The organism is Psychromonas ossibalaenae ATCC BAA-1528 (genome assembly GCF_000381745.1).
GTDB classification, from domain to species: Bacteria; Pseudomonadota; Gammaproteobacteria; order Enterobacterales; family Psychromonadaceae; genus Psychromonas; species Psychromonas ossibalaenae.
Genome location: NZ_KB906975.1, coordinates 1 through 115,343, shown reverse-complemented (window position 1 = coordinate 115,343; position 115,343 = coordinate 1). Strand labels below are relative to the sequence as shown.

The following is a 115,343-nucleotide window of genomic DNA, read 5'->3' as shown; positions in this document are numbered from 1 at the left end:
GCACGTAAATTGATAATAGTCACAATCACATTAATCGCCCCCATGATTGAGCTGATCCCCATAATATGCACAGAAAAGACAAATAAAGCGGTATTATTATTGCTGTAGGTTGTTGATAATGGAGCATAAAAAGTCCATCCGAAATTCGGACCACCACCCGGCATAAACAATGACGACAGGAGCATAGTGAAAGCAAAAGGCAGTATCCAGAAACTCCAGTTATTCATTCTCGGCAGCGCCATATCCGGTGCACCGATCATCAGCGGAATCATCCAGTTAGCCAGCCCGACAAATGCCGGCATGACTGCACCGAACACCATTATCAGGCCGTGTACCGTCGTCATCTGATTAAAGAAATTCGGTTCAATCAACTGCAGACCGGGCTGAAACAGCTCAGCACGAATAACCATCGCCATCGAACCGCCGATTAACAGCATCAGTAATGAAAAGCCTAAATACAGCGTCCCGATATCTTTATGGTTGGTGGTATATAACCAGCGTTTTACACCAGCAGCATAACTTTTATCAGCAGATTTTGGCTCGCCGGGCTCCTGATTATTGTCAACGGAATCAGTCATTACTTCTCTCCCTTGATAAAGTTATCGATATAAAGCGGCTGTACGAGATCCCCGGTTTCATTACCCCAGGCGTTACGTTCATAAGTGATAACAGCGGCCAGCTGCTCAAGCGACAACATGGCCTTAAAAGGCATCATGGCGGTAGCTTGTGTACCGTTTAAAACAATACTGATATGTGTATCAACTGGACCTGTGGCTATCAGGCTGCCTTTTAATGCAGGAAAAGCCCCCGGCATGCCCTCGCCGCCGGACTGATGGCAAACAGCACAGTTAGTCTGATAAACCTTTTTACCTAATACCATCAGCTGCTCTCTAGTTAATAGAGCTAATGGTTCAGGCTCTTTGTGCGGTTTTTCTTCAACTGCATTTACCTCATTTATCTCAATCGTTTCCGCCACCACTTTAGGCGTAACGGTTTTATCTACCCCAGTCTCTTTAATCACCTCTTGCGGCGTTTTGTTCACCTCAATAATTTGCGACGGCTGCACAAGATCGCCGCTATTATTTCCCCAGGCATTACGCTCATAGGTAATGACGGCGGCTAACTGTTTCGCGGACAGCTGTTTACTAAAGGACTGCATCGCAGTACCGGCTTTACCGTTTAAAACAATATCGATATGTCTACCAACATCACCGACTGCAATAGGACTTCCTTTTATCGCAGGACCCCCCCCCGCTAAACCCAAGCCGGTCGGCTGATGGCAAACGGAACAGTTTGCGCTGTAGACATCTTTTCCTAAAGCCATTAACTCCGCTTTAGCCAGCACAGAATCCTGCAGTGCACGCTCCTGCTGAGCAAGGTTTTGTTTTAATGCCTTCTGCTCAACTAACCAGCGGCTAAACTGTTCCGGACTTCTAACGTCAACTACGATCGGCATAAAACCATGATTCTTGCCGCACAATTCAGCACACTGGCCGCGATAAACGCCTTCGTCATTCACCTTAGTCCAGGCCTCATTAATAAACCCCGGTACCGCATCTTTTTTAACCGCAAAATCAGGAACCCACCATGAATGAATCACATCATCAGAGGTCATTAAAAATCGAACTTTTTTATTACTGGGAATAACCAGAGGTTTGTCAACTTCAAGCAGATAAGTCGGTTGCTTATCTTCCTGATTATTAATTTGTTCTTGAGGAGTTGATAAGATTGAATAAAAACTAATATCTAAAGCTTTTTTATCGTAACTCAAGTACTGATAATGCCACTTCCATTGAGAAGCGGTTATTTTTACGGTTAGATCGGCTTTGCTTGTATCTTCCATGGCAATCAGGGTTTTCGTCGCAGGAACTGCCATGGCAATTAAAATAACAAATGGAACTGCTGTCCATAAAATTTCAATTTTTGTACTTTCATGAAACAGGGCTGGTTTGACCCCTTTAGACTGGCGATGATGCCATATCGCCCAGAACATAACTCCAAAAACCAGCAGGGCAATCACACAGCAGATAAGAAAAATAGTCATATGCAGCTGATAAACGTTCTCGCTGATATCTGTGACTCCATGACGCATATTAAACTGACTATCAGCACCATGCAGTTTCGAAACAAACAATAAAAACAACCAGGTACAGAGAAAAACGGGCATCTGACATCTCCTTTATTCTTTAAGTAAAGATATCAGCTGATATCAGATAACAAGTTTTTATGGTTCACAAGCACAAAGTTAGCTGCCTGTAATGTGGAATGATCTGTTTCTCAGGCCCCTTTAACCAAATAGACAAAGATTGTTCTTTGCGCAAGTTTTGAACTTAAAGACAGGCTTCGCAGTTCCATCATAAACTGCTGAAATAGCGGTATGGAAAGCTTGAAATACACGGCAGCTCCTGTTTTAAAGAAACTGCACAATTTAGAATCAACTGAATAATTGGTTAAATTGGTAGTGAAAATAAATCAGCAGGACATAATAAACTCAGGAATTTCGCTTAGCGGTATCTGTTTATCGACTCCGCCTAGTTTTACCGCCTCTTTAGGCATACCATAAACCACACTTGACTGTTCATCCTGAGCAATCGTTTTACCACCCGCTTCATGCAGCTCTTTCATTCCTTTAGCACCGTCATCACCCATTCCTGTCATTATAATGCCGACAGCATTACTACCGGCAGCTGTCGCCACTGAACGGAACAGCACATTCACCGAAGGCCTGTGACGTGTAACCAGAGGGCCGTCTTTAACTTCAACGCGGTACTGTGCTCCACTGCGCCTTAACAAAAGATGCTTTCCACCCGGCGCAATCAAAACTAAACCGGGAATAACACGATCATTATTTTTAGCTTCTTTAATACTTACCTGACAGATACTGTCTAAACGCTGCGCAAATGAAGCAGTAAAGGCTTCCGGCATATGCTGAACAATGACCATACCGGGTGACGTTTTAGGTAAGCGCGTTAAAATATATTCTATAGCCTGTGTACCGCCCGTTGAAGCACCAAGTGCAACGAGCCTGTCTGTCGTTTCAGCCATGGCTCTGAGTGGTGTTTTCAGCACAATAGGCAGCAGATCTTCAGTGCTGATAGATTTAACACTAGCCTGAGCAGCGCCCTGAATAGCATTACTCATTAAAATTCTGGATTCCTGTAAAAAATCTTTTAAGTTTACCGTGGGTTTGGTAATAATATCGACCGCTCCAGCACTCATCGCCTCCATGACAACCGCGGCGCCCTTAGTGGTTAACGTAGAGCAGATCACCACGGGAGTTGGTCTTTCCTGCATCAGTTTTTTTAAAAAAGTAATACCATCCATTCTCGGCATCTCAATATCCAGCACGATCACATCCGGCCAGTCTGCCGGCAGTTTTTTCAGAGCGAAAACAGGATCCGATGCCGAGCCGATCACTTTAAACCCGCCAATACTGTTGAGTACCTGTGTTAATACCTGCCGTACTACGGCTGAATCATCAATAATAAAGATCTTTATCATAGCCAGTTCTCTCTTTAACAGATTTCATTTCATGCTTTGTAATACTTTTTCCCAGTATTTTTTTTCTTCCTGCTGTACTTGAAACTCGATGCCGGAATTAATTTTTTTCATAAATACAGAAAAATCATGGCCCATAAAATGAATATTTCGACCATGCTTTCCGCCTAAAGAAGAGCTGATCAGGGGAATTTTTTCTGATTTTAAATATTCATGAATAAAATCGATATTAACATCACCAATCCCTCTGTTTCCCCACGCCGATTCAGTAATGCTCAACACATCACCGCCGCCAAAACACTTGGCTTTTAAATGACTCTTTTTGGCCCCCCTAAGTACCATAGAATGAATTAACAACTCCATCGCATGAACGCCGTAACGCCCTGCTTCTGAATTAAACATATGATATGGAGTATGATGACGGCGTTCGGCAAGTAAAAAATGATTCATGCCCGTTATCCCCTTTACAGGATCATATAAACAAGCGGCTACGCAGGAACCTAATAAGGTAGAAATAACTTCCTGGTTTGAACTCACATAATATTCTCCAGGGTCAATAATGATTCGCTTAGTCTTTTTATAGGGTTGAATATTCATTTTTTTCTATAGATGGAAGGTTTTACCATCACCAGTTTATCGGTTACCCGGGATAGGGTTTCTGAATGACTGATAAAAAAATACCCTCCGGGTTTCAACTTTGAAATAAGCTGTTCAACAACCTTTTTTTTGGTTTCATTGTTGAAATAGATAAGTACATTACGCAGAAAAATAACATCAAACATAGAGATTTTACCGGGAAGACTCTGCGTTAAATTCAAACGGTGAAAACTGACCTTTTGTTTTAACTTATCAGCGATGCAGAATAAGCCCTGCTGTGAACGAACACCTTTCAGACAGTATTTATTCATTAAATAGGGATCCAGCAGTTCGACTCGATCCATACCGTAAATCCCCCGAGATGCTTTTGTTAAAACATCACGGTTTAAATCCGTGCCTAATATATCCCAGGTTTTTGTTCCTGATTTTTCCGCCAGCAGCATCGCCAGTGAATAGGCCTCTTCACCACTAGAACTGGCAGCGCTCCAGACCTTGAAATGGCCGGTTTTCCATTTTGCTAATATTTCTTTTTCGAAATAGCTGAAATGTTTTGGCTCACGGAAAAAATAAGTTTCATTAGTGGTTAATATATCGACTAATAACTGTAATTCCTGACCGTTATCCGGGTGGGTTGCTATATGGTAGTACTGCTCGTAACTGGCAAGCTGATAATGGTTCACTCTTTTTTGTAATCGTCCGCCGACCATCACCTTTTTAGCAGGAGATAAATCAATGCCCGCATGTTGATGAATAAAATGACGGAACAATTCAAACTCGGGAGTTGTGATCTGAATAGAAATAGCATTCCCCTAAATACAGCTGTTTATGAATATTCAACAGTGCTGTTTATGCTAAAACAGGAGCAGGCTCTGCAGCTGTCATTAAACTTAATTCAGCTAGTTCTGAAACAGATAAAACCCTGCTGATCTCCAGCAGGATAATAAACTCATCCTCAACACGTCCCATAGCTTGAATAAATTCAACGCGAATATTCGTACCAAAGGTTGGAGCAGGCTGAATATGATCTTCAGGGATATCTAATATCTCTTTTACCTGATCCACCAGCATGCCGAGACTCTGCTTCTCATCATTGCAGCTTACTTCCACTAAAACGATACAGCTGCGTTTACTCAGCTCGCTGACTTGATGACCTAAACGCGCAGACAGATCCACAACAGGCACGACATTACCGCGTAAGTTAATCACTCCGCGAATATAGTCGGGAGTCATAGGCACACGGGTAATACTGGTTATTTCAATAATCTCTTTTACATCGTTAATCGCAATACCAAGTGCTTCATCAGCAACTAAAAATGTCAAATACTGCCCCTGCTGCTCTACAGCTGCAGTTTCGTGACTGCGAACCTGATCTTTATTAATGCTTAAATCATTCATGTCAGCTCCTACTTTAAATTTCTGCAGTGCGCTTGATTAGCCGCACTGCAGCAAGACAGTTAAAACTTTTCAAAGTCCTGCTCATTAATATGTGATTCATTTAAACTAGCCGGGCGGGTTACATGTTCCGGGCGTACCGCAACCATTGGCCGCTTCAGGTGAATAGAGTCCTGTGCGGGATCCGCTGTTATACTGCCGCCTTCAGTCAGTTTAAAATATGCAACAGACTGCTGCAGCTGCTCCGCCTGACCGCTTAATTCTTCCGAGGTGGCGGCGAGCTCTTCGGAAGCGGCCGCATTTTGCTGCGTCGCTTTATCAAGCTGACTCATCGCATCACTAATCTGCGCAATACCGCTTGCCTGCTCACCTGAAGATGCACTTATTTCCTGCACTAAATCAGATGTTTTAACTATATTTGGCACTACCTCAGTGATTAACACACCCGCTTTTTCTGCAATATCAACACTGTCACCTGCCAGCTCACTAATCTCCTCCGCAGTAACACGGCTGCTTTCAGCAAGTTTTCTTACTTCAGCGGCAACAACGGCAAACCCTTTGCCGTGCTCTCCGGCAGAAGCGGCTTCAATAGCGGCATTTAACGATAATAAATTGGTTTTATAAGAAATATCTTCAATTAGGCGGATTTTCTTAGCAATATGCTTCATCGCGGTAACGGTATCTGTTACCGCAGTAGCCCCCTGCTGTGCATCACCTGCAGAGCTGGTAGCCATTTTTTCGGTGACACTGGCATTTTCCGCATTCTGCTGCACAGACGAATTGAGCTGCTCTACCGATGTACTGGTTGCTTCAACACTGCTTGACTGTTCGACCGCTCCCTGACTGATAGTCTGAGCCGTTGCACTGACCTCCTGCGAGGCGCTTGCTAAATTATCAGCGCCGCTGCGCACGGTTTCAATCACACCTTTTATTTGATCGCGCATTACAATCAATGCGTTACTTAACTGACCAATTTCATCCTTCTGATCAACTTCAAGGTGAGCAATCAGATTACCTTTTGATAATTCCTGTGCAAATACAACACCTTTAATAACCGGCCTGGTAATACTAAGGGCAAAAAAGTAAGCAACAATAATAATTAAGATGCAGAATACAGCTGAAATTATTGAAATATTTTTAATCAGAATTTCCACCGGAAGCATTATTTCCGCCTTATCAATCTCAGCAATAACTGCCCAGGTTGTACCGCCCACCTCTATTGGAGAATAGGAAGACAATACTGAATTACCATTATAATCCTCAATGATTTTAGAGCCGCTGTTACCGTTTAGCGCATCTTTAACGGCTTCAGTATCTACACCGTTATTTTTGACATTACCTGCAAAAGAAGCGGCTACAGAATGTCCCGAGGGATCAAGAAATGAATCGGAGCGCATTAATTTATCCTGCCCTACCAGATAAGTCTCTCCTGTTTCCCCCATTCCATCGCGCTGATTCATTATTGCGTTGATTGAACCTAAGGAAAGCTGCAGTGCCACAATCAGTTCAACTTTTCCGTCCTTCATATACGGCTGCGCTATAAAAGCAGCCGGCTGATCATTACTCGGCGCATAAGGGGCAAAATCTGTAATGCCGTACTGCCCTGTTTGTAAAACCTGGCGTACTAACTTACCCAGACCTGAATCACGGAATTTACCATTGACCATATTGGTCTGATAATCACTTTCTTTAGTGACACTGTAAAATACCTGTCCGCCAGGGTGAATTAAGAACAAATCATAATAGCCGTATTTTTCTACATACTTTTCAAAATAATCCTGTGAATCCCCTTTAGCCTTAACTGCTAATACTTCTTCCAGGCTGCCGGAAGTGACCGATACCCAGTCAAGTCCATTGATATTTAGCGGACTGGCCGCCACCAGTTCAACAGTGCCGGTACTACCAACCATAATTTCTGTTTTAGATTGACCAGCTAGTGCCTGTTTTATAAGTTCACTGGATTTTTTTCCACCTATTTTTCCCGACTTGATAACACGATCGCTTCGGTAGCTGCTGACATTATCGACTTGTCCAACTAAGTAACTCTCAGAGGTTTCTCCCATACCGATACGCGGCTGTACAATTGTATTAATCGGATCCGGGGACAACTGCATTGCAATATAACCTTCTGCAAACTGCAGTCTGCCGACCACAAATGCAGCCTGATCGCCGTTAGAAGGTTCATAGGGTTTAAAATCACCAATCGCCAACTCTTCCTGCCCGCCCTTAACAGCCTTCGCAAACGCGCCAGCTAATGAACTGTTCTTCAGCAGCGGATCATTAAAAAGGTTCAATCCCAGATCCGACTCTTTAGCCGTACTGTATATAATATTGCCCTGCGGATTGATTAAAAACAGATCATGCCAGCCGGTATCATTAACAATATCTTTAAAACGAGGATCGTACTGCTCAACCTGCTGCAGCCACTGTTCTGATCCAATACCGAATTCAAAGACATTATTAATGGCATAAAAACCTTCTGATAAATACGGATCATCCTTAGCGATATTAATATTCGCTTCAGTCGCTTTAAATAAGTTTTCCATGCTGGATATTTTTAAATCCTGCAATGCCAGCAGTTTTGATACCTGTGAATCAAGCAGCGCAGATGTTGTTTCCATCAACACTCCTAGGTCTGATTCACGTTCATCAAAAAAACCTTCCAGTTGGGTATGCTTTACCGTGCGCATTGCGTTGAGCTGCTTAAAAGACTCTTTAAATAATGCATCTGATGCACTTCCTGATGAAAAATACGCGATAATCACCAGCGGAATTAAACTGATCAACAGCATTAATCCAACTAATTTCACCTTCATTGATACATTTTTTAAGTTCATGGCTTACCTTCCAATTATATAAAAAATTATTCAGTTATATTTACGCTAAACTACCGTTACCTTATTAATTAAGCTTTTTACATTAAGGATCAGCGCAACATTTCCATCACCTAAGACGGTGGCCCCGCTTAACCCCTCTATATTCTCGAAAATTTGTCCTAGCGGTTTAATTACCGTCTGCTGCTCACCGTGTAATTCATCTACCACAAAACCGGCGCGTTCTTTACCAACTCGTACAACGACCAGACTTTGTCGTGATCTTTTGCCAAACTGTTTACCCGGGTTAAAATACTCTGAAAGTTTTAAATAGGGCATTGCACTGCCGCGCAGATTGACGTAATTCTGCACGGCATCAAGCTGCCACTCTTTTTCATTCATTTCGACACATTCCTCAACCATGCTCAGAGGAATGATGTAACGCTCACCATCAGCACCAACCATAAAACCATCAATAATTGCCAGCGTTAAAGGCAGCTGTATAGTTATTTTTGTCCCCTGATGCTCAATACTGTCAATATTGACACTGCCGCGTAAACCTTCAATATTTCTGCGTACCACATCCATGCCGACACCACGTCCGGAAAGATCGCTAGCCTGTTTTTTGGTACTTAAACCGGCGGCAAAGATCAGATTGTAAATTTCCTGATCGGAAAGATTTGCTTCTTCAGTAACTATGCCTTTAGCAACCGCTTTTTCTAATATTTTATCTTTATTAAGGCCGGCACCGTCATCAACAATTTGAATAACAATATGCCCGGAATCATGAAATGCATTAAGGTGAATAGAACCCTGCTCTGACTTTCCAGCGGCTAAACGCTGCTCTGGTGATTCAATGCCGTGGTCTAATGAATTACGGATAAGATGGGTAAGCGGATCGTTGATCTTCTCAACAACCGTTTTATCAAGCTCGGTTTCACCGCCGGTTATTTCAAGATCAATATTTTTACCCAGCTCTTTACTGACATCACGAACGACACGTCTAAAACGGGAAAATGTTTCACCAATCGGTACCATTCGCAATTCTAATGCGGTATCCCTAATGTTACTCACCAGAGACGACATGGTAGCCGAGACCTCCTCAGCTTCATCCAGTCCGCTTTTTTCAATCATTAAATCCATGGCGGCTCCGGAAATAACCAGCTCGCCGACTAAATTAATTAAGTGTCCTAATTTTGTTGAATCAACACGGATATAGTTGGATTCAGAAGAAACTTTTTGTTTTACCTGCTGCTGTTTTTTTATCGCCTGCTCAATAATTTTCGGCTGAATAACATTCTGCTCAACCAGTATTTCGCCGAGCGGTCTGCACTCTTCTTGAGAACTACCTTGAGTATGCAGAGCCCTGGCAACATCATTGACGGTTAACACCCCTACTTTAACTAACATTTCACCTAAACGAGCTATTTCATCCTCAGGCAGATCTTCCAATAACGCTAAGTACTCAACTGATTTTGCCGATGGGGCTAAGATTTTAATTTCACAGTCATCTGCAGCAAACTCAAAAACATCTTCAATCTGCTGTTTATCTGCTTCACTTGAAAAAGCTATTTTATAATGTAGATAACAGCTCTCCGGATCGAACTCATCCCCTTCTGGAACCGCTTTATCAAAAAGTAAAAGTGCTCTGATCTCTCCCAATGTTTTCAAGTAACGAATAAACGACAGAGGATCAACCCCCATTCTGAAGGCATCTTTTTTAAACAGAAGCGTGATCAGCCAGTTACCGTTCAAATCAGCGCTGTTCTTTTCTTCCGAAGTATTTTCTAACTCAATATTTTCAGTCCTTGCCTGTCCCTTTACTGCAGATGACTGTGTAGGAGTAAGACACTCGCTTAACAGCTCACCGTTTCTCTGCAGCTCCTCTTCCAGAGGCTGGTCCGGATACTCCAGACTGTATGCAAGCAGCCGGGCAGTATGATCACGGCAGTCTAATAATACCGAGATTAACTGTGCATCAATCTGCCGGCTTCCATCACGAACCTGATCTAAAACCGTTTCAGCCTGATGGGTAAAGCTAACAATATGATTAAAACCAAATAATCCCGACGACCCTTTAATGGTATGCATCGCCCTGAATACACAATTAATCACTTCAGCATCATCCGGCGTGTCTTCTAACACAAGCAGTGAACTTTCCATTTCATCCAGCAGCTCCTGCGCTTCCTGGGTAAAGGTAATTAATGCAGCATCTAAATCATTCATGACTATTTCCACTCAGCTGGCAGCACAATAGGATCGGCAAAAAAATCAGTTAAATTAAACAGTTCAATCACCTCGAAAACAGACTGGCTGTGATGCAGCAGGTTGAAGTCACTGTCTAATTTATCAGCCGTTTTTTTCATAAAAATTAATAACTGTATACCTGCACTGTCAATTTCAGAGACAGCCGACAAATCAATATTTAGTGTATGCCCGGCCTGCAGATGTGTTAACAGACAGTTTTTCTGCTCAAGTACGGTATAAATTGTCATTTCATCATTAATATTTATCAGCGTTTCTAAGTCATTGGTATTTGTAATTTCAATCGCCATCAGCAGACTCCAGCAGCAGTAACGTTTAAGGTAAGACGAGTTTTGAAACGGCTGTTAATAGCATCGGAGGCTGAAATGGTTTAACTAACCATGCTTTCGCGCCCGCTCCCCTTCCCTGCTGCTTTTTAGAATCGGAGGCTTCCGTTGTTAACATCATCATCGGCGTAAATTTATATGCAGGTAATTTTTTTGCTTCTTTTACCAGGGTAATACCGTCCATTTTCGGCATATTTACATCGGTAATAATGAGGTTAATCTTGGTTTTATTTGCCTGCAGTTTTGCCAGCGCATCTTGACCGTCATTAGCGGTAATCACTTCAAAACCCGCTCCTTTAAGAGTCAGGCTCACGACCTGTCTAATTGATGCTGAATCATCAACAACCATAATTGTTTTAGCCATATCTGGTGCCTATTTAGTTAATGAATTAAAAAAATGTAAGATCATCACCTGCTGCTGCATGAGCCGTTTTTTTATCCGGCTGTACTGCGGACTGATGATTAAGCAGCTCTTCGGGCATGGTGTAGCGCAGTTCCATATTGTCCATAATATCTTTTACCGAAATAGACTGCTGCGCTTTATCCTGTAACTTAACAGCATGATGTCCGGCTGCAATTTTCAGCAGATCATTGAGATTACTTTGAGCGTGTTCAAGCATCTGACAGACGCGATCCTGAAACTGCAGCGTGGTTATAACCTGGTAGATATCTTCCTGAACTTTGCTGTTATTCTCCGTTAATACTTCGGTACTTTTTTCAAATAAGGTTAACGACTCTTTTATTTCAGATAACACACCTTCTATATGTGTTTCCAGATCACAGATGCTTTTTTCATCTGAATTTCTAGTTACTTCTACCGTCGCTAAGGTCGATTTCATGGCATCATTTATTGCGCTTACCGTTGAGCTGATTCTTACGCCTGTTGCCGCAGAGCTTTGTGCTAATTTTCTAACTTCATCAGCTACCACTGCAAACCCCCGCCCCTGCTCGCCTGCACGAGCCGCCTCAATCGCTGCATTTAACGACAATAAGTTGATATTATCCGCAACACTGCGTACCTCTTTAGCCATTTCATCCAGCTGCAGGGTATGAGCCGACAATGTTCGAATCTCTTCAACCATACTCTTTTCTGCATTATTCAGACGATTCAGCTCTTCAAAAACCTGCAGAAGCACCGCTTTTGAATCAGTTAACAATTGATCAATCAAACCGCCTCTTCCCCCGGACTGGCTTGCTTCAATCTGGCTGATCTGCTCAGTCATCAAAACAAAGGTATCCGTCAATGTTGTTATCTCTTTTTCCACAAAATCTTTCGATACGTTTATCTGTTTCTCAATAACTGGAATCACTTCAACAAATAAGTGTTCAAAATCGTCAACTGCCTGCTCTATTTTTAAATTGTGAGGCTCCTGCTCAGCAAGCTGAGACTGATATCGAATCTGATTTTTACTGTTAACTTTGCTGATAAGTAACAAAGCAGTCAAAATGATTGCCGCCAGTAAAATAGGAAGCAGGGTCAGAGCATTAAGAATCTGGAGTTCAGCAAGTCCGCAGATAACAGCAGTCAGTGCAGCTGATGAGAGAAATGAAATAATATAAAAGTATTTATCGCGAAGCATTACCACCTCAAATTAATAAATATATAGACAAACTAATATAAACAAAACAATCTTAGGCCAATTCGGTGAGGGTATTTTAAGGAAGGCAGGTTTAATTACAAAAAGCCATATTAGTTCACAATTTCAAAAAATTAGACTCAACATGGTTGATTTTATTGAAAATTAACACAGACTCTGTAGTTTTTATTTAACCTGATATAAGTAACTGACTCTCTTGATGTTTTCACCATTACTGAATTTAATGTCATTATTCAGCAGGTTATATGTATTTAACTGCCTGTATTATTGCCTTATTCTTAAGCTGTCAATCCAGGCAGATCTCCGTATACTGCAGGCTTATAATTTATAAAATGAGAAATACCATGAAAGACACCAATCAGACACTACTTACGTTTCTAACAGAAGTTAAACCAACTCAGCAGCTGTGGGCGCTGCAGGATACAAAAAGTGAGGACTGGGTTGTACTTGACTCTCTTAACTATGAAGAAACAGAAGTTATGCCGCTTTGGTCCAGCGCGGAACTTGCAGCGGTACACTGCACCGAAGAGTGGAGAGACTATCAGCCTGCCGCCATCACTTTAGCTGACTGGTTAGAGTTCTGGATTGATGATCTTGTTAAGGACGGTGTAGTAATCGGTATTAACTGGATCGGTGAAGAAAATGATTTAGAAATTGACCTGCCTGAGTTTACTCAGTCTCTGGTTGATATCGAAGTTTTATAAGTCAAATAACTACCCGTTTATCAAGCCGCTTCATTAAGCGGTTTTATCTTTGTTTGGCTTATACCAGTCCGCATAAATATCTGCTCACCCGTACTGGTTAAAATTAACGTTAGCTCCGTTGTTTTCAATTCCAGCGGCCAGCAGCTGCTCGATCAAACGCCTTGCTCTCATTAACTTTTCCTTGGTAACTTCAGACCATTTAATTAACTGAAATGGTATCATTTCTGGTGGGAGATAATACTTAAACACATGTTAAGATGTTCAATCAAAAAGCAGAACTGCGAGTAATTATCTTCATTGATCTTTTTCGGTTTAGTGAGAATCTGCGCACTGATCACACCAATCACCTTATTATCGATTTTCACTGGTGCAATACAGACAGCCCCCCCGGCGATTAATTTTTCAATTTCAGCAGTAACATAATTACACCATTTAGGATCCCGGTAATCATTTACCAGTACAGTACTATCCATTTCCACAACATGACTAAGAATATTCACACTGTCACATAATGATATTAAACAATGGAAACTTTCTGCACGGCCGTTATTATCATAAGAAGTTCTTGATTCAATGTTTCGTTTGTCACTGCTAAGCATCCAGAACGAACAGCGATCAAACCCGAGAATATGTGCGCCGTGCCGCAGGGTGAATGTTAAAAAATCATTGATATTCTTACCTCCCCTCGTCAGCTTAGTTAATGCACCTACAGCTGTTAACAGCGCTTTTTCCTGACTAGGGGCATGTGTAGATACCTGCAGCGACTGCTCACTGAAATGAGAAGCTTTTGGAAGTGCTTTAATGTGTTTTTCCAGCACGGAAGCGCCGTACGAACTTAATAATTCAATCGCTAACTCTCTAGTCTGCTCAATTCTTTCTTTTAAAAAGCGCACCTCAATTTTCATTATCTTACTAATTTTTTTCAATATCAGATCAAATTCAGCCTTCGTTTTTGGTGGGGATGCAATGGCGGCACTAAGCTGATTAGCTAAACTGATGGTCTGCATCTCAATGGTTCGAGATTCAGGCTGATCTAACGATTTTATTAACAACTCTCCTAAATTCCAGGTTTTAGCCAGGCCGATGCTGAGATCGATAAAGTCAACACCGCATTCTACAGCACAATATTTTTGAAATTTATCAGGCGGCAGATCAACCTCCTTTATTAACAGTTCAGCTATATCACTGCCGGTGCTCCAGAATGATGTTTCTCCTATGTGATATAACATAGCAGCTAAATAAACTTCTTCTTTTGTATCATCGGCATGATCCGGCACCATCATCTTAGCTAATAATCCCGCATAAAAAGCATTCGCCATCAACATCGTTAAACGATGATGAACCTCAGGACCTAAATTATGACTCTGCAGCAGCCCGTCTAATATTTTTGACGTTAAACAGATATTTTTGACTGATTGAATACCAAGTACAATTGACGCCCGAGACACAGTGGTAACTTTTCGCATAGAGACACGATGAGAGTTATTAACGACTTTAAGTACACAAGAAGATAACGCCTGGTCATGTAGTATAGCTTTGCTTAATTTTGGAATTGAAGAGGTATCATCATTAGAAAACTTATCAAGCATACCCGCTATCGAGGTGATTGCCGGCAGCTCTTTCTTAGCAAGGAGCTCTATCCACTGAGCAGGTGTCCGTTTTATTTTATCGCGCATTGCATTTTTCCTAATTGATATTACACAGTAATAAACAGCCGGAAGAGAGTTACCCCATAATGAGCTGGAAATGCAGATTGTTTTTTAAATTCTAATACCGCGGCTCCGGTCACGCCAATTATTGTGCTGATTTACAGCTTTTATTTAAATAAGCAGTGACATTAATGCAGAACTATAACGAAGAGCCGCTAATACAGCGGCACTTTTAATATAACCATATGAATATATTATATAAAACAAATATTAGAACACTTTTTCCAAGTCGCTCGACGCTTTAGAGTATTCGTCGCAGTCGAAAGCAGACAGACATTTCTTAATTGACGTTAGGCAGATTCAAGTCGTTGATTAATAAAAACAGCTCTACAATGCTGAACAGCAACTTTACGTCTATAATAAACAAGAACTTTCACAAATTATGCGCACAACCTTCACTTACGAATATAAAGGGATTTTATGAATAATTTAGGTTTTTCCCGCAAGATTATTCTTGCCTCAGGTATTATTCTTACTGTTGCATTAATTATACTGGCTGTGGTTAACTACATTGTGGTGATGAAACACACGCGTACAAGCCTGCAGAGCAACCTCGAAGAAACATCGCAGAACGCCTCAACGAATATTGCTAACTGGCTTAATGATAAGCTGCTGGCAACTAAAGCAGTTGCGAAAGGTACAACTGAAATCAGCCCGACCATGGACCGATCCAAGCTGTCTATGATTAAAGATGCAGGCAATTTTATCTATGTTTATGTTGCCGATGAAGCCGGTACCATGGTGATGGATAATCCAGAAGAAAAACTGCCGGCAGATTATGACCCCCGTGTTCGTCCTTGGTACACAAAAACGAAACAGCTCGGCTCGGCTTCTTTTACTGCTCCTTATATCGATGCCACATCAGGTGCGCTGCTGATATCAGTCACCGCTCCGATTAAAATAAACAGCAGTTTTGACGGTGTTGCCGCGGGAGATTTATCGCTTGGCTATATTGGAGATACGCTCGGACAGGTTAATTTTTCCGGGACCGGCCATGTATATCTAATCGACAGTGATGGTAAAGTATTAGTCCATAAAGATAAAAGCCTTGGTGATAAAAACATTCGTGAACTTTACCCGAATAACGATATTAAAATTCAATCACAGTTAGTTGAAGTAGAAACGAGTACAGGTACACACCTGATAGGTTTTTTCCCGATTGAAGGGGTACCGTCTGTAAACTGGTACCTAGCCGTTGAGATTGATAAAGAACAAGCCTTTTCCTCTATGGAAGATATCCGTAATCTTTCTTTATTGTTAACCAATGCGGCTGTCTTAATTGCGGTTGTTTTACTGAGTTTATTATTAATGCAGCTAACCAAACCACTGCATGATCTGCAGGCCGCCATGCGTGATATTGCAGAAGGTAACGGCGATCTGACTAAACGTCTCGATATAAAAAGCAATGATGAAATAGGCAGGTTAGCTGAACACTTTAATACCTTTGTCGCGAATATACACAGCATGATGAAAGTATTTAAAAGCCAGTCTGAGGAAATGACAATAATAGCATCACAAATGAACGACATTTCCAGCCAGAGTAAGTATGAGATGAACAGGCAGAGACAGGAGACAGAGCAGGTTGCAACTGCAGTAGCCGAAATGTCAGCAGCTGCTGGTCAGATTGCCGTTAATGCTCAGGGAGCCGCGGAAGCAGCCCAGGATGCAGACAATGAAGGCCAGGTGATTAACCAGGTAGTCGATGAAGCAATTTCCTCCATCCAAGGGCTTGCGGATAACCTTGGTGAAGCAGAGCAGGTTATTGCCGAACTGGAAATCGAAGTGACAGATATCAGTACCGTCTTAGACGTTATTAAGGGTATAGCAGATCAAACTAATCTGCTCGCTTTAAACGCTGCGATAGAAGCCGCCAGAGCCGGTGAACAAGGGCGCGGTTTTGCTGTGGTTGCTGATGAAGTTCGCAATCTTGCCGGTAAAACACAAGACAGTACCGAGGAGATAAATGCCAAGATTGCCAGCTTACAAAATGGTGCTGCGCGTGCGGTTGAATCCATGAAGAAAAGCCGCGAAACTAGTGATGTCAGCGTACAGAAAGCCGGTGAAGCAGGCCTGTCACTTAGCCGAATTTCTGAGTCTGTGTCGCGTATTTCGGAAATGAACATTCAGATTGCCACCGCATCTGAACAGCAGACTAATGTTACCGAAGAAATTGCCCGTAATGTCACCAATATTTCCGACGCAACTGAAGTTACCAATGAAGCGGCCAACGAAACCGTAAAAACCAGTGAACAATTATCTGCTATCGGTGCTCAGATAATTAAAGACGTGGATCAATTCGTTATTTAATCATTTATACTAGGCTCCTTAATCTGTCTTTTCAGGCAGCTCAGGAGCCGATATCCGTTACCAGCCACTATACATTTATTAGTCAGACCTAGTATCTACCGGGTTTTCCTTACATGTTTAACCTCCCGACTTGCTGAACCCTGCATCTTCGGGTAGATTGTCGAAATATTCATCCTCAACAATAAACACAGAAGTAATCAATGTCAGAAAAAAAAGTACACCTCGGGCTGCTTAACCCTAAAAGCGCGACCAATGTAGGTGCCGTAATGCGGGCTGCTGGCTGTTATGCAGCTGATAAAGTAATGTATACCGGAGAGCGTTATGATCGCGCTGTAAAACTCAATACTGATACTAAAAAAATCAGTTCTTCGGTGCCGTTAATAGGAGTGAAAAATCTGCTCGACAATAAAAGTGATGATATTAAAGTCATATGTGTTGACCTTGTTGAAGGAGCTGTCCCCTTACCTGCATTTGAGCATCCGGATAACGCTTTTTACATATTTGGTCCGGAAGACGGTACCATTAGTCAAAAGCTGATCAACCAGGCTGATGCTGTAGTTTATATTCCTACAATCGGCTGTATGAATCTGGCTGCGACAGTAAACGTTGTATTATACGACAGACTGCTAAAATCAGCGGCACATGTAACCGACAATACGTTAATTCGTCAAAGTAGAGACAATAACAATAAAGTAAAAGTGAAAAATAGACAGACGGATTAACATACCCAGGCTGCCTGGGCATGCATAAGAAGAAGTCGCTTGTCGGCTGCTAAAGCACTCAGCTGTTTAGTTTCTCAGCTGCTTTGCTGAAGATAAAACCCAGGCACGGTCATGTACTTCAAATCCCATATGAGGGTAGTAATCTTCCGTCTGAGGTACTGACAATAATATAAGTTTACAGTCTTTATTAACCTGCTGTGTGGTTAACTGCAGCAGCTCCTTACCAACACCGTTATCTTGCGCTTTTTCATGCACAGCAAGATCTGATATATAACAGCAGTAATAAAAATCAGTCATAGCCCGTGCAATACCGATCAGTTCCTCTTCCACCCAGGCAGAAACGATTAAATTGGAGTTCTTCAGCATACCGGCAATATACTTAGAATTACCGATAGGCCTTCGTTCTGCAAGTGATGTATTATCTAACAAATCAACAAACTGCTTTTCTGAAATTACTTTATTTACCCTGTATTCAATTTTCATTTCTATACTCCCGTTATATGACAGGGCAACAGATCATGCAGATGATTTATAATGCTCGGTCACTATTATTTATAAAGCCGATATTCCCTCGCTTCGAAATTCCGCATCAAATACAGTTTCCCTGTGCGGAAATAATAAAACAATAAAATTGCAGTCACACTATAGACAAAATGAACTCAATTCAACAGATTGGATTTCTATTGTTACAAAGCGTGACTGGATAAACATATTTGTAAAATTGTCCGCCAGCGCAGAAGCCATGGGGCTGGTGATTTACCTATCTCAGTCAGTGGATTACCAGAGATGCCGACCATCTTAACAAGATGTATTTTTGACCAAACAGATACACAAAACACTCTTGTGTAAAAAACTTCCGATCAACTTGGCGGCATCCACTGAAAATATAAGGAGAATGCTTAATGTTAGAGCAAACTATTATCTGCCTTAAGCCGGTCTTTTCATCTGACTACGGCTGAAAAACAGGCATTAGGTAATTACATGCTAAAATCATACGAGTTACACAGATATTACTGCACTATGTAAAGAGAAAAATATGTCACAACTTCCACTCATTCGTATTGATATCATATCGGACGTGATGTGCCCCTGGTGCATTATTGGTTACAAAAAATTAGAACAGGCAATGTCTAATATGACCGAAAAAGTACAGTTCAACATATACTGGCAGCCTTTCGAACTGAATCCTGAAATGCCTCCTGAAGGGCAGAATTTAAATCACCACCTTCAGGAGAAGTATGGCTTCAGTAAAGAACAAAATATAAAAAACTGCCAATACATTACTGAAATCGGCAATACATTAGATTTTGAGTTTTGTTATCACAAAGACTCTCGAATTGTTAATACCTTTCTTGCTCATCAGTTACTATACTGGGCAAAAATTCAAAATAAGCAGACAGAACTCAAACTGACACTATTTGACGGCTATTTCACTCGGCAGCAGGATCCTAGCGATATTGATGTACTGCTTGAAGCTGCCGAACAAATTGGTTTGAATAGAGAGGATGCAAAGAAAATTTTACAGTCTCAGTGTTTTGCACAAAACGTGCGCGATGAACAGAACTTCTGGCTGCAGAATGAAGTTCGAGCAGTACCCGCCTTTATCTTTAATAAACAATATTTACTTTCAGGCGCACAGGAACCTGAAACACTTCAAGATGTTATTGAAACAATTATCAAAGAGCTTTAATTAACTGCATCCACAATTATTTAAAAATAACTATGCCGTTGTCTGCCACAATAGGTATAATGTCCGCAAATGAAAGAAGAGTTTTATTGATTTCATAACGGTAACAACTCCGTCATCGATGTTAAAATACTTTGAATATTAAAATAAAAGGTGTACTTAATGGGTAACGTGCTTGAATTGGTGAAAAATACTCGCCGTAAAAATAAACTAAAACGTGAAATCCTTGATAATGACCAAAAAGTTCGTGATAACCGCAAACGTGTTGATCTGCTGGCTAACCTAGTAGACTACATTACGCCTAACATGAAACAAGAAGATATCGTAAATATTATCAAAAACATGCAGTCTGACTACGAAGACCGCGTAGATGATCATATCATCAAAGGTGCAGAACTTTCTAAAGAGCGCCGTGAAGTAAATAAAAAAATCAATACATTTAAAGTTCACGATACTGCAAAATAAATCATTTTTACGCAGTAAAAAAGGGATAGCCTGACTATCCCTTTTTTGATCCCGCTTTCCCTGTTAATATTCCTATCGTCCTTTTAACAAACCACTGGAAGCATTTTGCCTTTTAACAACCCTTCTGCAAATAAAACCTTATTAAATAGTGATGTCCACTTGTGGAGGATTCAACCTCATAAAATAACTGATCTGCAAGTATTAAACTCTTTAAAAAGAGTACTGACTCAATCTGAAATTGAAAAAGTAAACCGTTACCGTTCGCCGAAAGCACAGCACAACGCGCTGATCACACGTGCTTTTGTTCGTTTCGTTTTATCTCAATATGCAGAGATAAAACCTCAAGACTTGTCATTCACTATTTCAGAGCATGGTAAACCCGAATTAAACAATACCTCGCCTGCTCTGCGTTTTAATCTGAGTCACAACGATGATTTAGTGGTTTGCTCTGTATGCCTGGAGCATGATATCGGCTGCGATGTAGAAAATCTGTCACGCAGAGTTAGTATTGAAGCTATTGCCAAACGCTATTTCTCAGCTGAAGAATATCAAAGTTTAAAAGGCCTTGAGTCTGCACAGCTGCACAGGCGTTTTTTTGAGTACTGGACATTAAAAGAAGCATTCGTTAAAGCAACCGGGCTTGGTATCAGCCAGGGATTAGACACTTTCAGCTTTAAGGTCACTGAAGCTGAAACAGGGAAGTTCAACGATAATATCTGCCTGTCGTTTTCAAATAATAGTCCGATTAAAAATGAAAAAGACTGGTACAGCTGCTTAACTTACCCAGATCAAAAACATTGCATTGCAGTATGTATTAATAGTAAAAGCAAGGGTAAACAATTTCAGTTAACGCATTTTCAAGGTGAAGACTGTTTACCTGAGTTTCATATCGAGCGCAGCAGCTGAATAAATCCTGCGGGTTAAGTTTTGGTGATTTAAAGGTTAAGCGGGGGGAGCTGTCTGTGTAAATACTTCATCTGTTCTGGCCAGTTCAAGTAAGCACTGAAGATTCCCCAATTCAGATAAATCGATACGTTTACGATACAGTCCCCAGTCAAGAAAACAAGCAAGGCGGATTTCTCCATCGGTAAGCGGTAATTTATCGACTGAGACAGCATTGTTTAATTCCTGAAGACCTGACAAAACACGGTTGTTTTGACGTTGTAAGTATTTGCTGTCATTTAAACCTATATTATCCATCTTTTCTAAGAAGAAAATATTTACGCTGGCATCCATAACAGTATTAGTCATATTAAACAGCTCAAAATCTTTAATCTCCGCAAGATAACTAAAACCGGCTTTTTCTCTGAGATATTTAAGAATTGAACTTGAATCCGTTAAGGTAAGCGCGCCGTCAATTAACAGAGGCACTTTTTTAGTCGGCGATAGTTCTGCGCTTTGCTGTGCATCTATTTCAACAAAATCACATTTTAAATTCGTGGTTAATAAAACGATGCGACAGTGGCGTACAAAAGGAGAGGTGAAACTACCATAGATTTTCATATTAATCCTTCATAATAAAATGACAAGATAAACAGAGTAATCTTTAAACAAATAATATTCAATGTTTTCAGTGAGGGCACACAGTATAAAAAAATCCCCCAGTAACTACTGAGGGATTTCTTTTAGTGGACATGTTTAGCTTCAACTTCCGGTTTTTCTTTTAACTCATCAGCAAGCCATAATTCATGCATAGGATCAACTTTTTCTGAAATGGTAAGCTCAACTCCCATCTCTAATAACTCTTTGATTGTTAAATTATCAGCAAGGTTCATAGATTGACCCGCTTTATTATGAAATAGCATAATATCCTCCTGTCAGCTTTCTGTCCCTTTATGATTTTAGCCTATGTTTGTCTATGAGGAGCTTTAATCCTGTATTTTTTTGAAATAATATTCATTCAGTGCCGTTTCATTGTTCAATAAGGTACTCAGTAAGTCCCCAGCTAAGCATCTTTTGATATGCGCAGCGGACATCTTCTGGTATATCTTGAACAATTTGAAAACCACGTTTAGGATATTATTTGATCCGCTGCAGAAATAAACGAGGAAAAGCGGAATAACAGCAGTCAGATTAAACTGCTGATTATTGGAATGTACAGCCCCTCGCGATAAAAATGGATAACAGATATGCAGCGGCAGCAAAGATATCAGCGGGCATAAAATAAATTAACACAGAGTTTTTTCTGCGTTAATTAATTCTGGAAAGGAGCAGCTAATCAATTACTTAATGACAGTAAACTCAATAGCGGCAATAAAAACATCACCCTGTTCGTTGATCCTGAGCACCTTGGCTTGTGCATTTAAAGGAGGAAAACGAAGATCATCAGTGCCAAGCTGTACTTCAATTTCATCACCAGCTCTTAAACTGAGATCCGTTAATTGTATAGACATACCAGTACTGCTAAGATCTTTACAAACCCCCTGCAGCTCAAAAGTTCCTTTTAATATCTTTACACTAGTTTCAATTGCCATGCGGCGAAATTCACGTCTATCATCATGAGCTGTTAACACATTACCTCCAAAATAAAGCTGCAGACTTTATATAATAAAATAGCAAACGAGAGCTAACTATAAAATGAGACATATTTTAAAATCTGGCAAGTTATGCTGATTTTTTTATTTTGACTTTGGGATCTTAACTGCAAATCGTTATTGGTTTATTGAGGCCTGCCACGAAAAAAGAGAATACGCTGGAAGTAACTTTCCAGCGTATTATCAAACATTAAACTTTAAAAGTTGCCATTAATTCACTTACATTCTGGCCTAATTTTTTCAGCGTATCACTGCTGCTGTTAATATCGGAGGCGATTTCATTAGTGGCATTTGCTAAATCTGCAATAACAACCACCCTTTCATCGATTTCTCTGGTCACTGCAGACTGCTCTTCCGCAGCCGTGGCAATATGATCATTAGCGTCAGAAATGGAATTAACGGAGCCAGCGATAGAGTCAAGGGAATCACTGGCTTTTGCAGCCTGTTCTACCGCAATAACTGCAATAGAACTACTCGTTTCAATCGCACTTACCGCCTCCTGCGCTTTACTTTGTAACTGCTCGATAATTCCATTTATCTCCAGAGTTGCCCCCTGAGTGCGCCCCGCCAGGGTTCTAACCTCATCTGCAACGACCGCAAATCCTCTTCCCTGCTCGCCGGCACGAGCAGCTTCAATGGCTGCATTTAATGCCAGTAAATTAGTCTGCTCTGCAATCCCCTTAATAACCGACAATACCGAATCAATAGAGCTACATTCAGAGTCCAGCTCTATAATCACAGCACTTGCAGACTGAATTTCAGTTGATAGATTTTCCACAGAGTTAGCAGACTCGGTCACCACCTTCTTACCTTCAAGCGCCTCACTATTTGCTCCCTGTGCCAGTCCGGCGGCCGTTGAAGCACTATGCGCTATCTCATTAATCGTACTCACCATCTCATTCGAAGCGGTGGCTATCTGCGCAGTTTCAGCATTCTGCTGCTCGGTACTTGCAACAGATTCCATTGATTTAGACAAAAGTTCAGATGCGGATACTTCCACCTCTGCAGAGGATTTTTGTACTGAAACGATAATGTTGTGGATTTTTTCTACAAACTCATTAAATGAGGAAGAAAGTTTAGCAACTTCATCTTCTCCGTTAACTGGAAGACGTACCGTTAAATCCCCTTCTCCTTTTGATAAATCCTGCAGTGCCGAAGTTGTAGAACGAATCGGTATAACAATACTTTTGGCAATAAAAAATAAACCTGCAAGTAAAAACACAATAATGACTACAACATAAACAGCTAAATCTGCAGCAAGCTGCCAGGTAGAGGCTCTGACATCATCGACATATATGCCGGTACCGATAATCCACCCCCATGGTTTAAAAGCTTTAACATAGGATACTTTTTCTAAGGGGTCACTGGATCCTGGTTTTTCCCATAAATAATCAACATGGCCAGCGCCGCTCTCTTTAGCCACCCTCACAAATTCCAGATATAAATGTTTTCCATTACTGTCTTTAACACCCGATAAATCTTTACCGGCAAGCTGCGGCTTAACCGGGTGCATAATAATAGTTGGTGAATAGTCATTAACCCAAAAATAGTTGCCGTTATCATAACGCATGGTTTTAACTGCATTTAAAGCTAAAGTCTGCGCATCTTGTTCTTCTAACTCACCACTTTTAAACTGTTCATAATAGCCGCTTACAACTCCATGCGCAGCATCTACCATGTTCTGGGTCTGTTTTGATTTAGCCACTAATAAACCTTCATTTATTTGTAATAATGACTCTCCGGCAACGAATAACACCCCCAGCAGAGTAATTACGGCAATTAAAGCTAACCTTGAACTAATAGAAAATCGATTCAGCATATCCATATGACATTAACCCCTGCAATTTATAAAAATTAACGACTCCTAAATGTAATTTAGTACCTATGATATTTATTGACAAACCACAAAGGTGATCAAAATCACACTTACGTGCGCGATGAGAAAATTAGCCCTTACATAACAACAAGATACCCCAAACACACTCTATAAATCACATTGAAAGCACATTAAAGTCAAAGGAAAGACATCAATGGCTCTATGGATTCAATAAGCATTGAATTAATAAATATCTGATTGAAATACAAGAAGAATTGTAAATACGAAAAAAAGAGGCAAAAAAAAGGTCTTATCAAACTGATAAGACCTTGATGCTAAGTAGAGGTTAAGAAGGGTAAATATAAGGCGCCTGTATACCTAGCGGAATACCTAATGCCCAGTATGCCAGCAGGAAGAGTGTCCATGCAATTAACATAGCAATTGAGTACGGCATCATCATCGAAGCCAGTGTACCAATGCCCGTGCTTTTAACATAACGCTGACAGTACACAACGACTAACGGGAAGAATACCATCAATGGAGATACTATATTTGAAACAGAATCACCAACACGGTAAGCTGCTTGTGAAAGCTCTGGAGAGATACTCACCGCCATTAACATAGGTACTAAAATTGGTCCGATTAATGCCCATTTAGCAGAAGCAGAACCCACCAGTAAATTGACAAATGCAGTTAGCAGAATCAAACCAACAATGGTCATCTCTCCCGGCATATCTAAATACTGTAAAAATTCAGCACCATACAAAGCTAAAATAACACCTAAATTTGACTGCCCGAATGCCATTAAAAACTGCGCACAGAAGAAAGACATGACAATATAACTGCCCATCGTTCCCATCGTTTCAGACATTGATTTAATGACCGAATCGTGAGTTTTAAAACGTCCGGATACTCTTCCGTATACTACGCCCGGGATGATAAACAAGATAAAAATCAACGGCACAATGGACTGCATCAACGGTGCATCAAAGGCTGTCATATCACCGGTTGGTGAACGCAGCGGCGAGTCATCAGGGTAGACTAAAACAATTAATGTAAGAATACCCAGCAGCATAGCTAAACCGGCACGATTAAAGGCTTTATTCTCAAGATCACTGATAGAGCCTAAATTCGGTGCTGTTTCAGCATCTTCATCAATTTCTACTTTAGAAAGGCGCGGTTCAATAATCTTTTCAGTTACCCACCAGCCCACACCAACAATTAAGATCGAAGATAGACCGGTAAAGAAAATATTTGATAATGGATTAACAGTGTAGTTAGCATCTAAAACTTGAGCGGCAGACTGAGTGAAACCGGCAAGTAAAGGATCGATGCCGGAAGGGATAAAGTTAGCAGAAAAACCACCAGAAACCCCGGCAAAAGCGGCCGCAATACCCACTAGCGGATTACGTCCTGCAGCATGGAAAATAATGCCGCCTAGAGGAATAACTAAAACGTAACCGGCATCGGCTGCTGTGTGAGATACAATAGCAACCAGTATTAACATAGGGGTTAATAACTTAGCAGGTGTAAAGCTAAGCATTTTCTTCAATGCAGTATTGATGAATCCAGACGAATCAGCAACACCAACCCCTAACATAGCAACCAGTACAATACCTAAAGGAGCAAATCCGGTAAATGTTTTAACCATGTTAGCTAAAAATGATGCTAAGGACGCGCCGGTAAGCTGGTTATTAACTTCGACTGCTTCTCCAGTAACTGGGTGAAATAAGCCGAATGAAAACTGCGCAAATACAGCAGATAACCCCCAGATTAATAACAATCCCCAAAAAAATAATAAAGCAGGATCCGGTACTTTATTGCCTGTTCTTTCTATAAAATTTAAAAAACGATCCATTCCCTTGGATGACGCCTGCGGCGCTCGTCTGATCGTTTCATTACTCATTGAATCTCCGATTAGTTTTTTAGTAAGCAGTAATCCCCTTAGTTATAATAAACATGAGGCAGTACTTCGTTTTAATAACAACACAAATTACTCTTTACCGAATAAAGTGCATTGTTGTAACCAAGCTACTTGGAAATACGGGTACTAGTGCCGTACATCAATGTTCTGCGCTAATTGTATTTCTAAGTGGTTTGATTTTTAAAATCGCCGTATTTTAATATATTTTGTGCGAATGTCATTGTTTTACTCTCAATATTGGCAGCAGATCTCACAATACAGCAGTTATTCGCTTATTCCTGTTCATTTATCTGCAGTGAATCAAGAATAACTTCAGGCACCGGCTGCAGTCGTTTATCCTTGTCTAAACAGACCATCTCTATTTCACCAATCACAGCAGCTCTAGCTGCCCCCGGACGCCAAACCTCCTGACGCCACAAGGTTTTATATTTGCCGTCAAGTTTGTAGGTGGTGCGGATATCACAAACTTCAGCAAATTCAACCCCGTCCTGAAAAATCATATTGGCTTTATAAACGGCAAAACCCAGCCCCTGTTCGCGCCATAATTTATCCAGAGCATTACTGTTGATAACATGTTCACGCGCACGTTCGAAATACTTTAAAAAATTAGGGTGATAAACAACCCCGGAATGGTCTGTATCTTCGTAGTAAATCTGTACCGGATGGTGAAAAACTTTACTCATTATTTATTATTCTCTTTAAGTGTAATTTTTAATAAGGGTTCACAATCGTTCTTAACGGTTATACATCCCCTGATAATCAAACATTTCGACAGTTAATTCTGGCACCTGATAAAAATCGCGGCAGGCTGCAGCCAGCAAAGAGGTACGTTCAGAAATACCATCCTGTAAAAACTGCATAACCTTGTCATGAACCTTATGTTTAAAACCTAAACGGTCAATCTCGATACCACTGAGGTTATCTGCACTAACATCAAACTTAAAACCACAGCTGACAGCAATGATCCATTCAATCGCCTGCGGCATGATTTCGACCTTTTCAAATTCAGCCTGCAGCTCTGCACTTCGCCCGTCCGGTTCATACCAGTAACCATAATCAACCAGTAAACGACGCTGCTCTCCGGCAACTAACCAGTGGGCAGTCTCATGCAGCGCACTGGCATAAAATCCATGCGCAAAAATAATACGGTGCAGTATATTGTCCGCATCTGCCGGCAGGTAAACAGGCTCATCATCACCAGCCAGCAGCTCTGTTTTATACTCAGTTAAAAAGGTCTGGTTAAAAATATTAATTAAATCTTGGTGTTTAAAGGTACAAGGCACAGTAAATCTCAATCTATAGTCTGAATTGTTCGACAAAAATAGCCACAAATTATACACTGCCCGCCATAACATACTAATTAAAATAAGAAGATTAACATGTCATTTATCAGTAAAATTCGTTGTGCTTTTACTCTCGGCCAAGGCTTACTTATCGAAAATAAAGCATTAAAAACAACTAATGATCCTATTGAGTTTTTTAATCACTGGTTAACCGAGGCAGAAAACAGCGGCATAATTTTACCTGAATCAATGTCAGTTTCTACCTGTACTCCAGAAGGACGCCCTTCCTCTCGTATGGTGCTGTTAAAAGAAGTGGACCACAAAGGTTTTGTCTTTTTTACCAATTACGGCAGCCGCAAAGCGATAGAGCTGGAAGTAAACCCCTATGCTGCTCTTCTGTTTCACTGGAATATGCTCCAGCGTCAGGTTCGTATTGAAGGACGAATTGAACGGATCAGCACAGAAGAATCCAATGCCTATTTCCAAAGCCGCGGACGAGGCAGTCGTATCGGTGCCTGGGCATCTCATCAAAGCCAGGAGCTTGGTGATCGTGAAACATTAGTACAACGGGTAAAGTACTTTGAAGAAAAGTTTGCCGGTAAAGAGGTTCCCTTACCTGAATTCTGGGGCGGTTACCGTATCATCCCGGAAAACATTGAATTCTGGCAGGGTAAAGCAGACCGTCTGCATGATAGATTTGTTTATCAGCCGACAGATGGAAACTGGAAAATAACACGCCTAAACCCTTAACTAAAAATGACCGCAGGGGGAGCCCCTTCCCCTGCTTATAAAAAGTTTATTTCACTATTCATTATAATATAAGCTGAGGGTACCACCACTCAGTGAACTGCCGTAATTAATCGTAAAACCAATTCCAATATTATCTAAGAGCGGGATCTTATTATTAGTATCAATAACCCAGCCGACAGTCGTCTCATAATAATAACCGTCATCTGAAAGACGCGACATATCTCCGCTCACATCGATCCGTTTGAAATCTACAGCAACAAAATCAGAAACACCCCATAACTTTGGAACATCAAACTTAAACTCAACGCCGTTAATTATCCGCCAGCCCTTAGGTCTAATTTCGCTAAGATTTTCTGCTTTACCACCGACAGCCCGACCGTAAACATAGTGATTACTATTATGAGCAAGCCATTGCCCCCATGACTGCTTCTTTGTATAACCGAAATTAATAAACGGCTCTGATATTAACGCAACAGCTGTCGTATTAAATACATTGCCGTCTAACAGCTCACGCAGTTCAGGAGGAAAATTACTATCGTAATCAAACTGGTTTTCATAATGCATTAAATGCATACCTAATCCGGCTTCACCATACCAGCTTTTTGAGAAATCATAGTGCTGCTGGTAATGTCCATAAGCACCGACTACGCGTTCTTTTTCAGCATTAGTGAGGCCGTGAAGAACCTGATTCTCACGGTGAACTTCTATATAAAATGCGCGTACTGCAATTTTATGTGACCAGGCAGGATCTAAATCCTCAAGCTGCCAGGTATAAGGTATTACAAAAATATCCAGGCTTTTTTTCAGCTCCAGCGTTTCTTCATCTCCCCAGTTGGGATCATCGGGATCAAATATATACTGCAGGTCAAAATTAGCGATACCAAAAGTGAGTGCATCACTATCAGACACAACCGTGCTGATAGCTAACGCTTCCTCAATTGATTTCCTGCCTAAATTATCCGCATTGGTTAACGGCGAGATAAACAGGACAATCCATAAAAGACGAAAATTTAGAATAAAAATAATCTGTCTCCTATTTAATAAGATTACAACCAGCCGTGCTGAGCAAACATGTCCGCCAATTTATCTAACTCGCAGTCAAGGTGAGCAGACCATTCAAAACCATTTTCCAAACCGCCCAGCTGTTTCATAAACCAGTTATAAAACACCTTGTTTTCAAAAACGCCATGCAGATAAGTTGTATATACATTACCCTGCCGCCAGCCTAAATTTTCTGCAATAAAAGGTAGAGCTTCAGCTGTCGCCGTTGTTTTCCCGTGGTGTATTTCATAACCTTTAATTCGTTCACCGAGCCAGTTAACCGAGGTTTGCTTAGTCGATTTAGCCTCGCAAATTTGCGTCTGCAGATCAATTAAGCCGAGTCCGATTTTATCACCGTCTTCGATATTTAATGGATCTGTTATCTGCCTGCCGAGTATCTGCAGACCACCGCAAATACCCAATATTAATTTACCGCTTTGTTTAAAGTCAGCGATTCGTTTATCCAGCCCTGTTTCCTGCAGAAAGGATAAACTTGCGCCGCTGTTTTTACTGCCCGGCAGAATTAAAGCATCAAACAGGTTTAAATCAACATTCTGATGAACGGGTACCAGATTTATATCTTGCTGATAAATCAGAGGATCAAACTCATCTAGATTTGAAGCATAGGGATAATAAAGTAGCGCAATATTGATTTTCCCACGTATCCATTGAGCACCTAGCCGGAAACTGTCCTCTTCGGGCAGCTGATGGCGATAATAGGGCAGGTTTGCAACCGTAGGAATGCCGGTTTTTTCCTCTAACCACTGCATCGCATTGCCCAGTAATGCCGGGTCCCCTCTAAATTTATTAAGCACAAAACCTTTTATCAGCTTCTGCTCTTCAGGTGCCAGACAAGCCCAGGTGCCTAAAAGGTGAGCAAAAGATCCGCCTCGATCGATATCAGAGACCAAATAAACATCTGCCTGACATTCAAGTGCGACCGACATGTTAACAATATCACCGGCGCGTAAATTAATTTCAGCAGGACTGCCGGCCCCTTCAATGACCACCTGCTGATAGTCTTGCTGAAGCTGTTTTAATGATTTTTGAACCTCCGGCCATAACAGTTTTCTGCGTTCCATCCAGGGTAAACCAGCAATTTCTGTATTTACCCTGCCGTTAACAATGACCTGGCTAAAAGTTTCTGCACTGGGTTTTAACAGCACCGGATTCATCATAACGCTGGGCACTTGTTTAGCGGCTAGAGCCTGCAGATATTGAGCACGGCCGATCTCTAAACCATCTGCCGTAATGGCGGCATTATTACTCATATTCTGTGCTTTAAAGGGGACGACTTTTATACCTCGGTTCGCCAGAAGACGGCAGATTGCGGTAACCACTAGAGATTTTCCGGCATCACTGGTACAGCCTAAAATCATAATAGGTGCATTTTTTGTAGTACCTGCAGATCCGTTCACAGCAGCTCTCTTAATTAGTAAATTTCAGATAAAAAAAAGCACCGTCGAAACAGTGCTTGATAATACTTTGAATAGTATTAAGCGCGTCGAGTCAGCACTGCAGCCGCAAGCTGCGATAATAACTCTTCAGTATCAGCCCAGCCGATACAAGCATCAGTGATACTTTGTCCGTATGTTGCGGCGGTATCATCGACTAGATCCTGACGGCCTTCAACTAAGTGACTTTCAACCATTACGCCGGAAATCGCTTTATCACCAGCGGCAATTTGAGAGCAGACATCAGCACAAACTTTCATTTGGTTTTCAAATTTTTTCTCAGAATTTGCGTGACTGAAATCGATCATTAATGTTTCCGGCAAACCTGATTTATTCAAATCAGCTTTGATAGCGGCAACGTCATCAGCACTATAGTTCGGTGCTTTACCACCGCGTAAAATGATATGGCAGTCCGGGTTACCAGCAGTTTCAACAATTGCACTATGGCCGAATTTATTCACTGACAGGAAATGGTGAGAAGCATTAGCTGCACCAATTGCATCTACGGCCACTTTAATTGTACCGTCAGTACCGTTTTTGAAACCAACAGGGCAGGAAAGACCAGATGCCAGTTCACGATGAACCTGAGACTCAGTTGTACGTGCACCGATTGCGCCCCAGGTCATTAAGTCACCAACATACTGCGGGGTGATCATATCTAAGAACTCAGTGGCAGCAGGAAGCCCCATTGCATTGATATCTAACAATAATTTACGGCCAGTGCGTAAACCTTTATTAATATTGAAAGTGCCGTTTAATTCCGGATCATTAATCAGACCTTTCCAGCCTACTGTGGTACGCGGTTTTTCAAAATAAACACGCATTACAATTTCTAATGTATCTTTGTATTTTTCACGCAGTGGTGCCAGTTTTTCAGCATACTCAAGCGCCGCTTTCGTATCATGAATTGAACAAGGACCAATAATCACTAAGACACGATCGTCTTTACTGCTTAGGATTTCACTGATCGCATGACGAGAGCCGGCAACTGTTTCGCTTATTTCTGGTGTTGCTGGAAATTTTTCTAATAATGCAATCGGCGGTAAAAGTTCTTTAATTGCAGTGATATGTACGTCATCAGTGTTTATCATAGTTATTCCCAAGGCACTTAGTTGTGCTAAAAAGTTAATTATATTTATGGTGCTTTTTATTTTTTAATTAGTACCGTGTTACTAATCCATTAAAGCATTGTACGGCTCAATTGTTACTGTTTCACCACCCTCAACATTACCGCGGTCTTGTTCAAGCACAATAAAACAGTTTGACCGGCTCATGGAGCTGAATACCCCGGAGCCCTGACTGCCCGTTGAACTAACAACCAGCTGCCCGCTATCATCAACAGAATAGACTGCACGCTGAAAATCGGTGCGCCCTGCTGCTTTTTTAAGGCTGTGCGCCGCTAGTGCATTAAAACGAATCGGCGCTTTGGCTTTTAACCCGCTCATGGCAGCCATCGCAGGCACCGCAAGCTGGTATAGAGTGACCATAGCGGAAACCGGATTACCTGGCAAGCCGAAAAATACGCTATTCGGCAGTTTACCAAAAGCAAAAGGTTTGCCGGGTTTAATCGCTAGCTTCCAAAAGCCGATTGAACCTAACTCGGTTAAAACATCTTTAATGAAATCGGCCTCTCCAACAGAAACACCGCCGCTGGTGATCACTACATCAGCCTGCTGGTCAGCAGACTGAACCGCCTCTCTGATCAGAGACAGATCATCTTTAATAATACCAAAGTCGATAACTTCAACATTCAGACGCGACAGCAGCGCAATAATGCTGTAACGATTGCTGTCATAAATATCACCTTCACAAAGTGTTTCACCTAAGCTTTTAAGTTCATCACCGGAAGAAATGACCGCCACTTTCAATTTTCTGAACACTTGAATTTCAGCTAAGCCCAGGGATGCAATTAACGGAATATCGCGCGGTGTTAATTTATGGCCTTTACTGAGCACTACCTGCCCCTGTTTAAGGTCTTCAGCAGCAAGGCGCACGTTGTCGCCAAGTTTGGGAGCCTGAGTAAAGGTAATCAATTCACCAGCCACTGCAGTACGCTCCTGCATAATCACAGTATCGGCACAGCCGGGCATAACCGCGCCGGTCATAATGCGGATACAGCATCCGGCAGGCAGTTCACCAGAATATGGGGAACCAGCAAAAGATTTACCTATCAGTTTTAAAGTAACAGGGTTTTCAGGAGAGCTGTTAATTAAATCATTGCGCTTAACTGCATAACCATCCATTGCCGAATTATTGAAAGGAGGGACATTTAACGGAGATTTAATATCTTCAGCTAATGCAAACCCGAGAGCCTGTGAAAGAGGCAGTCTTACTGCCTCACATACATTAGATAAAGACTCCTGCATTTTAATTAATGCTTGTTCTAGGGGCATTAAGCCTTTTGCATCACAACAACCCATCTGTTCACTCTCACCATATGATATAAATAGGCGTTCAGTGTGACTTTTTATTGGTTACACTGCAAATGAATGGACAACAAAAATTAATGAAATATCAAGATTATTCAAGCAGTAGCGGTGAAAACCTTTAAATAGTCAGTCCGCGCAGTTATTCAGTCGTATCAGCTACCTTAATCCCCTTAAGATGGGTAAAACAGCAGTCTATGGCTGTTTTAATAAAATCTTCCAGATAAGGCAGGGATTTCTGCTCTTCACGTACGGCTGCATACAGGGTATTCCATAGTCCCTCTTTACCTAACCGGCGCGCTACTACATAGTCTTTTTTCAGATATTCAAATAATGCCCAGTTGGGTAATCCGGCGACACCACGCCCGCTTGCTACCAGCTGCAGCATCATCAGCGTCATATCTGCCTGACGGATTTTAGCCGGAGAGACCCCCTGCGGCATTAAAAACTGATTGAAAATATCCAGACGCTCTTTTTCAACGGGGTAAGTAATTAAGGTTTCCTGGCTGAGATCCTCAGCTTCAATATAAGTTTTGTTAGCAAGGCGGTGATGGCGGCTTAATGCCAGCATAGGCTGATAACTAAATAACGGAATATAACTAATACCTTCAATGGGCTGCGGATCTGAAGTAACCACTAAATCCAGATTGCCGCGTTTTAGGGCAGGTAAGGGTAAAAAACTAAAACCACTGGAGAAATCCAGCTCTACTTCAGGCCAGCTGTCGCGAAATTTATCAATTGCCGGCATCAACCACTGAAAACACGAATGACATTCTATGGCCATATGCAGCCTGCCGGCATCGCCCGAAGCCAGACGCGATAAATCACGCTCAGCACTGCGGATCTGCGGCAGCACCTGCTCAGCAAGTTCCAATAAACGCAGCCCGGATATGGTAAATCGAACCGGCCTGGATTTACGGATAAACAACGAGCAGTTAAGACGCCCTTCTAACTCTTTTAACTGATGCGATAATGCCGACTGGGTAAGATGCAGTTGTTTGGCAGCCTCTACTAAACTGCCAGTACTGTTTAAAGTAGACAAGGTTTTTAAATGTTTAATTTCAATCTTAGTCAAAAGCGACCCCGATTCTGAAGTAAAAATGCGCAATTATTTCAACAATACTTGAAAAAATTTAATAATAATAGCCTGAATCCATGTCCGGCCGCTTTATTTACTTCACACTCTCTTTAAGATCAGGTACTTTTGTAAGTTACAAATTTATGTTCACTATTTTACGCGTTCCGCGCACCGTTTATGTTTAAGAGGTTCTCATGTATTCCATTGAAAAGTCCCATAAGTTAGATAATGTTTGTTATGACATTCGCGGACCTGTGCTTAAAGAAGCCCAAAAACTGGAAGATGAAGGACAGCGGATCCTTAAGCTTAATATAGGTAATCCCGCCCCGTTCGGTTTTGAAGCGCCGGAAGAAGTGTTAATGGATGTCATTAAAAACCTGCCGCAAAGCCAGGGTTACTGTGACAGTAAAGGTCTATTCTCGGCACGTAAAGCTGTTATGCAGCATTACCAGGCCAAAGGACTGCTTTCTTTAGCTACCGATGATATTTATATCGGTAACGGCGTAAGTGAACTGATCGTGATGGCGATGCAGGGTCTGTTAAATAACGGAGATGAACTGTTAGTACCGGCCCCGGACTATCCGCTTTGGACAGCGGCCGCCAATTTATCAGGTGGTAAAGCCGTACATTATATCTGTGATGAACAGTCAGACTGGTTTCCAGATATCGATGATATCAAATCCAAAATAACCAGCAAAACCAAAGGCATTGTCCTTATTAACCCCAACAATCCGACTGGTGCAGTTTACAGTAAAGAGTTATTAGAGCAGATAGTTGAACTGGCACGTCAGCATAATCTGATCGTTTTCTCCGATGAGATCTATTCAAAGATTGTTTACGATAATGCTAAACATATCCCGCTGGCGACATTAGCCGATGATATTTTAATTGTTACCTTTGACGGCCTGTCTAAAGCCTACCGTGTATGCGGCTTCCGGGTCGGCTGGATGATGATCAGCGGCGCTAAGAAACAGGCGCGTGATTATATCAGCGGCTTAGAAATACTCGCCAGCATGCGTTTATGTGCCAATGTGCCGATGCAGCACGCCATACAGACATCACTGGGTGGTTATCAGAGTATCAATGAGTTAATCGTTCCCGGTGGACGCTTATACGATCAAACACAAAATGCCTGGAAACTGCTTAATGATATTCCCGGAGTAAGCTGTACAAAACCTAAAGGAGCACTGTACCTGTTCCCTAAGTTAGATCAGAAAAAATTCAATATTAAAGATGATCAACGTTTTGCCATGGACTTGCTGATGGAAGAAAAGATATTAGTTGTACAGGGAACCGGCTTTAACTGGCACCGCCCGGATCATTTCCGCATTGTCTGCCTGCCGCGTATGGACGAACTAAGCAATGCTATTTCTAAAATCGGTAACTTCTTAGAAACCTACCGTCAGTAAAAAACAAGTATTTTACTAATCCGCCTATGATTTCTCCTGCTAAGCAGGGGGAATTATTAGGACTCTGTCTCAAAACCAGTCAATCTAATACCCTATCCCACTACGAACACCTGCCTCAGCGACACTAAAGAACCTGCTGCGAATTAAATAACCGCATAGCGCTATCCTACTTGCTTGTCACAATCATTGCAGCTGTAACAGCCGGCTTTGTGCTGGAAAAGCTTAGGTTTGAAAAGTATGTAAGGGGTAAAGCCTTTCAGATAACTGAAAATTCAAATCACGGCAGTTGGCGTGCATCTAAAAAGAACAGTGCTAGTGCCAGCTTCGAGTTGTAACAACACTACAAAACCTGCTGCTTCATACAGCAACAGAGCTCCCACAACGCCTTGCAGTTGCAGAGTAGTGGTAATCACTGTATGCCTATCTGGTTTTCAATATGGCAGGGTTTCAGCAGATTTCCCTTACCGCAGGCGCATTCATTTACTATTTATGCCGGCGAAGGCGCTAGGCCAGATAAACGCAAAAAGCCCGCAAGCGGGCTTTTTTTAATATTTAAATCAAATTTTTAAATATTAAACAGCTTAGAAGTTGTATTGAACTGCAACAGTCCATGCATCATCAGCACCGTCAAGCTGATCGATATTGTACTCAGCCCAGGCTTTCATATTGCTGTTAAATTTGTAAGCAACACCTAGCGTAAATTCATCAGCTTTATCACCACTGATGTTACCTTTAGCTTCCTGGAAGGCATAACCGCCGTATAGAGATACAGCATCAAGCGCATAAGAAGCAACTAAATCATAACCTGCTACTTTAGATTCACCTGTAACGCCGTCTTTTTCAAGTTCAGCCCAGACATAAGCAGCACCTAAGTATAAGTCTTCACGAGAGTAAGCAGCAGATAATGCGTAGTTATTTTTGTTCGCATCTTTAAAGTCCTGTGCGTGGTAACCACCGTAAACACTAAGACCGAAATCTGCAGTGTAACCTAGAGTTACTGCATAAGAGTTATCAAGCTTCTCACCGGTTGTGTGTGCAGGAACGCCTGAATCCGGGTTACCTAAGTCATATTTGAAGTTATCATCAGCAAACTGTGCAGAAGCGCCTACGTAGAAGTTGTTAAATGTACCGTTATATACAATCTGACCTTCCTGACGGCCGTCTTCAACATTCGCAAATGCTGCATAACCGTAAGTATTGAAGATATCCGTTGCAGCTACTGCCTGATAAAAAGCAGTATCAGTCTGACCGAATACCAGTTGACCGTAATCATCTGTAGCAAAACCAGCATAAACGTGACGAGCAGATAACTGCTTAGCATCATCAGCGCTGTTTTCAGCACGAATCTGCCATTCACCTTTAGCAATACCTCTGATACCCGGGGCAATTTCAGATGATGCGTTAATACCTAAACGTGCAGTACCAACACCTGACATTGTTGTGTTTTTAGTATCACTGATGTCAAACTGCATACGACCGTATACATCAGCACTAACGCCGTCTGCATCATAAACATTTGCAGCCTGCGCAGAAGCCGCCATTAAACCTGTTACTGCAATTGCTAGTATTGTTTTTTTCATTTCCATTGCCCTTTTAAATTAAGTACACAGTTTCATATCTTCCTGATTTGCAGTGTGTCCCCACTGCATGGGCGTTACACTAACAAGCTAAAAAAAATTTGCAATAAAAATGAACTTTTTCAATTTTCTATAACACATGCATTTTACAAGCATTTTTTGTATGAAATGCAACCAAAAAAAATAAGCTTCATTTACCTGCTGAATAACAGACAAACGCAGCAGCCCCATGGGGTAAACGTTTTCACAAAAACCTTTTCCAGCACTTTTCAAGCGGTTACAAAACACTCCAATAGATGCATTTAACTTATTATTAACAACTAAATTTGTATTTTAAAATCAAAGGATAGATCACACTTTAAGATCCGCAGGCACACACAAAAGTTACAAAATCATCACCATCATTAAGAATTACAGCTTATCTTCCAAATGTGACCTTAGACAGAAGGCACGCTTACCAGACAAAATATACAGGCGCAGTTATCCGCCGCAAGCGCAATATAAGCTCGCCAAACGAGAAAAAACAACAATAAAAAGTCCAGACGAAATACAGCCAAAATTAAAAAAAACAGACAAAGACATCAACAAAAAGACATAAACACAAAACTCCAATCAAATATTTTTCACAATTGTAATTGTATTGGTCATACGCAGATAAAATATTAATTATGCAGATAACTTGCGGAACGATTCAATTTGTTAAAAAGTTGTACTATTTTCAGTCCCCCAGAACTACGTATTGTTGAACGTGAGCAAATAAAGCAGCTGTCTAGTAGAGTTAAAAATACGAAGATATGGTTAATTTATGCTGCTAAGGCAGAGCAGATATTTGTATAGAATGTGGAGAATACCGCTAAGCAGGCAAAAAAAAACCTGTTTGCATAACAAACAGGTTCTCAGCAGTGCCCATAAAAGCAGATAATCTGCTTTTAATTAACGCTTATCTGATCATGACCCGAGGCTTTAGCATCACTTAAAGCACTGTCTACTTTAGCCATCAGCATTTTCATTGAATTCATTTCACTTGGGAAAATATTTGATAGACCCATACTCATAGTAAGAGCGTTCTTAACTGGTGAGTGAGCATGTTCAACATTTAACTCTTCAAGTGCAACTCGAATACTCTCAGCAACTTTAAGCCCTTTAGTTGCATTGCCGCCTTTAATCAAAATAGCAAATTTTGCACCTTCAAGGCGTGCCACGAAACAATCGAACTCTTCACATTTACTCTTTAATGTGCAGGCAACAATTAACAAAACATCATAACTGGTTTCTTTTTCATAGTTATCCATAAACGCCTGGAAAAAGTCTATTTCACACATAACCATAGAAAGCAGTTCACTGCCTCTGCTTGCTTCCTGCCAGGTTTTAACAAAATAACCGTTAAAGTCACGACGATCAAATATATTCATCTCACTCATCAGACGCTCAAAATCATCTTTTTCAGTATCAAGCTGTTCTTCTATCTGAGTCGCTAGTCGAGTATCACTAACAGGTATTAAAGCACTATTTTTATCTTCAGGCTCAACATGTCCGCAAACCTGGTTATATCCAGATACCTTCGCAGAAGTTAATGCGCTGCCGGCGGCATTCATTAGAATTTTCATGGAGGTAGGAAAAATACTGGAGATACCGATACTTAAAGTGACGATATCACTAACATCAGAAAAATTATGCTCGGTACGAGATTTTTCAACCGCCTGACGCAGTGTTTCAGCAATATCACGAGTTTTTTTAACGTCACCCCCTTTAATCAAAATGGCAAACTCGTCACCTCGATAACGCGCTAGAAAACAGCCGAATTCTTCACAGGTATTTTTTAAAGCCAGTCCGATCACTAATAACATGAAAGCGGAAGCCTGATGACCATAATTATCATTATAAGCTTTAAAGAAATCGATCTCACAAATAAGCACTGACAGCAGTTCACTTTCATCACTTGCTTCAGCCCAAAATTTATCATACTGCATGTCAAATGCATGACGATCCGCAATATTCATCTGCGACATAACTTGTTCAAAAGCAGATGTTTCAGAACTGACTTTTTCGTCCGGCTGTTTATATTTAGCCATATCAACGACTCCTTTTGAATCCGCGTCTTTATTTAGTGGCTCATAGGTTGATATATTCGAACTTATTACTTCTTTTTCAGTTTGATTGTATTGCGCCATACGCTATTCCCTTATGTGTTCGTATCCTGTTAACAATGCTCAAAATGAAAGTGCTCTCTTCTGTTTCCATTTTGTGCATTTTCATTACACCGCTTATATGCAATGTCTATACCATTTTATTGACTTTTATTATTTACAATATGCAGTGCAAAGCAATTTTCATCATCATGATATACAAAAACAAAAAATCACGTAAGCAATACCGATAATAGAATGCTTAAGGCATTATCCCCGGTCAATTGATGTTTTTATAAAATATCGTTGACTAACAAATATCGAATTCTTTTATGATATTCCTTAAATGCACAGAGATCACTCAATTATTTCTGTTAAATAGAAGTAATTTGCTGATCTTCACAGTTTATTCGCATGCACAGTCAAATTATTCAGCTAATCAATGGTTTAAAAAAGGAAATTGAGAAGGTCATAGAGTAAATGAAGGTATTAACTAAACTCAGCCTCAATTCAAGCTGAGACAAATAAATTCACGCTTTAACTACAAAGAATTGTGCTGGCGGAAAAAGGAGAGCACGCTCTCCTTTTTTATAAACAGTAAACTAATTATTTATTTTGTATGAAACTCATTACAAGCAAACAGAGTATTTTCAATTAAGGTGGCGACCGTCATCGGACCAACACCACCTGGTACAGGAGAAATCCAGGCAGCACGATTTTTTGCGCTTTCGAAATCAACATCACCGGCAAGTTTTCCATTATCTAAACGGTTAATACCCACATCTAAAACAACTGCCCCTTCTTTTATCCACTCACCAGGAATAAAGTTCGCTTGTCCGCGGGCAACCACTAGTACATCAGCTTGTTTTACATGATGTGCTAAATCTTCGGTAAAACGATGACAGCAGGTTGTTGTACAACCGGCTAATAACAGTTCAAGGGTCATCGGCCGGCCGACGATATTTGATGCACCGACCACAACGGCATGCTTGCCTCTAATATCTACACCGATTGCTTCAATCATGCTGATCATGCCGCGGGGAGTGCATGAACGAAGGCGCGGAATACGCTGTGCTAAACGCCCGACATTATAGGGATGAAAACCATCAACATCTTTATCCGGATGAATACGTTCAATAACCAGGGTTTCATCTAAACCTTCAGGCAGCGGGAACTGCACTAGAATACCGTCAATCTCGGTATCCGCATTAAGTTCATCAATTAAGGCTAATAAATCTTCTTGACTGATATCAGCCGGCAGATCGTATGATTTCGAGACAAATCCAACTTTTTCACAGGTACGGCGCTTGCTGCCGACATACACTTCTGATGCAGGATCACTTCCCACTAAAACAACAGCAAGACCGGGAGCACGTAAACCTTTACTGACTCTAGCTGAAACACCCTTCGCAACTTTATCAGTAATTGCGGCTGCAATTGCTCTTCCGTCTATTATTTGTGCAGACATTGTTCAACTCTCTTTTGGTAATGATTCATAGGGGTAATACTGATAATAAACAGATTAAATAAGTGAGCCGTTCTGCTCTGCCCGCATTTGTAATAAATTATAAAAAGGAAGAGCGGTTTCGGCAGATAGTGCTCTGCTGGTGAAAATTTATTCCACCACAGTACACAATCATATTATTAATACCGTTATTATTAGACTTTAACTTCTTGAATATATCCTCAAGCCGCCTTAAGGTTAAAATTTCGATACCTTGTAAGCTGTTTGAGCACATATTGTCGCAAAACAATTGTCTGATGTCACATGAATCAGTACACTTTGCGTTTATATTTTCTATTTGGATTTTATGCTTTAAATAAAAATAGAAATTAATTTCGTACGCTGAACTATCAAAGACATACAATTAGACTGATATTAATGAAAACATCCCGCTCGCTTAGCAGTTTTAAAAACATCGCCCGAAAACTTGTTTCCGACTCAAATGTCCACTCCGGGCTGCGCGTTTTAATTGCGATGAGCATTACTTTTATTCCAGTGCTTAACTACAATTTACTGCCCTTTTTCGAGCAGTCCAACCTGCAGATGTCAATCTCATTATGTTTAGGGGTGATGGCCTGTGCCATTGTGGAAACCGATGATAATTATAAAAACCGGCGGAAATTTATTCTTACCATTGTGATCTGCTTTTTTATTGCATCCGCCAGCGTGGAATTATTAATGCCTTATCCGGTTTTCTTCGGTTTAGGTTTATTAACCTCCAGCTTTGTTTTTATGATGCTGGCGGCACTCGGCACGCATTATAGTAAAGTTGGGTTCGGCGCAATTTTGGTTGCTATCTATACCATGATCGGACACCAGAGCGGCATTAACTGGTATGAACAGCCTATTTTATTAAGTCTTGGCGCTTTGTGGTACGGCCTGTTTTCAATTATCTGGAATTACTACAGCCCCTACCGCTCACTGCGCGAACAATTAGCCCAGCTGTTTTTCTCATTAAGCCGTTATCAGCAGCAGAAATCTGCATTGTTTAACGAAATAGAAGGTACCAGCAAGGAAGGTATTTTTTCTGTTCGTCAGCAGTTAGCGGTACAAAATATTGCTATTATGGCACGCCTGGATCAGTCAAAACGCATTATTCAATCACGTTTCCAAGTCTGTCAGCAGCAGTCTGAACTTAATAAACTGAATTATTATTATTTTGTCGCCGAACAAATTCATGAACGCATCAGTGCCAGTCAATACCTTTATAGTCAGTTAGAAATCACCTTCGGAAAAAGTCAGATTTTAGAAGGATATCACCAGCTCTTTTTACAACTCAGCGAAGAATACTATCAGCTTGGCAGTGTCATTAATGATAAAAAACCATATCAGCACAGCAGGCGCCTAAAGTGGACATTTAATGCATTAGCCGATCAGCTGTACCTGCTCAAACAGCAGCCTGAATTTGATCATAACAATGAAGCCGTGCAGGCGCTGCAGGCTATTTATGACAATATTCGCGGTATTGATCATCTATTATTAAGCCTATGTTGCTATGATCCTGCCGAACAGCTAGAAAGCCCGGTAATTTCTGTTGAAGAGCAGGTCCAGCCGCCACAGTCTATTTTTAAGACCCTTAGACTGTCAATGAAAGCAACTAACCCCGTTTTTAAACACGCGGTAAGAATCAGTACCAGTCTGCTGGTCGCTTTTATACTGCAGCAGACCTTTCAGTTAGCACACGGTTTTTGGATATTATTAACCGTATTGTTTGTCTGTCAGCCTAGCTTTAGTGAAACACGTAAACGTCTGGTACTAAGAAGTTTAGGCACCTTAGCAGGCATTCTGCTTGGTTATCCTATTTTAATGCTGGTTGGCGGAACGCTATCACAAATCATTTTATTAATTCTTACTGCTTTCTTGTTTTTCAGTTACCTGCGCACTAATTATGGATTAGCTGTAGTCTTTATTACTCTTTTTGTGATGTTTATATTTAACTTGTTAACCGGCAGCGGCATGGAAATTTTGCCCGCCAGAATCGGAGAAACCTTGTTAGGCTGCCTTTTAAGTGTACTGGCCATCAGCTTTATATTTCCCGACTGGCAGTTTCAGCGTTTTCCTTCGCTGGTCAATCAGCTGTTAAACTTAAGCGGCCGCTATTTCAAACAGGTCAGCCAGCAGTACCAGTACGGCAGAAGTGAGAACCTGAACTATCGCGAAACACGTTTCCAAACATTCCAGAGTGATGCACAGTTAACCAGTGCCTGGCAGAGCATGTTATTTGAACCCAGCTCAAAACAGAAACTTAACCGCGAAGTTTATGCCTTAGTAAACCGCTGTGATGCATTAGTTTCGTATATTGCGGCCCTGGCTTCACATCGTCATAAAATTAATGGGTTTAAAGAAAACCAAGCTCTTCAGCACCTTATTTGTGCAACCGAGAAGCAGATAGCACTGGCTTATAATCAGCAGCTGAGTGACAAAATACAACCAGTTATAACCGTAGATGAATTTGAAAAATATAAACCCATGTTATCCAGTGAGGTTTTATTAATCGTAGAGCAGCTGCGTTTAATTGCATTTACCGCCCTGGATATACAAGTGCTGCTACAACAGGTAGACTTCAACCATAAAACCGAACGATAAGGGAAAATAATTTTGTTATTTAACGGCCAAGAGCTGCCGACAGATCCACAGGGTTATCTGCTCGACTCTACATTATGGACAGAAGCACTCGGTGCTTATATTGCTGATTTAGAATTAATAACTATGACCGATGAACACTGGCAGGTTATTTTCTTTGTGCGTGAGTTTTACCTTGAATATAATACCTCTCCGGCTATTCGCGCATTAGTAAAAGCGATGGAAAAAAAGTACGGTAAGGAAAAAATTAGCAGCCGCTATTTGTACCGCCTTTTCCCAAAAGGCCCGGCGAAGCAGGCAACCAAAATTGCAGGATTACCCAAACCTGCTCGATGTATATAAACTCAATTACAGACAACAATTAAGGAAAAACGATGCCAAAGGCAAGTGACGTAAAAAAAAATACCGCAGTCGAATTCAATAACAGCGTTTATATTATTAGAGATATTGAACGTTCAGTACCGCAGGGTCGTGCAGGCGGCAGCATATATCGCATGCGTATGTACGATATAGTTTCAGGCGCAAAAACCGATGAAACATTCAAAGACAGCGATATGCTGACATTAGCCGATTTAATACGCCGTAACGTCATGTTTTCTTACCTTGACGGTGACGAGTATGTGTTCATGGATGATGAAGATTACACACCGTATAACCTTAATAAAGAAAGCATTGCAGACGAAGTACTATTTATTGATGAAAATACACAGGGCCTTCAAGTGGTTTTAGTCGATGGTTCACCTGTCGCAATTGAACTGCCTTCTAGTGTTGACCTTGTTATAATAGAAACAGATCCGTCAATTAAAGGTGGCTCTGCAACTGCTCGTACTAAACCAGCGATTCTTTCTACCGGACTGACAGTTCAAGTACCAGAGCACATTTCAACGGGTGATAAAATCAAAGTAAACACCGCTGAGCAGAAATTTATGGGCAGAGCGGATAAATAGTAATCAAAGCAGCCGCACAGATAAGAAATTAATAAGCTAAATTAATTTCACCTTTTACTGAAGAGCAGCCAGCCGGTCTTTGCTCTTCAACTTCCCCTAGCTCCACCTCAATTTATCAACAAGTCCGCAGTTAAAAATGCCCGGGTTAACGATTTTCTCTTACAGTTTATATTTATCTTTCTTTTATGACCAAAAAGTGATGAAATGAAGTCATAAAATGTCGCACCATCAATTAAAGAGGTTTATATGGAATATCTTTTACTCAATGTCATCACATCTCCCTGGGTATGGTTTGTCGCTGTGCTGCTGTTCACCATTAAAAAAGGGATTTACTTTGTACCGCAAAACCGCGGGTATGTTATTTATACCCTGGGGAAATACAGCGGCACACTTAGTGCCGGACTTAATTTTCTTGTACCTTTTGTGCAGTCAATTGCAGCAGACCGCAACCTTAAAGAGCAGTCTTTAGATATAGCCTCACAGTCAGCCATTACCAAAGATAATATTACCCTGCAGATAGACGGTATTTTATTTATGAAAGTTACCGATGCAGGCGCCGCAACCAATAATGTGACCAATTACAAACTTGCCGTTACTCAGCTGGCGATGACCACCATGCGTAATGCAATCGGCTCCATGGAACTCGATGAGTGTTTCCAGAACCGCGATACGATTAACGCGATGATTTTAGCCGCCATGACCGAAGCCACTCAACCTTGGGGTGTGATGGTGACACGTTATGAGATTCGCGATATTACGCCGCCGCAGTCAATCAAAGAAGATATGGAAAAGCAGATGACCGCAGAGCGTGAAAAACGTTCGGTTATCTTAACCGCAGAAGGGGTTAAAACCTCTGCAATTACCCAGGCTGAAGGTTTAAAACAAGCACGTATATTAGATGCGGAAGCCAACAAAGCAGAACAGGTATTAGCCGCTCAAGCAGAAAAAGAAAAACGGGTTCTGGAAGCACAGGGTAAAGCGGAGGCAATCCGCCTGGTTGCCGAGGCAGAAGCTAGCGCTTTACATGTAGTTGGTATGCAGGCAGCTACAGCGGAAGGTAAAAAAGCAGTAGAATTAACCCTGGCACAGCAGGCAATCGGTGCTCATCAGGCTATAGCGGCCGAAGGCTCCGTTATCTTGACCGATGGTAATACCGGTGACAATATTGCCAATACTGTCGCTCAGGCAATTGCGGTTTCAAGCTCACTAAAATTAGCTGAGTAATCTTTTCGGGGAGCAGGAAAACTCCCCGGTTTTAATTTTTAGGCGGTGTAAATGGATTCAATTTTTGAGTATTTATTAAATAACCACGATAAACTGTTATACGGTATTGCCGGTATCTGTTTACTGGTTGAATTAACGGTAATCGGCTTAAGCGGTCCGCTGCTGTTTATTGCTATCGGCAGTGCATTAACCGGTGCCCTGGTTTCTTTAGGTTTAATCTCCAGCTGGGAAATGGAACTGCTGTTTGTCGGTCTGTTCAGTTTTCTGAGTGCTTTACTTCTCTGGAAGCCGTTAAAGCACTTTCAAGGTACAAAAGCCGTAGCCGATAACAGCAGCGACATGATAGGGCAGACAGTACCGGTCAGTGAAACTGTTACCGTCAACGGCGGGAAAATCCGTTTTTCAGGCATTAACTGGAACGCCCGTTTATCCGAAGATGCATCTGTCGAAAGTATTGCCGCAGATACCCGCGCTGTAATTACCGGCATGGACGGCAATATTGCTGTCATTGATCAGCTGCCTGCTAAATAATCAACGGCGGTTTTAAAACCGCCTCTCCAGGCAAATCAAATACGAATCTCTTCAAAAAACGCAGAGATGGTCAACAAACGGCTCAGTAAATTGTTTATAATTCTTTTTTATCCTCCAAAAAGAGTAATAAGGTAATTATGTCTCAGAAAATCTACTGTATCGCGATGTTTAAAGCTAAAGCAGGTAAAAACAATGAACTTTTCGAAGTTTTACAGGCGCTGGAGCCGAATTCACAACGCGAAGACGGCTGTATTCAATACTTAGTCACCCGCCATATTAAAAACGATTTTGCCGAAGGCAGTAGTTTTCCGATTGTATTTAACGAAATCTGGCGCGATAAAGTAGCTTTTGAAGCCCACTGCCAGCGTAAAGAGATTGTTGATTTCTTTGAAACTCACTGTGTAGCGGAAAACGGCTTAGTTGAAGACTATAATGTTTGTGTGTACAGCGATCAGCCTGAAGATTATGATGCTCCACAGCTCTAACGTTCAATAAAAAACATAATCGACGGAATTGATTAAAGATTAAAGGATTAATGATGACTAAAATACTTTCCCCCCTGTTAACCCTGACTTTATCAGCCGCATTAGCAGCATCTCCAGTAGTTAATGCTGCTGGAGATGCTGCTATTTCAACCCGCATTGTCGGCGGAAATGAGAGCCAGGCCGGTGAATGGCCCTGGATGGTCAGCATTAAAAGTGCAGGTAATCACTTCTGCGGCGGTTCATTGATAAACAGCGAGTGGGTATTAACTGCCGCTCACTGTATGTTTAACGGTTCAACGCAGATAAAACCGAGTACAGTTACAGCAACCGTCGGAGAATATAACCTCAACTCTTCTCCGACAACGACAGCCAGCAGCATCAGTAAAATCTATATCCACCCGGATTACGATGCAGTCGCCATAAATAATGATATTGCGTTAATAAAACTGCAGCAGCCGATCAGCAGCCCGGTTATAATAAGTGCACTGGATACAACCGCAACAATTAATGCAATGGCAGCCGAGAGTAAAGTGACTTCGATCGGCTGGGGCTCTACCGTGGGATATGCCTATGGTGAAGTCGTTACGCCTAACTATCCTTTTATTTTACGGGATGTTGAACTTCCGCTGCAGACCGAGACTATGTGCGACAGTGCACTAGGCAAGAATTATACCCCTGAAATGATCTGTGCGGGCATTGCCAACAGCGGTAAGGACTCCTGTCAAGGAGACAGCGGCGGCCCGTTAGTTATAAATGATAATGGTACCTGGAAACAGATAGGTATTGCCAGCTGGGGAATCGGCTGTGCATCTACAACTCCGGGGGCTTATACTCGTTTAGCGTTGTACCAGAGTTGGATCAATACGATAATAAGCGCAGTTAGTGCAACCAGCTCCCTTGAATACAGCGATACCAAAGTTTCTCAAAGCAGCACTCAAATTATTACTATCGATAATAATTCCAGTAGTGATGCAAACCTGAATATTACTAAGACCGGCTCCGTAGACTTCTCTTTTGACACTTCGGCATGCACATCTATCGATGCCGGCAGCAGCTGCCGCTTAAGCATTATTTACTCACCGCAGGATGCTGCTGTGGATACCGCAGTCATTACCATATCAAGTGATGTGCCGAATTCATTAGCAGTCAGCAGCAGCTTAACCGGCTTTCCACTAGCAGATGCAGATACTCTGGCAGCCAGTGCCGGATTTGTCGAGGCAAATGTCAACTGGACGACAAGCGGGTATTCTCCCTGGGAGCTCAACAACAGCAACGGTTCTCTACAGAGCGGCAGTATCAGCGATAATCAAAAAAGTTTATTACGAGCAGTTGCCAGCGGCACAGGACGTTTAACTTTTGACTGGGCTGTAAGGTCCGAAGCTGACTATGACGTTTTACGTCTATATATTAACGGAGAGGAAAAACAAACAATCTCTGGTGACAACAGCACTTTCCAAAAAAGTTATTTTTATTTAGATCAGGCAGAAAACATCCTGCTATGGAGCTACCAGAAAGACGGAAACACCTCTAGTTTTCAGGACTTGGGCTACGTTGATAATGTCACCTTTGAACCGATGTCTTTAGCTGAATATATTATTACACAAGCTGAGATTAATAGTTCGAGCAGCTCAAGCGATGGAGGCGGAGGCGGCGCTCTTGGCTGGCTGAGTTTACTACTATTACCATTGTGTTTTATTAGACGACGCTATAAATAACAGCGGGCGCCTGCGGGCGCCCTTTTTTGTCGTTCAACACTCACAAAATAGACTTATAGCAATTCCATTAATTAGGTAATCTATTTAGGCGTAGGGAAAATGGATGAAAGCAAGGCATTGACTGCAGTAACTAGTCGCTCTAATTACAAAGTCAATAACGAAGCTAGCATTCATTTTAACCAGCATAAATGAATAGAAAATTGTTGGGTTTGCTATTAAAACCACACAGTCTTTGTGAAGCAGTTCACAAACTGTTATTGTACTCTCTTTTTTTTACAATCTAACAGGACCAAATCTTGAGCCAATCTCCTTTTTCAACGCTTGCGTTAAATGCTGACCTATTAAAGAATTTAGAATCATTAGGTTATGAAACAATGACCCCTATTCAAGCGGAAAGTTTACCGCATGTTTTAGCATCTAAAGATGTCATTGCCCAGGGTAAAACCGGCTCAGGTAAAACCGCAGCTTTTGGTTTAGGTCTGTTAGAGAAACTAAACGTTAAACGTTTTCGTATTCAATCGTTAATTTTATGTCCTACACGTGAACTTGCGGATCAGGTCGGCAAAGAGATGCGCAGACTTGCCCGTACCATTCATAATATTAAAGTACTGACCTTATGCGGCGGTGTTCCCTTCGGGCCTCAGATAGGCTCATTAGAGCACGGTGCACACATTATTGTCGGCACACCAGGTCGAATTGAAGATCATCTGCGTAAAGGCACGCTTAATTTAGATGATTTACAAGTATTAGTACTGGATGAAGCTGACCGTATGTTAGAAATGGGTTTTCAGGATTCCATTGATGCGATTATCGACCAGGCACCTAAGCAGCGTCAGACCCTATTATTCAGCGCGACCTTTCCTGAACAGATTAACAATATTGCCAGACGTATTATGCTTGACCCGGTAATGGTCAAAGCTGAAGCAAAACATGATAACAGTGTTATCGCGCAGCGCTTTTATAAAGTAGACAACAACGAAGATCGTATGATCGCCCTGCGTCTGCTGCTGCAGCAGTATCAGCCGGAATCTTCCGTGGTGTTTTGTAATACTAAACGTGAAGTTCAGGAAGTAGCAGAAGAACTAAGCAACCGTGGTTTCAGTGCCATCGCTCTGCACGGTGATTTAGAGCAGAAAGACCGCGACCAGGCTTTAATTCGTTTTTCAAATAAAAGTGCCTGCATTTTAGTGGCAACCGATGTAGCCGCCCGCGGTTTAGATATCGATAACCTCAGCGCCGTATTTAATTACCATATCGCCCACGATCAAGAAGTCCATGTACACCGCATCGGCCGTACCGGACGCGCCGGCAGTAAAGGTTTAGCTTTTTCTTTCTACAGCGGCAGGGACACCCACCGTATTGCGCTGCTGGAAGATTACCTAGACCGTATTATTGAAGCAGAATCTCTACCGTCATACGATGTATTAGATAAAAGTCCGATGCAGTCAAGCATGATAACTCTGCGTATTGAAGGCGGTAAAAAACAGAAAATCCGTCCTGGCGATATTGTCGGCGCGTTAACCGGACAAGATGGTATTAAAGGCGAGCAGGTAGGTAAAATACAAGTTTCAGATAACTGGGCTTATGTCGCCGTACAGCGGGACACCATCAAAACCGCTTTTAGAAAACTAAGTGAAGGCAAGCTTAAAGGACGTAAATTCAGGGTGATGGTTGTTCGCGGTTAACAATTTATTATCATTCAAAAGACTTAAATTCAGATAAGCATTTATCTGAACTTAAGTCTTTGTAAAAATATTTACTACAGGCAGCAAGACCCAGCCTTTAAAAAACATATAGATATAACAACAAAACTAAACCTTCAATTATACTTTTGTAACAGAAAGTAACAATCCCCCCCTTTTGTGTAAGTAAATGTAACTTACTTGTAAATGTGATCCTTGCGTCATGCTTTTTATTTCTTCCCGTATATACTCACCGCAATTAAATTGAAATATTCGATTTTTTACCTCGAAATTACTAACTGGAGAGTTGTTATGAATATATTTGGAAGTTTACAAAAAGTAGGGAAGTCTTTAATGCTTCCTGTATCAGTATTACCGATAGCCGGTATTCTACTGGGTGTAGGTGCAGCTAAATTCGCCATTTTACCTGAAGTTGTTTCACAGCTGATGGAACAAGCCGGTGGTGCTGTTTTTGGTAACATGGCGTTATTATTCGCTATTGGTGTTGCTTTAGGTTTTACAAAAAATGACGGTGTTGCAGGTCTTGCCGCTGCTGTAGGTTACTACATCATGATGCAGACTGTTGAAACATTAGCACCAGGTGCAAACACAGGTGTACTAGGCGGTATCATCGCCGGTGGTATCGCAGCGGCTATGTTTAACCGCTTCTACAACATCACATTACCTGAATACTTAGGTTTCTTTGCAGGTAAACGTGCGGTTCCAATCATGACCGGCTTATCAGCTATCGTTATGGGTGCTGTACTTGCAGTTATCTGGCCTCCAATCGGCTCTGCTATTGCGGCATTCTCTGACTGGGCTGCACATCAAAACCCTACTGTTGCTTTTGGTATCTACGGCGTAGTTGAGCGTTCATTAATTCCATTTGGTCTTCACCATATCTGGAATGTACCTTTCTTCTTTGAAGCTGGTTCATGTACTAGTGCTTCAGGCGAGCAGCTTAACGGTATTTTAACTTGTTACCTGTCTGCTGACGATGCAACTCGTGCTGCCGGTAACGGTTTCGGTCAATTAGCTGGTGGTTACATGTTCAAAATGTTTGGTTTACCTGCTGCTGCAATCGCAATTGCACATTCAGCAAAACCAGAAAACCGCGCTAAAGTAATGGGTATCATGGCATCTGCCGCGTTAACTTCATTCTTAACAGGTATTACTGAGCCGATCGAATTTGCATTCCTATTCGTAGCACCAGTACTATACGCAATCCACGCTCTACTTGCTGGTTCTGCATTTGTTGTAACTAACATGCTGGGTATGGTTCACGGTACTTCATTCTCACATGGTTTAATTGATTTCTTAGTACTTTCTGCAAACGCTGAAAAAATGATTTACTTCGTTGTTATCGGTCTTGTTTACGCAGCTATTTACTACACATTATTCCGTATTGTAATCAAAGCACTTGACCTTAAGACTCCAGGTCGTGAAGATGAAGAAGCTGAAGAAGAAGTACATGTAAACAGCTCTGAAATGGCAATTCTATTAGTTGCTGCATTCGGTGGTAAAGCTAACATTGAAAACTTAGATGCATGTATTACACGTCTACGTATCAGTGTTAACGATATCGCATTAGTTGATAAAGCTGAACTTAAGAAACTAGGTGCAGCAGGTGTTGTTGTCTCTGGTAACGGTGTTCAAGCTATCTTCGGTACTAAATCTGATAACCTTAAAACAGATATGGAAGCTTACTTAGCTAAATAAGTAAGTTTCATAAGGCTGGCTTACCGCCGGCCTTATAGTTTCAGTAGAAGTTCTACACACACAATTTAGCTCTCCGTTTTATTGTTGAACTTCTACTTTTTTCTTCTAATACCGCCACTATAAATGATCATCTCTGACAAAATAGTTATACGAAAAACCTTTAGAATAAGTATTTAAATCGAAGACGCCCGCCCATATCATCGCCTTCAGCGAAGTTACTAGCAAGTGAAACACCTTTATCGCTCAGATTAGTATGATAAGCGCCGACGTAGATTGAAAAATCTTCAACATCAAAAATATCAGCGAACTCATAGGAAGTGTAAGCCGTCTGAACTTCAATTTTTCCATCGTGCCAGCCGGAAGCAGCATCAAAATCATTTACACCGTGAATATAACCAACCCCGAAGCCTTTCCATAAAACATTAAGCCCTAAGGATGAATCCGCTTCATTCAGTGCATCAAGGTAAGCTACATTTACGTTTACTGAAAGATCACCTTGGGTGTAATTTGCAGATAGACCATAACCGATACGGTTACCTACGTCACCTTCACTGCCGTCTACAAATGTTATTGCATCTTTAACTAAATTAGCTTCCATAGAAGCAGCTACTCGAAAATTATTGATCTGGTAAGCGATAACAGGACGTACAATAATTGAATCACCAGAGCCTTCAATTTCTTTACCGTGATAAGTGTCGGTAAATAAATCAGAGCGATCACCAATCATAGTGGAAACTTCAGTATATAAATTTCCAAACGTCTGGCTATACATTAACTGTCCTGTCTGTCCTCCACGGCCTCGCCCCTCTTTTACCTGGTACATATAACCGGCATTATCCGTATAAAGATCATTAGCAGTATCGCCTGAATATTCTAGGAACGTATCCTGACCAACAGGGAACATATCATATGCTTCAAAACGCCCTAACTTCACCTCCCAGCTGTCCTTTATTCCAAAAGAAAACCATGAATCATCGAGATTAATAACACCAGAGCTATCCATCAACGGCTGCGCTTTAAATTTTAATAAATAACCGGAATCTGTATTACGTTCGCCGGCAAGTTCAATCAGAATACGACCAGTTTGATCAAAGTGTGAGTTGTCATCACCAGCAGCTTCATTAGTCTTTTCTTGATAGTTCAAATCAAATTCAACATCGCCACCGATAGAAAAAATGCCTTTTTCATTATCAATAATATTAATTCCGGCAGTAGCGGTGAATGATACGGCTATAGCCGCTGCTGTAATAGATATCTTAAAAAATTTCATAAATAAGTTTCCAAAGTTATATTTTTAGTAGTATTTTTACGCGAACATGATGCGCAGGCTGACCATAAACCGAGTTATAATAATCATGCCTCGGAAGAACATGCTTTCTACATATAGACACCCCCTTAACTTTTCTAAAGGCAGAACACAGCTGATACAGAGCCGCATAAAAAGCGTTCTGCTAATTGTCAGTAAAACGTTGTTTATTTCTGCCGGCAGGAAACCGCCGTCAGAGTGCTGAACAGCTAGAAATTTATTTCAACATTCTGCAGTGAAGTGAAAAACCCAAAATGACTAAATATGCACTAAGAGGAACAACAAATGAGATGCCTAAGTTTAATTGATCCGCGGTGAATGCCTGTATCATTGACCAGGCTGCGCCGCCGATACCAGCCATGACTAACACTGCCGATCCTCGCTCAATATTGTCTCCGAGCCCCTTTAACGCAGTAGAAAAAATAACGGGATACATAATTGAATTACATAATCCGATTAGAACTAATGAAGCAACCCCCATATTTCCGCCAATATTCATAGCAAAAACTAATAAACAAGCAGCAGTAACGACATTAATGAGGAGCATATCTAAAGCTGAAATATAACGGAAAATAACCGGTCCGATTAACCGTCCGACCATGGAGCCCGCCCAGTAAAAAGCAACAAATTTCGCCGCTGTATCAAAATGTAACCCGCCTAGATCATCATGACTGATGTAACTAAGCATAAACGTTGCGATGCTTATCTCTGCACCTACGTAACAGAAGATAGCCAGTACTCCGAATAAAAACGTTCTCTCATTTAACAATGAACTGCCTGTCGGTGTGACATTTTCTACGACAGGTTTTGATTCTGGAAATGAATGTTTTATCACTATAAAAATAATGAGTAATGTAAATGCCGCACAGAGTAAATATGGGACAGTCAATTGTCCAGCTATATTCTCAGAACTCATAACCGTTATAGTCAGCAGAATTGAAACCACAATATATGGTGAAATTGTTGTTCCCAGAGAGTTCATCGCAGAACAAAAGGTTAATCTTGACGCGGCATTCTGCGGACTGCCGGCAACGAGAACACAAGGATTTCCGACCACCTGCAGTGACGCGACCCCTAAAGCAATAATAAATATCGCCCCTAATACAGCATAAAAAGATAACATTTCCAACGCCGGATATATCAGCAGGCTCCCCAGAAACATTAAAGACAAACTCAATATTAATGTTTTTTTATAGCCGACGATCTTCATCAATTTTGACGCAGGTATACAAGCTAAAAAAGGTGCAGAATAAAACACTATCTGTACTAACATTGAGCTGCTGTAAGATAATTCAAAAATTTTCTGCATATAAGGCACCATGACAGCATTTAATGATGTTAAAAAACCCCATATAAAAAACACAGGGCTGATTACCCCTATTGAAGAATATTTACTCATATTTTCTGACTCAACCTTTGCCGATCCACTTTAAAAATAAGCAGCCCAATAGAGCTGCTTATACACTTATTGCACTGTCGCTAAATTAATCCACTGTTCTGCTTAGCAAGTGCAGCCCTCTCTTTTTTTAATTTCTTATTGCCCCAGATATACTCATATTCCCAGCCGGTGAGCATTTCAATTGTTTCTCTGGCTTCAGGAGTTACCTGTTTTTTATCTCCTCCTGCTTTTAGACGATTGACCTCAGAAACAAGAACCGCATGATTTTCCTTATTTAATTTAAATTTAGTTGCACCATAAAAAGCAATAAGTGCAAGGACTGTAGGAGCTAATATAAACAGCCAGTAAATACCTTCTGTCGTCTCAAGAGTTTGCTGCTCAGCACCAGATTCAAAACCTAATAACTGCAGGCCGATACTTGCTATAAGCATTGCACTTGCCTGACAGATTTTACGAGAAAGCGTCATTACACCAGAGAAAATTCCTGCTCGACGCTTGCCTGACAAAGCTTCATCTACATCGGGTACAGAGTTGAATACAACCCAGGGAATTAAATAGATTCCGCCCCGGGCAAGGCCCATGATTGTGGTACCGCCAATAATCCAGAAAGTCATATTTGTATCAACTGCCGGCAGCAGAGCAAAATACAGTAAACTGATAAATAACAGGATAACCGCCCCCTTAAACGCATTTGCATTACCCAGCTTTAGTGCAACCCAGGTAAATAATGTTACCCCGAAGAACTGCATCAAAGTCATTGCACTTAATGCAGTGCCCCCTTCTGTTGGCGTCATAGCCAGTACAAGTGTCATATAGTGCATAAATAAAGCACCAAACAGGTCTAAAGCAACCGAGCCGCCGATATACATCATTAAATGAAAGCGAAATATTTTTATCTGGAATGTCGTCGCCATCTCTTTGTACAAATGGATCATTGTTGGTTTAATGCCACCAACATTTTCTTTTGGAGGTAAATCTTCTGGAGCACATTCCCATGTATAGCGATAAATAAATACCCAGGGTAATGTAAATATCACGGCGAAAAGCATACCAATGTACATAAATGCAGTTGCTTGATCTGCAACCTTAGCCATAATCAAACCAGGTATTAAAGTAACCACAAAAGCAGTAATTTGACCGAATGTCATTCGGCAGCTGCTCATCTTTGTACGTGTATTGTAGTCATTAGTCATTTCATTCGGCAAAGTACTGTATGGTGTCATTACCACGGTACTCATCGTATTAAACAGCAGGTAGGTTGCTAAATAATACATAAAGCCGAAGCCTGACATGAACATCAAACCGAAGACTAATAAAAACGGCGCGCCAAATAAAATAAATACACGTCTTCGGCCGAATCGGGTGCGAATATTATCGGTGATATAAGCAACTATCGGATCTGTAAATGCATCCCAGAACTTTGCAATCGCAAAAATTGAGCCGGCCTGTATTGGCGATAAACCGGCAACCTGCGTGTAGAAGTAAAGCATCCATAAACCGATAATAGTACCGGCACCACTACCGAAGATATCGCCGGAGCCCCAAGCGACTATATTTTTCCATCCAACCTTTCTATTTGTTGTATTACTCATTATTGACTGCCTTTTAGTTATATTATCTGCATTAAACATTTCTAAATATGACGAACGGGTACCGATCTGCTTATTGAGTTATCGTTATTCTTTCTCCCCCTTAATAACTTCGATCATCAGCATCATGGCTAATGCCTGAGCATAGGGAACGGGAGCATTTTTTATATCAAAGTAATACTGCAGGTCGTGCCCCATCGCAGTGCCGTCAGAAGCTTCAAGTACAATTCCCTGCTCATCAATTCGAGACATAACAGCGGAAACTGCCTGGTCTGCGGCATTTTTTGCTTTATCATTCACCAGCCCCATTCGATGAGCTTTTAATATGCCGCAGGCAATACCTGCTGTAGCGGATGATTCCAACGGCGAAGCAGGATCATCAAGCAGGGTATGCCACATGCCGGACTGGCTCTGAAGCGTAGTTAATGTTTCTATCTGCGCATTTAATATTGCACTTAGATGCATTTGTACAGCGGGACTTATCCCGTTAGGTAATAAGGAGAACAATTCTGGAATTGCAACGGTTATCCATGCATTTCCTCTCGCCCAATATGCATCTGCAAAATGATGTTTATGTACTGATGTCCACCCGTGATACCAAAGTCCCGTTTTCACATTGGTTAAATAATGGGCATGAACAAGAAACTGCAGTTCGGCTTCTGCAGTTAATTCCGGACGTTGTAAATATTCACCTGCTTTTGCTAAAAATAAACCGGTCATAAACAGAGTATCGTCCCATAACTGACCTTCGTTTATTCTCTCTTTTACAACGTGTTGAAAACCGCAGCCGTCAACACGCGGAAAATGTTCCATTAAATAATCAGCCCACTGCTCAATATCTTTTTTCCATTCACTTCTATCTAAGTGCTCAGCCAGCAGTACTAAGGTCAGCATGGGAGCCGTTGTATTAATTTGAGGTGCAGGCAGTCCCTTTTTCAGCTGAGACCCATACCAGTCAGCGAGCGCATCAATCAATTTTTCACTTTTAATATGATCTGCATACTGCCAAAAGCCATATAAACCAACACCTACTTCCCATTCCCATTCTTCAAACTCAATTTTTAGCTCCCCTTGAGAATCAGGATTAAAATGCCCGACTCCTTTAAGTCCGCAAAAGCCGTTACTTAACGCATGGATCGTCTCTAAATAACATTTATTATTCATTTCTATTATTTCTCATTTAAATTAATGACCGGATCAACCATGACATTTTCAGGAAACTGATAAGTACCGTTATTAACAGTAAAATGACCCGACCAGGTTAGTTTCATTTCGTTATAAACAGGATCATTGATTTTTACGACAGGCTCAGGATCAACACCGCGCAGCAGTTCTCGATCTTTAAACTGAGCCATAAAGTTATTAAAATCATCCTCGTTATCACCATGCCCTACTGCGATAAACCAGGCGCAATGCTGCCCATAGCTTCTTAACTCTTTCCCTCTAGTGCCTCCTTCGGTTACCATCTGCAGCCCTTCACTTGCTGAAACAGCAGCATAAGCTTTACCAGAACATAGGAAACACCAGTGCTCAGAGACGATAACTTTTTCGATACTTTCTGCCGGCAGATAAAGGTGAGTAAAATTTAATCTGGCCTTATCCCCAAGATCGAACAACATCATGGAACGATTTTTATACTGCATCACTCGCGGCAGCACACCGTTTCCCGCCCAGTATGACGGGCGCCCGTCGCCACCCGGTAATTCTTCACCGGGGTGATTAACCCAGACTCTTGCTTTAGGGGTATGAGCAAATTGAATATCAACCACATGCTGTTGATGACCATGTTGGCCTGTATGATGATCAACAGCAGAAGAAAGCATGACTCCAGGCTCTTTCCAGGCAATCACTTTTCCACTGCGATCCAGTCCCTGGGTATAAAATGCTTCAATACTATTTAATCCTGATAACCTGGCGAGATTGCTAGTAAAACGGCTGGGTTTATAATCACTAATACAGAACAGCGGCAGCGAGGCACACATCCGCGTATGCCAGCCGTCTCCCCATGCCACATGACCAAAACCTGCCAGCTCAGTCATTTCATTGGCTAGCAGTTCTTTTTCATAGACACGTCCCATTGTGCCTCCAGCTACGCCTGCCTGATAATGAACAGCGCCCATTATCATCAGGCGGTCAATCACTTTTTCTGCCTTTTCCTTTAGCTCTAAATCATCAGATAACTGATAAATCGCCAGCAGGCCGATATAATCAATCGGGTAATAGCAGGATGAATTCCATTCGGTTAAACCATGTTCAATGACATGTTCAAACCAGCGGTTGAGGCGCTGTTTAGCTAGTCGTTTCTGCTCGATGCCATTACGTCCTGAACAAATAAACAGCTCATTGGGGAAAAACTGACCTGCAAGCAGCTGGGACACATGGAAACATAAAACATGGTTCTCACTCCAAAACCACATAGAGTCATTTCCAGGTTCATCCAGCCAGTAGCGATAACCTAATATTGAAGAGCGAACCCTGTCCCAGCTTTTATCTGACAGCTTAGTATTGGCGTGGTTATGCCAGACCCATAACAAAGAAACCATCCAGAAATCGGAACAGTCTTCACGTAAACTGATTTTTTTAAGTGTGCTGTTTAAAATATCGTCAGCATCCTCTAGATTCAAACCGGTTTCTAAAACTGCCAGTAATTTTGCAGTGCGCCCCATGCCTTCCCGAGCAGAATACTGCAGTGCGGCTTGTTTACGCTCTTCTAAGGTTTGACGCGGCAGGGCTTTACCTAAAGGCATAATGTTTACGCCGAATGCCCTTTGTATTGACAGCGTACCTACGCAAAAATTAATGTTAACACTGTAGTGGGCCGGCTTTAATTCAACAGGCAGGGGTAAACGTATGGTTTTCTCATCACCAGAGACAGCAAAAGGCTCGATAATAAAAGCATTTTCATCTTCATTAGGCATGTCGATTATTTCACCGGATAATACGACTGGATATGCAGAACTTGTTGATACATTCAGTTCAAGGTGATGGTCATTAATATTAATATTCGCACTTAAACCAGCTGTAAACTGCTCCAGACTCTGCAGAGTATTGGTGCATACTTGCGGAAGGGAAATAGCTAATTTACTGGTGCCGATATACAGTAATTCAAAATAGAATGAAGTGTCTCGCTCAAAAAGTTCTTCAGTGTGAACAACAATTTCATTTTCGCCTTCAGATAAGGATAGTTCTATCACTCTGCTGTTTTCTGTATTTCTCTGAAAAGGCGTAAATGCGGTATAATGATGCCCGTTAACCCAAACTCTAACGCCGCCGCAAGTTGATAAATTAAACTTAAATACACCATCTTGATCGGCATGAAGAGTGCATGCAGCCCACCTTTGCGAATGAACGGGATAATGTGAAAATCCCGAAAACTCAACACGGTGGCTGCCGTTAGCAAAATAAATATCAGCAAGCTCAGGGCACTGCTCTAATAGTACCTCTCGGCCGGCATGAGTTTGCCAGAACATCTTTCTACATGGCAGATCCCCTACATCGACGAAACCATTGACAAATTTATACTGCACACGATCAGTCATCGTTTCATGCTCATCAAACTGTGCAAAACGTGCTTCAATCGGTTTTGACACTCTGAAGCGGTTTACCGGATCACCCTGTTTAACTTCCCACGTTTGCAAAAACATAAATACCTCTTGTTAATAAAATAATCAAAACACAGTTTCACTTTCACACACCAACGCAAACAACGCAACCTTTTGCACTGTTTGCATTACATTCGTTATGAGTTAAATCGCAATATTAATAAAAAATAGAACAAATTAATCGACATAGTCACAAAAACTGCAAAAAACATTACCCGCTCGTATTTTCCATATTCCACCAGACGCAAACCTATGCAAATTTTGCATTACTGTTTGCATCTTCAATCATTTTGCTAGAAAATTATGTCGTAGAGTTGTTAATAGCGAACTGTTATTCTAAAAATGCTAGTAAATTCATGCCGAAGCAGTCGTTCAGTACTAATAAAAAGGAAATCGTGTGACATTAAAGAATATTGCCGCTGAAGCTGGTGTATCTATCAGTACTGTATCAAGAGTGCTTAATGGAACCGCATCCATCAGTGCTCCGGTCAAACAAAAAATATTAGAAATTGCACAAAAAACCGGTTATCTGGACAAGATAAAACCGAATATAAAAAATGAATACAACACGCTGTTAAAAAAGAAAATACTATTAATTACGCCAGAAAAATTCATGGTGAACAGCAGTGCAAATCTGGTCTCATTTACACTTATTGAGTCAATTAGAAAAGCCTGCGCGGATAAAGAAATTCTGCTTACTTCTTTTTTAAGCAAGGAAGACAAAGTATCCGTAAAAGAACTTAACCTCTTTCTTGAAACGCACCCCGTAGATGGACTGCTTGTTGTGTGGGATGACAATCCTGAACTTATTCAGTTAATAACCGAGACAAATATTCCTTCGGTATTAATTAATGGTGAAGACAGATCAATGAAGATTGATTCCGTTGGTTTAAATAACCGTTATGGAGCGATGGCTGTTGTTGATCATCTTATAGACAATGGACATGATAAAATTGCCATATTAAGTTACCCGGGTCGCCAGACTATATATTTGCGCGAAGCCGGTTACAGAGACAGCTTATTTTCATCATCGATTTCAGAGTCCGCAGAACATCGAATATATGCACATGATTTTAGTCATGATGCAGCAGAGCACGCCGTCAAACGTTGGTTAGATGAAGCTCCAAGGGATATTAGTGCACTCTTTTGTGTAACAGATAATCTGGCTATCGGGGCAATGCAGGCACTGGAAAAACATGGACTATCAGTGCCGGGCGATATATCCATTGTAGGCATGGATGATTTACTGCCGGTTGATATGCTGGTGACTCCCCTAACGACTGTTCGTCTGCCTTTTAAACATTTGGTTGATGAAGCGCTTCGTCTTCTTGACGAGCAGGTAATCAAGAAATCACAACGAAATTACCATTTACATGTAGAGCTCAGCTGTGAGTTAATATGCAGGAACTCCGTCCGTAATATCAATTTGTAAAATAAAACCAAATCCAATATTCAGACGCATCATTAGTCCTGCATTTTTAGCTGAACAGCGGTTGTCAGTTAACAGCTCTCAGGGCTAAGGAGAGGCGCTTAACGGTTTTAGCCGCATCTGCATTCGGATCGTTAAAATAATTACTGATGATTTTGGTCATAATATTCTGCACATGACTGGTACTGGCTAAATTCTGCGTAAATGAAGGAACCAGTTCACTCTTTGCAAAATCGGCGTACGACTTTTGCGCGCACTTATCAAAACTATCCATTGGAATATCATTGCGTACGGGTATTGATCCTTTGGCTAAGTTAAACTCAGTCTGGAATTTTGGCGAGAGCAGAGTCTGTGCAAAAGTAGACTGTACTTTGTTCTCATTAGAAAAATTATGCTTTTCAAACAATACAAAACTGTCAATGTTATAACTGAACAGTCCCGCGCTCTCAGGTACATCAACACATAAATAGTCCCTCATAGCAACTTTTCCTGAAGCATTCCACATGCCTTTCGCCCAGTCCCCCATAAACTGCATAGCAGCCTTATCGGTTGATAGTAATGTACTTGCCTGGAACCAGTCTTTACCGACCATGCCTTTAGCTGTATAGGGTTTCAGGCGTTTAAATTTTTCAAAAACAGCAATCATTTCCGCAGATGTAATAATGCTCTGGTCATGCTCAACAAAGGCTTTTTTATATTTTTCAGGGCCTAACAAAGACAGCGCCATTGACTCGAATAATAATGAGTCCTGCCACGCGGTACCGCCATGCGCTAGGGCCATATATCCAGCAGCTTTGATTTTATCTGCAGCGTCAAAAAAATCGTCCCAGGTAGCGGGAGGTGATAATTTAAGCTCAGTAAATATTTTTTTATTTAACCATAACCAGTTAACCCGGTGAATATTCACAGGGACAGCCATGTAATGGCCGTTAAAGCTGATAGTATCACGCACTGCCTGCGGAAGAATCTTTGACCAGGAACTAGTATCAATAATGCTTTCAACCTCTTCAAGCATGCCCACTTTTGTCCATTCGCCAATATCCGGCCCTTTAATCTGCGCTGCGTCCGGCGGATTACCGGATAAAGCACGCATCTGCAGGACCCGAATCGCACTGTCTCCTCCTTCACCGACAATGGCAAAGTTACGCAGTTTAATCTGTGCATCTAACAATGAATTTTCCAGCACCTGCTGAGATTCATACTCACCGGCTGCTGTCCACCAGTGCAGTACTTCCATGGAAGTTGCATAACTGTTCATACTAAAAACTAAAGGTAAAAATAAAATCGATTTTCTCATGACTGAACTATCACTTTATACTAACGTTGACTTGTAAATTCTCGGCAGGGTAATAATGACCTCTAAACCGCCCTGATCCCGGTTAAGCAGATGCAGCTGCCCGTTATGTGCATGAATAATATTTCGTGAAATACCCAGACCTAAACCATAACCATATTCATCATCATGCAGGCGCCGGTAAGGTACAAAAATCTTATCCAGCTCGTCAGCGGGAATACCCGGCCCGTTATCCTGAATAACAATCTGCAGACTTTCCTCACTATCAACAATATAAACCTGAACCCAGCCGCCGTACTTAACGCCGTTATCAATCAAATTAGCCAGACAACGTTTTAAAGCTAAGGGTTTGCCTCGGTATAAACCAGCCGTTTTAGCAATAATTTTGATATTTTCCGGCTGCGAGCTGCTAATCTGCTCTAATAATTTAAGTACATCAACTTCCTGAATATTTTCATGTATATCAGTATCTTTAACCGTCTGCAGCGCCCCTTTCACAAGCATTTCCAGATCATCTAAATCATGATTAAATGATTCTGTCTGCTGTTCACTGTCCAGCAGCTCGGCGCGCAGACGTAAACGTGTAATCGGGGTTTTTAAATCATGAGAAATAGAACGGAATAAGACTTCTCTATCCTGAATATAACGCTGCAGTTTCTGCTGCATACGGTTAAATGCACGCGTTGCGGCTACTATTTCGGATGCCCCCTGCTCTTTCAGCGGTTTCTGATCAAGATCAATGCTCATTTCAGAAACTGACATGGCTAGTTCCTGCAGCGGTTTGGTCTGTTTATAAAAGAGCAGGTAAATAAAAATCAGCAGCAGTGCGGTGGTAAACATCAAATTAACCACCTGCTGCGCAGAAATGAGTGACTTCTCTGATAAAAGATACGGCGGCGGTAAAATCGCGGCTAAATATAACCACTCCTGTTCGGCCATTTCTATCTGCAGGACTAAAATAGGCGGCTTAACCGAAGGAATAATTAAGGTATATGCCCCCCAGGAAGGCGGCAGATCTTTTAATAAGATATCATTTTTTAATACATGCAGATCATCCGGATGAGAAAATTCAATAACCAGCTTATTAGCTTCAGGAATTCGTCGTCTTAAAACATTTTCCACAGTAGAAAGTACTTCGTTTTTTAAGCGGCTGTCGGGTATTGGATTAATATCAATTTTTTCGCTGTTTAATGAAACAAAAAAGCGGCTGCCGCCTAAATCCCGCAGCTGCTCTAAAACTAAATGGCGGTACTGCAGGGGTAAATCCTGAAAAAAGGAGATGGTACTTAAGGCGTTCTCCGCTAGATTATTAGCATTAAGCAGCACTGATTTTTCTTCACTTTCTGCAAACTGGTTTACCCAGAAAAAACTACTGATCGTCTGCGCAACAATGACTGAAAGCATAGTGAGCAGTAACATTCTTGAAATCAATGAACGAAACAGAATTCGAAAATAATTCATTAAATTATACCATCATTGGATATTTTGAATAATTCTAGCGGGTGCTGAAAAGACAAATACACTTTTCAGCCCGGTTAACCTATTCTATGAACTGAATTTAAAAGGCGAATGCCCTTTTGACCAGGCTTTAACCATTCTAGATTAATTTCTAATCTTTTATACTGGTTAAAATCAACCATCGCTGCATTACATGCTTTGTAAAAGGAAAAACCTTTTACAGCATATGACTAAATGACCAGTTACTTGTACGCAATGCTCTTCTTAATTTATTGTTCAGTAGTCACTTCAGCAATAAAAACATAACCGGCACCACGTACAGTTTTGATGATTTTAGGAGATTTTGCATCATCACCCAGGCTTTGACGTAAACGGCTTAGATGCACATCAATTCCACGTTCATTGGCAAATGCATCACGCCCATGCAGGGCCTGACAAATCTGATCCCGGGAAATCGGCTGATTAGGGCTTTCTAAAAATAACATTAACAGCTGATAATCAGCCCCGGTCAGCGCAATAACCTGATCATGCTGATCCAGTAAATTATGCTGGCGGGTATCTAGTTTCCAGCCGGCAAAAGATAAAAATCGTGGTTTTTCCTGCACTTGATTATCTGTGCTTACAAACAGAGTTCGTCTTAACAGGGCTTTAATACGTGCCAGTAATTCTCTTGGACTAAAAGGTTTAGCGATATAATCATCTGCACCTATTTCAAGTCCTAATACCCGGTCCATCTCATCAGAGTTAGCAGTCAACATAATAATCGGCACATTTGATGTTTGACGGATCCGCTGACACAAAGCAAAACCATCATCACCGGGCAGCATAATATCTAAAATGATTAAATCAGGGCTGTTAGACAATAAACGCAGATCCATTTCAATACCGTCTTCTGCAGTGATCACATTGAAGTTGTTCTTTGATAAATATTCAGCTAATAATTCGCGAATTGCTCGATCATCATCAACAACTAAAACTTGTTTATTGTTAGCCACTTTGTACTGCCTTTTAATTAACGATATATCCAAACATCTGGGTCATAAGTAATAAATTTTAACGGAATAGAATACTATTGAACAGTATTCTACATCATTATTTTGAAGCGGCATGATTATGAACAACAATTCAGCTCATCGTTCAATTATCAAACATTAACCACTATTTAAAACTTGAAATCAACAAGTTATAGAGCTTCATCTTATTTTATTGTTTTTTACACTTGCCTGTCCAAAAAACGATGATAGAATGCGCGGCAATTATCGTCCGAATCATTGATTTTAACGCAACCTGTAGGAGCGTGATGTTATGTCTATTTTTATCTTATCTAATCATGCTGTTAAGCTGCTGTTTATCAATATTAGCGATCTTTTTGTTTCATATTACACCTCTGCAGATTATGCCACTGAACCGTGAATATTACGGTTAACCCCCAGTAAAAACTTTCACTTTTAAAGTGACTCTCCCTTTTCAAGGGATATTACATCATTAGTTCCATTTTTATGGTTACCCTTATATTTTTAGGATCACGTTATGCAAAACGTCCTCAATTTAGCACCTGAAACTTGTCTTTCAGATGATCAAGAGATCCCTTCAGTTACTGAGTTATACGACCTGACTCCGGATAACATCTTATTAAGTCAGGAACATTACGAATCTGAAGTTCGCTCTTATCCGCGCAGGCTGCCGCTCGCAATTAAGAGCACACGTGGTGTTATAATCGAAGATACTAAAGGCCAGCTCTATTTAGACTGTCTTGCTGGTGCCGGTGCGCTGCCGCTTGGTTATAATCATAACGAAATTAATCAGATAATGATTTCTCAGCTTAATCAAGGGGTGCCTTATCAGACTTTAGATCTGACTACCCCGGCAAAAGATGATTTCATAAAATCAGTGATGCAGTTTTTACCGGCTAATTTTGCCAAAAATGCGCGTATTCAGTTTTGCGGTCCTTCCGGTGCAGATGCGGTGGAAGCTTCGATCAAACTTGCAAAACTTTATACCAAACGTAATACCATGATCTCTTTTCACGGCGCTTATCATGGCATGACTAACGGCTCTCTTGCTTTAACCGGCAATCTGGGCGCTAAAAACCGACGCACCGGTTTAATGTCTGATGTACACTTTTTTCCCTTCCCTTACAGCCTGCGCTGCAGCTTTGGTCTGGGCGGTATTGAAGGTGCTAAACAAAGCATTCGTTATATTGAATCAGTGTTAAATGATGATGAAAGCGGCATCACTAAACCGGCTGCAGTTATTGTTGAGCCGATTCAGGGCGAAGGCGGCGTAATACCAGCCCCCGCATTATGGCTGCAGGAACTGCGCCGTATTACCAGCGAACACGGTATATTACTGATCTTTGATGAAATTCAATGCGGTATCGGGCGCAGCGGTGATAATTTCGCCTTTGAAGAAGCCGGTATTGAGCCTGATATTCTGGTTTTATCTAAAGCCGTCGGCGGCGGCATGCCGATGTCTATCATTCTTTATCATAAAAAGTTTGACTGCTGGAATGCCGGTGAACACACGGGCACTTTCCGAGGAAACCAGCTGGCCATGGCCAGCGGCGCAAAAACACTAGAGATTATCCAGCGTGATAACCTGACCGAAAACGCCAGAGTGCGTGGTAAGCAGCTGCGTTCTTTACTGCGTGAAATTCAACTTGAAAGTGACTGCATTGCAGAAGTACGCGGGCGCGGTTTGATGTGTGGTATTGAAATCGTTAAAGCCGGCGAATTTGACTCTCTCGGCCGACCAGTCAGTGATCCTGCACGAGCAGCATTAATTCAGCGTGCGGCATTAGAGCGAGGCCTTATCATCGAGAAAGGCGGCCGTAAAGGCGCTGTCTTACGCTTTTTACCGCCGCTGATCATCAGTGAAACACAAATTAACTTTGTGGCAGAAACTGTAAAAACCGCCGTCAAATGTACTCAGGATTAAATTAGTGAACTCATTAAATTCGCCATGGGCAGCACACTTTATTCAAACCGGTGCAGGTAATAACCAGAGCTTTGAGCAGGCCGGTGCTTTAACCTTAGAAAATATTAAAACACTGTTTGCCGAGTGTGACAAACCCTACTCGGGTTTGCCGCCCAGTGCTCTAAAAAAAGCGATTTACAGCAGCGATCTTTCTCAAGTTCAGCCGCTTGAGAAAGTCATTGAGCAGACTAACCGCTTAATTGCTAAAAATTCAATTATGGTGCAGCACCCGCACTGTATTGCACATCTGCATACCCCGCCGTTAATCTCATCGGTAATGGCAGAGTTTTATATTGCGGCGCTTAACCAGTCCATGGACTCCTGGGATCAGGCATCGAGTGCGACTTTCCTGGAACAGTTTATTGTTGACTGGTTAGTACAAACTTTCTCGTTAGGAGCCGATGCTGATGGTGTATTTACCAGCGGCGGCACGCAAAGCAATTTAATGGGACTGTTATTAGCCAGAGACTGGTTTGCAAACACTCACTCTCAGCATAACATCCAGCAGGACGGCCTTCCTGAATACGGTCATAAAATGCGTATTATCTGCTCGGATAAAAGTCATTTTACCGTGCAGAAGTCAGCCTCATTAATGGGACTGGGTGAACGCGCGGTGGTTTGTGTTAAAACCAATCAGCAGGGGCAGATGGATATTGACGAGCTGCAGCAAACCATTGAAGCTTTAACTGCGCAGGATCTGCTGCCGATTGCCGTTGTTGCAACAGCGGGCACAACCGATCACGGCGCCATTGATGACCTGCACGGCATTGTCACTCTCTGCCGACAGTACGGACTTTGGAGCCATATTGACGGTGCTTACGGCGGCGCGTTAATGCTTAGCGAAAAGCACAAATACCGCCTTAAAGGGATTGAATCTGCCGACTCGGTCAGTGTTGATTTTCATAAACTGTTTTATCAGACAATCAGCTGCGGCGCGTTGCTGGTCAAAGACAAAAGCAACTTTAGCAGTCTGCTTTATCATGCCGATTATCTCAACCGCGAAGGTGACGAGCTGCCTAACCTGGTTGATAAAAGTATCGCAACCACCAAGCGTTTTGATGCTCTGAAAATGTTTATGACCCTAAAAAGCGTCGGCGCACAAACACTGGGTGAAATGTACGATAAATTAATCGAACTAAGCGCACAGGTTGCAGATTCAGTCAAAGAAAATGATCATTTTGAACTGTGTTGTGAGCCGCTGCTGTCAACGGTTTTGTTCCGTTTAAGCAGTCACTACCAAGGTTCACTTAGCAGCGGTGAGTTCAATCAACTGCATCAGACATTGCGTCTGCAGCTGTTAACCAGCGGCGATGCGGTTATCGCAGAAACCAAAGTTAACGGCAAATTGTATCTTAAATTTACTCTGTTAAACCCGTGTTTAACATTAAGCGATTTTGATTCGTTATTTGCAAAAATCGAATCTCATGCAAAATTACTAACTAATAAGGCTTTATAACATGTCTGTATTACAAATTGGCGCCGGCGGCGTCGGCTGGGTTATTGCTCATAAATGTGCGCAAAACAATGATGTATTTGGTGATATCACTATCGCTTCACGTACTCTTTCAAAGTGTGAAAAAATCATTACTTCGATTAAAGGCCGTAATAACCTTAAAGACACCACTAAGAAACTGGAAGCATTAAAAATTGATGCAGATAATGTTGAAGCATTAGTAGCACTGATCAACCAGGTAAAACCGGATCTGTTAATTAACGCCGGCCCTCCCTGGGTAAACGTGGCAATTATGGAAGCCTGTGTGCAGACTAAAACAGCTTATCTTGATACGTCTGTTGCCACTGATTTATGCAGCCCCGGGCAGCAGGTTCCAGAAGCCTACGATCCGCAATGGGCATTTGCACAGCGTTTTAAAGAAGCGGGTATCACAGGTATTTTAGGTGCCGGTTTTGATCCGGGTGTAGTGAGCGTATTTGCAACTTACGCACATAAACATCTATTTGATGAGATTGACAGCATCGATGTAATGGATGTCAATGCCGGGGACCACGGTCAAAAATTTGCTACTAACTTTGATCCTGAAACCAACATGTTAGAAATTCAAGGCGACTCGTTCTACTACGAGAACCAGGAATGGAAAAGCGTGCCGTGTCACAGCCGTATGATGGAATTTGATTTCCCGGTTGTCGGCAAGCAGAAAGTGTACTCAATGGCACACGATGAAGTACGTTCAATGGCTGAGTTTATTCCAGCTAAACGTATCGAATTCTGGATGGGGTTCTCTGATACTTACCTGAACTACTTTAACGTCATGCGTGATATCGGTTTATTAAATGTTGAGCCGGTTACTACCGTTGACGGCATTACCGTTGAACCGCTTAAAGTATTAAAAGCGATGCTGCCGGATCCGACTTCTCTTGCACCGGGTTATACGGGTAAAACCTGTATCGGTACCTGGGTTCGCGGTAAAAAAGAGGGTAAAGCGAAAAGTGTGTTTATCTACAATATTTGCGACCATAAAGAGTCGTATATTGAAGTTGAACACCAGGCTATCTCATACACCACAGGTGTTCCGGCAATTACAGCAGCCCTGCTTTACTTCCAGAATAAATGGAGTGATGTAGGTCTTTATAATGTTGAACAGCTTAATCCGGATCACTTCTTAGATCTGATGCCGCGTATCGGTCTAACCTGGCAGGTTCAAGAGTTAGAAGCTTAATAAACAAATACAGCATTAAGGCGAAGCGTTAACGCTTCGCCTTCTTTTTATTTTCCAACCTGCAAAAAGACTGCCCTATGATTGTTAATGAAACGAATCTGAATACCCCCTACTTTATGATCGATGAAGCAAAGCTCATTGAAAACCTTGAAAAAGCCAAGCAGCTTAAAGAAATTTCCGGGGCTAAACTGGTCTTAGCGTTAAAATGTTTTTCAACCTGGGGCACCTTCGATACCATCAAGCCTTATTTAGACGGCACCACCAGCTCCGGCCCTTATGAAGTAAAATTAGGTCATGAAACCTTCGGCGGTGAAACACATGCTTACAGCGTGGGTTATTCAAAAGCGGATATCGAAACAGTTAAACCGCTGGCCGATAAAATCATCTTCAACTCCCTGTCGCAGCTTGAAGCGCACTATAAGACCTGTGCAGACAGTGCTTCATTAGGTCTGCGTATTAACCCGGAGCGCAGTGTTGCCGGACAGGATTTAGCTAACCCGGCAAGGCCGTATTCACGTTTAGGTGTAAAACAGGATCTGCTTGATATTTCAGTTCTTGATAAAGTTGATGGTTTTATGTTTCATATGAATTGTGAAAACAAAGATGCAGGCACCTTTATCGCGATTTTAGATCACATATCTGCAACCTTTTCTGACTATCTGAATGAGCTTAAATGGTTAAGTTTAGGCGGTGGTATCTTCTTTACCTATCCTGGTTACCCTATTGAAAAACTCGGACTGGCATTAAAAGCCTTTAGTAAAAAGCATAATATACAACTCTATTTAGAGCCCGGTGAAGCGATTATTACCCGCACTACCGACTTAGTGGTCAGCGTCATTGATATTGTTGAAAACGACAAGAAAACGGCGATCGTAGACAGCGCAACCGAAGCGCACCGCTTAGATACCTTAATCTATAATGAACCGGCTTCGGTACGTGAAGCTGCGCAGCAGGGCAAATTTCCCTATGTGATCGGCTCATGCTCATGTTTAGCGGGTGATCAGTTCTGCGAAACGCAGTTCGAACAGCCGCTTGAGATCGGTCAGAAACTGCATTTAATGGATTCCGCCGGTTATACCATGGTTAAACTTAACTGGTTTAACGGCCTGAAAATGCCGAGTATTTATTATCAGCGTCGTAATGGTCAGATTGAGTTATTAAATGAGTTCGGCTACCAGGACTTTAAAGGCAGTCTAGGAAAAGTTTAACTATCTTATTAACAGATAAAGCAGATACAAAAAACCGTATTAATATGCGGTTTTTTGTTATGCAGCCTAAGTCGAATCAAACAACAGACGCCTCAGCCTGTTTCTGTCTCTCCTGTTCAGAAAGAGAACGTTCATATTTATTGTATTTCCACCATGCGAATCCTAAGAAGACCACGATGCCGCCGACGTTATACAAGAGTATCATGACAATATCACCACCGGTAGGAAATGTTGAGGCAAGAAAACCGACCGTGAATATGCCTATCAAGATAGAGACAAGTACGATACCGGTAATACGAGAGCCCATTTTAAAATCACGAGGCAGGTGATCTAATTTCAAACGTAGATTTAAATAAGCCAGCATAATGAACAGAGGCGGCAGCATTGATGCGGCCGCGGTCATGTTTATCACAGTACTCATAAGATCTTGAACCGTATCTGAGCCAAGCATTGGAATAATCAGCAGCGGGATAACAATAAAGAACTGTGCCCATGCTGCACGTGCCGGTACGCCGTTTTTATTCAGTGCGACCGTTTTCTCACCAAAGATCCCTTTAGGTATTTCAGAGAAAAAGATTTTAACCGGCGTTGCTGTCCACATTAATAATGAACCAAACATTGCGGTAAATGAAACGACACCAACCACGCGGTTGACTAATACTTCAGATAGACCGTAATAAGTCGCCAAGCCTTCAAAAACTTGTACCGATCCCCCTGTGTAACTTAACTCTTCTCGAACGACAAATACGTTAATAAGTAGTGATGATATTGAGTACAGTGCACCGATAAAGATACCGGCAATAATAATAACTTTAACAAATGACTTATGGCCGCCTTTGACATCATTGACGTATACCGCAACAGATTCAGCCCCGCCTGCGGCCATAAAGATCCATGCCGTCACTCCAAAAAATGCCCAGTTTAAAGTCGGGGTGACAGCTTCCACAGTAATAGGATCTGCCGGTTGAATGCCGCCAAGCACTGCAGTACCGGAAAGTACAATATATGAAAGTGTCAGCAGCAGCATAAGTGAGGATGTTACCGAGGTAATCGGTCCCAGTATTTTTGCACCGTTAGTTGAAACGTAAGTAGCAAAAGCAAACAGCAGTGCACTTAAAAGAGCAGTTGCCCACGGAGTGAAAATATATTCATAGCCCATAAAGGCATAAGAGGCATAGGCAATAACGCGCGGTAATAATGAAGTAAAGAAAAACAGATTAACAAACCAGTAGGTGTAGGCAGCCAGAAATGCCCAGCGGCCGCCTAATGAACTTTTAACCCAGGCATAAACACCGGCTTCCGAGTTTTTGTTTAAAGCTACGAACTCAGCAATAATCAAACAAAAAGGAATAAAATAAATCAGAGTTGCAATAAAGAACATCGGCGAAGAAGATAAGCCTATTTCTATATTATTGTTAATGACATTATTGAAGCTGTAAACCGCAGCAAAAGTCATCGATAATAAGGCGAATTTACCAATGGTCCCACGTGTTGTAGACATATAGCCCTCCACTATTCTTAAGTTAATTTAGATGGCAGGCTAAGAATACTATCGCGGTACCCAACACAGTGCGGGATAATCTTGACAAGATTACCGTTTCATCATTTAAGATTAAAAACAGCAGCTGAAGATAAGGGTTCAACATTATGATCCAGAATTGTTAACCAACGGCACGCAGTTTAGTAATGTTTTTACTAAATAATATATAAACAAACGCTTTCCGTGAAGATAGTCACAAACTATTTTTCATAACCATTTGAAATCAAATGGTTATGAAAAATGACGACAAGCAGCAATTGACTCTAATCTGAATAGTAATGATTAGACAGTGTATATTGAAATATCAAAATCAGTAAGTAGATAAGTGAGCAGGTTCTAAGCATGAAATTAAAGATCTAACGGGTATATATAAAAGACAGCAGGCGTTATCACGGACACAAAAAAGGGATAAGTATGCACTTATCCCTTCAACCGAGCGCATCAGCACCGCTATCATTAACTACTTTTGGTCGTACCACGCAGTTTAAGCTCACTGGGAATAGTCAAACGAACTGGAATTGTACGGTGATCACGTTCCTGCTCCAGAAGCAGGTTTACCCCTTGAACCCCCATCAGTTCAGAGGGAATATGGAAAGTACTTAGAGAAGGAAAAGCAAACTTAGCTGTCGGGATATCATTGACACTAATCAGCGCGATATCCTCCGGAATAGATAAGCCTTTTTCATTAATAGCCCGCAGCACCCCGATGGCAATTGAATCAGATGCGATAAACAAAGCCGGCGGGTAATCGCCGCTGAGCATGGTTTTTGCAGTCTTATAACCCGATGAACTGCTGAAAGTACCGCGATAAACATCCTGCTCACAAACCATGCTGTTGAGTCTGCCGTATTCACAAAAAGCACGTTCACGGATATCAATCTCACCGATATTGTCTTGACCACCGATAAAACCAACTCTTGTATACCCTTGATTTGAAAAGAAATTAAGTACATCGACACTAATCTGCTGCAGATCAACATCAACACAGTCAATCTTTTTGTGCGGATCACTATAATCAATATACAGCAGGTGCGGAGTAATATCCGCCAGCTTACCCAGACTGTCCGGCTGTAAACGGCCGATGATTAAAATACCGTCAACACTACTGTCTACTTCACTAACCTGAGCATCATAATAACTCAGCAGATCGATATTAAGCTTATTACATTGTGTCTCAATACCATGACGAATAGATAAATAATAGGGATCACTGAACTCAATATCCTGAGGATAGGTATACACAGCGGCAAAACACAAGCGGCGGATTTTCGGGACCTTACTTTTTCTGGCGCTAACTGCTTTATATTGAAGCTTTTCAGCTATTTCCAATACCTTACGTTTAGTTTCCTGTTTAACACTTAACGTTGGATCATCGTTAAGCACTCTTGATACTGTTGCCAGTGATACAGATGCTTCTTCAGCAATCTCTTTAAGCGTAGCCATTAACTGTCCCTTTCAGTATTAAATATTAAGTCAATGATAAACACCCGGCTCACCAAAAACAAGATTTTAGTAAAACTTTAACTAACTTCACATTTTTTAACCAGATATACCCCAGCCACCTTTACAAGAGATTAGTAAAAGTTTACATTACGTTTTAGTAAAACATTGTACCTAGATGGTAATAGAGACATAGCTTAAATATAAAGCCATACATTATGCATCTACTACAACTCCATTACTATCTGAATTTAAACATAAAATAGCTATAAACGCTTTTTAATACAGAGGCATTAGATGAATACAATTTCATACGGTGATTTTGCAAAGTTAGATATTCGTGTTGGTAATATCAGTCAAGTGGTCCGCCACGAGAATGCCGACAAGCTGTATATCGTACAGGTTGATATCGGTGAAAAAACACTGCAGACGGTAACCAGTCTGGTTCCCTATTACAGCGAAGAACAACTGCTGGGTAAACAAGTAGTAGTTTTAACCAACCTGGCTAAAGCAAAAATGCGCGGTGAACTGTCCGAGTGCATGCTGCTCTGTGCAGAGACTGAAGACGAGTCAGAAAGTGTTCTGTTAAGCCCTGAACGCTTAATGCAGCCGGGCATCAAAATCGTTTAATAAAACACGGCATTAATTTCGCAAACATTAACAAACAATTAACAAACTTTCGGTGCAGTAAACAATGCAGCGAAAAATTCTCGAAGGATTAATTACTATGAAAAAAACAACCCTATCCGTGCTCATTGCAGGCCTTCTAGCAACAGGTTACGCCAGCGCAGAAGAAGTACATGAAATACACGGTAAAGATGCTCATGTTGGAGAGGGAAAGGAATCTATCTGGGATTTTTACGGTGAGGTCGGCTTTGGCGGACATACTGCACTAGAAGGTGAAGAGAAAGGCCGTTATGGCGACGGCACTTATATTGAGGGTGGACTGGCCTTTGATACGGGTAACTGGTTTGGTTTAGCTTATATGGAAGGCTGGACGGTACAGGTCGATGACGAAGGCAACCCTTGGGCAACAGGCCACGGCTGGGGCGGGTTTGAAGGCGGAGTAAACCGCTTTTACGCTGGTTACCGCACTGATGGTCAAACTGAGATTATAGCCGGACGCCTGGATTCATCACTAGATGATATTCAGTGGTGGGGAGATGCTACGGTTGAATATGGTTATGCTATTTCAAACACCCGAGATTTAAATGTAGGTGTAAAAATACAAAATCTAGAAGGCAAGCTCCGCTACAGCATTTCTGCGGCACCAGAGTCCGATTTCAACGAAGATGATTCATTTGTACATTTTGGTAAATATGACAGTTATGCAGATAAATATACTCTGAATGCCATGGTGAATGGTTATGTCCAGTACGATGCAATGGACAACCTGACTCTATTAGGTGGTGCAGAAGTACGTGACGGTGCTGGTGAGTTGTATTTAATCGGTGCTGAGTACCACAATTTTGCAGCGCGTGCCTGGCATGATACTGACCGAGGCAATGAAGCAGGCAACGGCAAAGAAACAGGTTTTATGACCAGTGCATGGTATGAAGCCGCACCGGGTGTGTATTTATCTGCCGGTTACACCTACGCCAATAATGAAGTTGAAAACGAAGAAGACCGTATCACCTCATATATCAATACCGGCGTCTGGTATGAATACGGTGACGGCGCTTATGCAAGTGCTTTTGATATTAAATTTGCAGTGGGTGACGACACAGAATCAGGTGATGCATCACTATTTGCAATGCAGTACTTCTACTGGTAATAACGAGGAATAAATAATGAAAATGAATAAATCACTCTGCGCACTAGCCGTTGTTTCTGCACTTACTTTAAGCGCATGTAATACGACAAACGATCAAGCAGCTGCTGAATCAGCGGCTGCAGCACAGCACAATGCAGCATTAGTTAACTCCTTTAAAAATGTTATCGACCGCACCGGCTCACCGGATTATATGCGCGATTACGACTTTGATGAGCACCAGCGCTTTAACCCGTTTTTTGATCTGGGAGCATGGCATGGTCACTTATTACCAGACAATAAAGACAGCATGGGCGGATTCCCGGGTACAGCTCTGTTAACCGAAGAATACATTAACTTTATGGCAACCAATTTTGATCGCCTGACGGTATTCAAAGAGGGTAAAAAAGTAGACTTTGCTATGGAAGTTTACAGCTTACCAGGATCACTGGTGCAGGTTCTAACAGCTGATGGTGTAAAAGTTGAAATGCATTTACGCTTTGCCACTAACCGCACCTCATTAGTAGAAACTAAAATAGATACCGATAGTGAATTAACCTTAGTCTGGGACGGACAGCTGATTGAAGGCTCACATGCAGCAGAAGGCGTACAGCAGTCGGATAAATCGGTTTCTGAAACCTATCCGGAATACGATCGTAAAATTGCAGCCACCGATAACGGCCTGAAAGTTACCTTCGGTAAAGTACGCTCAACATGGGATCTGTTAACCTCTGGTGAGTCTGAATATCAGGTAAATAAAACTATTAAAGCAGACACAAAGGTTGACGGTTTAAGCTTTACCTCAACAGCTAAAATCGACTCTGACACCACTTTTTATACCACCTATACGCATGTTTTAACAGCAGATGAGAACCTGGCGGAACAGGCTAAGATCAAGGCAGTATTAGCCGATCCGCTTAGCTATCAGGAACAGTCAGATAAACGCTGGGAACAATATCTGACACTTGGTTTAACCAATAAAAGTGCAACAGAAGAGCAGGCGCGTGTTGCGGTTAAATCCATTGAGACACTTAACGGCAACTGGCGTGGTGCTGCCGGTGCCATGAAACATGACTCAGTAACACCTTCGGTTACTGCGCGCTGGTTCTCAGGTAACCAGACCTGGCCTTGGGATACCTGGAAACAGGCTTACGCAATGGCACACTTCAACCCGGAAGTGGCTAAAGAAAATATCCGTGCAATGTTTGCTTACCAGATTCAGGCCGATGATAAAGTACGCCCTTATGATGCAGGTTACGTACCCGATTTATTAGCTTACAACCTTAGCCCGGAACGCGGCGGTGACGGCGGTAACTGGAATGAGCGTAATACTAAACCAAGTCTGGCATCATGGGCTGTAATGGAAGTTTACAATACTACTCAAGATAAAGCCTGGCTTGAAGAGATGTATCCACAACTGGTGGCTTACCATGACTGGTGGCTGCGTAACCGCGACCATAACGGTAACGGCATTCCAGAATACGGTGCTGCGGTAGATAAAGCACATAATACCCCGGACGGTCAACTACTGTTCACAGCCACTATTAACGGTAAGGAAACGCAGCTTCAGGGCATTGAGAAATACAACAGCCTGATTGCCTCTGGCGAATACGATAATATCGAAATTCCGGCACAGACAGCGGCTTCATGGGAGTCCGGTCGTGACGACGCGGCAGTATTCGGTTTCATTGATGAAGATCAGCTGAAAAAATATGTAGAAGACGGTGGTTCACGTAAAGACTGGGAAGTACAGTTTGCAGAAAACCGTGATGAATCAGGTCAGCTGATCGGTTACTCACTACTGCAGGAGTCTGTCGACCAGGCAAGTTACATGTACAGTGATAACAAATATTTAGCCGAGATGGCTGATCTTTTAGGTAAACCGGCCGATGCGGCAGAGTTCCGTCAAAAATCAGCAGATATCGCTTCTTACATCAATACCTGTATGTTTGATGAGAAAAGCGGATATTATTACGATATTCGTATCGAAGAAACAGAGATGGACAACGGCTGTGCAGGTAAACCGATTGTAGAGCGCGGTAAAGGTCCTGAAGGCTGGTCACCACTGTTTAACGGCGCAGCGACTCAGGAACAAGCCGATATTGTTATTAAAACAATGTTAAATAAAGACGAGTTCAATACCTTTGTTCCTCTGGGTACTGCATCACAACAAAGCCCGGCTTTCGGTGCTGATATTTACTGGCGCGGACGTGTATGGGTAGATCAATTCTACTTCGGTGTACGCGGCATGGAACAGTACGGCTACCATGATCAGGCAGTAGAGTTAGCGAATAAATTCTTCCAGAACGCTGACGGTCTTGTAGAAGACGGCCCGATCCGGGAAAATTACAACCCGTTAAACGGCGCACAACAAGGTGCACCTAACTTCTCATGGAGTGCGGCGCATTTATATATGTTATACAATGAGTTTTTTGCCGAGCAAAAAACTGAAAAATAAATAAGCCTCCTAAAAGCTGTTCAAGCCCGCTAATAAATCAAGCGGGCTTTTTTTTATCCGTTATTTAACAGTGACAGACAATCTGCACATGGATAAGATAAGCGTCATCATAAAATATTTGAATAGAAAAACAGGTTTCATCAGTGGAGTAGCTTTCAATATATCAGGGGTTGAGTTAACCCGTACAACAGCAGGATCACCTTAGACAGTCTCAGATGATCTGAATACAGTGCACTTCACAACGTTTTTCACATTGACCCCCTGCCCTGTAAAGCATCATCATCATACTCAAATGGTTGGGCTATATAGCGGTCAGACATAAGTCATTTACTAAAAACAAAAGCAAATAACTTTACTAAAACAAGGTTTGAGTATCACATTTTTCATTTTCTGAGTAGAATAACTGCAAATAAATGAGAAACTTACCTGTTGGAGAATAAATGGCTACCTTAAAGGAAATAGCTCATGAAGCGAATGTTTCGTCAGCGACAGTCTCACGTGTATTAAATGAAGATCCAAATTTAAGCGTAAAAGAGGAAACTAAGCGGCGGATATTTGAAATTGCAGAAAAACTAGAATATACAACAAGCTCAACTCGAAAATTGTCTTCTAACTTACCTGTATTAAATAATCAGCAGCTGCACATTTTCGCTCTTTATAATTACAAGCAGGAAACAGAAATTAATGACCCTTACTATCTGGCTATCCGACATGGTATTGAAACTCAATGCGAGAAATTTAATGTCAACTTAACAAGTAGTTATGAAAGCAGCCTAGATATCAAAAATCAAAAAATTGACGGTGTACTATTAATTGGCCGCCAAAATGAAAAGCAGCTTGAATCGATCAAACTATTAACCAATAATATTGTTTACATCGATCATGTTGATCATGAACAAGATTTTGACTGTGTTAATGTCGACCTGACTCGCATTAGTAGAGAAGTTATTAATTTCTTTATAAATCAAGGCTATAACAGAATAGGATTGATTGGAGGGCGCGATCAAGATGACATTCCTGACATTCGCGAAGAAGCCTTCACCGAATACGGTAGATTAAAAGGCGTTGTTTCAGAATCAGATATTTATCGTGGTGATTTTTCGAGTTCATCGGGTTATAAATTAGCCAAAAAAATGCTTAATCATGATCACCCTAATGCTTTTTTTATTGCCTCAGACTCCATCGCCATTGGTGTATTACGGGCCATCCACGAAAAAGGGTTAAGCATTCCAGATGATATTGCATTAATTAGTGTTAATGATATCCCAACGGCAAAATTTACCTTCCCTTCACTATCTACTTTTCGGATTCATTCTGAACTAATGGGCAGCCAAGGTATTAATTTACTGATTGAACGACGTCGAGATCAAAGAAAAATACCTGTCTATGTCAATATTCCAAGCAGCCTGAGATTGCGTAATACCACTAAATAGACCCAAACCACTTGCAGGTGTATCTGCAGGCGGCTGGGTACAATACCCAATCCATTAATTTCTATTCATTTATGCTGGTTGTCAATTTCAATTAGACCAACCAGTTACTGCAATAAACGCCTTGCGTTCACTCCTTTTTCCTACACCTAAGCAGATCATTTAATTAGTGGGATTGGGATAATTATGATCTCCCGCTCACTTAATAACCTAGAGCAGAAAGGATATTTATCTAGCCTGCTCTATTACCCCTCTCACTGTCAGCACAACCTTTCTAGATCCTGTTTATCTTTTATTGTCATAAGCATTAAAGCGACAAATAACGATGCTTTAAGCGCGCGTTACCATTAAAAATGTGATCTAGTTAAAATCTATTAAACACACCCATTATATTTAGTTAAAGTTTTAGTTAATATTTACCAATAGAATTTATTAACTTAACGCTCGGTATTAACCGGAGGGTAAATATGAACAATTGGGAAAACTTCTTTAATCTAAATGAAAATCGTATGGCACCACGTGCTTACTTTTTCTCATATGACTCAACTCAAAGCGCGGCAACATTTCAGCGGGAATTAAGCAGCCGCTATCAGTTATTAAGCGGCCAGTGGAATTTTAATTTTTTTACTAATCCAATGCTTGTACCTGATGAGTTTTATTCTCAGTATATGAATACCTGGGGGAGCATAACTGTACCAAATATGTGGCAAATGGAAGGCCACGGAGATCTTCAGTATACAGATGAAGGTTTTCCATTCCCGATAGATGTACCTTTTGTACCAAGCGATAATCCTACTGGCGCTTATCAGCGTATTTTCACATTAGGTGAAACATGGAACGACAAACAAACCATTATTAAATTTGATGGCGTTGAAACCTACTTTGAAGTGTACATAAATGGTCACTACGTTGGTTTTAGTAAAGGCAGCCGTTTAACTGCAGAATTTGATATCTCAGAATATGCACAGCAAGGTGAAAACTTATTGTCGGTTCGTGTTATGCAGTGGGCTGACTCGACCTATATTGAAGATCAGGACATGTGGTGGACTGGCGGTATTTTCCGCGATGTTTATTTAGTCGGTAAAGAGCCTGTACATGTACAGGACTTTACAGTTCGTACTGACTTTGATGATAACTATCAGAATGCACGGTTATCCTGCACGGTAGAATTAGAAAACCTAAGTAAAAATACAGTACTAAACCATACCCTGGAATATGCTTTACTGGATGCAGGAACCGTTGTTGCACAAGGTATAACTGACTCATTAAGCTTCGATTCCCAGCTGGCTGTTAACATTAGTCTCAATGTCGAAAGCCCGGTACATTGGAACGCTGAAACCCCTTATTTATACCAGCTCATTTTGACTCATAAAGATGCACAGGGTAACACCCTTGAGATCATCCCTCATCGTGTTGGTTTCCGTGATATTAAAGTCCGTGACGGTCTGTTCTACATCAATAATAAATATGTCATGTTACACGGTGTTAACCGTCATGATAATGACCATTTGAAAGGTCGTGCGGTTGGTATGGCCCGTGTTGAAAAAGATATTATCCTGATGAAACAGCATAATATTAATTCGGTACGAACAGCACACTACCCAAATGACCCGCGCTTTTATGAACTATGTGATATTTACGGTTTGTTTGTAATGGGTGAAACCGATGTGGAAACGCATGGCTTTGCAAATGTTGGTGATTTAAGCCGTATTACTGACGATCCTGAATGGGAACATGTGTTTGTAGAGCGTATTGAACGCCATATTCATGCGCAGAAAAATCATGCCTCTATCATTATGTGGTCACTCGGCAACGAATCGGGTTACGGCTGCAACATCAAAGCAATGTACCAGGCAGCTAAAGCCATTGACGATACCCGTTTAGTACATTACGAAGAAGACCGTGATGCTGAAGTGGTTGATATCATCAGTACTATGTATTCGCGTGCACAGTTAATGAATGCATTTGGTGAATTCCCGCATGATAAACCACGTATTATCTGTGAATATGCACACGCAATGGGTAACGGCCCCGGCGGCTTAACAGAATACCAGAATGTATTCTATAAGCATGATTCAATCCAGGGACACTATGTCTGGGAGTGGTGTGATCACGGCATTCTAGCAAAAGATGAGAACGGCACTGAGTTCTTAAAATACGGCGGTGATTACGGTGATTACCCGAATAATTATAACTTCTGCATGGATGGATTAGTCTATTCAGATCAAACGCCGGGACCCGGCCTTAAAGAATATAAACAAGTTATTGCTCCGGTAAAAATTCGTGCTAAAGATGCTCAAAACGGTATTTTCACTGTTGATAATAAACTGTGGTTTTCCAACCTTGATGATTACACCATCACAGCGGAAATTCGTGCTGAAGGTGAAACACTGCAGAGCATCACCCTGAAAGTGAAAGATTTAGCTGAAAACAGCAGCCGTGATATTGAACTTCAAATGACACAGCTTGACGACCGTGAAACCTTTATTAACTTTACCGTTCGTAAAGATTCCCGCACCTTGTACAGTGAAGTCAATCACGACATTGCGGTATACCAGGTACAGCTAAAAGAGAATACACAACAGCAGCCTGCATTTACTAACAACAATGCCACTGCACTTGAAATTCAAGAAACACAGTTGGACTACCTGGTTACAGGTCTTAACTTCAGTCTTAATTTCTCGAAATTAAACGGTAAGTTAACCTCTTGGACAACAAACGGCAAAGAGTTGATTGCCAGCTCGCCGAAACTTAATTTCTTTAAACCTATGGTCGATAACCACAAACAGGAACATGACGGTCTGTGGGAACCGGCTCACCTGCAGATTATGCAGGAACACTTCCGTTCAATGACTGTTGAACAAGTTAACGGCAAAGTCATATTCACAGTAAGCAGCATTATTGCACCGCCTGTATTTGATTTTGGTATGCGCTGCACTTACGTCTACGAGGTCAATAAAGAAGGCCAGCTTAATATTCAGCTGTCTGCTGAAAAGTATGGTGAATATCCGCATGTAATCCCCGTACTTGGTTTAGATCTCGGTATCATTAACGAATTTGATCAAGTCCAGTATTACGGCCGAGGTCCGGAAGAAAACTACCAGGACAGTCAGCAGGCAAATCTAATTGATGTTTACCAGACAACGGTTGCGGATATGTTTGAGAATTATCCATTCCCGCAAAATAATGGTAACCGCCAGAATGTGCGCTGGGCATCTTTAGCCAATCGCCACGGTTCGGGTTTATTTATTAAACCAGAGCAGGAAATTAACTTTAGTGCCTGGTATTACACCAGCCAAAACTTACACCAGGCACAGCATACTATTGAACTTGCAGAAAGCGGTTTTATTACCGTTAACCTTGACCATAAGTTGATGGGCTTAGGTTCAAATTCATGGGGCTCTGAAGTATTAGATTCATACCGTGTTTATATGCAGGATTTCCAATATGCCTTAACGCTCGTACCGTTTCACGGGGGAAGCGGCACAGCAGGCACATTATCACAACACACATTTACCTGTGCAGATAACATCGAAGAAGGCGGGGAAAAATAATGATTATTTTAGATGATTTAACACAGTTTAAAGAAGTTTACCGCGACGGTCGTAAATGGAATCGTTGTATTGAAGCAATTGAAAATTTAGAAAAACTAAAAGACGGCGTTATGTATTCGATTGGTGATTCTCTGGTATACATGATCCAGGATGGTGTTGCCGAAAACACTTCAGATTTCATTGCTAACCGACGTTACTTTGATGTCCATTATTACCTTGAAGGTGGCGAGTCAGTCGAGACTGCGGATAAAGATGCGCTAGATATAAAGCATGCTTATCAAGATGAAACTGACCGGGAGTTTCTACGTGGACAGGGACAATCACAAAAACTGTCTCAAGGACAAGTTGCCGTTTTTGACAATAACAAAGCCTATCGTTTTCACGGTGACAGCCGGGTACGTAAAGTCGTGCTTAAAGTGACCGTTGAAGATGGTTACTTTTTAAACAAATAATTTTTTGCATAACACGGCGGCTTTTATCAGCAGTGATCGAGCCGCTAAATCTAACTAAATTTTTTATAACTGGAGAGTTGTATGTCTACATCTTTGCGCGGGACAATAGGTAAGTTTGCCCTATTGTCAATGACACTCGTAGCGGTATTTAACGTCCGTAATATCGTTAATAATAATATCGAGCTGGGCTTGAGCTCAGCCCCTATCTTCCTGCTTGCTACTATTGTGTATTTTATTCCCTTTGTTTTCATTATTGCAGAGTTTGTATCTGCTAATAAAAACTCAGAATCAGGTATGTATGACTGGTTGAAAAAACCATTAGGAACAAAAATGGCCTACCTGGGCTCTTTCCTTTACTGGTTTGTAAACCTGTTCTGGTTTATTTCTCTGCTGCCTAATGTTATTTCTTATGCTTCATACGCAATGCTGGGTTATGAATATACCTTCTCTCCGGTAGTAACTTCGATGATCTCCATTGCGCTATTTGCCCTTGCAACACATATATCAACAAAAGGTGCTTCCTGGTTAGGTAATATTGCAGAGCTTGTTACTTATGGTGTTCTTGCCCTGTTCGCTATCTATCTTATAGGCGCGTTAATGGCACTCGGTGGTGACCATGTTCCAGCAGAGCCGATCACATTAACAGCGATGTCGCCTACGATTAACTGGGCAACCCTGGGTATTATGTGCTGGATCTTCCAGGCGGCAGGTGGTGCAGAAACAGCAGCTGCTTACTTAAAAGATGTAAAAGGCGGTCAAAAGACCTTCATAAAGGTCATTATCGCAGCGGGTGTTCTTATCGGTGCAATGTACGCAGTAGGTTCACTGCTGGTTAACGTATTTGTTGCTCGTGAAGATCTAACCTATGCCGGTGGTATGGTTGAAATCTTTACCGGTATGGCTCAGTACTTTAATGTTTCTGAAGCCCTGGTAGGCCGCTTTGTAGGTATTGTACTGTTTATCGCAATGTTTGGTTCAATGATGATGTGGACTGCAGCTCCCGTTAAAATTCACTTTTCTGAAATCCCTAAAGGTGTATACGGCGAAAAAACAACTGAACTGAACGAGCATGGTGTTCCTTTCCGTGCGGCATGGTGGCAGTTTGCATTCGTATTTGTCATGTTAATCGTAAATGGTTTTGGTTCTGAATCTGTACAAGAGATGATGAATACAGCAATTAATCTCACAGCAGGTACAGCGATGCTGCCGCCTATCTTTATTATGGCAGCTTACTTTGTACTGCGCTGGAAGCATGATGATATGCCTCGTGATTTCCGCATGGGATCTCGAAAAGTGGGCATGGGCGTAGTATCGGTTCTTATCACTATCTTTATTGTAAGCATGACAGCATCTGCATTCCCAACGGGTGTTGATCTAGTTAATGCCTTCTTTATCAATGTATTTATGACAGCGGTATTCTCTGCTCTTGCTTACTGGTGGATTTCTCGCTTTGAAAAGAAGCAGGCAGCTGTCGAAGAGCTAGCAGAGTCCGTACCAACTGCCGTAACAAAATAACAAAATAACAGTACCAATACCCTATTGGTACTTGCTTAACGCAGTAGTGGAGACTCTTTGAAAAGTAGTTTCCACTACTGCAAAACCAGCAGCCACAGAATAACTAGAAACAGCCCCAAGAAACCGTACACGATCTAAAGTTGTTAACTCCCAGTCAGAGCAGCGCTTACACCATAACCTTGAAGCACTAGAAACCTCTACAGAGAAGGTGTTTGCAGTCAAAGTGGCTTTGCGCCAATGCTTTCAATGCCTCTCTTCCCCCCCAGGGTCAACACGCCCGGCTCTGTTTTCAACTTGATTACCAGCAGTTAAAAAGAAAAATATTAAATAACCTCAATCGCATCTTTAAATTTTGAAGAGGTACAATTCCAAATTTGCAGGGTGTTTTTAAAACGGAGATTTCTGATTTTCAGTTTAAATTTATCGGCAGTTTGAGCCGTCAATATAGGTATTATGTTATTGGCTAAAAAATTATCACTTCTCTTTTTCACACCTCTCAGGTGACTTACAGCTAAGTTCAGGCATGCCTATAGTTCAATCAGCAAAGGTATGCGAGAGGCACTGCTTTCAAAGGCTTCATATATTAAATACCTATGACAAGCAGGAACGGGTGATGAGGTTAGATAGGACCGGGGATACATGGCAGCCGACAGAAATACCCAATAAGGTGTTGAATTCCTATACCTAAAAGCGCATTGCATTAATTGATAGTGTTCAAAAACCAGTGTCATTTCAGTAGAAATGGCACTAAACAGGAATGACAGATTATTAAGGTAGACATCCCCTGGCAAACACAATTTCTGACTTTATTTAACCTGCGTTCGGATAGTTTATTTTGCTAATTACCCCCTAGATTTACCTTCATTAATTGTTCTTTAGCAGCACCATGATGACACAGATTGGAATAATAAATGAAACGTATAAGCCTCCTATATATAATGTTGTAAAACGAGTTATGTGATATGACATAACGTAATTCCCTTATAATTAAGCTTTTTCTTCCACAGTTTTATCTCAATATATTTTTTATTTTGTTCATTTTTTTACTTTGAGTTTAAATTGTTAAAAACAGATAAATAGACGATTTTCACTATTCAAGTTCTAGCAAATCAATAGCGATCCCCCCCCTGTATGTAGTTGCCATTTTAGTGATACCAAAGAGATTCTAACTAAGCCCTACATCCCTGTAACACCCCCTTAACATCGCTGAAAAAACAAGCAAATAAAACTCTTTTTTTTGATCTGCTTATCACTATTAAATACGCCCCCCGTAAGAATAAAGGGAATTACGAGTTGACTATTTACTAACCATAACATATCAACAACAGAGGTCATTTGAAATACATTGGCAACTTTTTGATCGGCCGTAAAAAGGTAATCTAATAATCAACGAGAGACAGCAAAAGTCATTTAAAACCAAAAGGTTACATCACGCATGATGTTACATTCCGTTACATTAATCTACTTGGCCTTTTCTGCTCCAGTGTTCATAGTCAGTGGGTCAAAACCACACTGCTGGTCCGGTTTAATTATCTGATTGATAATTCGTCGATATGGAAATTTTCAGGTTAACAACAATCTAATTTGAAAGTAAATTGATGCCGGTCTTAGAGCATGAACATGGGTAAAAATGGAGATTTATTATGACAAAAAAAACCACCTCCACTCATCAATAAAAGGTGACGGAGAAAAATAAAAACAGATAACAATCTGCCACTAAGGATTTAAATTAATGAAAAAAACTCTATGTGCTCTATCGGTTTCAATGGCTCTTGTTCTAAGTGCCTGCCAGTCCGATAGCAATGAAAGCAGTACAACTACACCTCAAGTAAGCGAATTCAAAAGTGTCATCGACCGTACCGGCTCACCAGAGTATATGCGAGATACTGATGACGCTGGACATCAGCGTTTCAGTCCGCTTTTCGATTTAGGTGCATGGCATGGTCACCTGCTGCCTGATAATCAGGACGGCATGGGCGGCTTCCCAGGAACCGCCCTGCTGACTGAAGAGTACATTAACTTTATGTCAAACAACTTTGACCGACTAAGTGTATTCAAGGACGGGGTTAAGGTTGATTTCACCATGGAGGCATACAGTCTCCCGGGCGCTTTAGTACAAAAGCTGACAGGTGACGGAGTAAGCGTAGAGATGACCCTGCGTTTTGCAACCAACCGTACTTCATTAGTGGAAACAAAAATCACTACAGACAGTGAATTGACCCTGGTATGGGACGGTGAACTGATGGAACAGCTTTATGCTAAAGAAGGGGTTTCTCAATCTCAAGCAAGCATCACTGAAGAATACCCTGATTATAATAGAACCCTGGTTAAAACTGACAACGGCTTAAAAGTCACTTTCGGTAAAGTACGTTCAACCTGGGATCTGTTGACCTCGGGTGAATCTGAATACCAGATTAATAAATCCATTAAGACGGAAACCACTATTGATGATCTATCATTCACGTCAACAGCTGAAATCACTCAAGATACCACCATCTACACCACCTATACGCATGTGTTAACCACAGAAGAAAATACAGCAGAGCAGACAAAAATCACAGCAGTATTAAACAACCCGACACAGTACCAGGATGCTAGTGATAACCGCTGGCAGGAGTATTTAGATTTAGCCCTGACCAATGAAGATGCAACAACCGAGCAGACACGTGTTGCTGTGAAGTCAATTGAAACCTTAACCGCCAACTGGCGTGGTCAAGCCGGTGTGATGAAGCATGACTCAGTAACCCCGTCAGTAACGGCGCGCTGGTTCTCCGGTAACCAGACATGGCCTTGGGATAGCTGGAAACAGGCATTTGCCATGGCGCACTTTAATCCACACGTAGCAAAAGAAAATATCCGAGCTATGTTTGCCTACCAGATTCAAGCTGATGATGCGCTTCGTCCATTTGATGCAGGCTTTATCCCGGATCTGATTGCTTACAACCTTAGCCCCGAACGCGGCGGTGACGGTGGTAACTGGAATGAGCGTAATACCAAACCAAGTTTAGCATCATGGGCAGTAATGGAAGTGTATAACACCACTCAAGATAAAGCCTGGATAGAAGAGATGTACCCGAAACTAGTCGCCTATCATGACTGGTGGCTGCGCAACCGTGATACTAACGGCAACGGTGTTCCAGAGTACGGTGCGACAGTTGATAAAGCACACACTACTGTTGGGGGAGAGATGCGCTACACAGCAACCATTGACGGTGAAACTAATGATTATGAGGGTATTGACAACTACAATGCACTGATTGCATCAGGCGACTACGACAATATTGAGATTCCAGCGCAGACGGCTGCCTCTTGGGAGTCAGGACGTGATGATGCGGCAGTATTCGGCTTTATCGATGATGATCAGCTGCAAGACTACATTGAAGAAGGCGGTTCACGAGAAGACTGGGAAGTATTGTTTGCTGAAAACCGTGATACAGATGCAAAGTTAGTTGGTTACTCTTTACTGCAGGAGTCTGTTGATCAGGCGAGCTACATGTACACGGATAACAAGTATCTGGCAGAGATGGCCGATATTTTAGGCAAGCCTGAAGATGCGGCTATGTTCCGTGAAAAATCAGCTTTCCTTTCTACGTATATCAATAAGTGTATGTTTGATGAAACGACTGGTTATTTCTATGATATCCGCATTGAAGAAAAAGAGCTGGCTAACGGCTGTGCAGGCAAACCGATCGTCGAGCGTGGACGTGGGCCAGAAGGCTGGTCACCACTATTTAACGGTGCAGCTTCGCAGTCTAATGCAGACCGTGTGATTGAAATTATGTTAAGTGAATATGAATTCAATACCCATGTGCCGCTTGGTACCGCTTCTTTAACCAACCCGGCCTACGGTGCGGATATCTACTGGCGTGGACGTGTCTGGGTAGATCAGTTCTATTTCGGCATACAAGCGATGGATCAGTACGGTTACCATGACCAGGCAGTAGAATTAGCCAATAAGTTTTTCGACAATGCCGATGGTCTAGTTGAAAGCAGCCCTATTCGTGAGAACTACAACCCTGAAACTGGCGAACAGCAAGGCGCACCAAACTTCTCCTGGAGCGCAGCTCACCTGTATATGTTATACAACGAGTTTTTTACCGCTGACAAGCAGTAGTAAATATTCGAATATTTAACGAAAAAGCCCGCTGAGATTTATCTTTTCGGGTTTTTTATTAAGCAGCTAACAGCCGCTGTCTTCAATGCTGTAACCTGGCGGCACACCTAGAGCTGATGCCTGGGTATATTTAAAATAACAGTTATTATCCTGCACCTGATTATCATTATCCGTATCATAACCAAGATAGGTATATTCAATACCTTGATATTCAATCGCAAAATCATCGGAAATATCGATACGCTTTTCGATATCAGTATTATCTAAATAATTCCATTTTAAACGGGTATCATAACTACCGTCACCATTGGTATCAACATCAATCAGATCATCACGATTAGGCACAGGCTGGGCGGCATAACTTGGCATATGGGATTTAAGAAACATAAAGTCGTTGGCCGTTTTGACACTGACTTTAATCTGGGTGATCACATTGACTTTCGCCTCCTTAGACAAGGAGACGAACTTTGGTACTGCGGCGGCAGACAACACCCCGAGAATAATAATAACAACCACTAATTCTATAAGTGTAAAACCCTGATTTAAAGACTTAGACGACAAAATACAACTCCCTGTTCACTGCCATTAGGGAGCATTATCACCTTAATAAGTTGTAATGTGGAAGTAAAAAACTACAAAACCGGCTTCAAGTCAAACTCCCGTTTCCTTTTGCTGGACCCTTTTAGCGATCACCACAAACCGCAAATCACTGTTAATAATATCTGCATCAAAGGGATAACAGGTGATCAGGGTTATCGTTTCAAAGCCGCTGTTTTCCAGCACAGACAGATCCTTTTCATTAACGATTTTTGTCGCGACTACCTGATAACTCATCTGCAGCTGCGGATAAGTCTTAATTGTTATATAACTTGCCGGCGGCAGATCCTCAAGCTGTTTAAAATGCGTATCATTGTGTCCGACCAATACGCTGTTGGCACCTTGATTAAAAGCAGCACTTGAAACCATCCAGGCAGGCGCAAAAGCCAGATTACTGCCGGTTGCCCCGGAAAGAATAATCAAAGGCTCCTGTTCATTAATTGTTAACTGCGCAAATGGTGCACTATCTGCCCAGGGCCAGGCCTTATAGAGCTCACCATCCTGTTGATGACGAGCCCAGGCAAAGGTCAGAAGCTGCTGAGCAAGGTAAGCTTTGCCCTGCATATAAGCGCCTTTACTAAACAGCAGCAGCGCAGCCAGCACCATCACCAGCAGCAGTTTATGAAATACAGTTAAGCGCTGCTTTCTATTTTTGCTGGAAAAGCGCTTTAATAACCCTTTCATAGAAACCTCCTAAGCCCGCGGCTCTGAGATACCAGGTCTCAGCAGACGTTCAGCAGCCCACAATACAGCAGCAGATAACAGCAGCATTAGAGCGATACGCAGATAAAGTCCGCTGCCTAATCCGGTTTGCGGCAGGCTCATGGTATTACCTTTAGGAAGATGCGTTTTAACCTGTTTATCAACACTACTTAACATAAGCGGACGAGTTACCTGCTGTTCAACAGCCACCAGACTGGTGTGTTTAGTGACAATATGGTAGTTAAGCCCTAACGCTGTGATCAGCTGTTTTTTCTCACTAACGGGCAGCTCACGGTTAAGTTCAATACTGTCTATCTGCTCTTTTGCCCATAAAATATCAATGCCGGCGCCATTTTGCTCCTGATCTAGACTCAATACCTGTGTCCATTTTTGAGCTGCGCCGTTTTCAACTTTCAATCCGGAAACCTGCAGTTTATTTTCACCCGACGGTATTTTCATCACCACCTGAAGCGGCTCACCCTGATAGAGATCCGTTAGCGGCTTCGGCCAGTAATCCACCTCGCTGCCGTTTTCCCAGGTCAGTTTAATATCACGCAATACCGGTGCTGAAAGCTGCGTAAACAATGCCGACATTTTCGAGCGTACCTCATTAACATCACCAATACTGGTATAGGTACCGCGCCCCAATTGCGCACTGCTTTTCATAAAATAATGGTTAGGCGCCGATCCGATACCTACCATAAATAAACGGCTTGCCCCCAGCTGCTGCTTAATCTGAGTTAATAACTGCTCTTCGTTACTGATACTGGCATCGGTAATAAATAGTACCTGACGCAGATCTTTGTGCTCATTAGGATAAACGGTACGCTGTTCGGACAGGGCATCGTTTAAGGCCGCCTGCATATTGGTGCCGCCGCCGGCCTGGAGCTGATTAATAAAGCTCTTAGCCATTATTCTGCTGCGGTTGTCAACGGGCAGAGAATTGCCGGCAAAAAATTCTGTATTATTACTAAAGGCAATAATATTAAAAGTATCATTCTCAGCAAGCTGATCAACGGCGAAGCTTAATGCTGATTTTGCCTGTGCGATTGATGTGCCGGACATTGAACCGGATACATCAATCACCAGGATAACCTCTTTAGCAATACGTGCATTCTCAGTGAACTGCATCGCCGGCGGCACCATCATTACTAAACCGTATTTCTCTAGCGTACTGCCGACAGCCTTTTCCTGTACAAAAACGCTGCTTTCAGCCTGCTCCGTCTGCTGCAAAGACCAGTTTAAAACAAAATCGCGATCCGCCAGTACCGTTGAATCGAACAGGGAAATAACCTTAAAATCAGCTTCTCTGTTTTCAATTTTCAAACCATGATAGGGGCTTTGAATATCAGTTGTCGGCAGCGGTGTATGCAGATTGATTTTAATATCCACCAGCAGAGCCGGATCCGCGCTTGTTTTAATCATGCTGACCGTCTGCTCAGCAAGCTGATAACCTGCAGCGGCATCCTGCCAGCGCTGCCACTTATCCAGCCATATCCAGTCTTGTGAGGCTCTTTCCCCCTCCACTTCCTGCTCCTTATTTAGAAAAAGACCAGCTAGATAGCTATGACGTTCCTCTGTACTTAAAGGAGTCACAGCAGGCGCGTAGCGTGGAGTAATCGCCATCGGAAATCGTAAGCTGAATAAGCCGCTTTTATAGGAAACACTATGCTGATACTCAATCTCAATGGTCAGCTTTTCTCCCGGACCAATATTAGCCGCCTTAGTGGTAAACATATTGCCGCGCTGCTGTTCAACTAAAGCGGCTTTTTTGCCCTCTCTTTCAGCCTGTTCATAGATCTGCTGCGCTTCAGCCTTCTGTTTGATTTCTCCAATAATCACCCTCCTGCCGATCCTCATGGTCAGGTGATCAACGGCTGCATTTTCCGGCAGTGGAAACAGATAAACCGCGTTGATCCACTGCGAAGAATCGTTTTCAAAGACCTGTTTAACTGATACCCGGTTAATTAAGCCGCTGACATTCATCTCTACCGATGTACTTAACAAAGGCGCCTCACGGCTAATACCATTACTGTCCTGATAAACCAGACCTGCTTGTGTTATTTCACCGACTGCCTCCGCTGTCGTGAAACTGCTACAGATCAACAGCACTGCGGCCATTGTTCTGCCCAATAATAACCACTGCTGCCTGCGGTTATTGTCTACTCCTTTAAGTGACCGCATAAAACCTCCTTAAAAATCCATTGTCGCTGAAACTGTACGGCTGTCGCGCAGAACAGCATTGTCTATATCTTCAAAACTAACGCTTAACTTTTCCGAACCACTCTCTGTTACTGACAGCTCCTGTTTATCAGTAACTTGACTCTGTTTTTCTAACTTTGCTTGTAATTGTTCCGCGGTTTGTTTCTGCTGTCTTTTTTCGGCAGCTGCCAGTTCGCGACTTTGCTCATTTAACTGTTCAACTAACGCAGTCACCTCAGCCTGATAAGCATGGATCTCAACGCGGCGGTCTAAACGGTTATTAGCAACGGTGCGCGCCTGATGTACCGGACTGCTGTCACCTAAGGTCACAATCGCCAGCTGCTCTTCATCTACTCCCTTATCAACTAAAAATGCCGCCACTACCTGTGCACGCTTTTTAGCCAGTTTGACATTGAATGCAGAGTTACCACTGCGGTCCGTATGGCCGACGACCTGCCACACAGTTTCATTATTCTCCGGGACATTTTTTATAAACTCAGCAGTCTCAATCAACGACTGGAAATAGGAGGGATCTATCTCACTTGATGCAAAGGAAAATAATATTTCGTTTTCAACTACAACCTGCTCTTCGAGGCTGTCTACGCTGTCCGTAACAACTGCTGATTCTGCGGCAGCTAATATCTGTGATTCAGGTTTCTCGGACGCGTTTTTTTCAATATTCTGCGGCAGTTTGTTCAGTTTCTGCGGCTGATAGTCATCTAACTCCTGATGAATCAGGTTTGCTTCGGCAATTAATGCCAGCTCGTCGGCATCGGTTGTGTTGATACTCTGTGTAACATGTTCACGTGTAAGGCTTTCTACCTGATACGCATCGTCTGACGAATATTCAAAAGGAGTTTGAGATTTTTCTAAGGCGATTAATCCGCCGGTAATCGCAGAAATAACGATGATGCTTAGCGTTGTTTTTTTAAACGTTGATTGGTTTTTATTATTAGTCATCTGTTTGCCCTTTTAAGCTGTTATGTTGATGATTCTATTTAAGCAGACAGTTGTGTTATTAAAGGGGTAACAAAAAGGCAGAATGCTGATCAATTGTGTCCGAAAAATGGCAATTGCAGTAAGTCACTATTTAGTGCGGATATTTAACGTATACTGCTGTTAAGAAACACATAAACAAGGTTGTTAGAAAATGAAACGTATCGCAATTGTTGAAGATGAAAAAAATATTCGCGAGAACTACGCCGATTTAATGAGCAGGCACGGTTATCATGTCGATACCTATGAAAACCGTATTGATGCAATTAGCGCATTTGAAGTACGCCTGCCCGACCTGGCAATTATCGATATTGGTTTAGGTGATGAATATGACGGCGGATTTATGCTTTGCCAGTCTTTACGTCAGCTCTCTGCGACGGTACCGATTATTTTTTTAACCGCACGCGATAATGACTTTGATACGATTTCCGGACTGCGTTTAGGCGCAGATGACTATTTAACCAAAGATATCGGACTCGAACATTTAATGGTGCGCATCAGCGCCCTGTTCCGCCGTATCGATCTGATGCAGAAACCCACGAATCAGAACAATATAATCCAGCGCGGCTTATTAACTATCGACAGCGATAAAATGCAGATCAGCTGGTCAAAGCAGGCGCTTGATTTTACCATTACCGAATTCTGGATAGTACATGCTCTGGCAAACCGTGCTGGTATGGTACGTAACCGCCAGCAGCTGATGCAGGATGCCAATATGGTGGTTGACGACAATACCATTACCTCACATATCAAACGTATTCGTAAAAAATTCATTAAGTTAGACCCCGGTTTTGATGAAATCACCGCCGTTTACGGTATGGGTTACCGTTGGGATATTTCCCAGGAAACAGAGCTGTGAAGAAGTTTTCACTCGGGCTGCGCAGTAAAGTCATTCTTTTAGCGAGTTTTCTGCTGATATTACCCTGGCTGGGTTATGAATATGTGTGGGAAATGGAAAAGTTTCTACGTCAGGGACAGGAACAGACGCTGATCGGCACCACCCGCGCCGTTGCTACCGCACTGCATGAGCGCCCCAAACTGTTTAACTCACAGGCAAGCTTCCTGCAGCAGGTTGATGCCGGTAAAGATCTTTACGCCTACACAATAAAACAGGCGATTCAGATAGACGGTTTTCTAGATGACTGGAAAGCCAATAAAAGCCAGAGTCTCTTTTACGGCCCTGAATATGTACGCTTTCAGGCAGATAAAAACACAAATAACCCTATCTCCTTTACCCATATGGTGGGCAAAAAAGACGGCTATTTATACGGGTATTTTCAGGTAAATGATAAGTATCCGGTTTTTCGTCAGAAAAATGCCCGCCAGATAGACAAAAATGACCATCTCATTATCGCGCTTTCTGATCCCTCAGGGATACTGCGGCGTTATGTTATCTCGGTTCATAAGAGCGGCTGGTTTAATGCTTTTCTGCAGCCGGATCCCGGTAGTGATATCAGCCGGCTGCAGCGTGAAAAACGTATTCAGGGTTACTGGAAAGAGACCGAAGCGGGATACAACATAGAGTTCCGTCTGCCTCTAGATATGCTCGGTAATAAATTAGGCTTTGCCCTGCATACCGTTTCCGATAAAAACAAACGCCGGGTAAATAACATTATCGCCACTTCTAATACACGAGATCTGCAGCAGCTGGGCACTGTGTTAGTACCCTCTCCGGAGATTGAACGTATTATAAAAGGCATGAGTCATACGCGCTCGCGGATCTGGGTAGTAGACCGCCACCAGCGGGTACTGGCTAAAGCCGGAGATATCCGTAAGGCAGACGGCGTCTGGGCCCCGGACTACCAGGAACAGGTTTCCGAGGATTCGCTATGGTATCAATTACAAGACAAGCTGCTGGCGCCGCTTTATGATCTGTTTTTATCCCGCCCGCCGCATGATTTTATTGACGATCTGTCGGATTCTACGCAGCTGAACAGCAAGTTTATCAAGGACGCCTTAAACGGTAAATCTCAGTCAAGCTGGCGTCTAACTGACGATAATAAAGCGATGATCCTGTCGGCTGCTCACCCGATAATGGTCGGCGATAAAGTCATGGGCATAGTGGTCGCCGAAGAAACCACTAACGGTATCCGCACTCTGCGTAATAAAGCCCTTGAAAAGCTGTTTAATGTGCTGCTAAGCATCATAGTTGTCGGCACGCTGCTGCTGTTTGTTTTTGCTTCCAATATTGCCTCACGCATTCGTAAACTGCGTGATCAGGCAGATAATGCTATTGATGATCAAGGTCGTATTCTAGCGCCCTTCACTCCGTCAAAGTCCGGAGATGAAATTGGTGATCTGTCACGCGGTTTATCGGATATGGTTAACCGTTTAGGCCAGTACCATCATTATCTGGAAAACCTCTCTTCGCGTCTGTCTCATGAGCTGCGCACCCCGGTTGCCGTGGTCCGTTCATCATTAGAAAATCTGTCGCAGCTGCCGCAGAATGAAGAGAGCCAGAAATACATAAACCGCGCAGAGAAAGGTATTATTCGTTTAAACCGCATCTTAACCAGCATGAGCGAAGCAACCCGCATTGAGCAGAGCCTGCAGAGCAGCGACAAAGAATATTTCCCGCTTAACGAGCTGGTTGAAGGCTGTATTCAGGGTTATCAGATGACCTACAGTGAGTACAAGTTTGAACTTTACAAATCGGATAAGATACTGCCGATTCACGCTGAGCCTGATTTTATTGTGCAGCTGTTTGATAAACTGATCAGTAATGCAATGGAATTCAGTGAACAGGAAAATGCCATTCACATTTCCCTCAAACAACAGGGGGACAGTGCACTGTTAACAGTGGCGAATATCGGCCCGCTGCTGCCGGAAAATATGAGTGATGAGCTGCTGAATTCTATGGTCTCAGTACGTGCAAAAAACAGCAAAGATAAAACCCATTTAGGTTTAGGGCTGTTTATCGCCAAAATGATCACTGAATTCCATCAGGGTAAAATATCGATTCGTAACCGTGAAGATAATTTAGGTGTAGAAGTATTAATAAGCCTGCCGATTAATAAAGGCTGACTTGCAAAAAACAGCAAACAGGGCTTACATTAATAAACATGCGAACATAAAAACAAGCAGACGGCTGCAATAATTTACAGCAGCCGGTAATGCTTTTCTTTATTGCAGCTGTAGTTCTGCATTTAACAAGTGTCTATCATACTCAAAAAAGGATTTATAAATGAATTATTTATGGACAATCTGTTTTGTTATCGGCACCGTTTTCACTCCCTATTCAGCTGTCGCCAAACCGGCATCAGCAGAAAGTGTTAAGACCTTAATGCATGCAAGCGGTCCAGACAGCCTAGGCATGCAGATGCTCAACCGTATGATCCCTTCATTAAAAAAAATGCTTCCTCAAGCACCAGACTCGTTCTGGACAGATGCCGTATCAGAAATCGATGTCGATGAAGTTGAAAACCGGATTATCCCTGTATATCAAAAATATTTAACGGAAGAGGACATTCAGGCTATTAATGCATTTTATAATACACCTGCCGGCAAAAAGATTATCAAGATCCAGCCGAACATAGTGCGGGAAAGTTATGCGATAGGTCAAGAGTGGGGCAAGAAAACAGCGCAGAAAATTTTACTGAAATATCAAGAGCAATCCATAAGCAAACAATAGAAAAAACCAGCATGCCCAAATACAGTACTAAGACACTAGCAAACCTTGAAAGCTTTTCAAAGTTTACTAGTGCCCGCCTTTACCGATTTCGATTTACCCCTTGGTTAATCCGTAAAAGATAAAGTATATTCACCGCCTCTCTTTTTTTGCGAAATGGTTTTTTTTATAAATCCTTTCTGATTGTCTCTGCCCTGAACATAATAGAACTTATCATCTCCTTCCCATACCCAGGCACCATCACCTGTTTCAGCATAATAATAAAAAATTCTATTTTTGCTTATCGCTACACGCCCTCGTTTGCCGGGAGATAACTTGAACCAAGACTTAGTCACCCAGTCACCCTGCAGATTTTTATAACGGATCGCAACCTGTACATGATCACTTGTTTTGTTTTTAAAGTAGATATAATACTGCTCCAGCCTGTCTAACTGCTCTAGATTATTTGATGCATAATAATCGTCTTCGTCGCTTAACAGCTGCCGTTGTAAATGCTTTCTGATAGCTTCTTTATCGATAACAGCATTATTTTTTAACAGCAGTTTGACGGTATCATAATCAACACTTCGCGGGATAAAACCAACAGGATTAGATACAATATATTTATTTGTAAAAACAAAAAATAACGCCGTTCTACCGAATTTATCTTTCCGGTTAACATCAAACCTTTGTGCGAGAAGAAACTCAACCATACTCTCACTCCATTGCATCGCCCTGTGCAGTAAGGTCAAGCCTTTTTTATTTTTAGCATATTTATCAGCCCCGGCAGCGACCAGCATCTTGTATATCTTTTCAAAATCATCATTTGTAAAACTATTATGAAGTGCGGAGTTGCCGCTAGAATCTCTGCTGTTGGGATCAGCCCCCTGTTCAAGTAAAAAACGAATAAAATCGACACTTCCATCTTGCGTAACATCAGCAAACGAAGTGCCTAATTTCGAATCATTAATATCGGCTCCGTGTCTTACCAGCAGGCGAATGAAGCTTCGTTCGTCATCTGCTGCAGATTCCTGATATGGATTAATGATAGACAGAGGAGTACGTCCTTCAGCATCCGCCGCATTTATATTAAAATTACCTTTACCCAAATATCTATCGACCATTTTTCGGTCTCGATGCAGCAGAGCGAATATCAGATCATTCGTTCCCTTTTTTATCCATATATTCTGAGCCTTCTGAATAGCCGCTCTCGAACCGGCCAGAGGAACTCGCAGATCGTATTGGCGGCCGTCTTCAGTCTTTACCTTTCCCCGAAGTTCCGATCCTTTCTGCAGCTGGCCAATCGATTTAAGATCCAGAGCGACAACAAAAGTTGTGGAGCTGGCTATGCCGCAGGTACTGGTAATTCCTGCTGTACAATTGGAATATGCTGACAATACCTTACCATCAACAGTTATATCTCCAGCCCTGTTAAACGGGCTGTTAGAGCCCAAAAACATCGCTAAATAAACCTGATTTTTCTGATATTCAATTGAGAAGTAATGATGGGTTCCCCTAACAAAGGCAACCGGTTCTGATTCAACAAACTCCCAACGCGCTTCGGGAGCGGTTAAAATTTGAGGCTTCTCATGAGCAGGTTTATTATCTTCACTTTGATCTGCCGGATGAACCAGCCTGAACCCTATACTGTTACTTTGATGATCTCGCTTATTTATATTACGACGGGCTGTACGCACGCCGTGTTGATCACTAATCCAGCTGCCGCCGCGACTGACGCGATCTGAATCAGCAGCAGGCCCCTGCGGATTGTTACGCGGACTCTGGCTATAAAAGCTTTCGGAAAAACCGTCAACACACCATTCCCAGACATTGCCGCTCATATCATACAAACCAAGTCCATTGGCTGACTTTTGTCCAACAAAATGCGTCTTTTGGCCGCTGTTATCGCTGTACCAAGCTCCCTTTTCTGCAGAACTGCTCCCGGCATATTTTTCTTTTTTACCACCGCTGCGTGCGGCGTACTCCCATTCAGCTTCCGTCGGCAGACGATATTTTCTGCCGCTTTTCTGATTGAGCTTACGAATAAAGTTCTGCGCATCATTCCAGCTGACATTTTCAACCGGCCGACTATTTCCTGTAAAAGAACTAGGGTTACTCCCCATAACCGCCAGCCACTGAGCCTGTGTGACTTCATACTTACCCATATAAAAATCGTCAATACAAACTTCATGGACCGGCTTTTCAGTATCATAACCATCACCGAAGACATCCCCCATCTGATAACAGCCCTCTTTGATGAATGCTAGCTCCATATCAGTGACAGGATCGATAATGGCATTACCGGCAGCGTTTCCTTCTGACATGCCAAACAGCAAAAACAGCAGTAATCCACCTAACAACCCCATAAATCCAATTCCTGCCGGCCTTCTGCTTATATTCATATTTCTCTCCTGAGATTAATTACGCAATAATAGATTGAATACTTTTTCAAGCTATTTACTCCATGCTGTCATGCCTATGATTTTGGTATTCTAGTATTACTTATTCACGGTAACAATAAGACTTACTAAAAATAAGGAATTAAGCTTAGCTGCATTATTCTGCTATCCTTTCAAGGTCAACTTTTCCCAAGTATCAGCATTGATATAGCCGCCTGCCGTTATGTAAGAAGAAATGACTGTAGAGCGGATAATGATGCACTGGAGATGAACTAAAATTAGAATCACTTCGCCCAGTTACTAAAGAATTAAAGGACAACCGCCTTTTGCAAGCAGCCTATTTATTTAAGAAACTTACTGCTGTCGCCGTTCGTATTTTTATGCGCCGTCATCCGGTAACACAATTTGAAATAGTGGTATATAAAAATCAAATGAAAAACTCTGTCATTACATATGAAACAACGGGTTATGGAACAGAATGGCAGGAATCGACTAGTATTTACCTGCCTGGTTTTAATAACAATTCAGTTATCAACTTGCAGAATGAATGGCACTACGTGTTAAACAATCATTTGAATGAATACCAAACAAACATATCCTTGTACGAAACGGTCAGAAAATTTGACGAAGTAATACAGTTAAAAACAGATTATGAAATATATTTCAAAGTGCAGTACAAACATGAATAAACACAACATTAAAGGCTCATACTAACAAAGGCTGCAGGTTAGTTAATACATTGGCAGCCTGTACAGACAAAAGGAGTTAACTGTATTGAAAACGAAAACAACACTACTGCTATGTTTGTTATTAAATGCAGCTGCCGGACATACACAAAACAGTCCGCTTAATCATCCGATTGTTGATTCTAATGTCAGCGTCTTTTACGACAATAACTCAGTAATCAAAGCTCCGAAACAAGGTGAGCCGTTTTACGGGCAGGATGCACATTACCAGATAAATCCCCCCTCCTACAGCAACAATGGAAACGGAACCATTAACGATAATATCACCGGTTTAATGTGGCAGCAGGAGATGGCAGAAAAACTTACCTTTGAACAGGCGGTTACACGGGCACAATCTCTTAAGTTAGGCGGTTTTAACGACTGGCGGCTTCCTTCTATTAAAGAGTTATATTCTCTGATTCAATTCAGCGGACGGGTAAAAGGTCAGAAAGCCGTGACTCTATTTATAGATACAGACTACTTTCAACAGCCGCTTGGAACACGTCGTCAGATTGATGCACAGACCTGGAGTGCAACACAATATGTCGGCAGAACAATGCGTAATGATCAAACTGTTTTCGGGGTTAATTTTGTCGACGGACGTATCAAGGGCTACCCCAAATTCCATCCGCGCAGCAGACAGGCCAACAAGATGTATTTTCGTTTTGTACGCGGTAATAAAAATTACGGGAAAAACCGTTTTATTGATAACAGCAACGGCACAATAACAGATGCAGCCAGTGGTTTAATGTGGCAGAAAGCGGACAGTGCCAAATCGATGAACTGGCAGGAGGCACTTGCTTATGCCGAAAATCTGCAGCTGGCAGGTTACAGCGACTGGCGTCTGCCCAGTGCTAAAGAACTGCACAGCATAGTGGATTACTCCCGCTCATCGCAGACAACAAATTCAGCGGCACTCAGCCCGCTTTTTAATATCACAATCATTAAAGATCCTCAGGGAAGAAAACAGTATCCCTATTTCTGGAGCAGCACCACTCACCTTGACGGGCGTAACCCCAACGACTCTGCGGTCTACTTTGCTTTCGGCGAAGCACAGGGAAAGATGCATAACCGCTTAATGGATGTACATGGTGCAGGTGCACAGCGCAGCGATCCTAAATCCGGTAGTAAAAAAGACTATCCGCAGTATTTCGGGCCTCAGGGAGATATCCGCTACGTTTTTAATTATGTGCGCAGTGTCAGAACAATAAACCGGTAAAAAAGGTCAGAATCTGATGCTGCCCACAAGCTTAGACTGTTCTTTTTGATTATATTTGTTAATCATAATATGCTGATTAATTGTACTATCCTCACTATTTTAGAGGGCTGTAACTATTCAGCATAGTGTTATATCGGAGGTTCCAGGGATGGCTAAGACAATCAACATAAAAGTCAGCGAACATAGACATTTGCGCAATCTATGTCGTAAACGCTTTAAATTCGGCATTAAAATACTCTACGCTTTACTGGCATGCTTCTTTGTCAGCCTGCTTTTATCTAAAAGCTTCTGGCAGTTTACCTTAGGACTGCTTGTTCTTTTTGCTGTTACAACCGCTTTAGAATATCGAGATTACAAAAAACACAGTACGGCCTTAAAGAAACTCGGTATAAAGGATAATAAATAAAACCGCTATTTCGGGCAGCTTCCAGCCAGCTAAAACGACTGCGCAGATACAAGCTAATGCAGATAATTGCGAAAAAAAAACACTTTTCAGTTATGCTGGCCGCCACTAAAATTACAGCAGCGGCTTATGACCATAGAAATTACCAACCTAACTGAACCTCAAGTCACCTGTGCAAGCTGTCTCGCCTGCTGCTGCAAGCTTGAGGTAATGATTATCTCTGATACCGGCGTACCTGAACAGTACATAAAAACAGATAAATGGGGCGGCGAAACCATGGCGCGTTTAGACGACGGCTGGTGCGCAGCTGTAGACCGCACAACCTTAATGTGCACGATTTATGAAAACCGCCCTTGGATTTGTCGTGAATTTGAAATGAGTTCCCATGAGTGTCTAAGCGAACGTTCACAGGGCATGTCAGAGTAAAGTAGAAGTAGAATGAAACAGGCCGCTTAATCAGTCAAATTTGATTAAACGGCCTGCTTTTAACTAATGTTCGATCAATAGAATACGACTCTCATAGGGCTTCAGTTTCATCTTATTAGACGGTTTTTCCTGAACACAGCTGTCATAGTTTGATAGCAGGTATACCCCTTTAGTGCCTTCGACTGAATCCGGCAAGCAGCATTCAACCGATTGATCATAAAAGTTATTTATCGAGATTAAGGTCTGCTTATCGGATTTTCTCTGATAACAAAACAGCTGCTGATGATCCGGCATCAAATCGGTGAAGTCACCGCTGGTCACCACATCAATCTCTTTACGCAGTTTAATCAGCTGACGATAATAATGAAAAACCGAATTCTGATCATCAAGCGCCCGTTCAGCGTTTATCTCAGGGAAATTTTCAGCAACCCCGATCCACGGCGTTCCTTTACTGAAACCGGCATTTTCACTGCAGTCCCACTGCATCGGCGTACGTGAATTATCACGAGACTTCTGCGCTAGAATATCCAGCGCTAATTGAGCATCAACTCCTTTTTCATTGACTAAAATAGAGTAGTTATTGGTACTTTCAACATCACGGTACTGTTCAATCGATGTATATCCCGGGTTAGTCATGCCGATCTCTTCGCCTTGGTAGATATAAGGCGTGCCCTGCATCATATGCAGTGATGAAGCTAACATTTTCGCCGATTCAACACGATAGTGCTGATCGCAGCCTAAGCGGCTTACTACCCGAGGCTGATCATGGTTACACCAGAACAGTGCTCCCCAGCCGTTATTATGCAGCCCCTGCTGCCAGTAATTAAATATGGATTTCAGCTCAATAAAATCAAAAGGGGCTTTGCTCCATTTTTCACCGTTTTCATAATCAATCTTCAGGTGATGGAAGTTAAATACCATGGACAGCTCTTTGCCGTCTTGTGCTGAGTACTGCTGACAATGCTCAAGGGTAGTTGATGACATTTCCCCTACTGTTACGCTGCCGTATTTCTGGAATACTGCTTCACTGATTTCCTGCAGGTATTCGTGAACCTTTGGTCCGTCAGTATAAAACCTTCTGCCGTCGCCGATTTCATCATTCTGATATTCAGGCTGTTTAGAGATCAGGTTAATGACATCTAAACGGAATCCGTCGACTCCTTTTTCAGCCCAGAAACTGATCACTTTTTTTACTTCTTCACGAACTTCAGGGTTTTCCCAGTTAAGATCCGCCTGCTCTTCTGCAAACAGGTGTAAATAATACTGATCTGTGGCTTCATCTAACTGCCATGCATTACCGCCGAATTTAGACTCCCAGTTAGTCGGCGCGCCGCCGTTAACCGGATCTTTCCAGATATAATAATCGCGGTAAGGACTTTGCTTATCACCTAGTGCAGACTGAAACCAGGCATGTTCGGTTGAAGTATGATTAACCACAATGTCCATGATTAAACGTATACCACGTTTTTTCATCTCAACCAGAAGCTGATCAAAATCTGCCATGGTACCGAAATCAGGATTGATATTATAATAATCGGAAATATCGTAACCATTATCAATCATAGGCGAGCAGTAAACAGGGGTTAACCAGACAGCTTCAACACCAAGTGATTTCAGGTAATCTAACTTCGATATGATGCCTTGAATATCTCCCGTTCCACGACTTCCACTGTCACAAAAACTCTTTGGATAAATTTGATATATGGCCGCGGTGCGCCACCAGTCAATGGATTTGTTTTTCATATTAACCTTTGTTTCGATTACAAGGGCCTATTTATCTTTATTCATTGTTCCTGCTGGATACAATTTTCAAAGATAAACAGGTCCTAGTTAAAAATTCAGGTGCCATAGTGATACGGCACCTGTTAGAGCTTAGTGAAGATTAAACAGCAGCTGGAGATGCCTGGTTAGACTGTTCTTTAGCAGATAATTTATTCGTACGTTTCTGCTGGTATTTGAACACTAGCACCGTTAACACTATCGGGATGATAATTGCGAATGCCATTGCAACTAAGAATACTGTCCAGAACTGCGGTTGAATAGAAAGGATACCTAATATACCGCCGTTACCAATACCGTTAGACAATACGCCGCTTAGACCACATACACCGGCAGCAATCGCAGAGCCGACCATTGCGCAAAGCATTGGGAATTTGTATTTAAGGTTAATACCGTACATCGCAGGCTCTGTTACACCTAAGTAAGCAGAAATTGCAGCTGGAATCGATACGTCTCTTTCCGATTTTTTACGGCTCGCAATCAGTACACCAACAACCGCAGAACCTTGAGCAATGTTTGATAAAGCAATCATTGGGAATACAGGTGTACCGCCGATTGTCTGGAATAACTGCATATCCACAGCATTAGTTGTGTGATGTATTCCTGTAATTACCAGTGGTGCATATAAGAAACCAAATACTGACGAGAAGATAACCCCGTAATCACCAGTCATTGCACTTAATACCAACTGTCCGAATGCGTCACCTATTGCACGGCCTACCGGACCAATCAATGCGTGAGCCACAAATACGGCAGCGGTAACACTGATCAATGGTACTAGAACCTGGTGTAGGTACGATGGAATGATCCGCGATAAGCGTACTTCCAGCATAGCCAGGAAAACACCCGCCATAATTGCCGGAATAACCTGCGCCTGATAACCAACCTTCTCCATGGTAAAAAAGCCGAAGTCCCAGACTTCAGGTATCTGCGAGCCGATACCGTAAGCGTTCATCAGCTGCGGAGAGACCAGTGTGATACCGAGAATAATACCCAGAACCGGTGATCCGCCGAGTTTCTTAACTGTCGACCAACAAATAGCAACCGGTAAGAAGTGGAATACAGCTTCACCAATTAACCATAGAAACTGATGCAGCGCCATCCAGAACTGCGATTGATTAACCAGTGCGCCGTTGCCGCTGAAATCAACTTCCATAATATTACGGAAGCCGAGAATTAAACCGCCGGTAATAATCGCCGGTAATACCGGGACAAATAACTCGGCTAAATTTGTTAAAGCACGTTCAAACAGGCTCATATTTGCTTTTGCAGCTTGTTTAGTTTCATTTTTTGAAGATGAGTCTATATTAGCCTGCTGCAGCAGTTCTTGGTAATACTGACCAACATCAGTACCGATAATGACCTGAAACTGCCCGCCGTTTGTAAAACAACCTTTTACAGCCGGTACTTCAGCTTCAATACGATCCGCATCTGCTTTTTCAGTCTCTTTCAGTACAAAGCGTAAACGGGTAATACAGTGGCTGACTGATGCGATGTTGTCTTTACCACCGATTAGTTTTATAAGAAGTTCAATCTGTTTTTTTGTATTCATATAAATATGGGACCAGTCCCACCTCCAGTTAAAAAAATATTTTTTGTAAATATCTAGGTCCTTCTCGCTCTCTTTCAGTGATTGTACAACCACCAATTGGGACCGGTCCCTGAATAATGAAGGATTAATCGGCTAAATAAAAGACAAAGTAGATAATATTGTGACTGACTTAACGCTTTAATTTTACTCTGAGATAATTATTCACTGCTAAAACATGCTAAATTAGTTCCCCGTTAATCCATACTAACAACTCGGAAGACCATGAAAAAACTCACTATTCGTGATATTGCAGAATTAGCCGGCGTAGGTAAATCGACAGTTTCCCGCGTACTCAATAATGATCCGAAAGTAAAAACCGAAACACAGACAAAAATTCGCGAGATCATTAAAGAAGTTGGTTATAAACCTTCCGCGGTAGCACGTGCTATGAATAACCAGCCGATTAAAAGTATCGGCATCGTAGTTACCCGTTTGAGTTCTTCCGCAGAAAACCAGGCATTAAGCGAAATTATCGATTTTTTCCACCAGCATGAATATGAAGTACTGGTATTAGAAAGTCGTTATGACAGTGAGCTCCTGAATACGCATATTGAATTAATGGTACAGAAACAGGTTGAAGGTATTATATTTTTCGGCTTTACCGATCAGGGCTTAGTGAACAAAGAGCTGTTCAACGGAAATATTGTGATGATTGCAGTCGAGCAGCCGGGGATCTCATCGGTGACCACTAACAGTCCGCTGGCTGTGAAACACTGCTTTGAATATTTAAAAACGCACGGCGCCAGAAATATTGCTTTTTTAGGTGTCCATGAAAGTGATATTCAGACCGGAAAGTTACGTTTAGACGCATATAAAGAAGCCTGCGCGACGCATAAAACAAAGCCTATCATCTACTTAACAGATATGGAATATGCAGACGGCGTCAAAGGCTGTAAAGCGCTGCTTAAAGCCGGTGCTGATGCTGTTATCTGTGGTACTGAACGTTTAACCGGCGGCGCTTTGGTACACCTGCTTCGTGAAGGGAAATCTGACTTACCCGTTGCGGCCGTTGGTATTAACGATTACATCCGAATATTAAACCCGGGGATTTTTGCCGCCGACCTGCAGTATGCCAAAGTGGGTAAAGAAGCCGCCGTTCTACTCTTTCAAAAGATGAAAGGCAATAATAAAAATACCGACACTGTGGTTGAGCCTCTTATGACGGAATTAGCTGAACTCTAATCCTGGATCCAGAAGTTAACCTCTTGGGCAGCTAAAAAATCTTCTGCCTCAGGACCTTGAAGCATTGCCATGGTTGATAATAATCCGGCTTCAATACAGGACTCGGCAGCCACAGTCACTGAACGCGGCGCATCGCTCACCGAGCTTCCGGTGAGCGGATTGAGAATGTGGCTGTAACGTCTGCCCTCTTTCATCAGGTATCGGTTAGCATCTCCGCTGGTTGCTAAAGCACCACCGGACAAAGTTACTAGAGCAGAAGCCCCGCCGCCGACACTTTCAATACCAACTTTCCACGGCTGCTGGTTTTCTCGCGGGCCGTTACAGATTAAATCACCGCCGAAATTAAGTAAAACAGGTACTTCTGCACAAACCTGCAGGGCCTTAGCCAGGCAGCAGTCAACCGCATACTCTTTACCAAAACCGCCAAAATCCAGTTCCATTTCAGCCGGAAGCTTCAGCAGAGGCGGCTGCCAGGATACTTTATCTAAACCAATAAAAGGCAGCAGTTTATTTATCTGTCTCTGCTCCGGCACGTTATCTGAACCGTCAAATGTCCAGACTCGGCGCAGAATTCCCGAACTGATATCAAATAATCCGTCACTAAACTGATAACACATGTAAGCAAAATCAAGCAGATGGGCACTTTCATCATCCACATTGACCGCTTCACCGGTACTGTTATTAATCTGGTAGACAATATTATTTTTCAGATAACGACTGAATTTAGTTTCGATACGTTTTGCTTCCTTGAATACCGCCTCACTGAGCTTAACTGCAAGCGCACGCCCGCGACATTCCAGCAGCACTTCACAATCACAGGCCATAGCCTGAAAATGTGCACTAAAGGCCTTGCCGTTTTTTTCTTTTTTAAGCGTAAGTCCCGGTAGCATTGAGATTTTCCCGAAAAACTTTAATTAGAATGAGTAAGTATACTGTACAACAAACGCATCTAAGGTTGGAAACATATCATAATTTTTCTGAACGCCGATCGCATTAGACGGGCTCTGCTCTCCATCCTGATGGTAATACTCTAAACGCACACTGTTCTGATTTCCGTCCGGTGTTTTAAAGCCTACTTTTAGGCCGATTGTTGATGACCACATTTCTGCCAGTCGATAGTCTGCACTTAAATAAGGCCCGATAGCAGCAGCCTCGCTTTCACTGATACTATGGCGGTAAAAATCAGCAGCATCCTGCATGTAATAGCGAAAATGCGGCTGCACATACCAGCTGCTGAAATTACTGCGGTAAGTCAGGTTCAGCGTATGTGAATGAATACCCCAGTCATCCCGCATATAGCGGTAGGAAATATCCGCAGAATCATCACCAAATGCACGTTTTATTTTACTGTACAAGCTGTGCTTACTGCGCTGCTCAGGCCTGCTTTCATAAAGGTAAGTACCTGCAAGCGTGTCCCCCGGCACTAAAGAGCCGCTGACGTCGTCAACCACGGAAACCACCTTGTAGGGATCATTATGATATCCGTTAGACTGTGAGTAACCATAATTAAAAGCAATAATCGTATGACGGTTAATAACCTGAGAGATGCCCGCTAACACCTCACCTAGAAAACGGGTGTCGGAACTATCTGCTCTATTCTGCAGCGCGCCGCTCGCCTGCATCTGGCTAAGCGGCAGCGCTAATCCGCCTTCCGGAGTAATAACATTATATTCACCGCTGATACCGATACTTAAACTGGTATTGCGTTTATTAAGGTCATGCACATAAAGCGCGCTTAATCCCGTTGAGAAGAAATCATATTCTTTAGAAATATTAGCACCCCAGATCATTTTATTAACCCGGCCTAAACCATGTTCATAATTAGCGCTGAAGCTTACCCGGGTATCATGAAAAGTATCATCCAGGGGGATTTCTCCCGGCTGCGTCTGATAACCACCGCTGCCTGACGGACGAGTAAATGTCTGTAGCTGATCCGACGGACTTGCCCCGTTAGGTGACGCGCCGGTGAGCACATCCAGCACCAGTTTAAAGCCTAATACACTGTCATCATCGAAGGTTTTTCGAGTATTGATAAGCGGCTCCCAGGCGCTGACTCTGTCTACTTCACTGTAAACTAAGCCGGCGATATCAGTCTGCCATCCAGAAAAAAATCCCGTTGTTGAATCAGCATTAACTGCACCCGATGCGCCTAACAAACAACCCGTTGCTGTTTTCAGCAAGTTACGTATATTTTTATGCTTATTATTTAATTGCATCCGCAGCCTCCGCCGCTGAATCCCCGGCCGCCGGAACTGGCCTCTTTACTAAAGTAAATATGCTCGTCATAGGCCGTATCAATGGGTGCATTATCCAGCGCCATATCTTCACGTGCTAACAGATCCCGCTCCCAGGGCTCTACTCCCATTGAACTACAGGCGCTTACCAGCAGCATTAAAATGATTACGACTATTCTCACGGCTTAGCCTCCTCAATTTTATTATTCTTTTTGAGTAACTTTTTAATATTCGCTTCGTATAACAACTGTTCGCTTTTTTTAAAACCGATATGAGACTCGATCACCCGGCCGTCTCCTGAAATCAAATAAGAGCTCGGCATAGCGGCAACTTTGTATTGTTTAGCAAAGGCACCTTTCGGGTCTGAATATAAGAGGAAGTCTGCCGGGTACACATTAAGAAAACGCTTTGCAGTTTTAATATCACGGTCAAGATTTATACCGATAATAACTAAACCCTGCTCCTGATACTTAGCCTGCATTTCATTTAACCAGGGAAACGATTTTCGGCATGGGATACACCATGAGGCCCAGAAATCCAGATAAACAACCTGATTACGGTATTGTTTCAGATCCAGCTCATCTAACCATTGAGCTGCATTACCGGTTGAACTGCACAGCATCAAAAAGGTAATTAACAAGCATCGCATCAATTGCTGCATAACATCCCCTACTATCCTTTAGGCGTTTTTTTAATAGTAGACAGCTTTTGTCATAACTCATGACTTTTAATAAAAAGACAATCGCTTAGGACAACTGATTAGACCTTTACTTAACCTGCCTATGCTTTAAACCAGGGAGGTTTTATTAACCACAATAGTTGACGGATTTTGTCATAAACCTTGAATTTCAGTAAAAAGACAATCGCCTAGGATACCTGATTAGACCTTTACTTAGCCTGCCTATGCTTTAAAATCGGGGAAATTTTATCAACTACTATTGCGGAGCTTTTTTATGACGACAAAACTTACGATTACACGCCCGGACGACTGGCATGTTCATTTACGTGATGGTGATGTTTTAAAAGACACGGTTCGCGATATCAGCCGTTATATGGGCCGTGCGATTATCATGCCGAATCTGCTGCCGCCGGTAGTTGACACTGAACTAGCACTTGCCTACCAGGCGCGCATTTTAGCTGCTCAGCCGAAAGCTCACTTCACACCTTTAATGACGCTTTACCTGACAGACAACACGACAGCTGAAGAGATCAAAAAAGCCAAAGCAACCGGTCAGGTTTATGCAGCCAAGCTTTATCCTGCGGGCGCAACAACCAACTCGGATTCAGGTGTCACATCAGCAGACAATATCAAAGAAGCACTACTGGCAATGCAGGAAGTTAATATGCCTCTGCTGGTACACGGTGAAGTAACAGCAAATGAAATTGATATTTTTGACCGGGAAGAAATTTTCTTAAAAGAAGTATTAGCACCGATTGTTGAGCAGTACCCGAATCTGAAAATAGTGCTTGAACATATAACCACTAAAAATGCGGCAGAATTTGTCAGCAGCGCCGGTGAAAATGTAGCTGCCACCATCACTGCCCATCACTTAATGTTTAACCGCAACCATATGCTGGCCGGCGGTATTCGCCCGCATTTCTACTGTCTGCCGATTTTAAAACGTAATATTCATCAGCAGGCATTAGTTAAAGCGGCCACCAGCGGATCTGCTAAATTCTTTTTAGGCACAGATTCAGCGCCTCATACTATCGCACGTAAAGAATCGAGCTGCGGCTGTGCAGGATCTTACACCGCTTTTGCCTCTATTGAGTTATATGCGGAAGTCTTTGAGCAGGCCGGCGCATTAGATAAATTAGAAGCTTTTGCCAGCTTTAACGGTCCGGATTTTTATAATCTGCCGCGTAATACAGACTCGATTACTCTTGAGAAATCCAGCTGGGATGTACCGCAATCACTTTCTTTCGGTGATGATAAAGTGGTACCGATTAAAGCGGGTGAACAGATCTCCTGGAAAGTGTTGTAATCTTTTTATTTTTCAAACAGATAAAAAAAGGGCGCAGTTAAGCGCCCTTTACTATTTCAATCTGCTGTCAACTAATATCAATTAATGGAATGGAAAAATATAACTCATCCATGAGGACATACGTAAAATAATGCGGCGCATAATAGCAACATGCGAAAAGTGATCGGAATAAACTGCACTTTGCCCGTATGAACCGCCCGGTATCTGATCTGCATACTGCGCAAAATCAGGATCGGTAATTTTTATCTGTACAGGCACTCGGCCTGGACGAAGAGAACCTAGACCTAAGTTAACCAGAGTGCCGTTAGCCTGCACTTCTCCTTCAGCGATTACCGGTAAAACCTGAACTACTTCACCGCTAAACACTTTCCCCGGTAAAGCATCAAACGCCATCTCAGCTTCATAACCCGGCTGCAGACGTAATATACTATTCTGACGATACCAGCCGACATAGATAAATGATTTTTCCTGAACAAACACCATCGCCGGACGCAGCGGCATAGGCACCACATATAAACCTGGATAAACCATCATCTGAGAGACAAAACCGTCACTGGCAGCTCTCACTTCAGTACGCGCTAAATCATATTCTGCATCAGCCAGTTTTGCAGTTAAATCATTAACTGTCGCCAGAGTGACATCAACATCACGCTGTTTACCTATTTTTTTCTTTTTTAGCTGCACTGCACGCTGATAATCAGACGTCGCTGATTTTAACTGCGCGGCTAATGAATCAACTTTGTTCTGATAAGGTACGGGATCGATAGTAAATAACAGATGTCCGGCTTTAACCGGCGTGTTCGCTTCAACATTAACCGAAGCAACCTGCCCTCTTACTGCCGGTACCACTGGTGTTGAAACAAAATACTCACGACTGACTTCTGAGTAAGGATGGTTGTAGTTCATCAAAAAAATTAATGTGCCGATTAAAACAATACCGCCTAATACAGCTGTAGGTACGGACCATTTATTAAGCGGTATTTTGAATATTTTGAATATAGCAATACAGACAGCCGTGTAAGTTAAAATAAGTATTAAATCCATTATTTTTCTCCTTCAAACTTGCTCAGATCAAACTCAGCAGTTTCATCTGAGGGATCATAAAGAGCATCCTTAATCTCTTCTACTGGTACGCTTTTTGAGATTTTATCGGTTGAGGTTTTATTTTGTTCGCTAAGATTTTGTAGTGCAGTATTTTGAACGATAAGCTGCTGTTCTAATAATTCGATACGATTTTGTAATACTGAAAACTGCTTCTTGGTCGCAGTATTATCATCCGTATTCGTATTCGCATCTGAATTTGATTTATTAACAAAGCCCCAGCCGCGATCTTCACGGTACAAAGTTGCCCAGATCCATAAAAACGGCCATAAAACATGCAGGGTGAATAAACTTACCCAGCCGGCTACATGTAAAGCGTCCTGATGCGGGTGATTTCGGTGTTTAGCAATTTCGTAAGGGATATCATGGATAACAATGATCCCGTAAAAGAGGGTTATAGCAACAAATATTAAAATGCCGAGGGCAAGATAATCAAGCATAAGAACTCCCTGTAGAAGATGGTATTAAATACAAAAGAACAAAAATCAAATAGTTATGACATAAATCATTATTGCAGATATAAAAAAACCCGCTGTGTTATCTGCTGAATAGTTTCAATGCAAATCACAAAACGGGCTTAAAAATACAAATAACAGTTAACCTGCTCTTTGTTTTGTATCGCCATTACAATCGAAATACATTTTCAATGGTAACGGCTTATCGCTTCTAGTCTTCGAAAAGAGGCATTTTTTTCAGGTAACAGGTTAATAATACAATACGTACGCCGTTTACACGGCCTTCGATATGCTCAGGGTTATCCGTTAATGAGATATTACGCACCGGTGTTCCACGTTTAGCCGTGAAGTTACCACCTTTAACATCTAAGTCTTTGATTAACGTTACGTTATCACCGGCAGCTAAAATCGTACCGTTAGAATCACGAGTCGGCGCAACTTCTTCAATATTATCCGCGGCAACACCGTAATCAGCCCATGCTTTGGCTTCATCTTCCATATACATCATATCAAGTAAGTCCTGCGCCCAGCCTTCTGTTACCGCTATACGAGTCAACAGTCGGAATGCAGTAACCTGTACAGCCGGTACCTGGCTCCACATACTGTCATTCAGGCAGCGCCAGTGGTTGTTATCCATCTCTGTATTTTTTTCAATTTGTGATAAACAAGTTTCACAAACTAATACTGATTTATCAGAGTTCGGCTCTACAACCGGCGGTACTTCAAAAACAGAAAGGTTATCTGACGCACCACATAATTCACATGTGGAGTTGCTACGCTCTAATAGCGCTGTTTTAATTGGCATGAGTTAACACCTTTAAAAAATAGGGGAATGAAAGTGGCGCTATTATGCCTATCTTTACAGACAAACAAAAGTTAGGTTTTTATGAGTTCAGCTAGATTAAACAACTGCTGCAGGCTAAGCATTAAGCAGGTTAGACAAAAAGAGGCGAATTAAATACTCCACCCGGTAATTTGCATTGCTATAAAGAGTGCTATCAGGCTAAAATGCCATCTTTATTATACTTTATACTCAAGCTGCTTAATGCAGGTATATTACAACTAGGCAAAATTCGATGAATGAATCATTAAATATTGCAGACCGTGAACTGGTTCTGCATCGTCACCCAAGACATAAAAAAGAAACACTGCAGGCTTGGGATTCTGCTGATGAATACCTGATTAACTACTTCACAGAAAATGAACTAGGTAAGCATCTCGGTGAAGGCGAGCAGCTGCTGCTGATCAATGACGGATTCGGCGCATTGAGTTGTTTCTTTCAGGATTTTGAACGAACCGTTATTACTGATTCGTACCTGTCTCTTAGTTCTATAAAATTAAATATGCAGCGTAATAACTGCCCTGAAAATAACATTTTACTTCAGGACAGCCTGCAGTCTTTTCCTGAGAATGTAAAAGTGGTTTTAATTAAAGTACCAAAAACACTCTCTTACCTTGAGTATATTCTGCAGCAGCTGCGCAGCGTAGTGTCTCCGGACACGATTATCGTAGCCGCGGGTAAAGTGAACATGATTCATAATTCAACTCTGCAGTTGTTTGAAGACTATATCGGCACAACAAAAACTTCACTAGCAAAGAAAAAATCACGTTTGATTTTCAGCCTGGTTGAACAGAAAGAAGTACCGGAAAAAGAGATTGCTATTACCTGGGAAATGGAAAGGCAGCAGTGGAAAATTCACAACCACGCTAACGTTTTTTCACGTAACCACTTAGATATCGGCGGACGTTACTTAATGGATAACCTGCCTGAGGGCGACTTCACTAAAGTAATCGATTTAGGCTGCGGCAATGGTATTGTTGGTATGGCAGCGGCGCAGGCTTACCCGGACGCACAAGTCACATTTATCGATGAATCGTACATGGCTGTTGATTCCGCCCGTATCAACATGCTGAAAAACTTCGAAGAAGAAGAAAGTGAAACCGCGCGTTTTGTTGTTAACAACGGTTTAGTTGGGTTCAAACCACGCAGCTGCGATCTGATTTTATGTAACCCTCCCTTCCATCAGCAGCAGGCTATTACAGATCATATTGCCTGGAGCATGTTTAATGATGCACATTTCTGTTTAGCAGGTAATGGCGAATTAGTGATTGTTGGTAACCGTCACCTTGATTATCAAGATAAATTAGAGCGTATTTTTGGTAACTGTGAATTAGTAACAGAAAACAAAAAGTTCGTTATTTTACGTGCAGTAAAAATGGACTAATTGTCTACTGACTGAACGATAAAATTGAAAAGCAGCTTTTTAAGCTGCTTTTCTGCTTTCTGCGGCATATCTAACTACAAATTTATCCTTTAAACACCGAAACCAATAAAAGCCACCCTAAGCCACAGAAAACCAAAACCCAACACGCGTATCGACAAAACAAAAACAACAACTCACAGGCACCTTAATGGAGCGGTAAACAACAATTGAGAGCCTTGATTTTCTATTTAAATATATTTACCTGGAAAAACTCTATTTTCATTCTCATCAACTAATATTAAAGTTTGACTGGTTATTTAATTTTTATTGTTGATAAAAGAACTGAATCGACTGCCCGACAAGCATTAATCAGCGGGTTTAAAAAAACCGCTTAGTTTTACCTAAACGGTTTTTATATAAAACACTCAATTCATTATTTGATAACGTCTAATAAAC

At 41.9% G+C, this 115,343-nt stretch carries 91 protein-coding genes and 1 pseudogene (1 of these 92 running past the window's edge); 40 read left to right on the top strand and 52 right to left on the bottom strand.

Annotation, left to right across the window (positions count from 1 at the left end; all coding sequences use genetic code 11):
- The 11 genes from ctaD to G327_RS24105 all read right to left on the bottom strand — a co-directional run.
- Positions 1–578, bottom strand: partial view of a cytochrome c oxidase subunit I gene (gene ctaD, locus G327_RS0106630; RefSeq protein WP_019613977.1) — the start only. The gene continues 1,021 nt to the left of window position 1, outside the view; the window shows 578 of its 1,599 coding nt (coding positions 1–578); the start codon lies at positions 576–578; the stop codon falls past the left edge of the window.
- On the bottom strand, positions 578–2,167 hold the full coding sequence (coxB, locus tag G327_RS0106625) for a cytochrome c oxidase subunit II (RefSeq protein WP_019613976.1): 1,590 nt from the start codon (positions 2,165–2,167) through the stop codon (positions 578–580). The genes ctaD and coxB overlap by 1 nt, the downstream gene beginning before the upstream one ends.
- A 305-nt stretch (positions 2,168–2,472) precedes the next feature.
- A complete protein-coding gene (locus G327_RS0106620; protein WP_019613975.1) occupies positions 2,473–3,501 on the bottom strand; it encodes a protein-glutamate methylesterase/protein-glutamine glutaminase in 1,029 nt (342 codons plus the stop codon).
- 24 nt (positions 3,502–3,525) lie between these two features.
- Positions 3,526–4,035, bottom strand: coding sequence for a chemotaxis protein CheD (locus tag G327_RS0106615; protein WP_211217212.1), 510 nt, complete (start codon positions 4,033–4,035; stop codon positions 3,526–3,528).
- Between the two features lie 56 nt (positions 4,036–4,091).
- Positions 4,092–4,862: a CheR family methyltransferase gene (locus tag G327_RS0106610; protein ID WP_211217211.1), complete on the bottom strand. Its 771-nt coding sequence runs from the start codon at positions 4,860–4,862 to the stop codon at positions 4,092–4,094.
- Between the two features lie 79 nt (positions 4,863–4,941).
- Positions 4,942–5,490: a chemotaxis protein CheW gene (locus G327_RS0106605; RefSeq protein ID WP_019613972.1), complete on the bottom strand. Its 549-nt coding sequence runs from the start codon at positions 5,488–5,490 to the stop codon at positions 4,942–4,944.
- A gap of 59 nt (positions 5,491–5,549) precedes the next feature.
- Positions 5,550–8,324, bottom strand: a complete 2,775-nt coding sequence (locus G327_RS26425) for a methyl-accepting chemotaxis protein (protein WP_019613971.1) — start codon at positions 8,322–8,324, stop codon at positions 5,550–5,552.
- 45 nt (positions 8,325–8,369) lie between these two features.
- Positions 8,370–10,526 (bottom strand): chemotaxis protein CheA, encoded by a 2,157-nt coding sequence (locus G327_RS0106595; protein ID WP_019613970.1) that lies wholly within the window; start codon positions 10,524–10,526, stop codon positions 8,370–8,372.
- Between the two features lie 2 nt (positions 10,527–10,528).
- Positions 10,529–10,855: an STAS domain-containing protein gene (locus tag G327_RS0106590; RefSeq protein WP_019613969.1), complete on the bottom strand. Its 327-nt coding sequence runs from the start codon at positions 10,853–10,855 to the stop codon at positions 10,529–10,531.
- A gap of 25 nt (positions 10,856–10,880) precedes the next feature.
- Complete coding sequence (locus G327_RS0106585; protein ID WP_019613968.1) at positions 10,881–11,255, bottom strand: response regulator; 375 nt, start codon at positions 11,253–11,255, stop codon at positions 10,881–10,883.
- A 25-nt stretch (positions 11,256–11,280) separates the two neighbouring features.
- A complete protein-coding gene (locus G327_RS24105; RefSeq protein WP_019613967.1) occupies positions 11,281–12,471 on the bottom strand; it encodes a methyl-accepting chemotaxis protein in 1,191 nt (396 codons plus the stop codon).
- Positions 12,472–12,833: 362 nt separating this feature from the next.
- Between G327_RS24105 and G327_RS0106575 the strand changes: the two genes are divergently transcribed.
- On the top strand, positions 12,834–13,193 hold the full coding sequence (locus G327_RS0106575; protein WP_026339222.1) for a DUF2750 domain-containing protein: 360 nt from the start codon (positions 12,834–12,836) through the stop codon (positions 13,191–13,193).
- Between the two features lie 218 nt (positions 13,194–13,411).
- On the opposite strand, the gene G327_RS0106565 is transcribed toward G327_RS0106575, so the two are convergent.
- Positions 13,412–14,869 (bottom strand): HDOD domain-containing protein, encoded by a 1,458-nt coding sequence (locus G327_RS0106565; RefSeq protein ID WP_019613965.1) that lies wholly within the window; start codon positions 14,867–14,869, stop codon positions 13,412–13,414.
- Between the two features lie 453 nt (positions 14,870–15,322).
- On the opposite strand from G327_RS0106565, the gene G327_RS0106560 reads away from it, so the two are divergent.
- Both G327_RS0106560 and G327_RS0106555 read left to right on the top strand, forming a co-directional pair.
- Complete coding sequence (locus G327_RS0106560; RefSeq protein WP_019613964.1) at positions 15,323–17,209, top strand: methyl-accepting chemotaxis protein; 1,887 nt, start codon at positions 15,323–15,325, stop codon at positions 17,207–17,209.
- Between the two features lie 200 nt (positions 17,210–17,409).
- Positions 17,410–17,931 carry an RNA methyltransferase gene (locus G327_RS0106555; RefSeq protein ID WP_019613963.1) on the top strand — a complete coding sequence of 174 codons (522 nt, stop codon included), beginning with the start codon at positions 17,410–17,412 and terminating at the stop codon, positions 17,929–17,931.
- A gap of 66 nt (positions 17,932–17,997) precedes the next feature.
- Here G327_RS0106555 and G327_RS0106550 read toward each other — a convergent pair whose 3' ends face one another.
- Positions 17,998–18,414: a GNAT family N-acetyltransferase gene (locus G327_RS0106550; protein ID WP_019613962.1), complete on the bottom strand. Its 417-nt coding sequence runs from the start codon at positions 18,412–18,414 to the stop codon at positions 17,998–18,000.
- Between the two features lie 553 nt (positions 18,415–18,967).
- Between G327_RS0106550 and G327_RS0106545 the strand changes: the two genes are divergently transcribed.
- From G327_RS0106545 to G327_RS0106535, 3 genes are all read left to right on the top strand, one after another.
- Positions 18,968–19,621, top strand: a complete 654-nt coding sequence (locus G327_RS0106545; protein WP_019613961.1) for a DsbA family oxidoreductase — start codon at positions 18,968–18,970, stop codon at positions 19,619–19,621.
- A gap of 159 nt (positions 19,622–19,780) precedes the next feature.
- Positions 19,781–20,083: a DUF496 family protein gene (locus tag G327_RS0106540; protein ID WP_019613960.1), complete on the top strand. Its 303-nt coding sequence runs from the start codon at positions 19,781–19,783 to the stop codon at positions 20,081–20,083.
- A 105-nt stretch (positions 20,084–20,188) separates the two neighbouring features.
- Positions 20,189–20,989, top strand: a complete 801-nt coding sequence (locus tag G327_RS0106535; protein WP_019613959.1) for a 4'-phosphopantetheinyl transferase family protein — start codon at positions 20,189–20,191, stop codon at positions 20,987–20,989.
- A gap of 36 nt (positions 20,990–21,025) precedes the next feature.
- On the opposite strand, the gene G327_RS0106530 is transcribed toward G327_RS0106535, so the two are convergent.
- The 7 genes from G327_RS0106530 to G327_RS0106500 form a co-directional block, all read right to left on the bottom strand.
- Positions 21,026–21,586 (bottom strand): glutathione S-transferase N-terminal domain-containing protein, encoded by a 561-nt coding sequence (locus tag G327_RS0106530; protein WP_019613958.1) that lies wholly within the window; start codon positions 21,584–21,586, stop codon positions 21,026–21,028.
- Positions 21,587–21,708: 122 nt separating this feature from the next.
- Positions 21,709–21,888: a hypothetical protein gene (locus G327_RS0106525; protein ID WP_019613957.1), complete on the bottom strand. Its 180-nt coding sequence runs from the start codon at positions 21,886–21,888 to the stop codon at positions 21,709–21,711.
- 417 nt (positions 21,889–22,305) lie between these two features.
- Positions 22,306–22,596: a PilZ domain-containing protein gene (locus G327_RS0106520; protein WP_019613956.1), complete on the bottom strand. Its 291-nt coding sequence runs from the start codon at positions 22,594–22,596 to the stop codon at positions 22,306–22,308.
- A 211-nt stretch (positions 22,597–22,807) separates the two neighbouring features.
- Positions 22,808–24,442 (bottom strand): methyl-accepting chemotaxis protein, encoded by a 1,635-nt coding sequence (locus G327_RS0106515; RefSeq protein ID WP_019613955.1) that lies wholly within the window; start codon positions 24,440–24,442, stop codon positions 22,808–22,810.
- A gap of 337 nt (positions 24,443–24,779) precedes the next feature.
- On the bottom strand, positions 24,780–26,339 hold the full coding sequence (locus G327_RS0106510) for an AbgT family transporter (RefSeq protein ID WP_019613954.1): 1,560 nt from the start codon (positions 26,337–26,339) through the stop codon (positions 24,780–24,782).
- Between the two features lie 290 nt (positions 26,340–26,629).
- On the bottom strand, positions 26,630–27,040 hold the full coding sequence (locus G327_RS0106505; protein WP_019613953.1) for an acyl-CoA thioesterase: 411 nt from the start codon (positions 27,038–27,040) through the stop codon (positions 26,630–26,632).
- 51 nt (positions 27,041–27,091) lie between these two features.
- Positions 27,092–27,640, bottom strand: coding sequence for an elongation factor P hydroxylase (locus tag G327_RS0106500; RefSeq protein ID WP_019613952.1), 549 nt, complete (start codon positions 27,638–27,640; stop codon positions 27,092–27,094).
- Positions 27,641–27,736: 96 nt separating this feature from the next.
- Here G327_RS0106500 and pdxH point away from each other — a divergent pair, with 96 nt between their 5' ends.
- Complete coding sequence (gene pdxH, locus G327_RS0106495) at positions 27,737–28,390, top strand: pyridoxamine 5'-phosphate oxidase (protein WP_019613951.1); 654 nt, start codon at positions 27,737–27,739, stop codon at positions 28,388–28,390.
- Positions 28,391–28,444: 54 nt separating this feature from the next.
- Here the strand turns inward: pdxH and G327_RS0106490 are convergent, their stop codons facing one another.
- From G327_RS0106490 to G327_RS0106470, 5 genes are all read right to left on the bottom strand, one after another.
- Positions 28,445–29,383, bottom strand: coding sequence for a Solitary outer membrane autotransporter beta-barrel domain (locus tag G327_RS0106490; protein ID WP_281167221.1), 939 nt, complete (start codon positions 29,381–29,383; stop codon positions 28,445–28,447).
- Between the two features lie 53 nt (positions 29,384–29,436).
- Complete coding sequence (locus G327_RS0106485) at positions 29,437–30,849, bottom strand: cobyric acid synthase (protein ID WP_019613949.1); 1,413 nt, start codon at positions 30,847–30,849, stop codon at positions 29,437–29,439.
- Between the two features lie 77 nt (positions 30,850–30,926).
- The gene (aroG, locus tag G327_RS0106480) at positions 30,927–31,976 is read right to left on the bottom strand and encodes a 3-deoxy-7-phosphoheptulonate synthase AroG (RefSeq protein ID WP_019613948.1); all 1,050 of its coding nucleotides are present in this window, start codon (positions 31,974–31,976) and stop codon (positions 30,927–30,929) included.
- An 81-nt stretch (positions 31,977–32,057) separates the two neighbouring features.
- Complete coding sequence (gene moeA, locus G327_RS0106475) at positions 32,058–33,305, bottom strand: molybdopterin molybdotransferase MoeA (protein ID WP_019613947.1); 1,248 nt, start codon at positions 33,303–33,305, stop codon at positions 32,058–32,060.
- A gap of 148 nt (positions 33,306–33,453) precedes the next feature.
- Positions 33,454–34,386 (bottom strand): LysR family transcriptional regulator, encoded by a 933-nt coding sequence (locus tag G327_RS0106470; protein WP_019613946.1) that lies wholly within the window; start codon positions 34,384–34,386, stop codon positions 33,454–33,456.
- Between the two features lie 197 nt (positions 34,387–34,583).
- On the opposite strand from G327_RS0106470, the gene G327_RS0106465 reads away from it, so the two are divergent.
- Positions 34,584–35,798 carry a pyridoxal phosphate-dependent aminotransferase gene (locus G327_RS0106465; RefSeq protein ID WP_019613945.1) on the top strand — a complete coding sequence of 405 codons (1,215 nt, stop codon included), beginning with the start codon at positions 34,584–34,586 and terminating at the stop codon, positions 35,796–35,798.
- Between the two features lie 581 nt (positions 35,799–36,379).
- Here G327_RS0106465 and G327_RS0106455 read toward each other — a convergent pair.
- The 3 genes from G327_RS0106455 to folD all read right to left on the bottom strand — a co-directional run bounded on the left by G327_RS0106455 (position 36,380) and on the right by folD (position 40,969).
- A complete protein-coding gene (locus G327_RS0106455; protein ID WP_026339220.1) occupies positions 36,380–37,378 on the bottom strand; it encodes a porin in 999 nt (332 codons plus the stop codon).
- A gap of 926 nt (positions 37,379–38,304) precedes the next feature.
- Positions 38,305–39,546: a diguanylate cyclase domain-containing protein gene (locus G327_RS0106450; RefSeq protein ID WP_019613942.1), complete on the bottom strand. Its 1,242-nt coding sequence runs from the start codon at positions 39,544–39,546 to the stop codon at positions 38,305–38,307.
- A gap of 565 nt (positions 39,547–40,111) precedes the next feature.
- Positions 40,112–40,969, bottom strand: a complete 858-nt coding sequence (gene folD, locus G327_RS0106445) for a bifunctional methylenetetrahydrofolate dehydrogenase/methenyltetrahydrofolate cyclohydrolase FolD (RefSeq protein ID WP_019613941.1) — start codon at positions 40,967–40,969, stop codon at positions 40,112–40,114.
- 414 nt (positions 40,970–41,383) lie between these two features.
- Here folD and yccS point away from each other — a divergent pair, with 414 nt between their 5' ends.
- From yccS to ptsG, 9 genes are all read left to right on the top strand, one after another.
- Entirely contained in the window at positions 41,384–43,591 is a 2,208-nt protein-coding gene (yccS, locus tag G327_RS0106440; RefSeq protein ID WP_019613940.1) for a YccS family putative transporter, read from the top strand.
- 9 nt (positions 43,592–43,600) lie between these two features.
- On the top strand, positions 43,601–43,930 hold the full coding sequence (locus G327_RS0106435; protein ID WP_026339219.1) for a TusE/DsrC/DsvC family sulfur relay protein: 330 nt from the start codon (positions 43,601–43,603) through the stop codon (positions 43,928–43,930).
- A 32-nt stretch (positions 43,931–43,962) separates the two neighbouring features.
- Complete coding sequence (efpL, locus tag G327_RS0106430) at positions 43,963–44,535, top strand: elongation factor P-like protein EfpL (RefSeq protein ID WP_019613938.1); 573 nt, start codon at positions 43,963–43,965, stop codon at positions 44,533–44,535.
- Between the two features lie 246 nt (positions 44,536–44,781).
- Entirely contained in the window at positions 44,782–45,759 is a 978-nt protein-coding gene (locus G327_RS0106425) for an SPFH domain-containing protein (RefSeq protein WP_019613937.1), read from the top strand.
- Between the two features lie 51 nt (positions 45,760–45,810).
- On the top strand, positions 45,811–46,290 hold the full coding sequence (locus G327_RS0106420) for an NfeD family protein (protein WP_019613936.1): 480 nt from the start codon (positions 45,811–45,813) through the stop codon (positions 46,288–46,290).
- A gap of 137 nt (positions 46,291–46,427) precedes the next feature.
- On the top strand, positions 46,428–46,775 hold the full coding sequence (locus G327_RS0106415) for a putative quinol monooxygenase (protein WP_019613935.1): 348 nt from the start codon (positions 46,428–46,430) through the stop codon (positions 46,773–46,775).
- A gap of 53 nt (positions 46,776–46,828) precedes the next feature.
- The gene (locus G327_RS0106410) at positions 46,829–48,490 is read left to right on the top strand and encodes a serine protease (protein ID WP_019613934.1); all 1,662 of its coding nucleotides are present in this window, start codon (positions 46,829–46,831) and stop codon (positions 48,488–48,490) included.
- A 296-nt stretch (positions 48,491–48,786) separates the two neighbouring features.
- The gene (gene dbpA, locus G327_RS0106405) at positions 48,787–50,175 is read left to right on the top strand and encodes an ATP-dependent RNA helicase DbpA (RefSeq protein ID WP_019613933.1); all 1,389 of its coding nucleotides are present in this window, start codon (positions 48,787–48,789) and stop codon (positions 50,173–50,175) included.
- 309 nt (positions 50,176–50,484) lie between these two features.
- On the top strand, positions 50,485–51,891 hold the full coding sequence (gene ptsG, locus G327_RS0106400) for a PTS glucose transporter subunit IIBC (RefSeq protein WP_019613932.1): 1,407 nt from the start codon (positions 50,485–50,487) through the stop codon (positions 51,889–51,891).
- A 160-nt stretch (positions 51,892–52,051) separates the two neighbouring features.
- On the opposite strand, the gene G327_RS0106395 is transcribed toward ptsG, so the two are convergent.
- The 5 genes from G327_RS0106395 to G327_RS0106375 all read right to left on the bottom strand — a co-directional run bounded on the left by G327_RS0106395 (position 52,052) and on the right by G327_RS0106375 (position 59,829).
- Positions 52,052–53,161 (bottom strand): carbohydrate porin, encoded by a 1,110-nt coding sequence (locus G327_RS0106395; RefSeq protein ID WP_019613931.1) that lies wholly within the window; start codon positions 53,159–53,161, stop codon positions 52,052–52,054.
- A gap of 253 nt (positions 53,162–53,414) precedes the next feature.
- Positions 53,415–54,596, bottom strand: a complete 1,182-nt coding sequence (locus G327_RS24100; RefSeq protein ID WP_019613930.1) for an MFS transporter — start codon at positions 54,594–54,596, stop codon at positions 53,415–53,417.
- Positions 54,597–54,676: 80 nt separating this feature from the next.
- Positions 54,677–56,188, bottom strand: coding sequence for an MFS transporter (locus G327_RS0106385; RefSeq protein WP_019613929.1), 1,512 nt, complete (start codon positions 56,186–56,188; stop codon positions 54,677–54,679).
- 84 nt (positions 56,189–56,272) lie between these two features.
- Entirely contained in the window at positions 56,273–57,349 is a 1,077-nt protein-coding gene (bglB, locus tag G327_RS0106380; RefSeq protein WP_019613928.1) for a beta-galactosidase BglB, read from the bottom strand.
- A 5-nt stretch (positions 57,350–57,354) separates the two neighbouring features.
- Positions 57,355–59,829 (bottom strand): hypothetical protein, encoded by a 2,475-nt coding sequence (locus G327_RS0106375; protein ID WP_019613927.1) that lies wholly within the window; start codon positions 59,827–59,829, stop codon positions 57,355–57,357.
- A 355-nt stretch (positions 59,830–60,184) separates the two neighbouring features.
- Here G327_RS0106375 and G327_RS0106370 point away from each other — a divergent pair, with 355 nt between their 5' ends.
- Positions 60,185–61,219, top strand: a complete 1,035-nt coding sequence (locus tag G327_RS0106370; RefSeq protein WP_019613926.1) for a LacI family DNA-binding transcriptional regulator — start codon at positions 60,185–60,187, stop codon at positions 61,217–61,219.
- 64 nt (positions 61,220–61,283) lie between these two features.
- Here G327_RS0106370 and G327_RS0106365 read toward each other — a convergent pair whose 3' ends face one another.
- The 3 genes from G327_RS0106365 to G327_RS0106355 form a co-directional block, all read right to left on the bottom strand.
- On the bottom strand, positions 61,284–62,513 hold the full coding sequence (locus tag G327_RS0106365; RefSeq protein ID WP_019613925.1) for an ABC transporter substrate-binding protein: 1,230 nt from the start codon (positions 62,511–62,513) through the stop codon (positions 61,284–61,286).
- Positions 62,514–62,528: 15 nt separating this feature from the next.
- Positions 62,529–63,971 carry an ATP-binding protein gene (locus G327_RS0106360; protein ID WP_019613924.1) on the bottom strand — a complete coding sequence of 481 codons (1,443 nt, stop codon included), beginning with the start codon at positions 63,969–63,971 and terminating at the stop codon, positions 62,529–62,531.
- Positions 63,972–64,237: 266 nt separating this feature from the next.
- Entirely contained in the window at positions 64,238–64,963 is a 726-nt protein-coding gene (locus G327_RS0106355; RefSeq protein WP_019613923.1) for a response regulator, read from the bottom strand.
- 535 nt (positions 64,964–65,498) lie between these two features.
- On the opposite strand from G327_RS0106355, the gene G327_RS27150 reads away from it, so the two are divergent.
- The 4 genes from G327_RS27150 to nspC all read left to right on the top strand — a co-directional run bounded on the left by G327_RS27150 (position 65,499) and on the right by nspC (position 70,827).
- Positions 65,499–66,905, top strand: a complete 1,407-nt coding sequence (locus G327_RS27150) for a diaminobutyrate--2-oxoglutarate transaminase family protein (protein ID WP_033297924.1) — start codon at positions 65,499–65,501, stop codon at positions 66,903–66,905.
- A 4-nt stretch (positions 66,906–66,909) separates the two neighbouring features.
- Entirely contained in the window at positions 66,910–68,400 is a 1,491-nt protein-coding gene (locus G327_RS27145) for a pyridoxal phosphate-dependent decarboxylase family protein (protein ID WP_033297923.1), read from the top strand.
- Position 68,401: 1 nt separating this feature from the next.
- Positions 68,402–69,619 (top strand): carboxynorspermidine synthase, encoded by a 1,218-nt coding sequence (locus G327_RS0106340; protein ID WP_019613921.1) that lies wholly within the window; start codon positions 68,402–68,404, stop codon positions 69,617–69,619.
- Between the two features lie 77 nt (positions 69,620–69,696).
- Complete coding sequence (gene nspC, locus G327_RS0106335; protein WP_019613920.1) at positions 69,697–70,827, top strand: carboxynorspermidine decarboxylase; 1,131 nt, start codon at positions 69,697–69,699, stop codon at positions 70,825–70,827.
- A 76-nt stretch (positions 70,828–70,903) separates the two neighbouring features.
- On the opposite strand, the gene G327_RS0106330 is transcribed toward nspC, so the two are convergent.
- Positions 70,904–72,328, bottom strand: a complete 1,425-nt coding sequence (locus G327_RS0106330; protein ID WP_019613919.1) for an amino acid permease — start codon at positions 72,326–72,328, stop codon at positions 70,904–70,906.
- A gap of 495 nt (positions 72,329–72,823) precedes the next feature.
- A complete protein-coding gene (gene ebgR / locus G327_RS0106325) occupies positions 72,824–73,810 on the bottom strand; it encodes a transcriptional regulator EbgR (protein WP_019613918.1) in 987 nt (328 codons plus the stop codon).
- Positions 73,811–74,104: 294 nt separating this feature from the next.
- Between ebgR (G327_RS0106325) and G327_RS0106320 the strand changes: the two genes are divergently transcribed.
- The 8 genes from G327_RS0106320 to ygjK (G327_RS0106285) all read left to right on the top strand — a co-directional run bounded on the left by G327_RS0106320 (position 74,105) and on the right by ygjK (G327_RS0106285) (position 89,080).
- Positions 74,105–74,437, top strand: coding sequence for a tRNA-binding protein (locus G327_RS0106320; protein WP_019613917.1), 333 nt, complete (start codon positions 74,105–74,107; stop codon positions 74,435–74,437).
- Positions 74,438–74,534: 97 nt separating this feature from the next.
- Positions 74,535–75,581, top strand: coding sequence for a protein YgjJ (ygjJ, locus tag G327_RS0106315; protein WP_019613916.1), 1,047 nt, complete (start codon positions 74,535–74,537; stop codon positions 75,579–75,581).
- Positions 75,582–75,597: 16 nt separating this feature from the next.
- Positions 75,598–78,015, top strand: coding sequence for an alpha-glucosidase (gene ygjK / locus G327_RS0106310; RefSeq protein WP_019613915.1), 2,418 nt, complete (start codon positions 75,598–75,600; stop codon positions 78,013–78,015).
- Positions 78,016–78,455: 440 nt separating this feature from the next.
- Positions 78,456–79,448, top strand: coding sequence for a transcriptional regulator EbgR (gene ebgR / locus G327_RS0106305; RefSeq protein ID WP_019613914.1), 993 nt, complete (start codon positions 78,456–78,458; stop codon positions 79,446–79,448).
- Between the two features lie 464 nt (positions 79,449–79,912).
- On the top strand, positions 79,913–82,999 hold the full coding sequence (gene ebgA / locus G327_RS0106300; RefSeq protein ID WP_019613913.1) for a beta-galactosidase subunit alpha: 3,087 nt from the start codon (positions 79,913–79,915) through the stop codon (positions 82,997–82,999).
- The gene (locus G327_RS0106295; RefSeq protein WP_019613912.1) at positions 82,999–83,451 is read left to right on the top strand and encodes a beta-galactosidase subunit beta; all 453 of its coding nucleotides are present in this window, start codon (positions 82,999–83,001) and stop codon (positions 83,449–83,451) included. The genes ebgA and G327_RS0106295 overlap by 1 nt, the downstream gene beginning before the upstream one ends.
- Positions 83,452–83,532: 81 nt before the next feature.
- Positions 83,533–84,966 carry an amino acid permease gene (locus G327_RS0106290; protein WP_019613911.1) on the top strand — a complete coding sequence of 478 codons (1,434 nt, stop codon included), beginning with the start codon at positions 83,533–83,535 and terminating at the stop codon, positions 84,964–84,966.
- Positions 84,967–86,698: 1,732 nt separating this feature from the next.
- On the top strand, positions 86,699–89,080 hold the full coding sequence (ygjK, locus tag G327_RS0106285) for an alpha-glucosidase (protein ID WP_019613910.1): 2,382 nt from the start codon (positions 86,699–86,701) through the stop codon (positions 89,078–89,080).
- Positions 89,081–89,146: 66 nt separating this feature from the next.
- Here ygjK (G327_RS0106285) and G327_RS0106280 read toward each other — a convergent pair whose 3' ends face one another.
- The 4 genes from G327_RS0106280 to G327_RS0106265 form a co-directional block, all read right to left on the bottom strand.
- Positions 89,147–89,641 (bottom strand): prepilin-type N-terminal cleavage/methylation domain-containing protein, encoded by a 495-nt coding sequence (locus tag G327_RS0106280; protein WP_425413783.1) that lies wholly within the window; start codon positions 89,639–89,641, stop codon positions 89,147–89,149.
- A gap of 90 nt (positions 89,642–89,731) precedes the next feature.
- Positions 89,732–90,361: a class GN sortase gene (locus G327_RS24085; RefSeq protein WP_019613908.1), complete on the bottom strand. Its 630-nt coding sequence runs from the start codon at positions 90,359–90,361 to the stop codon at positions 89,732–89,734.
- Positions 90,362–90,370: 9 nt separating this feature from the next.
- Entirely contained in the window at positions 90,371–92,563 is a 2,193-nt protein-coding gene (locus G327_RS24080) for a marine proteobacterial sortase target protein (RefSeq protein ID WP_019613907.1), read from the bottom strand.
- A 9-nt stretch (positions 92,564–92,572) separates the two neighbouring features.
- A complete protein-coding gene (locus G327_RS0106265; protein ID WP_019613906.1) occupies positions 92,573–93,541 on the bottom strand; it encodes an OmpA family protein in 969 nt (322 codons plus the stop codon).
- Positions 93,542–93,731: 190 nt separating this feature from the next.
- On the opposite strand from G327_RS0106265, the gene pdsR reads away from it, so the two are divergent.
- From pdsR to G327_RS0106250, 3 genes are all read left to right on the top strand, one after another.
- Positions 93,732–94,436, top strand: a complete 705-nt coding sequence (pdsR, locus tag G327_RS0106260; RefSeq protein ID WP_019613905.1) for a proteobacterial dedicated sortase system response regulator — start codon at positions 93,732–93,734, stop codon at positions 94,434–94,436.
- Positions 94,433–96,601: a proteobacterial dedicated sortase system histidine kinase gene (gene pdsS, locus G327_RS0106255; protein WP_019613904.1), complete on the top strand. Its 2,169-nt coding sequence runs from the start codon at positions 94,433–94,435 to the stop codon at positions 96,599–96,601. The genes pdsR and pdsS overlap by 4 nt, the downstream gene beginning before the upstream one ends.
- 160 nt (positions 96,602–96,761) lie before the next feature.
- Positions 96,762–97,208, top strand: coding sequence for a DUF2059 domain-containing protein (locus G327_RS0106250; RefSeq protein WP_019613903.1), 447 nt, complete (start codon positions 96,762–96,764; stop codon positions 97,206–97,208).
- A 104-nt stretch (positions 97,209–97,312) separates the two neighbouring features.
- Here G327_RS0106250 and G327_RS25950 read toward each other — a convergent pair whose 3' ends face one another.
- Positions 97,313–99,586 carry an SUMF1/EgtB/PvdO family nonheme iron enzyme gene (locus G327_RS25950; RefSeq protein WP_019613902.1) on the bottom strand — a complete coding sequence of 758 codons (2,274 nt, stop codon included), beginning with the start codon at positions 99,584–99,586 and terminating at the stop codon, positions 97,313–97,315.
- A 323-nt stretch (positions 99,587–99,909) separates the two neighbouring features.
- On the opposite strand from G327_RS25950, the gene G327_RS0106240 reads away from it, so the two are divergent.
- From G327_RS0106240 to G327_RS0106225, 4 genes are all read left to right on the top strand, one after another.
- The gene (locus G327_RS0106240; protein WP_019613901.1) at positions 99,910–100,272 is read left to right on the top strand and encodes a hypothetical protein; all 363 of its coding nucleotides are present in this window, start codon (positions 99,910–99,912) and stop codon (positions 100,270–100,272) included.
- A gap of 85 nt (positions 100,273–100,357) precedes the next feature.
- Positions 100,358–101,527 (top strand): Lcl C-terminal domain-containing protein, encoded by a 1,170-nt coding sequence (locus tag G327_RS0106235; RefSeq protein WP_019613900.1) that lies wholly within the window; start codon positions 100,358–100,360, stop codon positions 101,525–101,527.
- A gap of 148 nt (positions 101,528–101,675) precedes the next feature.
- A complete protein-coding gene (locus tag G327_RS0106230) occupies positions 101,676–101,933 on the top strand; it encodes a hypothetical protein (protein ID WP_019613899.1) in 258 nt (85 codons plus the stop codon).
- 126 nt (positions 101,934–102,059) lie between these two features.
- Positions 102,060–102,356, top strand: a complete 297-nt coding sequence (locus tag G327_RS0106225; RefSeq protein ID WP_026339216.1) for a YkgJ family cysteine cluster protein — start codon at positions 102,060–102,062, stop codon at positions 102,354–102,356.
- Between the two features lie 63 nt (positions 102,357–102,419).
- Here G327_RS0106225 and treC read toward each other — a convergent pair whose 3' ends face one another.
- Entirely contained in the window at positions 102,420–104,099 is a 1,680-nt protein-coding gene (gene treC, locus G327_RS0106220; RefSeq protein ID WP_019613897.1) for an alpha,alpha-phosphotrehalase, read from the bottom strand.
- A 139-nt stretch (positions 104,100–104,238) separates the two neighbouring features.
- Entirely contained in the window at positions 104,239–105,687 is a 1,449-nt protein-coding gene (gene treB / locus G327_RS0106215; RefSeq protein WP_019613896.1) for a PTS trehalose transporter subunit IIBC, read from the bottom strand.
- 261 nt (positions 105,688–105,948) lie between these two features.
- On the opposite strand from treB, the gene G327_RS0106210 reads away from it, so the two are divergent.
- Complete coding sequence (locus G327_RS0106210) at positions 105,949–106,908, top strand: LacI family DNA-binding transcriptional regulator (protein ID WP_019613895.1); 960 nt, start codon at positions 105,949–105,951, stop codon at positions 106,906–106,908.
- Here G327_RS0106210 and G327_RS0106205 read toward each other — a convergent pair.
- The 4 genes from G327_RS0106205 to G327_RS0106190 are packed head-to-tail and all read right to left on the bottom strand — an operon-like array spanning position 106,905 to position 109,803.
- Positions 106,905–107,798: an FAD:protein FMN transferase gene (locus G327_RS0106205; RefSeq protein WP_019613894.1), complete on the bottom strand. Its 894-nt coding sequence runs from the start codon at positions 107,796–107,798 to the stop codon at positions 106,905–106,907. The genes G327_RS0106210 and G327_RS0106205 overlap by 4 nt on opposite strands.
- 24 nt (positions 107,799–107,822) lie before the next feature.
- Entirely contained in the window at positions 107,823–109,124 is a 1,302-nt protein-coding gene (locus G327_RS0106200; protein ID WP_019613893.1) for a DUF3570 domain-containing protein, read from the bottom strand.
- Positions 109,115–109,300: a DUF4266 domain-containing protein gene (locus tag G327_RS0106195; RefSeq protein WP_019613892.1), complete on the bottom strand. Its 186-nt coding sequence runs from the start codon at positions 109,298–109,300 to the stop codon at positions 109,115–109,117. Before G327_RS0106195 ends, G327_RS0106200 begins: the two co-directional genes overlap by 10 nt.
- 20 nt (positions 109,301–109,320) lie before the next feature.
- Positions 109,321–109,803, bottom strand: a complete 483-nt coding sequence (locus G327_RS0106190) for a TlpA disulfide reductase family protein (protein ID WP_019613891.1) — start codon at positions 109,801–109,803, stop codon at positions 109,321–109,323.
- Between the two features lie 292 nt (positions 109,804–110,095).
- Here G327_RS0106190 and pyrC point away from each other — a divergent pair, with 292 nt between their 5' ends.
- Positions 110,096–111,127, top strand: coding sequence for a dihydroorotase (pyrC, locus tag G327_RS0106185; RefSeq protein WP_019613890.1), 1,032 nt, complete (start codon positions 110,096–110,098; stop codon positions 111,125–111,127).
- 81 nt (positions 111,128–111,208) lie between these two features.
- Here the strand turns inward: pyrC and G327_RS0106180 are convergent, their stop codons facing one another.
- The 3 genes and pseudogenes from G327_RS0106180 to G327_RS0106170 form a co-directional block, all read right to left on the bottom strand.
- Positions 111,209–112,171, bottom strand: coding sequence for an HlyD family secretion protein (locus tag G327_RS0106180; protein ID WP_019613889.1), 963 nt, complete (start codon positions 112,169–112,171; stop codon positions 111,209–111,211).
- A 265-nt stretch (positions 112,172–112,436) separates the two neighbouring features.
- Positions 112,437–112,668, bottom strand: a pseudogene (locus G327_RS27325) (DUF3302 domain-containing protein); the annotation flags it as partial.
- A gap of 226 nt (positions 112,669–112,894) precedes the next feature.
- Positions 112,895–113,488 (bottom strand): PhnA domain-containing protein, encoded by a 594-nt coding sequence (locus tag G327_RS0106170; RefSeq protein WP_019613887.1) that lies wholly within the window; start codon positions 113,486–113,488, stop codon positions 112,895–112,897.
- 271 nt (positions 113,489–113,759) lie between these two features.
- Here G327_RS0106170 and G327_RS0106165 point away from each other — a divergent pair, with 271 nt between their 5' ends.
- The gene (locus tag G327_RS0106165) at positions 113,760–114,908 is read left to right on the top strand and encodes a methyltransferase (RefSeq protein WP_019613886.1); all 1,149 of its coding nucleotides are present in this window, start codon (positions 113,760–113,762) and stop codon (positions 114,906–114,908) included.
- The last annotated feature ends 435 nt before the right edge of the window (positions 114,909–115,343 follow it).

What these genes read in the sequence shown, in the direction of transcription:
- G327_RS0106550 (WP_019613962.1), bottom strand. Translation starts at nt 18,414, where the DNA reads ATGAAAATTGAATACAGGGTAAATAAAGTAATTTCAGAAAAGCAGTTT.
- G327_RS0106195 (WP_019613892.1), bottom strand. Translation starts at nt 109,300, where the DNA reads ATGCTGCTGGTAAGCGCCTGTAGTTCAATGGGAGTAGAGCCCTGGGAG.
- treC (WP_019613897.1), bottom strand. Translation starts at nt 104,099, where the DNA reads ATGAAAAACAAATCCATTGACTGGTGGCGCACCGCGGCCATATATCAA.
- G327_RS0106170 (WP_019613887.1), bottom strand. Translation starts at nt 113,488, where the DNA reads ATGCCAATTAAAACAGCGCTATTAGAGCGTAGCAACTCCACATGTGAA.
- G327_RS0106250 (WP_019613903.1), top strand. Translation starts at nt 96,762, where the DNA reads ATGAATTATTTATGGACAATCTGTTTTGTTATCGGCACCGTTTTCACT.
- G327_RS24105 (WP_019613967.1), bottom strand. Translation starts at nt 12,471, where the DNA reads ATGCTTCGCGATAAATACTTTTATATTATTTCATTTCTCTCATCAGCT.
- treB (WP_019613896.1), bottom strand. Translation starts at nt 105,687, where the DNA reads ATGAATACAAAAAAACAGATTGAACTTCTTATAAAACTAATCGGTGGT.
- ebgA (WP_019613913.1), top strand. Translation starts at nt 79,913, where the DNA reads ATGAACAATTGGGAAAACTTCTTTAATCTAAATGAAAATCGTATGGCA.
- folD (WP_019613941.1), bottom strand. Translation starts at nt 40,969, where the DNA reads ATGTCTGCACAAATAATAGACGGAAGAGCAATTGCAGCCGCAATTACT.
- G327_RS0106375 (WP_019613927.1), bottom strand. Translation starts at nt 59,829, where the DNA reads ATGTTTTTGCAAACGTGGGAAGTTAAACAGGGTGATCCGGTAAACCGC.
- ygjK (WP_019613910.1), top strand. Translation starts at nt 86,699, where the DNA reads ATGAAAAAAACTCTATGTGCTCTATCGGTTTCAATGGCTCTTGTTCTA.
- G327_RS0106295 (WP_019613912.1), top strand. Translation starts at nt 82,999, where the DNA reads ATGATTATTTTAGATGATTTAACACAGTTTAAAGAAGTTTACCGCGAC.
- G327_RS27150 (WP_033297924.1), top strand. Translation starts at nt 65,499, where the DNA reads ATGCAAAACGTCCTCAATTTAGCACCTGAAACTTGTCTTTCAGATGAT.
- G327_RS0106365 (WP_019613925.1), bottom strand. Translation starts at nt 62,513, where the DNA reads ATGAGAAAATCGATTTTATTTTTACCTTTAGTTTTTAGTATGAACAGT.
- ygjJ (WP_019613916.1), top strand. Translation starts at nt 74,535, where the DNA reads ATGAAAAAAACAACCCTATCCGTGCTCATTGCAGGCCTTCTAGCAACA.
- ebgR (WP_019613914.1), top strand. Translation starts at nt 78,456, where the DNA reads ATGGCTACCTTAAAGGAAATAGCTCATGAAGCGAATGTTTCGTCAGCG.
- G327_RS0106595 (WP_019613970.1), bottom strand. Translation starts at nt 10,526, where the DNA reads ATGAATGATTTAGATGCTGCATTAATTACCTTTACCCAGGAAGCGCAG.
- G327_RS24080 (WP_019613907.1), bottom strand. Translation starts at nt 92,563, where the DNA reads ATGCGGTCACTTAAAGGAGTAGACAATAACCGCAGGCAGCAGTGGTTA.
- G327_RS0106585 (WP_019613968.1), bottom strand. Translation starts at nt 11,255, where the DNA reads ATGGCTAAAACAATTATGGTTGTTGATGATTCAGCATCAATTAGACAG.
- coxB (WP_019613976.1), bottom strand. Translation starts at nt 2,167, where the DNA reads ATGCCCGTTTTTCTCTGTACCTGGTTGTTTTTATTGTTTGTTTCGAAA.
- G327_RS0106605 (WP_019613972.1), bottom strand. Translation starts at nt 5,490, where the DNA reads ATGAATGATTTAAGCATTAATAAAGATCAGGTTCGCAGTCACGAAACT.
- pyrC (WP_019613890.1), top strand. Translation starts at nt 110,096, where the DNA reads ATGACGACAAAACTTACGATTACACGCCCGGACGACTGGCATGTTCAT.
- G327_RS0106545 (WP_019613961.1), top strand. Translation starts at nt 18,968, where the DNA reads ATGTCACAACTTCCACTCATTCGTATTGATATCATATCGGACGTGATG.
- G327_RS0106210 (WP_019613895.1), top strand. Translation starts at nt 105,949, where the DNA reads ATGAAAAAACTCACTATTCGTGATATTGCAGAATTAGCCGGCGTAGGT.
- G327_RS0106505 (WP_019613953.1), bottom strand. Translation starts at nt 27,040, where the DNA reads ATGAGTAAAGTTTTTCACCATCCGGTACAGATTTACTACGAAGATACA.
- pdsR (WP_019613905.1), top strand. Translation starts at nt 93,732, where the DNA reads ATGAAACGTATCGCAATTGTTGAAGATGAAAAAAATATTCGCGAGAAC.
- G327_RS24085 (WP_019613908.1), bottom strand. Translation starts at nt 90,361, where the DNA reads ATGAAAGGGTTATTAAAGCGCTTTTCCAGCAAAAATAGAAAGCAGCGC.
- G327_RS0106515 (WP_019613955.1), bottom strand. Translation starts at nt 24,442, where the DNA reads ATGGATATGCTGAATCGATTTTCTATTAGTTCAAGGTTAGCTTTAATT.
- G327_RS0106560 (WP_019613964.1), top strand. Translation starts at nt 15,323, where the DNA reads ATGAATAATTTAGGTTTTTCCCGCAAGATTATTCTTGCCTCAGGTATT.
- G327_RS0106510 (WP_019613954.1), bottom strand. Translation starts at nt 26,339, where the DNA reads ATGAGTAATGAAACGATCAGACGAGCGCCGCAGGCGTCATCCAAGGGA.
- G327_RS0106200 (WP_019613893.1), bottom strand. Translation starts at nt 109,124, where the DNA reads ATGCAATTAAATAATAAGCATAAAAATATACGTAACTTGCTGAAAACA.
- G327_RS0106525 (WP_019613957.1), bottom strand. Translation starts at nt 21,888, where the DNA reads ATGCTATTTCATAATAAAGCGGGTCAATCTATGAACCTTGCTGATAAT.
- G327_RS0106265 (WP_019613906.1), bottom strand. Translation starts at nt 93,541, where the DNA reads ATGACTAATAATAAAAACCAATCAACGTTTAAAAAAACAACGCTAAGC.
- yccS (WP_019613940.1), top strand. Translation starts at nt 41,384, where the DNA reads ATGAAAACATCCCGCTCGCTTAGCAGTTTTAAAAACATCGCCCGAAAA.
- G327_RS0106420 (WP_019613936.1), top strand. Translation starts at nt 45,811, where the DNA reads ATGGATTCAATTTTTGAGTATTTATTAAATAACCACGATAAACTGTTA.
- G327_RS0106290 (WP_019613911.1), top strand. Translation starts at nt 83,533, where the DNA reads ATGTCTACATCTTTGCGCGGGACAATAGGTAAGTTTGCCCTATTGTCA.
- G327_RS0106180 (WP_019613889.1), bottom strand. Translation starts at nt 112,171, where the DNA reads ATGGATTTAATACTTATTTTAACTTACACGGCTGTCTGTATTGCTATA.
- G327_RS0106230 (WP_019613899.1), top strand. Translation starts at nt 101,676, where the DNA reads ATGGCTAAGACAATCAACATAAAAGTCAGCGAACATAGACATTTGCGC.
- G327_RS0106530 (WP_019613958.1), bottom strand. Translation starts at nt 21,586, where the DNA reads ATGAAAATCTATGGTAGTTTCACCTCTCCTTTTGTACGCCACTGTCGC.
- G327_RS0106620 (WP_019613975.1), bottom strand. Translation starts at nt 3,501, where the DNA reads ATGATAAAGATCTTTATTATTGATGATTCAGCCGTAGTACGGCAGGTA.
- pdxH (WP_019613951.1), top strand. Translation starts at nt 27,737, where the DNA reads ATGTCATTTATCAGTAAAATTCGTTGTGCTTTTACTCTCGGCCAAGGC.
- G327_RS0106205 (WP_019613894.1), bottom strand. Translation starts at nt 107,798, where the DNA reads ATGCTACCGGGACTTACGCTTAAAAAAGAAAAAAACGGCAAGGCCTTT.
- G327_RS25950 (WP_019613902.1), bottom strand. Translation starts at nt 99,586, where the DNA reads ATGAATATAAGCAGAAGGCCGGCAGGAATTGGATTTATGGGGTTGTTA.
- ptsG (WP_019613932.1), top strand. Translation starts at nt 50,485, where the DNA reads ATGAATATATTTGGAAGTTTACAAAAAGTAGGGAAGTCTTTAATGCTT.
- G327_RS0106190 (WP_019613891.1), bottom strand. Translation starts at nt 109,803, where the DNA reads ATGCAGCAATTGATGCGATGCTTGTTAATTACCTTTTTGATGCTGTGC.
- G327_RS26425 (WP_019613971.1), bottom strand. Translation starts at nt 8,324, where the DNA reads ATGAACTTAAAAAATGTATCAATGAAGGTGAAATTAGTTGGATTAATG.
- G327_RS0106385 (WP_019613929.1), bottom strand. Translation starts at nt 56,188, where the DNA reads ATGAGTAATACAACAAATAGAAAGGTTGGATGGAAAAATATAGTCGCT.
- G327_RS0106410 (WP_019613934.1), top strand. Translation starts at nt 46,829, where the DNA reads ATGACTAAAATACTTTCCCCCCTGTTAACCCTGACTTTATCAGCCGCA.
- nspC (WP_019613920.1), top strand. Translation starts at nt 69,697, where the DNA reads ATGATTGTTAATGAAACGAATCTGAATACCCCCTACTTTATGATCGAT.
- G327_RS0106425 (WP_019613937.1), top strand. Translation starts at nt 44,782, where the DNA reads ATGGAATATCTTTTACTCAATGTCATCACATCTCCCTGGGTATGGTTT.
- G327_RS0106165 (WP_019613886.1), top strand. Translation starts at nt 113,760, where the DNA reads ATGAATGAATCATTAAATATTGCAGACCGTGAACTGGTTCTGCATCGT.
- G327_RS0106575 (WP_026339222.1), top strand. Translation starts at nt 12,834, where the DNA reads ATGAAAGACACCAATCAGACACTACTTACGTTTCTAACAGAAGTTAAA.
- moeA (WP_019613947.1), bottom strand. Translation starts at nt 33,305, where the DNA reads ATGGGTTGTTGTGATGCAAAAGGCTTAATGCCCCTAGAACAAGCATTA.
- G327_RS0106540 (WP_019613960.1), top strand. Translation starts at nt 19,781, where the DNA reads ATGGGTAACGTGCTTGAATTGGTGAAAAATACTCGCCGTAAAAATAAA.
- G327_RS0106320 (WP_019613917.1), top strand. Translation starts at nt 74,105, where the DNA reads ATGAATACAATTTCATACGGTGATTTTGCAAAGTTAGATATTCGTGTT.
- G327_RS0106555 (WP_019613963.1), top strand. Translation starts at nt 17,410, where the DNA reads ATGTCAGAAAAAAAAGTACACCTCGGGCTGCTTAACCCTAAAAGCGCG.
- G327_RS0106450 (WP_019613942.1), bottom strand. Translation starts at nt 39,546, where the DNA reads ATGGCGCAATACAATCAAACTGAAAAAGAAGTAATAAGTTCGAATATA.
- G327_RS0106340 (WP_019613921.1), top strand. Translation starts at nt 68,402, where the DNA reads ATGTCTGTATTACAAATTGGCGCCGGCGGCGTCGGCTGGGTTATTGCT.
- G327_RS0106565 (WP_019613965.1), bottom strand. Translation starts at nt 14,869, where the DNA reads ATGCGCGATAAAATAAAACGGACACCTGCTCAGTGGATAGAGCTCCTT.
- ebgR (WP_019613918.1), bottom strand. Translation starts at nt 73,810, where the DNA reads ATGGCTACGCTTAAAGAGATTGCTGAAGAAGCATCTGTATCACTGGCA.
- G327_RS0106415 (WP_019613935.1), top strand. Translation starts at nt 46,428, where the DNA reads ATGTCTCAGAAAATCTACTGTATCGCGATGTTTAAAGCTAAAGCAGGT.
- aroG (WP_019613948.1), bottom strand. Translation starts at nt 31,976, where the DNA reads ATGATAAACACTGATGACGTACATATCACTGCAATTAAAGAACTTTTA.
- G327_RS0106455 (WP_026339220.1), bottom strand. Translation starts at nt 37,378, where the DNA reads ATGAAAAAAACAATACTAGCAATTGCAGTAACAGGTTTAATGGCGGCT.
- G327_RS0106330 (WP_019613919.1), bottom strand. Translation starts at nt 72,328, where the DNA reads ATGTCTACAACACGTGGGACCATTGGTAAATTCGCCTTATTATCGATG.
- G327_RS0106225 (WP_026339216.1), top strand. Translation starts at nt 102,060, where the DNA reads ATGACCATAGAAATTACCAACCTAACTGAACCTCAAGTCACCTGTGCA.
- bglB (WP_019613928.1), bottom strand. Translation starts at nt 57,349, where the DNA reads ATGAATAATAAATGTTATTTAGAGACGATCCATGCGTTAAGTAACGGC.
- G327_RS0106590 (WP_019613969.1), bottom strand. Translation starts at nt 10,855, where the DNA reads ATGGCGATTGAAATTACAAATACCAATGACTTAGAAACGCTGATAAAT.
- G327_RS24100 (WP_019613930.1), bottom strand. Translation starts at nt 54,596, where the DNA reads ATGAGTAAATATTCTTCAATAGGGGTAATCAGCCCTGTGTTTTTTATA.
- G327_RS0106465 (WP_019613945.1), top strand. Translation starts at nt 34,584, where the DNA reads ATGTATTCCATTGAAAAGTCCCATAAGTTAGATAATGTTTGTTATGAC.
- ygjK (WP_019613915.1), top strand. Translation starts at nt 75,598, where the DNA reads ATGAAAATGAATAAATCACTCTGCGCACTAGCCGTTGTTTCTGCACTT.
- efpL (WP_019613938.1), top strand. Translation starts at nt 43,963, where the DNA reads ATGCCAAAGGCAAGTGACGTAAAAAAAAATACCGCAGTCGAATTCAAT.
- G327_RS0106395 (WP_019613931.1), bottom strand. Translation starts at nt 53,161, where the DNA reads ATGAAATTTTTTAAGATATCTATTACAGCAGCGGCTATAGCCGTATCA.
- G327_RS0106360 (WP_019613924.1), bottom strand. Translation starts at nt 63,971, where the DNA reads ATGAATTATTTTCGAATTCTGTTTCGTTCATTGATTTCAAGAATGTTA.